General features: G+C 40.6%; 63 protein-coding genes (1 of these 63 only partly in view). 20 read left to right on the forward strand and 43 right to left on the reverse strand.

Annotated features, from left to right (window positions below; translation table 11 throughout):
- The 4 genes from MWU78_RS11020 to MWU78_RS11045 form a co-directional block, all read left to right on the forward strand.
- Nucleotides 1-1,651: the 3' end of a BspA family leucine-rich repeat surface protein gene (locus tag MWU78_RS11020; protein ID WP_246997789.1), read on the forward strand. The gene continues 4,112 nt to the left of window position 1, outside the view; only the last 1,651 of its 5,763 coding nucleotides appear in the window; the start codon falls outside the window, past its left edge; it ends in the stop codon at nt 1,649-1,651.
- 35 nt (nt 1,652-1,686) lie between these two features.
- Nucleotides 1,687-2,574: a type IX secretion system membrane protein PorP/SprF gene (locus MWU78_RS11025; RefSeq protein WP_246997790.1), complete on the forward strand. Its 888-nt coding sequence runs from the start codon at nt 1,687-1,689 to the stop codon at nt 2,572-2,574.
- Nucleotides 2,575-3,575: 1,001 nt separating this feature from the next.
- Entirely contained in the window at nt 3,576-9,968 is a 6,393-nt protein-coding gene (locus MWU78_RS11030; RefSeq protein ID WP_281503826.1) for a BspA family leucine-rich repeat surface protein, read from the forward strand.
- 35 nt (nt 9,969-10,003) lie between these two features.
- Nucleotides 10,004-10,891, forward strand: a complete 888-nt coding sequence (locus MWU78_RS11045; RefSeq protein ID WP_246997791.1) for a type IX secretion system membrane protein PorP/SprF — start codon at nt 10,004-10,006, stop codon at nt 10,889-10,891.
- Nucleotides 10,892-11,559: 668 nt separating this feature from the next.
- On the opposite strand, the gene MWU78_RS11050 is transcribed toward MWU78_RS11045, so the two are convergent.
- The 4 genes from MWU78_RS11050 to MWU78_RS11065 all read right to left on the reverse strand — a co-directional run bounded on the left by MWU78_RS11050 (nt 11,560) and on the right by MWU78_RS11065 (nt 17,442).
- Nucleotides 11,560-12,729: an aldose epimerase family protein gene (locus tag MWU78_RS11050; RefSeq protein ID WP_246997792.1), complete on the reverse strand. Its 1,170-nt coding sequence runs from the start codon at nt 12,727-12,729 to the stop codon at nt 11,560-11,562.
- A gap of 101 nt (nt 12,730-12,830) precedes the next feature.
- Entirely contained in the window at nt 12,831-13,694 is an 864-nt protein-coding gene (locus MWU78_RS11055; protein WP_246997793.1) for a phosphatase PAP2 family protein, read from the reverse strand.
- 280 nt (nt 13,695-13,974) lie between these two features.
- Nucleotides 13,975-16,449: a TonB-dependent receptor gene (locus MWU78_RS11060; protein ID WP_246997794.1), complete on the reverse strand. Its 2,475-nt coding sequence runs from the start codon at nt 16,447-16,449 to the stop codon at nt 13,975-13,977.
- A 72-nt stretch (nt 16,450-16,521) separates the two neighbouring features.
- Nucleotides 16,522-17,442 carry a helix-turn-helix transcriptional regulator gene (locus MWU78_RS11065; RefSeq protein WP_246997795.1) on the reverse strand — a complete coding sequence of 307 codons (921 nt, stop codon included), beginning with the start codon at nt 17,440-17,442 and terminating at the stop codon, nt 16,522-16,524.
- A 298-nt stretch (nt 17,443-17,740) separates the two neighbouring features.
- On the opposite strand from MWU78_RS11065, the gene MWU78_RS11070 reads away from it, so the two are divergent.
- The 6 genes from MWU78_RS11070 to MWU78_RS11095 are packed head-to-tail and all read left to right on the forward strand — an operon-like array spanning nt 17,741 to nt 24,051.
- Nucleotides 17,741-19,063 (forward strand): TolC family protein, encoded by a 1,323-nt coding sequence (locus MWU78_RS11070; RefSeq protein WP_246997796.1) that lies wholly within the window; start codon nt 17,741-17,743, stop codon nt 19,061-19,063.
- A gap of 4 nt (nt 19,064-19,067) precedes the next feature.
- Nucleotides 19,068-20,291 carry an efflux RND transporter periplasmic adaptor subunit gene (locus MWU78_RS11075; protein WP_246997797.1) on the forward strand — a complete coding sequence of 408 codons (1,224 nt, stop codon included), beginning with the start codon at nt 19,068-19,070 and terminating at the stop codon, nt 20,289-20,291.
- Between the two features lie 6 nt (nt 20,292-20,297).
- The gene (locus MWU78_RS11080) at nt 20,298-21,041 is read left to right on the forward strand and encodes an ABC transporter ATP-binding protein (protein ID WP_246997798.1); all 744 of its coding nucleotides are present in this window, start codon (nt 20,298-20,300) and stop codon (nt 21,039-21,041) included.
- Between the two features lie 2 nt (nt 21,042-21,043).
- Nucleotides 21,044-22,264 carry an ABC transporter permease gene (locus MWU78_RS11085; RefSeq protein ID WP_246997799.1) on the forward strand — a complete coding sequence of 407 codons (1,221 nt, stop codon included), beginning with the start codon at nt 21,044-21,046 and terminating at the stop codon, nt 22,262-22,264.
- Between the two features lie 12 nt (nt 22,265-22,276).
- Nucleotides 22,277-23,314, forward strand: coding sequence for a histidine kinase (locus MWU78_RS11090; RefSeq protein WP_246997800.1), 1,038 nt, complete (start codon nt 22,277-22,279; stop codon nt 23,312-23,314).
- A 5-nt stretch (nt 23,315-23,319) separates the two neighbouring features.
- Complete coding sequence (locus tag MWU78_RS11095; protein ID WP_246997801.1) at nt 23,320-24,051, forward strand: LytTR family DNA-binding domain-containing protein; 732 nt, start codon at nt 23,320-23,322, stop codon at nt 24,049-24,051.
- Nucleotides 24,052-24,259: 208 nt separating this feature from the next.
- Here the strand turns inward: MWU78_RS11095 and MWU78_RS11100 are convergent, their stop codons facing one another.
- A complete protein-coding gene (locus MWU78_RS11100) occupies nt 24,260-25,507 on the reverse strand; it encodes a hypothetical protein (RefSeq protein WP_246997802.1) in 1,248 nt (415 codons plus the stop codon).
- Nucleotides 25,500-26,819 carry a DUF4270 family protein gene (locus MWU78_RS11105; protein WP_246997803.1) on the reverse strand — a complete coding sequence of 440 codons (1,320 nt, stop codon included), beginning with the start codon at nt 26,817-26,819 and terminating at the stop codon, nt 25,500-25,502. Before MWU78_RS11105 ends, MWU78_RS11100 begins: the two co-directional genes overlap by 8 nt.
- A gap of 220 nt (nt 26,820-27,039) precedes the next feature.
- Between MWU78_RS11105 and MWU78_RS11110 the strand changes: the two genes are divergently transcribed.
- The 4 genes from MWU78_RS11110 to MWU78_RS11125 all read left to right on the forward strand — a co-directional run bounded on the left by MWU78_RS11110 (nt 27,040) and on the right by MWU78_RS11125 (nt 30,248).
- A complete protein-coding gene (locus tag MWU78_RS11110) occupies nt 27,040-28,050 on the forward strand; it encodes a kelch repeat-containing protein (protein ID WP_246997804.1) in 1,011 nt (336 codons plus the stop codon).
- 77 nt (nt 28,051-28,127) lie between these two features.
- Nucleotides 28,128-28,472 (forward strand): DUF4907 domain-containing protein, encoded by a 345-nt coding sequence (locus MWU78_RS11115; RefSeq protein WP_246997805.1) that lies wholly within the window; start codon nt 28,128-28,130, stop codon nt 28,470-28,472.
- An 8-nt stretch (nt 28,473-28,480) separates the two neighbouring features.
- Nucleotides 28,481-29,542, forward strand: a complete 1,062-nt coding sequence (locus tag MWU78_RS11120) for a sensor histidine kinase (RefSeq protein ID WP_246997806.1) — start codon at nt 28,481-28,483, stop codon at nt 29,540-29,542.
- Complete coding sequence (locus tag MWU78_RS11125) at nt 29,523-30,248, forward strand: LytTR family DNA-binding domain-containing protein (RefSeq protein ID WP_246997807.1); 726 nt, start codon at nt 29,523-29,525, stop codon at nt 30,246-30,248. The genes MWU78_RS11120 and MWU78_RS11125 overlap by 20 nt, the downstream gene beginning before the upstream one ends.
- A gap of 52 nt (nt 30,249-30,300) precedes the next feature.
- Here MWU78_RS11125 and MWU78_RS11130 read toward each other — a convergent pair whose 3' ends face one another.
- From MWU78_RS11130 to MWU78_RS11270, 29 genes are all read right to left on the reverse strand, one after another.
- Complete coding sequence (locus MWU78_RS11130; protein WP_246997808.1) at nt 30,301-32,601, reverse strand: family 20 glycosylhydrolase; 2,301 nt, start codon at nt 32,599-32,601, stop codon at nt 30,301-30,303.
- A gap of 78 nt (nt 32,602-32,679) precedes the next feature.
- On the reverse strand, nt 32,680-33,996 hold the full coding sequence (locus MWU78_RS11135; protein WP_246997809.1) for an alpha-L-fucosidase: 1,317 nt from the start codon (nt 33,994-33,996) through the stop codon (nt 32,680-32,682).
- 35 nt (nt 33,997-34,031) lie between these two features.
- Entirely contained in the window at nt 34,032-36,368 is a 2,337-nt protein-coding gene (locus tag MWU78_RS11140; RefSeq protein ID WP_246997810.1) for a GH92 family glycosyl hydrolase, read from the reverse strand.
- A 38-nt stretch (nt 36,369-36,406) separates the two neighbouring features.
- Nucleotides 36,407-37,873, reverse strand: coding sequence for an arylsulfatase (locus tag MWU78_RS11145; RefSeq protein WP_246997811.1), 1,467 nt, complete (start codon nt 37,871-37,873; stop codon nt 36,407-36,409).
- A gap of 5 nt (nt 37,874-37,878) precedes the next feature.
- Nucleotides 37,879-39,732 (reverse strand): family 20 glycosylhydrolase, encoded by a 1,854-nt coding sequence (locus tag MWU78_RS11150; RefSeq protein ID WP_246997812.1) that lies wholly within the window; start codon nt 39,730-39,732, stop codon nt 37,879-37,881.
- Nucleotides 39,733-39,734: 2 nt separating this feature from the next.
- On the reverse strand, nt 39,735-40,523 hold the full coding sequence (locus tag MWU78_RS11155) for an SGNH/GDSL hydrolase family protein (protein ID WP_246997813.1): 789 nt from the start codon (nt 40,521-40,523) through the stop codon (nt 39,735-39,737).
- A 252-nt stretch (nt 40,524-40,775) separates the two neighbouring features.
- Nucleotides 40,776-42,353, reverse strand: a complete 1,578-nt coding sequence (locus MWU78_RS11160; RefSeq protein ID WP_246997814.1) for an arylsulfatase — start codon at nt 42,351-42,353, stop codon at nt 40,776-40,778.
- 25 nt (nt 42,354-42,378) lie between these two features.
- A complete protein-coding gene (locus tag MWU78_RS11165) occupies nt 42,379-43,749 on the reverse strand; it encodes a sulfatase (RefSeq protein WP_246997815.1) in 1,371 nt (456 codons plus the stop codon).
- A 9-nt stretch (nt 43,750-43,758) separates the two neighbouring features.
- On the reverse strand, nt 43,759-46,074 hold the full coding sequence (locus tag MWU78_RS11170) for a glycoside hydrolase family 95 protein (RefSeq protein ID WP_246997816.1): 2,316 nt from the start codon (nt 46,072-46,074) through the stop codon (nt 43,759-43,761).
- Between the two features lie 20 nt (nt 46,075-46,094).
- Complete coding sequence (locus tag MWU78_RS11175; protein WP_246997817.1) at nt 46,095-47,423, reverse strand: sulfatase; 1,329 nt, start codon at nt 47,421-47,423, stop codon at nt 46,095-46,097.
- A gap of 15 nt (nt 47,424-47,438) precedes the next feature.
- Nucleotides 47,439-49,028 (reverse strand): sulfatase, encoded by a 1,590-nt coding sequence (locus tag MWU78_RS11180; protein ID WP_246997818.1) that lies wholly within the window; start codon nt 49,026-49,028, stop codon nt 47,439-47,441.
- Nucleotides 49,029-49,039: 11 nt separating this feature from the next.
- A complete protein-coding gene (locus MWU78_RS11185) occupies nt 49,040-50,665 on the reverse strand; it encodes an alpha-L-fucosidase (protein WP_246997819.1) in 1,626 nt (541 codons plus the stop codon).
- Between the two features lie 13 nt (nt 50,666-50,678).
- Nucleotides 50,679-52,199, reverse strand: a complete 1,521-nt coding sequence (locus MWU78_RS11190; RefSeq protein ID WP_246997820.1) for a sulfatase-like hydrolase/transferase — start codon at nt 52,197-52,199, stop codon at nt 50,679-50,681.
- A 213-nt stretch (nt 52,200-52,412) separates the two neighbouring features.
- On the reverse strand, nt 52,413-54,089 hold the full coding sequence (locus MWU78_RS11195) for a RagB/SusD family nutrient uptake outer membrane protein (RefSeq protein WP_246997821.1): 1,677 nt from the start codon (nt 54,087-54,089) through the stop codon (nt 52,413-52,415).
- A gap of 19 nt (nt 54,090-54,108) precedes the next feature.
- Nucleotides 54,109-57,621 carry a TonB-dependent receptor gene (locus MWU78_RS11200; protein ID WP_246997822.1) on the reverse strand — a complete coding sequence of 1,171 codons (3,513 nt, stop codon included), beginning with the start codon at nt 57,619-57,621 and terminating at the stop codon, nt 54,109-54,111.
- Between the two features lie 160 nt (nt 57,622-57,781).
- Complete coding sequence (locus MWU78_RS11205) at nt 57,782-58,990, reverse strand: FecR domain-containing protein (protein ID WP_246997823.1); 1,209 nt, start codon at nt 58,988-58,990, stop codon at nt 57,782-57,784.
- Between the two features lie 201 nt (nt 58,991-59,191).
- Complete coding sequence (locus MWU78_RS11210; RefSeq protein ID WP_246997824.1) at nt 59,192-59,857, reverse strand: sigma-70 family RNA polymerase sigma factor; 666 nt, start codon at nt 59,855-59,857, stop codon at nt 59,192-59,194.
- A gap of 284 nt (nt 59,858-60,141) precedes the next feature.
- Nucleotides 60,142-60,906: a hypothetical protein gene (locus MWU78_RS11215; RefSeq protein ID WP_246997825.1), complete on the reverse strand. Its 765-nt coding sequence runs from the start codon at nt 60,904-60,906 to the stop codon at nt 60,142-60,144.
- 5 nt (nt 60,907-60,911) lie between these two features.
- On the reverse strand, nt 60,912-61,604 hold the full coding sequence (locus MWU78_RS11220; RefSeq protein WP_246997826.1) for an SCO family protein: 693 nt from the start codon (nt 61,602-61,604) through the stop codon (nt 60,912-60,914).
- Nucleotides 61,582-62,181, reverse strand: a complete 600-nt coding sequence (locus MWU78_RS11225; RefSeq protein ID WP_246997827.1) for a hypothetical protein — start codon at nt 62,179-62,181, stop codon at nt 61,582-61,584. The genes MWU78_RS11220 and MWU78_RS11225 overlap by 23 nt, the downstream gene beginning before the upstream one ends.
- Nucleotides 62,182-62,190: 9 nt before the next feature.
- Nucleotides 62,191-62,955: a YHYH protein gene (locus tag MWU78_RS11230; protein WP_246997828.1), complete on the reverse strand. Its 765-nt coding sequence runs from the start codon at nt 62,953-62,955 to the stop codon at nt 62,191-62,193.
- 502 nt (nt 62,956-63,457) lie between these two features.
- Nucleotides 63,458-64,135: a hypothetical protein gene (locus MWU78_RS11235; protein WP_246997829.1), complete on the reverse strand. Its 678-nt coding sequence runs from the start codon at nt 64,133-64,135 to the stop codon at nt 63,458-63,460.
- Between the two features lie 19 nt (nt 64,136-64,154).
- Nucleotides 64,155-64,724, reverse strand: coding sequence for a lectin-like protein (locus MWU78_RS11240; RefSeq protein ID WP_246997830.1), 570 nt, complete (start codon nt 64,722-64,724; stop codon nt 64,155-64,157).
- A gap of 34 nt (nt 64,725-64,758) precedes the next feature.
- Complete coding sequence (locus MWU78_RS11245) at nt 64,759-65,541, reverse strand: YHYH protein (protein ID WP_246997831.1); 783 nt, start codon at nt 65,539-65,541, stop codon at nt 64,759-64,761.
- A gap of 220 nt (nt 65,542-65,761) precedes the next feature.
- Nucleotides 65,762-65,995, reverse strand: coding sequence for a hypothetical protein (locus tag MWU78_RS11250; protein WP_246997832.1), 234 nt, complete (start codon nt 65,993-65,995; stop codon nt 65,762-65,764).
- A gap of 112 nt (nt 65,996-66,107) precedes the next feature.
- On the reverse strand, nt 66,108-67,445 hold the full coding sequence (locus tag MWU78_RS11255) for a DUF3500 domain-containing protein (RefSeq protein WP_246997833.1): 1,338 nt from the start codon (nt 67,443-67,445) through the stop codon (nt 66,108-66,110).
- 296 nt (nt 67,446-67,741) lie between these two features.
- The gene (locus MWU78_RS11260; protein ID WP_246997834.1) at nt 67,742-68,404 is read right to left on the reverse strand and encodes a DUF6702 family protein; all 663 of its coding nucleotides are present in this window, start codon (nt 68,402-68,404) and stop codon (nt 67,742-67,744) included.
- A gap of 98 nt (nt 68,405-68,502) precedes the next feature.
- Entirely contained in the window at nt 68,503-69,510 is a 1,008-nt protein-coding gene (locus tag MWU78_RS11265) for a YHYH protein (RefSeq protein WP_246997835.1), read from the reverse strand.
- Nucleotides 69,511-69,545: 35 nt separating this feature from the next.
- Entirely contained in the window at nt 69,546-69,836 is a 291-nt protein-coding gene (locus MWU78_RS11270) for an EF-hand domain-containing protein (protein ID WP_246997836.1), read from the reverse strand.
- A 190-nt stretch (nt 69,837-70,026) separates the two neighbouring features.
- Between MWU78_RS11270 and MWU78_RS11275 the strand changes: the two genes are divergently transcribed.
- Complete coding sequence (locus MWU78_RS11275; RefSeq protein ID WP_246997837.1) at nt 70,027-71,058, forward strand: histidine kinase; 1,032 nt, start codon at nt 70,027-70,029, stop codon at nt 71,056-71,058.
- A complete protein-coding gene (locus MWU78_RS11280) occupies nt 71,045-71,722 on the forward strand; it encodes a LytTR family DNA-binding domain-containing protein (RefSeq protein ID WP_246997838.1) in 678 nt (225 codons plus the stop codon). Before MWU78_RS11275 ends, MWU78_RS11280 begins: the two co-directional genes overlap by 14 nt.
- Nucleotides 71,723-71,746: 24 nt before the next feature.
- On the opposite strand, the gene MWU78_RS11285 is transcribed toward MWU78_RS11280, so the two are convergent.
- The 7 genes from MWU78_RS11285 to MWU78_RS11310 form a co-directional block, all read right to left on the reverse strand.
- Nucleotides 71,747-73,342, reverse strand: coding sequence for a glycoside hydrolase (locus MWU78_RS11285; RefSeq protein WP_246997839.1), 1,596 nt, complete (start codon nt 73,340-73,342; stop codon nt 71,747-71,749).
- A 17-nt stretch (nt 73,343-73,359) separates the two neighbouring features.
- Nucleotides 73,360-74,787, reverse strand: coding sequence for an arylsulfatase (locus tag MWU78_RS11290; protein WP_246997840.1), 1,428 nt, complete (start codon nt 74,785-74,787; stop codon nt 73,360-73,362).
- Nucleotides 74,788-75,041: 254 nt separating this feature from the next.
- Nucleotides 75,042-75,173 (reverse strand): hypothetical protein, encoded by a 132-nt coding sequence (locus tag MWU78_RS22415; protein ID WP_281503827.1) that lies wholly within the window; start codon nt 75,171-75,173, stop codon nt 75,042-75,044.
- A 12-nt stretch (nt 75,174-75,185) separates the two neighbouring features.
- On the reverse strand, nt 75,186-76,715 hold the full coding sequence (locus MWU78_RS11295) for an arylsulfatase (RefSeq protein WP_246997841.1): 1,530 nt from the start codon (nt 76,713-76,715) through the stop codon (nt 75,186-75,188).
- A 183-nt stretch (nt 76,716-76,898) separates the two neighbouring features.
- A complete protein-coding gene (locus MWU78_RS11300; protein ID WP_246997842.1) occupies nt 76,899-78,383 on the reverse strand; it encodes an arylsulfatase in 1,485 nt (494 codons plus the stop codon).
- 72 nt (nt 78,384-78,455) lie between these two features.
- Nucleotides 78,456-80,015, reverse strand: a complete 1,560-nt coding sequence (locus tag MWU78_RS11305; RefSeq protein ID WP_246997843.1) for a RagB/SusD family nutrient uptake outer membrane protein — start codon at nt 80,013-80,015, stop codon at nt 78,456-78,458.
- Between the two features lie 11 nt (nt 80,016-80,026).
- Entirely contained in the window at nt 80,027-83,074 is a 3,048-nt protein-coding gene (locus tag MWU78_RS11310; RefSeq protein WP_246997844.1) for a TonB-dependent receptor, read from the reverse strand.
- A gap of 281 nt (nt 83,075-83,355) precedes the next feature.
- Between MWU78_RS11310 and MWU78_RS11315 the strand changes: the two genes are divergently transcribed.
- The 3 genes from MWU78_RS11315 (at nt 83,356) to MWU78_RS11325 (ending at nt 90,173) form a co-directional block, all read left to right on the forward strand.
- Nucleotides 83,356-87,471 (forward strand): two-component regulator propeller domain-containing protein, encoded by a 4,116-nt coding sequence (locus MWU78_RS11315; protein WP_246997845.1) that lies wholly within the window; start codon nt 83,356-83,358, stop codon nt 87,469-87,471.
- Between the two features lie 96 nt (nt 87,472-87,567).
- Complete coding sequence (locus tag MWU78_RS11320) at nt 87,568-89,028, forward strand: sulfatase (protein WP_246997846.1); 1,461 nt, start codon at nt 87,568-87,570, stop codon at nt 89,026-89,028.
- A 326-nt stretch (nt 89,029-89,354) separates the two neighbouring features.
- Complete coding sequence (locus MWU78_RS11325) at nt 89,355-90,173, forward strand: AraC family transcriptional regulator (protein WP_246997847.1); 819 nt, start codon at nt 89,355-89,357, stop codon at nt 90,171-90,173.
- Nucleotides 90,174-90,568: 395 nt separating this feature from the next.
- On the opposite strand, the gene MWU78_RS11330 is transcribed toward MWU78_RS11325, so the two are convergent.
- Nucleotides 90,569-92,980, reverse strand: a complete 2,412-nt coding sequence (locus MWU78_RS11330) for an amino acid permease (RefSeq protein ID WP_246997848.1) — start codon at nt 92,978-92,980, stop codon at nt 90,569-90,571.
- A 1,273-nt stretch (nt 92,981-94,253) separates the two neighbouring features.
- On the opposite strand from MWU78_RS11330, the gene MWU78_RS11335 reads away from it, so the two are divergent.
- The coding region (locus MWU78_RS11335) for a PKD domain-containing protein (protein ID WP_246997849.1) at nt 94,254-113,032 on the forward strand (18,779 nt) is incomplete at its 3' end.

Raw genomic sequence — 113,032 nt, forward strand, 5'->3', positions numbered from 1 at the left:
ATTTGTATCCATTGAACAATGGGGAGACCAACAATGGGCCAGCATGGAATCTAGTTTTTGGCGATGTTCAAATATGGAATATAATGCTACCGATATGCCCGACCTTTCGTCGGTAACCGATATGTCCAGTATGTTCTCCTTTGCAACAAAATTTAATGGAGACATCGGTGATTGGGATGTTAGCAATGTCACCAATATGGATTTCATGTTCTATCATGCTGACGCTTTTAACCAAGATATCACTGATTGGGATGTAAGCAATGTCACCAGTATGTCAGGTATGTTCGCTGACGCGATAGCTTTTAAGCAAGATATCGCAAATTGGGATGTAAGCAAAGTAACAACAATGCATTCGATGTTTGCACGGGCAACCGCTTTTAACCAAGATCTTAGTAGTTGGACTGTGAGCAATGTTACCACTATGCAGGGTATGTTTTACAAAGCAACAGCTTTTGACCAAAATATAGACAGTTGGGATGTGGGCAATGTAACCTCTATGATATATATGTTTCAAGGAGCAACCGCTTTTAACCAGCCTATCGGCACTTGGGATGTTAGTAGTGTTACCGTTATGACAGGTATGTTTCTAGATGCAACAGCTTTTGACCAAGATTTAGGTAATTGGGATATAAGTAAGGTAAGGGACATGATACTAATGTTTAATGGTGCAGCATTATCCTTAAAAAATTACGATAGCACCTTAATAGGTTGGAATACTTTGGATACAGCTGCGGGGGAAACTAAAATACCAGCAGGTATTACCTTCGATGGCGGTAATAGTGTTTATTGCGCCGGAGAGACGGCAAGACAAGATTTAATCGATCGCTATAGATGGACAATTACCGATGCCGGTCTAAATTGCGACATTGTTGATTCGGATGAAGACGGTGTGCAGGACGATACGGACTTGTGTCCCGATACTCCTGTAGGTGAAACCGTAGATGCAGAAGGCTGCTCGGACAGTCAAAAAGATTCCGATTTTGATGGGGTAAGCGATGCCCAGGACCAATGTCCGGATTCCCCGGAAGACGAGGCCGTGGATGCCAACGGATGTGCCGATAGCCAAAAGGATACGGACGGTGACGGTACTGCAGATGGGGAAGACACCGATGATGACAATGATGGCACCCCGGATACCGAAGACGCTTTCCCATTGGATGAAAACGAAGATACGGACACCGATGGGGATGGTACGGGCAACAATGCCGATACCGATGATGATGGGGACGGAGTTGCCGATACCGAGGATAATTGTTCGGATACCCCGGCCGGGGAAACAGCCGATGCCAACGGTTGTTCGGACAGTCAGAAAGAAGAAGAAGAAGAAGAAGAAGACGAAGGTGAAGATGGATCGGATGAGGATGCGGCCTCTAGTATAGATGTATCCCAAGCCTTTACCCCCAATGGGGACGGTATAAACGATACCTGGACAATTTATGGCATAGAGAACCATCCAAATTCCTTGGTAAGAGTGTTCAACACCTGGGGAAAAGAGGTCTTTTCGGCCAGAAACTACCAGAATGATTGGGACGGTCATTACAAAAACCTGAATAACAAATTACCTGATGCCGGATCTTATTATTTCCAGATCGATTTCGAAGGCGACGGAAAAGTAGACCAGGACGGATGGCTTTACATCACTTCACGTTAACCAAACCATTAATTTCAACTAAAGACATTATCAACATGCAGATATTCAATAAGATTTTTTTAGGCGCACTTTTGTTGGTGGGCGGCACCTTGTTTGCCCAGCAGGAAGGGGTGATCACCAATTATATGTACCATATGAATTCCTATAACCCGGCCTATGTAGGCGTGGACGGGGAAACCATGGTGACGGCCAGTTTCAGGCAACAATGGACGGGCGTCCAGGATGCCCCCAGTGCAGAGGCCATATCCTTCGGGACCACCCTGGGCAAGAATTTGGGGATAGGGATATCCATTTACAACAGCAATACCTTTGTGGAGAGCCAGACCTTTACGGGCATCGACTTTTCCTATAGGCTGCAGTTGTCCCAAGGAACAGAGCTTTACCTTGGGCTTAAGGCAGGTGGTAACTCTTACAGCGTTAACACCTCCGGCCTGGAGACGTATAACGTAAATTCGGATCCCAGCATCTCCTCCATCTCCCGTTTCAATCCCAATGTGGGGGTGGGGGCTTTATTAAAGAGCGGCAAGTGGTATGCTTCCCTGGCGGTTCCACGCCTCCTGTCCACGGACCGTGCCGATAACGACAACGGAGTGGCCACGGCGGCATTGGCCAAGCCACATGTCTACGCCACGGCCGGGTATGAGCTGATGCTGAATCCAGCTACCAACCTAATGTTGAGGCCATCTGCCATGGGGCGTTATGTTAGTGGGGCACCCGTTTCCGTAGATTTCAACGCTATGCTTTCCTTTGACAACATTTTTGAATTCGGAGGCAGTTACAGGACAGATGGGGCATTTGCCGGACTGGTGAATATCAACATCAAAAAAAGATTGCTATTGGGCTATGCCTATGAGGTAAGTACTAGAAGCGAGTTGGCGAGTGCCAAAAACACAAATGAATTTTTGTTGAGGTTTTTGTTTTAGGCCAGAGTGGTGGAAACAAAAATATTATCACCATACTGAAGTAGAATTTATTTAAAAAGGGGTGTTTCATACGCCCCTTTTTTGTTTTTCCAAAGTGTTGAAATTCAGTCTATTGTGAGGGTTCGCTGCCCATTTTAATTGCCCATACAGTATCTGACTCCTTCATACAAAGGTACGGTGAACCTTTGTATGGAGGCCCTAATTGTTGCAAAAAAATGAACAGAACACGAACCCTGGTATAGTCTATTCTATCTTTTTCTAATACACACACAACTTTTGGGATTGATCCCCACTTTCCAATATATTTTATATGTATGGACATAAATGGTCTTTTTAAAAAGTCCCATATGCGCCCCTACAAAACGTTTTATCGACCAAATACCTGAAAAATCGCTAATCGCAAAAGTGCAACACCACAAGTTTTACTTTGTTCAAGATGATAATTGCCGTTTTGACAACATTAATGCGCTATGCCCGATTCGTACGGCTACTTTGCGCTCTCAAATAGTTAATTATTTATAGGATTCATCCTCTTCTTCTTAATTGACCCCCGATTAACTAGTATCCATTAAGATTACGCAGACCACGCTGGAACAAGCTTATTGCATAAAAGGGTGATGCCCAAATGCAAAATTGAATGCACCCGCCCTAAACTTTTGCTTGGGACTATCCCGGCGCAATGGGATTCGGCTTAACGCCTATACCAATTGGGAGGATGGGGGCCTTAGAAGGCTTTAAAGCAGCGTAGCCAAAGCTATGGCGTAGAAAAAGACAGTTGTGGTGTGCTAAACCGGCGTTGCGGCTGCCGGCATAAAAAGAATAGAGCAGAAAAGAACTCTGGAGGAGATCAATGTGTACAAATATTTAAAAAGGTCGCTTTAAAGTTTTAATAAAAAAATACAAATTATAAACCCTAATCATGAAATACAAATCCCTAAAAAGATTAGGACAATCTATCTAAAACAAGAATTGAAAACCAATCCAGTAATAATTATACTTTTATGAAACAACCAACTATTTATCTACTATTTCTCGCACTATGCTTCCTGAATTTCGGGAGTATACTGGCGCAAGACGGAACTATTGACCTCACTTTTAACACCAGCGATATTGGTTTTGGTAATGGGGATGGAGCGGGTTATTATGTTCAAACTTCAGCCATTCAAGCAGACGGCAAAATAATTATTGGAGGATATTTCACTTCTTATAATGGTACTAGTGTAAATAAGATTGTTCGTCTAAATACAGATGGGTCGTTAGACACAACTTTTAATATTGGAACAGGCGCAAATTCTACAGTTGAAAAAGTTGTCATTCAATCGGATGGAAAAATATTGGTTGCCGGAGGCTTTTCATCTTTTAACGGGGTTCCAACATTTGGGTTTATACGCTTAAATAATGATGGAACTCTAGATTCAAGTTTTACTCCGTCTGACCCGGGAATGGGAGGAATTATTTCAATGGCTATTCAGGCGGACGAAAAAATTATAATTGTGGGTGCATTCTCGGACTATAATGGAATTAGCTCAAATGGGATTGCCCGTTTGAACAGTGACGGGACTACAGACACAAGTTTTAATACTAATGGTGGAGCAGATAGTGCTATTTATGATGTTGCGATTGAAACGGGTGGAACAATAATCATAGGAGGATCTTTTTCCAATTTTGGTCCCTCTGCGGCACAACGTATAGCTCGTTTAAATGCTAATGGGGCTTTATTGCAGGGCGCTTCTGCAGATAATACGGTCATAGACGTCGATATTCAACCAGACGGAAAAATCATAGCAGTAGGGCATTTTACAACTGCTCTAGGAGTTACAGCAAACCGCATAATCCGTTTGAATACCAATTTAACGCGCGATACTACTTTTAACACCACTGTTGGTGCGGACGGGAATATTAAGGATGCTAATATTCAAGCAGATGGTAAAATTCTTATTGCAGGTTATTTTCAAACTTATAATGGAATGTCGGCAAATAGAATTGCCCGATTAAATACCGATGGAACCCTAGACACGAGTTTTAATTCTGGCTCTGCTGCAGATTCTCAAGTTTTTACTACAACCATACAAGCAGACGGAAAGATTCTTATTGGAGGTTCTTTTAAATCCTATAATGGAAAATTCGCAGTTGGATTTACGCGCTTAAGTAGTGACGGGGTATTAGATCTAAATTTTAACACGAATACCGGCGCTAGTGGTGCTGTTAGAGCTTTTGCAATTCAGCCAGACGGAAAGCTAATAATTGCAGGTGATTTTGCTGCGATTAATGGCATTACAGTTAATAACATTGCGCGTTTGTATACTGATGGCACTTTAGATACCGGTTTTAATTCCGGCAGCGGTTTTAAGATTGCATCTTCAATGGGTGGACCTTCTATACAGAGTTTGACAATGCAATCTGATGGTAAAATCGTCGTTGCGGGTTATTTTGATTCTTACAATGGTGTTGATGTTAAAAACATTATTCGCTTGAATTCCGACGGTAGTCGAGATGCTAGTTTTGTCTCTGGTGTTGGGCCAAATCAATCGGTTTATAGTACTGCATTACAATCGGACAATAAAATCCTAATTGGAGGTAATTTTACCACTTTCGATGGAGTGGTGGCCAATAGAATTGCCCGATTGAATTCAGATGGTTCTTTGGATACCAGTTTTATCTCGGGGACAGGGTTTAATCAAACAGTTAAATCCATTGGGGTTCAATTAGATAATAAAATCATTGTTGGAGGTCAATTTCTTACGTACAATGGAGATACGGTTAATAAAATAATAAGATTGAATACAAATGGAGATTTAGACAACACTTTTAATTCTGGAGGTGCCGGTACAAATTACGATGTATTTAGTTTAAGTGTTCTATCGGATGATAAAATCTTGATTGGAGGTAATTTTAATCTTTTTAACGGCGTTACTTCTGGTAGAATTGCCCGTTTGAATTCTGACGGTTCGTTAGATACTGGTTTTAATTCTGGTGGTACGGGAGCAAATTATATTGTTCATAGTCATGCTATTCAATCCGATGATAAAATTATCATCGGTGGTGAATTTATTACATACAATGGTATTTCAGCTAATCGACTTGCCCGTTTGAACGTTGATGGGACATTGGATACCAGTTTTATCTCCGGTGAAGCGGCTAATGGACGTATTTACAGTGTTGCTATGCAATCGGACGGAAAGATCCTTGTTGGTGGTAATTTTACTGGTTATGATGGTACGGGAAGAAATAGAATAGCTAGAATTAATGGCTATGTCGCTCCAGCTTCAGAAATAGATGTACTAGGCAATGCGACAAGTATAGTTAGCGGCGATACAACCCCTGATGTATCCGACGATACCGATTTTGGGTCTATTGTCTTCGGGAATTTCACAGAGCGTACCTTTACCATAGAAAACACAGGGGATGAAGTTTTAGATTTAAATGGAGCACCCCTTGTATCTGTTACCGGTAGTGCCGATTTTACAATAACGGCAGAACCAACATCAACCGTAGCCGCATCTGGAGGCACGACTACATTTACAGCACGTTATACCCCTAGTGCAGCGAGAACTATAAATACGGCTACCTTAAGTATTGCCAATACAGATGATGATGAAGATCCTTATACTTTTGATGTAACAGGAACGTCTGTTATGTCTTTCATCACCACCTGGAAAACAGACAATTCGGGAGCATCTGCAGATAACCAAATTACCATCCCAACAGGAACCGGTACGTTTAGCTATACCGTGGATTGGGGCGATGCCACAACGGATACTACCGTATATACAGGTTCTAGCACACATACCTATACCACGGCAGGGACTTATACCGTGAAGATAAGTGGGGATTTTCCGCATTTACAGTTTAGCAATGGTCAAGATAACGATAAGTTGCTGTCCGTTGAACAATGGGGTACACAGCAATGGACTTCCATGGCGCACAGCTTTTATCTCTGTGATAATTTTGTTTTCAATGCTATCGATACCCCAGATCTTTCTTTAGTAACGAATATGACTAGTATGTTCGAGAGTGCCGCTGCTTTTAATGGCGATATAAGCTCTTGGAATGTAAGCAATATCACCAATATGTACAGAATGTTTACTGGGGCCTCTGCTTTTAATCAGGACCTTAATGATTGGGATGTATCCAAGGTGACTAATATGCAAACAATGTTTCATTCTGCTAGCGTTTTTGATGGAAATATTAGCAGCTGGAACGTCAGTAATGTTACCAATATGTCCAACATGTTTACACACGCTTATGAATTTAACCAAGATATAGGTGGTTGGATTGTTAGCAATGCAACGGATATGTCTGAAATGTTTAATCATGCTACTGCTTTTAATCAAGATATCGGAAATTGGAATGTCTCGAATGTAGAGGATATGAGTGAAATGTTCTATAATGCAGACTCCTTCAATCAAGATATAGGTGATTGGGGTGTAAGTAATGTGACAACCATGAAAGGTATGTTTAATAATGCTATTGCTTTTAACCAAGATATTCGTGATTGGAATGTTGGTCAAGTAACTAATATGTCTGGAATGTTTTATGGAGCCACTTCCTTTAACCAAGATATTGGCAATTGGGATGTAAGTTCTGTCAGAATAATGGGAACATACCTAAATCCTGTGATGGGATTTATCGAGGGTTTTAGAGGAATGTTCGAAGGTGCAACCGCTTTTAACCAGAATATTGGTAATTGGGATGTTAGCAATGTAACCAGTATGGGCGGTATGTTCGCTGAAGCAACCTCTTTTAACCAAGATATTAGTGGTTGGGATGTAAGCTCGGTAACTATTATGGGCCCTGTTGAAGATACCTTTGGGCCAGGAGGGCTTTTACAGGGCCAAGGAATGTTTCAGAAAGCAACTTCATTCGATCAAAATATTGGCTCTTGGAATGTTGCCAATGTAACCAATATGACCGACATGTTCACCGGGGCAACCTTGTCCACCTCTAATTATGACGGTTTGTTACAAGGGTGGTCCGGATTAAGCTTGCAGAATGGCGTTGCATTTGATGGAGGCAATAGTGTGTACTGTAGTGGCTCCACTGCACGACAAAGTATAATAGACACCTATGGGTGGACGATTACCGATGAAGGAGAGTATTGTTCATGGGCCAGTTTTATCACTACCTGGAAAACAGACAATCCGGCACCATCTGCAGATAACCAAATTACCATCCCTACGGGAACCGGCACCTTTAGTTATACCGTGGATTGGGGCGATGGCACAACAGATACTACCGTGTATACGGGGAGTACAACACATACCTACGCTGTGCCAGGCACCTATACTGTATCCATTAGTGGAAACTTTCCACATTTACAATTTAGCTATGGTCAAGATAACGATAAGTTGCTATCCATTGAACAGTGGGGAACCCAGCAATGGACCTCAATGAATTCGAGTTTTTACGGTTGTAGCAATCTTGTTGGAAATGCCACCGATGTTCCCGACCTCTCCCTGGTAACCGATATGAGTGCAATGTTTGCTGGCGCATCTACTTTTAATCAGGATATCGGCACCTGGGACGTAAGTAGTGTAATTAGTATGGAAAGGATGTTCAATTCTGCCATAAGCTTTAATCAAGATATTGGGCATTGGAATGTGGGCAATGTGACCACTATGAATCAGATGTTCTCGTATGCATCTGCTTTCAATCAGCCCATTGGTAGCTGGGATGTTAGTAGTGTGACCGATATGTGGTCTATGTTCCAATCTGCAAGTGCTTTTAATCAGGATATTGGTGGCTGGAATGTAAGTAGTGTCACCAAAATGAGCAATATGTTCTTTCATGTAACGGCTTTCAATCAAGATATAGGGAATTGGAATGTCAGTAATGTTACCAGTATGGGAAGTATGTTTGTTGAAGCAACGGCTTTCAATCAGCCTATCGGTAACTGGGAAGTAAGCAGTGTTACATACATGAAGAATATGTTCTATAATGCAACAGCTTTTGATCAAAATATTGGTAATTGGGATGTGCGAAATGTTACCGATATGGATCAAATGTTTCTTGGGGCGACCTTATCATTATCAAATTACGATAGTTTACTAAATGGTTGGGCTGCACTGCCCTCCTTACAAACTGGTGTTACTTTTGACGGTGGCAATAGTGTGTACTGCAATGGTACCACTTCTCGACAAAGTATGATAGATACCAATGGGTGGACAATTACCGATGGAGGAGAGCATTGCGATACGGATAACGATGGAGTCACTGATGCTATCGATACCTGTGCTAACACTCCAACAGGAGAAACAGTGGATGCCAATGGCTGTTCAGATAGTCAAAAAGATGGCGATAACGATGGTGTTTCAGATGCTATTGATACTTGTGCTAACACTCCAACAGGAGAAACAGTAGATGCCAACGGTTGTTCAGATAGTCAAAAAGATGGCGATAACGATGGTGTTTCGGACGCTATTGATACCTGTGCCAATACACCCAGTGGAGAAACCGTGGATAACAGTGGTTGTTCGGATTCTCAAAAGGACGGTGATAACGATGGTGTTATGGATGATGTTGATGCCTGCGACAATACTCCCACAGGAGAAGCTGCGGATACCAATGGTTGTTCTGCTTCGCAAAAGGATGCAGATGCCGATGGCGTTAATAATGACATGGACGATTGTCCTAATTCGCCAACTGGAGAAATAGCGGACGCCTACGGTTGTTCGGATTCCCAGAAGGACAGTGATTTTGACGGTGTTAACGATGCGGAAGATCAATGCCCGGATTCGCCCGAGGATGAGGCTGTGGATGCGCAAGGGTGTAGTGATAGTCAAAAAGACGATGATAACGATGGTGTTAACGATAGGGATGATCAATGTACCGATTCACCTGAGGATGAAGTTGTAGATGCCAATGGTTGCTCCGATAGCCAAAAGGATAGTGACAATGACGGTATCTCAGATGCTCTCGATACCTGTGCCGATACACCAAGTGGAGAAACAACTGATGTCAATGGTTGCTCCGATTCGCAAAAGGATGCTGACGCAGATGGTATAACTGATGATATCGATGATTGTCCCAATACTCCAGCAGGGGAAACAGCGGATGCCAATGGTTGTTCCGATAGCCAAAAAGATGGTTCCGGTGACGGTGAAGATGACTCCAATACCTTAGAGATAGCACAGGCCTTTACGCCGAACGGTGACGGGATAAACGATACTTGGACCATCTATGGTATAGAGAACCATCCCAATTCTTTGGTAAAGGTGTACAACTCTTGGGGGAAAGAGGTCTTTTCGGCCAGAAACTACCAGAATGATTGGGACGGGCATTACAAAAACCTAAATAACAAATTACCCGATGCCGGATCCTATTATTTCCAGATCGATATTGAAGGGGACGGAAAAGTAGACCAGGACGGATGGCTCTATATCACTTCTCATTAACCAAACCATTAATTACAGTAAAAGACATTAACAAAATGCAGATATTAAATAAGATTATTTTAGGCGCACTTTTAGTGGTGAGCGGAAATTTGTTTGCCCAACAGGAAGGGGTGATCACCAATTATATGTACCATATGAATTCCTATAACCCGGCCTATGTGGGCGTGGACGGGGAAACCATGGTGACCGCCAGTTTCAGGCAACAATGGACGGGCGTCCAGGATGCCCCCAGTGCAGAGGCCATATCCTTCGGGACCACCCTGGGCAAGAATTTGGGGATAGGGATATCCATTTACAACAGCAATACCTTTGTGGAGAGCCAGACCTTTACGGGCATCGACTTTTCCTATAGGCTGCAGTTGTCCCAAGGAACGGAGCTCTACCTAGGGCTTAAGGCAGGCGGTAACTCGTACAGCGTTAACACCTCCGGCCTGGAGACCTATAACGTAAATTCGGACCCCAGCATCTCCTCCATCTCCCGTTTTAATCCCAATGTGGGAGTAGGGGCCCTCTTGAAAATTGGCAAGTGGTATGCTTCTTTAGCGGTTCCACGCCTCCTGTCCACTGACCGTGCCGATAACGACAACGGAGTGGCAACGGCAGCATTGGCCAAGCCACATGTCTACGCCACGGCCGGGTATGAACTAATGCTGAATCCGGCCACCAACCTTATGTTGCGGCCATCTGCCATGGGCCGTTATGTAGACGGGGCACCTATTTCTGTAGATTTCAACGCTATGCTTTCCTTTGACAACATTTTCGAATTCGGGGGCAGTTACAGGACAGATGGGGCATTTGCCGGACTGGTGAATATCAGCATTAAAAAAAGATTGCTATTGGGCTACGCCTATGAGGTAAGTACTAGAAGCGAGTTGGCCAGTGCCAAGAATACCAATGAGTTCTTATTGAGGTTCTTGTTTTAAACCAAAGCGGAGAAAACAAAAATGTTATCACAATACTGTAGAACAATTTATTAAAAAAGGGGTGTTTCATACGCCCCTTTTTTATGTATTTTCAAGGAGGTGAAATTCAGCCGATTGTGAGGGTTCGCTACACATTTTAATAGCCCATTCTAAATATTTGTAATCTATAATGACACTATTAAGACGAGGGTATTTCCAAGCAATTTTAACAAAGTTTGGGAGTGTTTTGCAATTTATTTAAGAAGTTTTGGAGCAACCTTTGTACCGATAAAATATCTAAGTAAAAAAATCGTTAATAATTGATCTAATTGTTAGATAATCAGAAATCATTATATGTTATGGAAATAGTTGCCCCCATTGTAAAGCTTATAGACAATAACCCCTTCATTTCTATTGTGCTTTGTCTGCTTATAGCCTTAGCGCTAATTACCTACAAAATTGTTAAAAGAAGGACCTATTAAAAATAATTAAAGGGGAAGAGTGCTTTTATGCACTTCCCCTTTCTTTTCTTTATTTCCCAAACCATCATAACCAACAGGAAGAAGACATTGTAATGTCTGCCCTAAATTAAGATTTATTGGCGTTTCACTTCTTCTTAATTTTCTTCCTAAGTCAAGAAGGTGATGTTTTAATGGTAAATGGCCACAATATTAACATCAATGTCCCCCTTATTTAGTAGAGAATTTATAGGTAGTTTTTGAGCTATACTTTTCTTCTGGATTGAGTACCACCGATGGAAAATCCAATTGATTTGGAGAATCCGGATAGTGCTGTGTCTCCAAACAAAACCCACTTCTTTTTTTATAGGTTCCCCCATTTTTGGCAGGAAGGGTGCCATCCAGAAAATTACCAGAATAAAACTGTACTCCCGGTTCAGTGGTGAACACTTCCAAAACCCGGCCACTTTCTGGGTCATAGACCGTTCCAATCAGTCGATGTCCTTTGTCCTGACCGTTTAAAACCCAGCAATGATCATAACCGCCGCCTTTCCTTAATTGATCATCGTCCGCCTCTATCCTGCTTCCTATAGATGTTGGTGTTCTAAAATCGAACGGACTGTTTTCCACATCGGCAATTTCCCCCATGGGGATAAGGGTATTGTCTACCGGAAGATATTTATCGGCATTCAAACTAAGGACCTGATCAAGAACAGTTTTTGAAAAATCCCCTGAAAGATTAAAATAACTGTGATTGGTAAGGTTTACTATTGTTTTTTTATCCGTGGTTGCCTCATAGTCCATATCCAAGGAATTGTCCTCCTTAAGCGTGTACGTAACCATGGTATTCAAGCTCCCGGGATAGCCTTCTTCCATATCCTTGCTTAAATAGACCAATTTTAAAGCCGCATAATTTTCGCCCGTTTCCTCAGATGCCTTCCAAACCACTTTATCAAAACCCTTAATACCTCCATGCAAATGGTTTTCTCCATTATTAACGGCCAAACTATATTCCAATCCGTCCAAAGAAAATTTGCCTTTTGCTAGCCTATTTCCATATCTGCCAATAATTGCGCCAAAATACGGGCTACTCTCCATGTATTGGTCTAAGTTGTTATACCCTAAAACCACATCTTCTGAAACTCCCTCTTTGTTTGGAACTTTGATGGAAGTTATAATTCCACCATAGGTTATTATATCCACGGTCATTCCTGAACTATTTTTAAGAGTATAGCGGTCCACCTTACCACCTTCTGGCGTAGTCCCAAATTCGCTTTTATCAATGCTCACTTTTTCAATCTTTTGGGTTACTTCCTTTTTCTTTTCGTCCTTACACATTACGCTTAAAATTACTATCCCTAAAAAGGATAGACTACAAAAAAACTGTTTTATGAACTTCATATTACTTGCTTGGTGGATTAAGGTTGATGTTGAAATAGTTGGTAATATACAAAACCAGCAAACACCATGTTTTAATTAAAAAGAACACACCTATTAATAAACTAAAAAGTCCCTCTTAGGCCTATGGTTCCCGGTCCAACTTGCAGTCTCCAGCTAATTTTGTCCTTTGACATAATCCCGGGATACCGTTCCTTATTAAGGTATTTATCTATTGAGTCTACCACCACAACACTTACAGCCACACTCAAGGCCACATCCGTTAGCCAATGGGCACCGCTCCAAAGCCTTGTAACCGGAGAAAGAAGCCCCAAAGTGTAAAACCCACCCTTGGCCCATGGATTTTTAAATTGCTTGCCTATGGCATAAAATGTAGTAAATGCCAATATAGTGTGCCCCGAGGGAAAGCTATGATAGGCGGCTTCATTGCTAAATGGTTTAAAGCTTCCTTTTCCCACATCGGCTATAGGCCTGGCCCGCCCAACAAAAGTTTTACTCACAGATTGAATTAATCCTACCGTAGTAGCCGAAGAAATTAAGAGTACCCCTGTTTTTCTCCATTTCTCATTCTTCGTAAAAAGTCCAATTAAATACACCCCTCCGTTGATGGAGTAGTTATAAAGAGGTTTTCCAAGGTAATAACCGGTCTCCTTGAATATCCCTGGAACGTCCTCTTCCTGATTCCGAAACCAATCGGAGCTTTCTTCGTCAAATGCATACAGCGCCCCAGTTCCCAAGATAATGGCCCCTGCGGTTATAAAATCGTCCTTTTTCCAATGAAAAGGTCTGGAGTAGGCATGTTTTAACCCTCCAAAGGCACTTGCCCCGTCATACCCCAACCTTTTCCAAGTACTGGTGGTATCAAGAGCCTGGGTTTGTGCCTTCAACTTGGGAAGGCCCAAAAAAAATATTAAACTAAAAATTAAAAATTGGAATTTCAAATTCATTAAAACCTTGGTGTTGTTCATGGGCAAAATTAACCAATTATACATCTAGTTCAAATTTCAAGGATACACCAACAAAGAAATACATGTTAAAAATCTACATTCCGTAATTACCTTTGTCCCTGGCCATTTTCTAAAATTCCATTTTAAATAGGTAGGATAACAAAGTCCAATACCCAGGTAGGCAACAATGCCCACACATTCCATTAAATTTTCTCGGCAATTACGGTTAGCACCCAGACCCAAGGACTGGTTGAGTAATTCATTTATAAAAATGGAATCGATATTACTTTAAATGAAATGTCTAAAACTCCCGCTTACCGAATTCACTTTCAATGAATTTGGATTTATTTTTATTTTTGTTGAAGGTATAGGAAAGGTTAAGGATTATCATATCTACCTCATACACGTAATTGGTAGTGGTATAGAATTCATTTTCCCGGAAGGTGGTTATGCGCTGTTCATTGGTATCCAATAATCCCATATCTATGTTCTGCCATTGCAAAGTGGCCGTAAGCCTATTATCCAAAAAGGTTTTACGTAGGGTGAGGTTGGGCGAGTAAAAGCGCGAATCCTCACCTTGAGCGGTATTGCGATCGGAAATATAATTAAAGGTAAACTGTGCCGATGCTGTATCGGAAAAATTATAGGTACTATTGGCGTTGACGGAATAGACCACTGCATCGCTATCTATGTTTCTATTATCAAAAACACCTTCTATTTTATAGCTGTATACATTGCCTCCGATAAAATTTGACCAATTTTCAGTTAGTTTCAATTGCGTACCCAACTCGAGTCCCAAAGACCTACTTTTTCCAACATTGGAATAGATACGGTTCAGAATAGTATCATTATAAACGGTATTAACCCTATTTACCAGATTGTCGACATTTCTAAAATAGGCCGTGGCGAAGATGGAATTCCCTTTGTGGAAATTCTTGGTCACTCCCACCTCAACAAGATCAATGAATTCTGGCAAGAGCGTAGGATCACCCTGTTCCAAGGTTTCCGAATGTTCGCGTTCTGGAAAAGGATTCATTTTAAAGGTCGTGGTGCGTTCCACACGCTTGCTATATGCAGCTTTTAATTTAGTGTTGTTTTCAAAGGAATATTGCACCGATGCGGATGGGAACAATTTTACATGATCATAAACATAGGTAGTGTCAATGGTATTGGTCTTATCCCTAAGATCAAAATCCCTGTCCATTGCTTCCAGCCGAAGTCCGGCTGCATATTCCCATTTCTCCTGGGCGCCGCTCAATTGGGCATATCCGGAATGAATGCTCCGCGCCAAATCCACCTCACTTGAAAATTCAGGGATCAGTTCAAATTCTCCCGTAGCATTATTTTTTCTTTCATAAACAAAGTCACCGGTATGATCTAGCTTTCTATACTGATAACCTGTTTCCAATTGTCCAAATGAGAAGGGCTTAAAGGCATAATCCACCTGAAAACGTACTCCGTGCAAAGGATTGTCATTTGTATTGTACTCATCCTGCCAAACAATATTGTTATCGGGGTAGCCCAAATTCTGGTTGGTAGTAGGACCGCCCAGCAGGGTGTATTCATATAAAATGGAGGAAGACAACTGGGAACCATTATCAAACTTATGGGCGTAGTCGAAACTTCCCAATACAAAATCTCCCATGCGTGTGCGCAGGTTGTGGTTATAATATTGAAAGGTGTACACCCGGTCTCCGCCTTGAGCAGGGGTAATGGCGTGATTGTCATAATAAACAATATCCGCAAGACGATCCGTACTTCGTTTCCCTCCATAAAATCCAAGCGAAAAGGCATTCTTTGTGTCAGGCGTATAATCTACCGTAAACCTTCCACTATAATTTATTTCGTCAGAACTGCGTTCCCCATCCGAAGGAAATTGGGTAAGGGTATCATTGATAATAGTAAATACATCGCCTTCCCTTCTTCCACCTTTATCGTTGCGCTGATAATTTCCGCCCAAGGAAATATTCCAATCCCCTTTACGAAGATTATAGGTAACATCTACACCATGGCGTTGATGGGGGTCGGCATTGTCGTATTTTTCAATGGAAGGCAAACCGCCCTTTACATTTATTTGCGCATATACCCCATCGGCTGCACCATTCTTTGTGATGACATTCAAAATCCCTCCTTTACCTTCCGGATCATATTTGGCCGAAGGTGCAGTAATCAATTCTACCCTTTCAATGGCATTGGCAGGAAACTGGGAAAGCAGGTTTGCCGCATTCCCTTGCAAGGGCTTCCCATTAAGCAATACTACAAAGCCTGTGGTTCCGCGCACGCTGATTTCACCTAAGCCATTGACCGTTACCGAAGGCAGGTTCTTAATGACGTCCGTTGCAGATCCACCTTGGGTGTTTTGAAAGGCCTTGGCATCAAATACCTGCCGGTCAATTTTATTGATTACGGTTTTCCTCTCCGATTGTACCACTACCTCACTAAGTTGGTTATCTCCAATAATAAGGGATATAATACGTAGGTCGCTTTTAACGTTACGGTTTTGGATTTGGATATCCCGGATCGTTTCGGTCTGAAAGCCTATAAAGGAGGCTTCCAAATAATAGACACCGCGCTTTACATCCGGGATGGTAAATACACCATCCAAATTGGTAATTACACCTGCCACCAATGCTCCATTTTCCTGATTATAAAGTGCCGCCGTAGCATACTCCAATGGGTATTCCTCTGTACCATCCACAATTCTACCCGTAATCTGCCCAAAAACAAGGGGAGAGCTTAGAAGTAAAGCAAGCAAAAAATATAATCGTAATTTCATTTTGTAACAGTTATTTAAGCAAGCGTCAAATTTAAATTTAAATAACAGTGTTACATGGTATATTTGAAATTTTTAAGGTATAATTCTAGTCTTATACTGCTTCGGTGTCATTCCATGATGGCGTTTAAAATACTTTACAAAATGGGAAACATCCTTAAAATCGAACTTAAAGGCGATTTCGGTTACCGTGAGTTCCGTATAACGCAATAAACGCTGTGACTCTTTAACAATATGTCCCGCAATTACTTCCGATGCCGTTTTATCATATTCCTTTCTACACCAAACATTTAGATTTTGAGCTGTGGTATTCAGCAATTGGGCATAATAGGCCACATCGTTTTTAGGTGCACTTTCCAGCAACTCGTTAAATTGCACCACCATATCCTTTAAAATGTGTTTATCGGCGCTATTGGCATACCCCAAAATTTTGGAAAACAAGGCCTTTACCACCCCTTCAACAACATCATCCTGAACATGATCATTAAGCCTCAATTCCTGACAGGCAATTTCAAAAAGAGCCTCAATGTTCGGATTCAACTGCGTTTTAATGATCTGATGATTTCTAAGTTGTTGTAATTGCCAGTTTATATGTTTATCCAAAGTAATGTCCAAAAAATCCTCTTTTACGATCAATACATAACCTTGGGGCACCGTATCTATTTGCCAATGGTGGACTACATCGTTTTTGATAATAAAGACTACAGGGGGTTCTATGGCATATTCCTTTTCATCCATAAAATGAAATCCAGATCCCCCGCTGAAATAAACAAGTTCCAAGTACTTATTATGACGGTGTGGTTTGGTATAGCGCTTATTTATATCGAAGGGCTGAATTTTTATATAAGCATTTGGGGAAATTTTCGAATATGTATTTATTTCTTTTCTCATTAAAGTAATCCATAAGGACTTTAGGATTTCATCGGAACTGCATAGTTCCAAAGCTAATCCAATACTGGCATTTATTAATAATAGGCGTAAGAAAGTTCTGAACATAAAACTCCAGTTTCAGAACCGACCTCAAATTTATCCCGGGGAAATTAGAAAACAATACTCGCGAAAACAATACAATTATGATTCATTTAGTACAGTTCTAAGCCGTAAACTAGCAATCACGGATCAGTCTTTCGCTAAAATTTCACAAATCCCACATTACTTTTCCATTTTCCATAAAAATCCATCGATAAAATATGGGGACTGGTATAGGGAATCCGCGTTTCAGTCTATTTCATTCAATTTTACGTGATCTCATTGGGATATTTGCTATGAATTTGCATTTGAAAGGTTAAAATCCATGAAAAAATATATCCTATTAACAATCCTTTTTGTAGTACAGTTTGCGCAAGGCCAAACACCGATTGATTCCGTCCAGAAAATTTGGACTTTGGAAGCGTGTGTCAACTACGCATTGGAGAACAACATAAGTGTAAAACAAGCCGAATTATCCAAGAACATTACGGAAGCCAGCTATCTGGCAACAAAATCTTTACGATTACCCAACTTAAGTGGTAATGCTTCCCAGAATTTTACTAATGGGAATTCTATAGACCCCATTACGAGTGATTTTGTTTCACAACAAATCAATTCCACCAGTCTGGGATTAACCTCCCAGCTAACCCTTTTCCAAGGGAACCAGATCAACAATCAGATAAGACAGGGAAAGCTGCTGATTGATCAATATGCACTTTATGAAGAAGAGGCCAAGAACAATATAACTTTGAGCATTACAGAAAGTTATATTCAATTGCTTTATTCCAAAGAGAATATATTGATCGCTGAAAACAACCTTGAGGTCTCACAAAAAGAAGAAGAGAGGGCCAAGGCCAGGTTGGATGCCGGTTCCATCGCCTTAAAGGAATATACCGATGCCCAGTCCCAAACCGCCACAAATCGGTACCTTCTAATAAATACAAAAAACGATTATGCCCTACAGCTTTTATCGTTAAAACAACAATTGGAATTACCCCCCAACACCAAATTTGAGATTGCCGATGCAGCTGAAATTATCCTGGAAATTGTCCCCGACTTAAATGAAGTCTATTCCGAAGCTTTGGAAAATCTTCCGGAAATAAATGCAGGCAAGATTAATGTTTCCCTTTCTGAAAAGGACTTGGACATAGCCAAAGGAGGCTACCTGCCCACCCTATCCTTAACGGGAAGTCTGGGCTCTGGCTACACCTCCACCCAGGATTATAATTTCACCGATCAATTGGACCTGAATTTTAACCAAAGATTGGGATTATCCCTGAACGTACCCATTTTTAATAGAAACAAGACCAAATCTGAGGTGCAAACGGCCAAAATCAATATTGACATGGCCAAATTGGAACTGGCGCAGGAAGAAAAGGACCTATACAAAAAAATAGAAACAGCCTGGCAAAATGCCATTACCTCCCAAAGTGAAATGGAAGCGGCAGATATCGCCAGAAATGCGGCAAAAGAATCCTTCAGGCTGGCACAGAAACAATACGAATTGGGTGCTCTGAGTACTACGGACCTCATCTTAAGCCAGAACACCTATACCAATACGGAACAAAATTATATTCAGGCCAAATACCTTAGTCTGCTATACAACCAATTACTTCAGTTTTACCAAGGAAACGACATTAAACTTTAATCAAATGAAAAATAAAAAGAGTATCATCTTAGGCAGCATTGCATCCGTAATACTAGCTATTGTAGCATACAGCTTTATAAAAGACGACAACAGTTTTGTAATAGAAGCCAAGACCATAGCGGCCAAAAAAGGTGACGTTACCACAATGGTAACGGCCACTGGCACGATAGAACCCACCAATCAGGTAGATGTAGGTACACAGGTTTCAGGTGTGGTCCAAAAAATATACGTGGATTACAACAGTGTGGTCACCGAAGGACAATTGATAGCAGAATTGGACAAAACAAATCTTAGGGCGGCCCTTACCCAGGCACAGGCATCCTATGACAACGCAGTAAGCCAAAGGAACTATATGCAAACCATTTTCGAACGCCAAAAGACCCTATACGAAAATCAGGTAATCAGTAAATCCGATTATGATGATGCCGTATACAATTATGAGGCAGCAAAAGGCACGGTAACCCAACGTTTATCAGACCTACAACAGGCAAGGACCAATTTGGGATATGCAAATATCTATTCACCAATAAATGGCGTAGTACTCTCCAGGGATATTGATGAGGGCCAGACCGTGGCTGCCAGTTATAGTACCCCTACCCTTTTTACCATTGCCGAAGATTTAAAGGAAATGCAGGTAGAGGCGGATGTTGATGAGGCGGATATAGGCGGAATCAAGGATAGCCAAAGGGTGACTTTTACAGTGGATGCCTATTTAGGGGAAACTTTTGAAGGAACCGTAACCCAGATACGTTTAGATCCAACAATAACTTCCAACGTAGTTACATACACGGTAGTCATAAAAGCTGATAATCCGGATCTTAAACTAAAACCCGGCCTTACCGCCACCATTTCCATATATACCTTGGAATTGAAGGACGTCTTGACTACCGAAGCCAAAGCCATTAATTTCAAGCCTACTATACCGGTTATGATGGCCTACAACGAACAACAAAATTTCTCGGTCCAACCACCGAAAGGCGGTCCAAAGCCAGATGATGAAGGTTCAACAATAGTTTGGATTTTGGAAGCCAATGGAGCTATTACCCCAAAAAAAGTAACCCTTGGAGCAAGTGATGGTGTCAACGTACAGATATTAAATGGAATTGAAGAAGGCGACAAGTTAATATACAGCTTAAAATCAGAAAGTACTGCAGAACAACAACCCGTCAGCGGTCAAGATGAGAGTCCATTTATGCCACAACGACCAGGAGGAAATAAAAAAAAGTAAGCAGCCATGAGTAAAGAGATTATCAAAATTGAAGATCTGAAGCGCGAGTTTACCATGGGCAACGAAACCGTCCACGCCTTAAGGGGCATTTCGTTTTCCATTAATGAAGGGGAATTTGTTACCATAATGGGATCAAGTGGCTCGGGCAAAAGTACATTATTGAATATATTGGGATGTTTGGATCAACCTACATCCGGCACCTATGATATTGATGGCTTGGCCGTAAGGAACCTAAGTAAGAATGAATTGGCAACGATTCGTAATGAAAAAATCGGGTTCATCTTTCAATCCTATAATCTGCTGGCACGGACATCTGCACTGGAAAATGTGGAACTACCGTTATTATACAATAGTAAGGTTTCTACCGAGGAACGTAAAGAACGCGCTATTAAAGCCTTGGAAATGGTAGGTTTGGGTGATCGCATGGACCATACACCTTCACAGCTTTCCGGAGGACAACAACAAAGGGTGGCCATTGCAAGGTCTTTGGTGAACAACCCTGTATTGATCTTGGCGGATGAAGCTACCGGAAACCTGGACACTCGTACCTCTTACGAAATTATGTCCTTATTTCAAGAATTGAACGAAAAAGGTATTACAATTGCATTTGTAACCCATGAGCCGGACATAGCTACCTTTAGCAATAGAACCATTGTCTTGAAAGATGGTAACATCATTAAAGACTACCTGAATAAAGAAATTCAATCAGCGGCTACTGAATTGGCCTTATTACCTGTAGAAGACCATTAATTATGAGACTACTGAATTTAATCAAAATAGCATTTAAGGCCATTATTCTCAACAAGGTCAGAACCCTACTCACAATGTTGGGTATCATTATAGGGGTAGCTTCCGTAATTGCCATGTTGGCCATTGGTGAAGGCTCAAAGGAAAGTATTCGCAACACTATTTCGAGCATGGGGTCGAATATGATTACCGTTAGACCTGGAGAGGACGATAGAGGTCCGGCAAGAGGCAGTGGTGGCGATGTGCAAACATTGACACTTAAAGATTATGAAGTTATAAAAGAGAAAACTACTTTATTAAGCTACATTACTCCAGTAGTAAACGGTGGTGGACAAGTAATTAACGGGTCCAACAACTGGCCATCTACAATTTACGGTGTAAATCCCGAATATCTGAACATTAAAGTGGTAGGTCTTCAAAGCGGTAGCATGTTTACCGATGCCGAAGTACAATCAGCCTCAAAGGTTGTTTTGTTAGGTCAGACCGTTGTCGATAATGTATTCCCGGATGGTGAAGACCCTGTTGGAAAAATGATCCGTTTTAACAGTATTCCGTTTAAAGTTATAGGGGTATTGGAAGAAAAAGGGGAAAACACCTTTGGCCAAGACCAAGATGATGTGGTCATAGCACCTTTTACTACCGTTCAAAAACGTATTTTAGCCATCGATTATTTAAACCAAATAATGGCGTCGGCAGTAAGTGAAGACGATGCACCGGAAGCAGTAACACAAGTTTCTGAAATTTTGCGTACGCAACACAAATTAACCGCTAATGAAGATGATGATTTTACAGTACGTTCTATGGAAGAATTGATCTCAACATTTAGTTCTACCAGTGAAATGTTGACCATACTTTTGGTAGCCGTAGCGGGAATTTCTTTATTGATCGGAGGTATTGGCATCATGAACATAATGTATGTATCCGTAAAAGAACGCACCAAAGAAATTGGGCTGCGTATGGCCGTTGGCGGAAAGGGATCGGATATTTTAATGCAGTTTTTGATCGAAGCCATTTTAATAAGTATCACCGGTGGAATTCTTGGTGTGACCTTAGGCTTAGGATCCACTATTTTTATTGAGAAATTTTTACATTGGCCTACAAGTGTGGCCCTATATTCAATCATAATATCGTTTGCCGTTTGTGCCGTCACCGGTATATTCTTTGGCTGGTACCCGGCAAGAAAGGCTGCAGCTCTAGACCCGATTACTGCATTGCGATATGAATAAGAAATAAAGCAGATGAAAGTAAATAGAAAAAAGAATTTAATCCCTTTACTCCACCTTTTAACATGGGCGATATTAATAGGTCTACCCTATTTGCTTTCGGTGGGACAAGATCAGGAACAAATCTTTCATCGGACCTTGATACACTCATGGATTCCCCTGTGCTTTTATGCCGCTATTTTTTACTTCAATTATCTTTATCTTATAGACAAATTTCTTTTTAATAATAAAACTTTACCGTTCATATTGATAAATATTGGGGTAGTTGCCTTTTTCGTTTTAACCAACCATGAACTTAAAGGCTTTCTAATGGACCAGCTCATCCTTGATCGTACAAACAAAAAAGGGCCTCCAAAAAATTTATTTTTTTATGTAGACATGATCGCATCTATGGTGCCCATTGTGTTTTCCGTAGCCCTAAAAACCACAGAACGCTGGTACAAATCCGAGAACGAACGCAAAGAGGCGCAGACTATAAAATTGGAAGCAGAGATACAGCATTTAAAATATCAATTGCAGCCACATTTTTTCTTTAACTCCCTGAACAACATTTATGCCTTGGTGGATAGTTCCCCCACTACTGCAAAAAAGACAATCCACAGTTTAGGCAAATTAATGCGGTACCTGTTGTACGATACGGAAACCGAAAAAGTAGCGCTACAAAAGGAAATTGATTTTATGACGCAGTATATAGAACTTATGAAACTAAGGTTTTCCGATAAGATTACTATATCGTATTCCTTTCCCACTGTTCCACAAAATATTAAAGTAGTACCGCTATTATTTATTACCTTGGTAGAGAACGCCTTTAAACATGGTATACCTGCAAGTAGTGAGGCCTCATTATCATTTAATATGGAAATAACGGATACCTTTCTTGTCTTTACAGCAAAGAACCAAAATCTGCCCAAAAGCGATTCGGATAAGAGTGGTTCTGGCATTGGGTTGGAAAACTTAAGAAAAAGACTGCAACTGTTATATCCAAATAGCCATAGCTTTGTTTATCAAGTCAAGGACGAAATCTTTACCGCTGTGTTAACACTTGAAATCTAATTTAAATGAACTCTAATAAAATAAGCTGTATTGTTGTAGACGATGAACCCATGGCATTGCAACTGATAGAGGGGTACGTTCAAAAAACTCCGTTCCTAGAACTCAAAACTAAATGCGACAGTGCTATAGAGGCTTTAAGATACCTGGAAAACGAGAAAGTTGACCTACTTTTTTTGGATATACAAATGCCAGATCTTACGGGGATTGGATTGTCCAAACTAATTCCCAAAAGCACCCGTGTCATCTTTACAACAGCGTTTAGTGAGTATGCCCTTGAAGGCTATAAGGTGGAAGCCTTGGACTACTTGTTAAAGCCGTTCGACTATGAGGAGTTTTTGATCGCTGCTACCAAGGCCAAGGAGTGGTTTGCCTTGGTGAAGGGTAGCGCTAAGGAAGCTACTTCTGCCGACAAAAAGTTCCTCTTCGTTAAATCCGAATACAAGCAATTGAAGATCAATCTGGATGAGGTGCTATATTTTGAAGGTTTGAAGGATTATATCAAAATTTGGCTTAAAGGACAGCCTAAGGCCATTTTGACCTTAATGAATCTCAAAAGCTTGGAGGAAGAGCTGCCTAAAGATAAATTTATGCGCGTACATCGTTCTTTTATCGTTTCCTTACAAGCCATTGATGTTATAGAGCGCAGTCAGATCATAATCGGGAACCAACGCATTACGGTTTCGGAAAATTATAAGCCAGAATTTTTGAACTATATTTCCAGAAATAGCTTGGATTGATTTTTTTTACTTTGAAATATATCCGTACGGATGTAATCCCACCTCCAAGTTCACCAAAGAACAACATTTAGGCTCCGGGCTTGTGTCCCAAGACCCCTTGAAGGAACCAAACTTACGACCACGGTATAAAACATAAACCCCGCCAAAAGGCGGGGTTTATGTTTTATTGCAATTCAATGCCCTGTACAAACTTCATAGTAACCTAGTCTTAATCGGTCTTACGTGCTTTAAACCACAAGTCCTCCAAGCTTAAATTAAGTGTTAGCACATGGTAATTTTCCTTTACCAATATATTTTCTATTAATCCTGTGGAACCATAGGAATAGGATAAATTGAGCATGGAATTATTCCCTCGGCCAATAGGTAAACCTATACCCGCGGTAAAATTATATCCTTCTATTTTTTCGTCGTTAATGGACAAATACCCAGTGTCATAGTTGAAACCAGTTCTATAGCGAATACGCTGGTTAAATTTATAACTGGCGGCATTTTTTACAAATTCCAAACCAACCGCATAGATATCCTGATCAACGTATGTCCCTATATTCTCGGACTGTTCCGTATCACTCCAGTAATTCTTTTTATAATCGGCATTTAGGGTAAAGGATTTTAGAAAGTTCGTGCTAAGCCCAACCCCCAGTTCCAATGGCATATTGAAATCGGCTACAGTATCACTTTCATCTTCTTCCACCTCTATTTCAACCCCGTCCAGACTTTTAGTTACGGAACGCCTTACATTACCCTTTAGACTAGTTGGAAGTAGCACCGTACTTCCAATGGTGATTTTATTTGTGAGGTCATATTGCAGTCCAAGACCAGCACGGAAACCACTGTAATTGGTATCCTCCGTGGAGATCAGGGCACTACTGTAAACCTGAAAGGATTCTTCCTCCTCAATTTTTCCAAATAATATGGAAAAACTGGCTCCAAACCTCAAATTATCGGTAATACCATACCCCAGGTTAAATTTTAGATCGCTCATTCCCCCAAGTCCATTGACATTACTTTCAAATGATTCTTCGGTGCCTTCTATATTGGTTTTTACTCCTACCAAGGTATAACCCACATCGGTATAAGGAACTAGGGCAATACCTGCTCCAAGTTTGTCCGCTACCCGGAAGGCAAGGGCCAAATTAGAAAAGTTGAACGTGGTTCTGGCTTCGTCGTTTATCCTATTGCTATAATTGTTGTATTTCCCCCTTATACCGACATCATAAAAAAATGAGTTTTTGGGGGTCAGGGCAAAATTGGCAGGATTTAAATTGTTTATTTCCGTATCCGATTTCAATGCTATCCCGGAATACCCCATCCCATTGGTCCGCCCAATACTGGTCTGGTTTATTGCTCCAAGACCATATAGGGAATAGGGGGAACTTGTGAGCGCCTCGGATTGGCCCAAAACAGGAATTGCGGATAAAAGCGTTAGAAATAGGGCTAATAAAGGTAATTTATTCATCTTCGTCATATATTGCATAGGTAAGTTCCAATTTTACACCTTCGTCAGCACCCTCTTTTCCCATTAAAACGAAACGGTCTACTGTGCTGTTGTAATTCTCTGGCAATAGAATTATTGCATACTCGGCATCCCTGTCTGTGGTCAATATTCCTTCTATATAGGTAGTCAGGGGTATTTCATAATAAATGTCATTGAATTCTTGGTTATCGAGGTTTAAAGTAGCCTGTACAGCGGCACCATCCGTTCCTAATAATTGATTCGTTATATTATTGTTCGTATCCACTATATAAACTGATAGGTTATCCCTTAAGGCCAGTTCATCACTATATGATCCCAATACCGGTTTAATTTTAAGAACCGCATTCAACAAGGTACCCTGTCCCTCAATATCAAACAGCGTTTTTAGATTCGAAAATTCTATCTTCGTCGTGTATCCAATACCGGATTGTACAAAACTTTGATTATCCGAATCGGAACTATTAATAACAACTTCCTTATCTGTAAGTGTTGTTAGATATTCATTGGTTTCAACAACGGACATCTTGTTAAAGAATGGAATAGGACTACTGCTCGTGTTTATTGCAAAATCTATTGCATACTGCACCCGACTATTCTCTTCGGAAATACTATAATACATCCTCATTACACTGGTAGAATAATCGAACCCTACTATGGACCCATCGTCGTCCTCACCCGGCTGAAATGTAATCCCTGGAAAGTAATTCTTAAATTCCTCCGTGTTTGTAATATCCTTTTGTTGTAGCTGCTCAAAAATACCTTGCCCTAAATCGTCGCTCAATTTTATATATAAGGAATCTGTTTCCAAGGGTCTTGGGGTATAAGTTATGGACCCCAAATCATCCTCTGAATAGGCAACCTCACTGGTATTGTAGAAATTGCTCCCATCTTCTGGATATAATATTTCACTTAACTCCTTAATATGGATGGTATTGCTTTTAAGGGTGTCATTGTAGTAGTAATCGTCATATTTCAGAAAGAAAGCTATACTGTCATATTCGGCCTCTGAATCAATAGTATAGCTATAAGGTAACAGTTCCGCATAACTTGAACTCTTTACAGTCCCAAAAACAGGGTCTACATATCTACCTATAAGCATGCGGGTGGCTTGTGACGTTACAAGACTATCAAACTTCATGGTATAAGTTTCCACGTTCATAGTATCTATTTGTACTACCCGTATATTACTGTTGGTAAATGTCCCTCCAGCCACAAAATCCGAATCATTAATAGTATCGTCACTACATGAAACCATTAATGTCAGCACAGCTATAAGTCCAAGGAATTTTTTCATTCGTTCATAATTTGATAACAAAAGTAAATGCGTTTCCCTAGCTCGGAAACCCCAATAGACCAATCCACTAACTTTTAAGACCAAATAGGCAATTTTAACTATTAAATGGGCTCTACCATTGGTAGATAAAAAAGACGTTTTCATATGTTAAATAGGTGACTTTATCTATTTAAGTTTCAAACCCGAGGCTCGGCATCTAATTTTGGAAAAAAAATAACTAATGAAATACATTTATAACATGAAGGAAAAAGTAAACCACATTAAAATGTTAACGATGGCTAGCTTAACACTTTGCTTAATGGCCAGTTGCTCTAGTGACGATGATGAAGATCTGGGGAACTGGACAGACAAATCTGTATTTGATGGGAGTCCACGTAGTGGTAGCGCCTACTTCACTATTGGAAACATAGGATATAGTGGTACAGGTTATGATGGAGAAGATTACCTATCCTCCTTTTGGGCCTACAATATGGATGATGATTATTGGTCCCAAAAAGCAGATTTCCCAGGAACAGCAAGGAATGCAGCTGCAGGTTTTACCATAAGTGGCAAGGGATATATAGGATCTGGTTATGATGGTCTGGATGAACTGTCGGATTTTTATTCCTACGACCCAAGCACCAATTTATGGACAGCAATTGCAACCTTCCCATCTACCCCAAGGAGAAGTGCCTTGGCATTTGGAATAAATGGCTATGGTTATTTCGGTACCGGTTTTGACGGTGACAACGATAGGAAGGATTTTTGGAAATACGACCCATCTACCGATAGCTGGTCCGAGCTTGTAGGCTTTGGTGGTGACAAAAGAAGGGCAGCAACTACCTTTACTATAAATGATATTGTATATATGGGAACAGGCGTTGCCAATGGTGTTTATTTACTAGACTTTTGGGCTTTTGATCCTGCAACAGAAAGTTGGACCCAATTATTGGATCTTGACGAGGAAGATGATTACTCCATTGCTAGAAGCAATGCAGTAGGTTTCACCTTAAATGACTATGGCTATATAGCCACCGGAACCTCCGGGGGTACCTTACGAACTATTTGGGAATATGACCCTAGTTCCGATACCTGGGAAGCCAAAACAGATTTTGAAAGAACATCCAGACAGGATGCAGTAGTATTCTCCAATAACGTAAGGACGTTTATTGGCTTAGGCCGTACAGGAAGTTTATATTTGGATGATTTGGAGGAATTTTTCCCTTATGACGAATACGACGACGAAGACTAGTAATTTTGATTTAAAGTGTTAGAATTAGCAATGGAGCTATGCCTAATGGTATGGCTCCTTTTAAATTTAAAAAAATAATGAAAAGGACTTTAATAGCATATATTTCGATAGCAGTTGTTTCCGGATTTCTGTTTTTGGGTTTTTCAAATTACAAAACCGGTTCAAAAGAAAGTAAATTGCAGCTCCAATCCGAAATATTGAAGTTGGAAAATGGCTATGGATATCAAATAAAATTAGACAATAAATTGATTATCCGCCAGGAGTTCATTCCCATTCTCCAAGGAAAAAAACCCTTCACAACCTCCCAGGATGCCAAACGTACCGCCGAAAGGATTATCTATAAATTACAAAAAAGGGAGAGTCCAATTTTAACAATCCCCGAATTGCGGGAATTGAAGATTCCGGAATTTAACCTAAATTAGAGAAATGCATGGTTCTAGATAAGAAAAATATTCCGCAATGGCTTGTGCACGCCTTTTTATGGCTTACGCTATTCGGCTTACTCTCTTATCCTTTTTTGTCTGGATCCGGGTCCCTACCGTATAATCTGCTGGCAAAATTACTGGTGGCCATGGCACTCTTCTATCTTAATTACTATTACCTGGTACCAAAATTATTGCTCAAAGACCGTATGTGGAACTATATTGTGCTGTCGGTTTTACTGCTATTGGCAATAGGCTTTTTTGCAAATATTGCTTTCCCTCCATCACCTCCAGATAACTTTCCACGACGCGCCGTTCGTATGCATCCACCTGGCGAGGATGGTCCTGGGGCATTCAGGTTTTTTTTGATGACTACAGTTATATTCGCCGTGCCTTATATTTTCGGCACCATGCTAAAGGTTTATACGGAATGGCAGAAAAACGAAGACCTTCGGAAATTGGTAGAAAAAGAAAAAATTCAGTCAGAACTTCAATTTTTAAAGACCCAATTAAACCCCCATTTTCTTTTTAATTCCCTAAATACAATCTATTCACTATCTGTAAAACAATCCCCCGACACCTCAGAGGCGGTTATCAACCTATCTGAACTTATGCGGTATATGCTCTACGAAGCTGACAGAAAATTGGTACCCCTGGACAAAGAAGTGGAATACATAAAAAGTTATGTGGCATTGCAACGTTTACGACTATCCAACAGCGAGGAAGTAACCCTAAAAATATCTGGCGAGGAAAGAGGGAAACTTGTACCGCCACTTTTATTTATATCCTTTATTGAAAACGCATTTAAATATGGTACCGATTACAATGGAAAATCCTTTATTAAAATAAACCTTTCCGTAAACCATGAGTCCATACATCTACAGGTGATCAACATCATAGGGTCTTTTAAGGCTGAAACCAATAGTAGTGGAGTGGGCCTTGAAAACGTAAAAAACAGATTGAACTATTTGTACCCGAATTCCCATGAATTGTTAATTGTTGACGACGGAAAGACCTACGAGGTTAATTTAACCCTAAAATTAAAAAACTATGAATTGCATAATCATTGATGATGAGCCTTTGGCAATAGATGTTTTGACAGACTATTGCAAAAAAATAGACTTTACGGAGGTAGTAGGGACTTTTACCAATCCTTTGGATGCCATTACAGTTATTAAGGAAAAAAAGGTCGACTTAATTTTTTGCGACATAGAAATGCCCCAAATCAGCGGTTTGGAATTTATAAGCGCCCTGGAGAACAGGCCCCTATTTATTTTCACTACAGCTTATGCACATTACGCCGTTGAGGGATTTGAACTTAACGCAGTCGATTACCTGGTTAAGCCAATCCCTTACCATAGATTTATAAAGGCCGTTTCCAGAACAAAGGAGATTTTGACACAAAAGGAAGTACCCACAACTGCTAATATTTTTCCTTCAAATGGAGGGCACAACGATTCACAGAAATTCATTTTTGTAAAATCCGAACATGAAAATATTAAAATAGATCTGGATGAAATTGAATACATTCAAGGACTTAAGGATTATCTTAAAATCCATATTAAAGGTACCAACAAGACAATCTTGACCCTTCTAAGCTTTAAGGACCTTTTGGACAAGCTTCCCCAAAATCAATTTATACGGGTTCATAAATCTTTCGTGGTCAACGTTAATGTTATTAAGACCATACAAAGGAATCGAATTGTGATCAATGACACCCGAATCCCAATAGGAGAAAGTCATAAGACCCAATTCTTTTCTTTTCTGGGCTTGTAATATAGATTGGTCATTGGCCTAATAAAAGCATCTTTTAAAAACCAATTATGAATTAATGGGCCATGACCCCGGCATCAAGAGGTTTCAATGGTTCACCTTGAACGGCATATTGAACGTTGATCATTCGTGGATTTTGACTAGGCTTATAACGTATATTAATAGGATGCCATCCTTTTTTAAGGGCCACCTTTCCGTAACGTTTTCGGGGTCCATGATAGCCACCATTGTCCACAACCAATTTATCCCCAACATACAGTAGATCGCCACCATCGGACCGGGTTTCAAATTCGTATATAGCATCTTTTTCAGCCTTAAAGAATCCTTGGTATATCATGGAAAAATTTGTTTGATCTTTAAATTCTCCCAACTCAATCACCTCTACACTCGACCAGTTAGCAGTGCCAGGTACAGAAATATCTTCAACCTTTTTAAATTTGCCCTTGGTAATCCATCTTTTTAACCCAATATTTTGGGGGTTTACAGCCAAGGCTGGAGTATATGCTACCTTTACCACCTTGGTAGCTTTTAAATCGTTGAATATCCCACCTCTATACGCGCGTGCTTTAATATCCACAGTATCCTTTACCATAAAGGGGGAAGTGTATTTAAGCGAGTTACTATTGGGTATACTTCCGTCCGTTGTATAATATACATCTACCCCCTCTAACGGATAAGCCAAGCTTAATTTCACCAAAGTACTATCCACGACTGCAATTTCCCTTTCCAGACCTTCAACGGCAGGTATGTAATAATGTACATCCAAGGCATCCAAACGATCATATTGCTTTTCTACCCGTTTATTGAAGGATTCAAAATCTTTATCGCCCTTGGCTGCCCATCCAGTTTCCGATACTGCCAACAATCTGGGAAAAGCCTGGTATTGCAATCTTTTAAAACTAGGAATCCACTCGGACCAAAGGTTTGCCTGTATCCCTAAAATATGTTCGGATTGGGCTGGTGTAAAATTTTCTGGCACAGGTTCATACCCATATACTTTTTCCAGTTTATTTCCCTCGTTTAAATAGTCAAAATAATAGGCCGCGGTGGTGGTTACCACAATATCATTTCCGTTATCGGCAGCTATTTGAGGTGCGTTTGGAGCCCAATTCCTCCACCACATCATAGAGGCATCTTTGGTCAGTCCGCCGCGGACAATCTCGTCCCAACCCATAAGCTGTTTTCCTTTAGACTGCAAGTACTGCTCTATATCCCTATTGAAATGCGACTGCAGCTCATGTTCGTCCTTTAATCCATTTTCCTTTATGGACTTCTGACAATGCGGACATTGTTCCCACGATTTAATATTAACCTCATCCCCACCAATGTGTACATATTTGGATGGAAAAAGGTCTACCACTTCTGTCAATATGTTTTTCATAAATTCATAGGTGGTTTCCTTTCCCAAACATGCCGGATAAGTAAATACGGTATCCCAGCCAGATTCTTCGTTACAGGACAGGAAGGGATAATTATCGATTGCCGATTTAAAATGGCCGGGCATATCAATTTCTGGAATAACGGTAATACAGCGATCTTCCGCATAAGCCACAATTTCCTTTATTTGTTCTTGGGTATAAAACCCACCATACATTTGCTTACCATCGATCTCCTTAAAATTGGATTCATCAATTTTGTACAATTCGTTTTCCACAGCCCTTGTATTGCATATGCTATCTTGATTATTCGGAATTCTCCAAGCCCCCTTTTCTGTGAGTAATGGATATTTTTTAATTTCCACTCGCCATCCTTGGTCATCGGTCAAATGCATATGATAGGTATTTAACTTATACAAGGCCATATAATCCAAAAAGGCCTTCACTTCATCCATTTTAAAAAAATGCCGGCTAAAATCCATATGCATTCCCCTCCATTCAAAGCGGGGTTCGTCTTCAATAACAATACAGGGCACAAACCAAGCTGCATTTATCACCTCCGTACTTTCTATTTCAGTGGGCAATAATTGTCTAATGGTTTGAACCGCATTAAAAAATCCGCTTTCATCCGTTGCCTTAATTTGAATTAGATCTGGGTCAATTTCCAATTTATAGGCTCCTTTCTTTAGTCCTTCCACTGATGCAAAAACAACGCCTTTCCCTGGTTTTTCGAGTGAGATTTTTAACCCATACCCTGCGGCTGTTTTAAACATTCCCGCAAGATAATTTGCTGCCTTTCGCTGGGTTTCATCCTCAAGGTTGATCCTTGTATTGGCAACAAACTCAAACGAACTTTCCTTTAATTGCATAAGGACCGGCTTGGGAACCAAAGAGATATCCTCTTCTTTAAAAGTAGGCTTGGTATTAGAGCAGGAAGCTAAAAAAACAGCTATCAATATTAAGGTAATATAATTTTTCATTTCTTTTAATTTATTTAATCCATCAATTCCGTTCGCCCGACCAATCTACGCCGTGTTTCCCGGTGATTATAGCTATATCTATCTAATATTGAGTTTTATGATACCATCTATCTCGGTATCGAAATCTTCTCCCGGGTAGAGAAAAACACCTTCTTTAACTTGCTTGAACTTAATTTTGGACGCACCATCAAAGGAAGTGGCAGAACTAATTTTCTCCTTCAATTCCGGAATAAAAATGTACGGCTCTTGGGTAGGACTTAGTACATGCACATATAGCATCTTATCCTTTTGTGTAATGGTACCCCAATTTTGTGGCTTAATAACATTACCTCTAGATCCGTAAATACTTTCTCCATATTTTTCTGTCCATTCCCCAACCTCTTTTAGGGTTTCTACAAATTCTGACTGAATTTCACCATTGGGCATGGGGCCCACGTTCAACAATAAGTTTCCATTCCTTCCTGCCGCATTCACCAAAAAGTGAATAAGCTGTTTTGTAGTTTTGAATTTTTTGTCGTTTAAATTAAATCCCCAAGATTTTGCCATTGTAGCACAGGATTCCAAAGGCAGCTTACTTACTTCAACTCCATCACTATATCCTCCTTTATTCTCTCCTGGCAGGTCGCGTTCAAAGGTCTGGATATCTTCCCCTGGTATAGGCTGAAGGTGATGGTTGTTGGCTATCAAGGTAGTTGGACTCAATTCATGGATCAGGGAATAGATTTCATTATAGTGCCAATTGGCTTTTTTTCTGTCCCAATGCCCGTCAAACCAAATAACACCTATTTCCCCATAATTGGTAAGCAACTCGGTCAACTGCGATTTCATAAACTCTATATAACTATCCCAATCCGTATCCACTGGATACCCATCCACTATTTTCTTTCCAAAACCATAATCTTCCCTTGCCCAATCCAATAGGGAATAGTAAAAATTTAATTGGATACCTTCTTTTTTACATTCCGCTGCCAATTCCTTTAGGGGATCTTTTCCATAACGGGTAGCGTCCACAATATTATAAGGCGAGGCGTCCGTATCGAACATACTAAAACTATCATGGTGCCTAGTGGTGATAGTAATATATTTCATTCCTGCCGCCTTGGCTATTTGCACCCATTCTTTCGCATCAAAATCCTGGGGATTAAAGAATTTCGTTAGCTTCTGATAGGTCTTATAGGGTATTTTTTGTTGATACATTACCCATTCCCCATCTCCCAAAACACTATAAATCCCCCAGTGTATAAACATCCCAAACTTCATATCCTGAAATGCCTCACGGTGTTCCAAATTTTCCTGTGTAGGAATGTACTCCGGCATTGGATAGGAATACTGTTGTGCCTTCCCCAACATTGCCACCAAACTAAACACACATATTGCTATTGTCCTTTTCATCATAACGTACTACTTATTAAAATTTACTTTTTATGTTCTTAATTTATTGATTGTATAACCGGTTCAGGTCCCATTTCCATTTCCAGAACCCCACCTTCGATTATTTCCTGATGGCTAATCCAAAACCTGTTCAAGGGCTTACCATTTAGGGTCATATCCTGTATGTAGATGTTTTCCTTGGAGTTGTAGTTGGCTAAGATTTTAAATTTCTTGCCAGGATAATATTCAGGATCCAGTTGTATTTCAATTTCATTGAAAACGGGACTGGTTATCTGGTACTTGTTATCTCCCGGGGAAATGGGATGAATGCCTATTGAAGCCAGGACGTACCAGGCCGACATTTGTCCCACATCCTCGTTCCCACACAGGCCGTAGGCACCCGTTCCATAGGCGTCGTTACATATCTTCCTGGTCCATTTTTGGGTCAGGTGGGGTACGCCGGCCGTATTAAGCATAAAGGGCACATGGTGCACCGGTTCGTTGGGATGGTTGTAATAATCATTCCATAAAAAATCCTCAGGGGTATTCTCAAAGAAGGATATAAGCTCATTCCTAAAGGCCTCTTCCCCTCCCATCAAGGTCTTTAAGCCATCAATATCATGGGGAACAAACCAACCTTGTTGAAAGGGATTGCTCTCTATACAGCCCTGCCCATGTACCGTTTTGCCCTTCCATTCCAACCAGTTGCCTGTACTATCCTTTGCCCGGAACCAATTTACTTCATCGTTCCATATGTTGCCGTAATTTTTACTTTTTGCAAGGTATTCCCGGGCTATTTCCGTTTTTCCCAAAGAATTGGCCATAGTGCCAAGAGCCCAATCGGAATAGGCATATTCCAAGGTTTTGGAAATATTGCCATGTGTATATCCCAACTCTCCATTTCCAGTATTATCCACCGTATTTTTTGAATAGGCAAAAGCCTTTTCAATATCATACTTGCGAATTCCTTTTTCATAGGCATCAACAATAACTGAGACCGCAGGGTTCCCCAACATACATCCCGAATAGGAATTAAGCATTTCCCAACGCGGCAAGTATTCCCTGCCGCTCAGCTCCGCCATTTGTAGTAATGAATTAATTTCATCATTCACCAGGTTAGGGTTGATAATTGTCTGCAGAGGAAATTGCGACCTAAAAACATCCCAGCCGCTAAAAATAGTCCTGTATGTAAAATCGGAGGTTTGGTGAATTTTTTTATCGGCACCAATATAGTTCCCGTTCACATCCGAAAACGTTCTGGGATCTATCATGGTGTGGTATAGCGCGGTATAAAAAATAGTTTTTTCATCCTCAGTCCCGCCTGAAACCACAACATTCTTAATAGCCTTGTTCCAACTATTCCTTGCCTCCTCCCGTGTCCTATCAAAATCCCAATGATCAATATCATGCTCCAAGTTTTCCTTGGCACCTTCCACACTTACAAATGAGATGCCGCTCTTTACCAAAACTTCCTCCCCTTCGTTGGTGCTAAAATTTGAATAGAAACCTAAATGCTTTCCCTGCATCTCCTCTTTGGACGGGAATATTTCAGCATTTTTTACCGCCAATTGGTAATCATCCTGTCTGATCCATCGCATTTTTCTGGGTACGTCCGGAATATCGGCACTCCAGATACCATAATCTTTAAGGGGTTTGCTAAACTGACAATAGAAGTATACCGTATAATCCGCATTACCTGCACCGGCACCCCAACCCCCACCTTCGGGCGGACATTTCATCCAACCCTCAATGGTATTTTCGTTTACTACCTTTATATATTGTTCCGTTGAAGTCCCGCCCACTCTACGTGATAAATCTATTTGAATCCTGGAATTATTGTTTTCAGGATAGGTAAACCGAATAATTCCCGCCCTAGGTGCGGCAGTCAGCTCTGCTCTAATTTTATGATCATCGAGGGTTACCGCATAATATCCGGCCTTGGTCACCTCGGTATCATGGGAATAACGGGAACGATATCCTCCCTCAGGATTTTCCGGAACCCCTCTATTGGTCTGTAGTTTTCCAGTTGTTGGGGTAACCAAAAAATTACCTAGGTCACCAAACCAGCCCACCCCGCTCATATGTGTAAAACTAAATCCCTCCATAGTCTTGTGTTCATAGGAATAGCCAGATCCGTTATCACCTCCCGTAAACGTGTCCGGACTAAGCTGTACCAATCCAAAAGGTGTAGCGGCACCAGGAAATGTTTTACCAAACCCGTGGGCATCCTTGGACTTTTTCCCATAGGTGATTGCCCCAATAATGGGGTCGATATAGTCTACAGGTTCCGGCCCTGAGGGTTTACTTTCCTTGGAGGAGGAACAAGAAAACACGGAGATGACCAACATGGCAACGCCAATATTTCTCAGTACCAATTTTATCTTTTTCGTTTTCATATAGCCAGTATCTTTTTATTATAGTACATGGGATGGTATTATTTACCTACTTTAAATATATCTACAGGGACGTCATTGGCCTGCAATTTGCCATCAGTCGTTCTTCCATTTTCCACTATTTCCTTTAATTCATTGGTCAGCTTCTTGACCACCCTTGGATGTTGGGCATAAACATTATAGGTTTCTCCTTCATCTTTTTTCATATTGTATAGTTGTATTTCGGGAAGTCCCATTTCCCTCGCTTTGCGATCATTGGGAGCTGTCCAACCTCCTGAGCCCGGGGTTAGCTCCAATTTCCATTTTCTATTTCTTATGGAAAACTTACCGTTTATGGAATGGTGCACCACATACCTATAGTCGCTTTTGGCCCTTTTATTGTTAAGCAAGGGAAGGATACTGTAAGAATCCTCAGCCGTCTCTCCTGGGAGAGCCGCTCCTATTATTTCCGCGCAAGTAGCCATTAAACTGGTAAGGCATATTAACTCGTCGTTGGTTGAATTTGCTTCAATTTTTCCTGGCCATTTCACTATAAAGGGAACTCTATGGCCTCCTTCCCAAATATCCGATTTTGACCCTCTAAACTGTGCACTGGGAAAGTGTCCATATTCCTTTTCCAATTTTTGGCCCTTGGCCACAGGATAAGAGCAACCGTTATCGCTGGTAAAGAAAACAAGCGTATTTTCTGCGATTCCGTTTTCCTCTAGGGCTTTCATGACACGGCCCACAACATCATCGGTCTCCATAACAAAATCAGCATAGGCTCCCATACCACTTTTTCCCTGCCATTCTTCCGAGGGAACTACGGGACTATGGGGGGAATTAAGGGCCAGATATAGAAAGAAAGGCTCCTTTTCTGTAGCTTCCTCCGCTATGTAACGGGTAGCATGATCCCCGAGGAACTGCAACATCCTAATGGGCGGCATGTGGTCTATAACCTTGTCATCTTTTATTACGGTTTCCATAGTAGCAGAATGGTGAAACCCAATATAGGATTCAAAACCCCTGGTAATGGGGCCATCAGGAACTGTGGCACCTATGGGGGCATTAAGTGGTTTTTTACCTTCATACAGCTCATAAGCCTCGCCATTTTCGTCCTCAAAATTAAATCCAAGATGCCATTTCCCCATCGCTGCGGTACGGTAACCCTTTTGCTTTAACATAGCAGGGACGGTAAGCCGTTGATCTGCTATTAAAGGTTCATGTTCATCTCCTCCTCGCAATACGCCTTCCTGTAATCTAGAGCGCCATGCGTAGCGGCCGGTTAGAACACCATATCGTGAAGGGGTACACACCGAAGAGCCGGAATGGGCGTCTGTAAAGACCATTCCTCCGGAAGCTATTCTGTCTATTTGTGGGGTGGGAATCTTTCCCTTTTCCCTATTTAAGGCCTGTACGTCCCCATACCCCAAGTCATCGCAAATAATATAAACGATATTAGGTCTTTCCTGTGCCGATACGGATGCCATTATCAGCACAAATAGGATATATAATTTTGAAAATTTCATGTTTTTTATTTTAACCTAATTTCTGTTAGGCTCCCCAATAGTGTTCCTTCCTTATTAAACAGTCCAGCTTTAACAAGGGTTTTGGGGGGCGCTATAAAATGGCCCTCGTACTTAATGGAAGCCGTTGTGGGGTCTTCCCCTCCCGTGGTATAATATATCTCATACCCAACTGTTTCCGTACTTAAATACACATAGGCCTCACTTTTTAATTCATCATGGGCATACGAAGCATACACCGTGAACATACTTTTGGCATAATTTACCTGTTCCCGTTCCAGTCTTTTAAAGTGGGAATCTTCCAGGGCAGTTTGAAATCGCTCCCAATCCTTAACATTGGGGTCGCTCCATGACACCTCTGCACTGGCCAGTGCCCGGGGGTATAACATATATTCACAATGTTCCTGGGTGGGCGTAAATTCGCCCCACAAACAGACTTCATTACCAAGAACCCTATTTACCTCTTCGGGCGTCAATTCGGCCGGAATGGGCTCATGAGCGTATACTTTAGACAAAGGCAATACCACTTTAGGACCTTCAGGCTCCATTGAGGTAGGCCCTTGAACCTGACTGATATACATATGTTTATAAGACGTCATTATGGTAGGATAACCATTTTGAGGTGCTGTAATCTGAGGGTTGTGCCCTCCTCTTCTCCATGCCATAATGGTTGCTCCAGGAGCGCCCTGCCCACTTAAAATCTCATCCCAACCAATCATGGTCTTATTTTGGGCCTTCACGATTTTATGCACCTTTTGTATAAAATAACTCTGTAGTTCCTCTTCGTCCTTTAAGTTGTTTTCTGTTTTTACCCCTTGGCAATACGGACATTTTTTCCAATTGGATTTATTGCATTCGTCACCTCCAATATGCAGGTATTTTGATGGGAACAGTGCCGCAACCTCCTCTATTACCCCTTCCAAAAATTCGTAAGTACTGTCTTTACCCGCGCAGACCGCATTATCGGGTGCCTTTCCCCCTACAGCAACTTCAAAATTGGCATCGGATTCATCATAGCAAAACAAGTGCGGATAAGATGCTACCAAGGCCTTGCTATGACCCGGTACATCTATTTCCGGGATAATCTCCACATTGCGCACTTTTGCGTAAGCAATTACTTCCTTAATGTCTTCTTGAGTGTAAAAACCACCAACCGTTTTGGGTTCTTCGGCGGTTGCCTTTTCGCGCTGCCACCAGCTTACCCCGGTCCTATCGGCACGCCATGCTCCTTTTTCAGTAAGGTTTGGGTACTTTTTTATCTCGATACGCCAACCTTGGTCATCGGTCAGATGCCAATGGAACTTGTTCACCTTATAGGAGGAAAGAACATCTATATGTTTTAGGATAAATTCTTTAGGTTGAAAATGTCTGGAAACGTCCAACATAATGCCCCGCCAACCAAATCTAGGGTTGTCTTTGACCGTCATACCCGGCACTTTTACCGTTCCGGTATTTTCCAAAGGAAAGGTCTGGCGCAAGGTCTGAAATCCATTAAAAAGTCCTCCGTAATCTTTGGCCGTTACCACAATGGATTCTGGTTGCACCTCAAGCAAATAGCCCTCATCCCTTACCGACAGCCTTTTATCCAATATAAACAAAATATGTTTTTCCCCCACCTCAGGGTTTCTGTAAGAATAGGTAAGGTTAAGCCCTAGGTCATTATGGAATTTTTCAGCTAAATAAGGAATGAAAACCCCACGAAACTTTTTGGGCACCACCACTTTGGTATTCTTGTCCAGAACAAAAGCATCCTCTGAGTAGGAAACCAACTCGGGCTGTGGAATAAAAGTGTTTTGAAAATCTTGGGCATTTCCTGCTACGGACAGTACAATGGCTAATATTATAAAAGTTAGTTTTTTCATGTTTATAAATTTTCGGCAATTACTTTGGCGACTTGTTTTCCTTGTTCGGTTTTTCCTAAATCATTATAGTGCACATTGGCAGGTTCTATAAACCATTCCTTGGAATGAGGTTGGGTAAAGGCATACAGATCGTTAATTTGAATAGACGGATAATTTGCCAAAACCTCTAAAGCTACTTTGTTATATTTTACACTATCTCCAGCAAATCTTCCTGCAGCCCCTTCCTCTGGAACGGCAGTGGTTGTTGCAAAAATCAACTGTGCTTTTGGATATTCCTTCATAAGATATTTACAAATTTCATGAAGGTTTTCCTTGTAATTTTCTATACTATTTACTTGCTTTCCGTTTTCCTTATCCAATTTGCCGTGCTTTACATATTTTAGATCATGTAAGCCAATGTTAAAGTGGATAACATCCCAATCGAAATCCCAACCACCTTTTAAATAAGGCTGAAACATGGTCGTTTTCATTTTTTCCATAAATGGAATAAACTTGTTACTCGATTGTCCATTTTTATGAAACCTAAATACATTAGCTTTTCCATCCAACTCGTTTCTCACAGTTGGGGTGTACCCAATTGAAATGGAATCTCCATAAATTAATACATTAGGCAATTTTTTGTTTGGATGAACATACTCAAATGCTTTTCCTTTATTGGCTAATTTATTCCAGGCTTCACGTGCTACTTCTTCATCATATTTACTTCCAAAAAGGTTTAAGGAAGCACATGAAGACGCCCCCATATAAATGGTAGTGGCTCCTAAATATTTCACAAAATGTCTTCTGTTCATAAATTGCTTTTATAGTAACAGTTAAGGTCTTAAACAACTTGGCATCCAAGGAGGCCTTAACCTCTTTATCATTTATCTTTCACTCTTAATAGAGGTGTAATTTGCAGCTGAAAAATGTAATACTTTTGTACTCCTCATGCTATGGCATTAGAATCTTAGGATGGCTGATCACTTTTTTAGAAAACGGTAAGTATACCTCCTACACTACCAAAACCTGTTTATACTATTTTTTTTTTCATGCTCTTATTAAGACTATAATCCAATTTCCTCTAGTTTTCCCAATTGTGCCCATGAGGGAGCCTCATCGTTTTCCAGCTTTACTCCTTCGGTACTTCTGCCATCATTAATAATTTTTAGCAAATCCATTTTAAATTCTTTTATAATTTCTGGATGTTCTGCTTGTAAATTATATTTTTCGCCAACATCATTTTTAATATTGTACAGCTGAACTGTGGGAAGGGTATCGTAAACTGATTTTTTAATATTGATATTTGGATAACTCCAACCGCCAGAACCCGCACAAAAGATTGCTTTCCAGTCGCCTTTTCTAAATGCGAATTCACCACGGACAGAATGATGGATTATACTTTCCCGTTTTGGGGCATCGCTGCTTAAATTGGTTGTTGATAAGTGGCTAAAGCTGTCTTCAGCATAATTATCGGCTAAATCGGCACCCAAAACATCTACAACGGTTGCAAAAAAGTCTGTAGTACAAACTAACTGATCAGATTTTGAGGGCTTAATTTTATTTTTCCAGGCCATAATATACGGTACGCGGTGTCCGCCTTCAAAAATATCGGACTTAAAACCTCTATAATCGTAACTTGGGTTGTGCCCTTTAGATTTTAATTGTTTAAAGTTTGCCGCTGGAGAACAACCGTTATCGCTGGTAAATACGATTAAAGTATTTTCCGAAATTCCGTTTGCTTCCAAGGCTTTAGTTACTTCACCCACAACCCGATCGACCATAATTACAAAATCGGCATAAGGATTATCCAACTTACTTTTTCCTTGAAATTCTTTAGTTGGCAGTATTGGTGTATGTGGTGCCGGAAGTGGCATATACACAAAGAACGGCTTCTTTTGATTTGCGTTTTTGTTAATGTAACTTACTGTGCGTTTTGTAATTTCAGGTAAGGCCTGTTCGTGGGTAAAATCATCCGCCGTTAAGCCTTCACGCCAAGTTCCTTGTCCACTTTTACCTTTGGTAATTCGAGTAGGTACACTGGTAGGCAAATCGTTTTCAACCCAAACGTATGGTGGCATATCCAAAGAGCCACAAAAACCATAGCTGTAGTCGAAACCATGGGTGTTTGGTCCGTTTTTGATAGGTTTGGTAAAATCTACTTCTGGTCTAGCTTTTAGATTGTCGATATCGAGAGAGTCGGTTTGTGTTATGGACCAATCCCAACCCAAATGCCATTTTCCTATAAAGGCAGTATTATAGCCATTGTCTTTTAGGAAATCGGCCACTGTAATGCGGTTTGGTTTTATCAAGGATTTGGAATAGCCGCTTACTACACCTTGCTTAAGGCGTGTTCTCCAGTTATAGCGTCCTGTTAAAATACTGTATCGTGTTGGTGTACAAACAGCAGAACTGGTGTGTGCATCGGTGTACATTACACCATTTAAAGCCAACTCATCAATGAATGGCGTTTGTATTTTAGAGTTATTGTTGTAGATAGACACATCCCCATAGCCCAAATCATCAGCTAGAATATAAATGATATTAGGTTTGGAGGTTTCCTCGTTTTTATTGCAAGAAACCAGCACCGTAAAAAGCACGGCTAAAATTAGTATTGGATTTCTTAATATTTCGACTACTGACATTATTTAAACTTTGTTCTTAAATAGGTTAACGAATGTTTTCTTTTAAATCGGCTTCAAATTTTATCATCACTTTATGCAGTTTTTTTACAATTTTAGGATATTTTGATGCGAGATTAATACTCTCCGAAATATCATCTTTTAGGTTGTAAAGGGCAATTTCCTCGCCTACCACCCTAAGTTTCCAATCACCTTTTCTCACCGCCTCCAGCGTAGATTCCTTGTAATAAAAGAAACCTTCTTTTTTGTGGGGTGACTTTGCTTTTTCTTCTCCTGAAAGTAATGGCCACATATTTTTACCGTCAATTTTTTTTTCAGGTAAATCGGCGCCTGTTAAGTAGGCTATGGTTGGTAAAATATCTATTGTTGAAGCTACTTTATCTGTTACGGCACCTGCTTTGATCCGGCCTTTCCATTGGGCGATCATGGGAACCCGCATTCCGCCTTCGTAGGTTTCAAACTTATGCCCGCGTAAGGGCAAGGCACTACCTCCTTCACCATTATCCAATTTCCAAGGCCCGTTATCTGAAGTGAAAATGACCAAAGTATTATCATCAACTCCCAATGAAGCCAGTGTATTTAAAATTTCACCCATGCTCCAATCTATCTCTTCAATAACATCTCCGTATAAACCTCGTGCACTTTTCCCTTTAAATTCAGGTGAGGCATACAATGGCACATGAGGCATAGTATGGGCGAGATACAAGAAAAATGGTTTGCTTTTATTCTCTTTAATAAACTTAACGGCTTCTTTGGTGTAGCGCTTTGTTAGCGTAGTCTGGTCTACTGGATACTCAATAACTTCATCTTGCTGCATTAAGGGCACTTTACGTCCGCGCCATTTTTTCTCACGAAGGCTATCCATGGTCATGCCTTCCCTAAACACGATGTTTTTTGAAACTTTGGACTTTGGGTTTACAGACATATCGTTACTAAACGGTATCCCATAATACATATCAAAACCTTGTGAAGTAGGCAAATACTGCTCTTGATCTCCCAAGTGCCATTTACCAATGCACGCCGTAGCATAATCCTTGGTCTTTAACATATCTGCAATGGTTACTTCTTCTTTGGACAAACCTCCAGGCAAATTTGGCCATAATACCACGGGCACACCGACCCTAGGTGGATAAGAGCCGGTTAAAAGTGCTGCCCGTGAGGGGGAACATACTGGTGAAGCGGCATAAAAATCGGTAAATTTTATACCGTTTTCAGCCATCTTATCAAGGTTTGGGGTTTTAATTAAGGGCGAACCAAAAACGCCCACGTCCTGATACCCTTGATCGTCCGTAAAGACAATTATAATATTTGGTTCGGAATTTTTATTTTGGGCAACCAATGCTGTTTCACAGCTAATAAATGCCGTAATAATAATCACTATTAATTTTATACTTTGCATTGTATTGTTCTATTTGTTGTTTAACAAACCGTCAAAATGATAGGTTCTTCCTGCCTCAGTTTCAAATTCAATAATTTTATCATTGTATTTTAAAATACACGGCAGGCCACTTTTTGAAAGTACCGAAACGCCAATCAATTGACCTTTTTCCCAAGAAAAAGACAATTCAAACCCACCTCTGGCTACAATACCTGAAACACTTCCTTCTGGCAGGGCCGTAGGTAAGGCCGGCAATAATTCAATTATATCTAAATGGCTTTGCAGAATCATTTCTAAAATACCTGAGGCGCCTCCAAAATTTCCATCAATTTGAAATGGTGGATGTGCGTCAAACAGGTTGGGGTACGAGCCTCCTCCTTCTTTACCATCTGCTCTTTCGGCAGGACTGAGCAGTTTATGCACTAGCTTGTAGGCATGGTCGCCATCTCTAAATCGCGACCAAAAATTAATTTTCCAGGCCAAACTCCAGCCTGTGCCATTATCTCCTCGGTATTCCAAGGATTGCTTTGCTGCCTTCATTAAATCTGGCGTGTCCTCATAATTAATTTCATTCCCTGGGTGAACCGCCCAAAGATGAGAAACATGACGGTGATGATTTTCCGGATCATCCTTGTCTTCCAACCATTCCTGTAATTGTCCATGCTTTCCTATCTGGTTTGGAGCAATTTTAGCTATCATTGACCCCAAGGTTGAAGCAAATTCCTGATCTGTATTTAATATTTTTGAAGATTCAATAATATTTTTAAACAATGCCCTGATCAACTGATGATCCATGGTAGGGCCTGCAACCAAACCCCCAATTTCCGGTGAGTTTGATGGTGAACTAATCAAATAACCGGTATTGGGGTCTTCGTATAAAAACTGACTGTAAAACAAGGCCGCACTTCGCATTAAGGGGTACTTCTCCTGTAAAAAGCCTTTATCTTGGGTGTATAGAAAATGTTCCCAAATGTGGGTGCTTAACCAAGCTGCGCCACCCAACCAAATACCGTGGTGCGATGCGTTCACCGGAGCTGCACCACGCCAAATATCAATATTGTGGTGTGCAATCCAACCCTCCGCATTATAGTGTGCTTTGGCGACTTTGGCTCCCGTTATAGAAAGGTCTTCGATTAAATCGAACAAGGGTTCGTGGCATTCACTTAAATTGTACATTTCTACCGGCCAGTAGTTCATTTCCAAATTAATGTTCGTGGTATAACTACTAAACCAAGGTGGTGTTAATTTATCGTTCCAAATACCTTGAAGTGTTGCTGGCTTTGATCCTGGGCGACTACTGGAAATGGTTAAATAACGTGCGTATTCTACATACAAGGCAACCAGTTGCGGATCGTTTTGATCGCTACTGAAATCGGAAATACGTTGATCTGTCGGATTTTTGGATTTTCCATTATCCCCAAAACTAATGTCAAATCGGTTGTATAAGGATTGATAATCTGCTACATGTTTAGCTTTTACAGCATCGTAACTTAAGTCTAATACTTTGGCCAGTATTTCAGGTGCTAGTTTTTCAGGCTCCCCGGAAACGTCTTCAAAATCAATATAATTTGTGGCTGCAGTCAAATAAATGGTAGCACTGGAAGCTTCGGTAATTGTAAGTTTCCCTCCTCCAGTTTTAATGGTACCGTTTGTTTCAACCCTTAGCGTAGCGACCCCTCTTAAAGCGCCATTTTTAACCTTTACTTCCAGGGTTTGATTAGCACCATTGGTCTTCACCGCCTTATCTTCATGAATAGCATCTAACCACAAATCGAAATCAAGGGCTTTGGCTTTACTGGAAGTTAAGTTTACAGCAATAATATTATCTGGAAAACTGGACAGTACTTCACGTTTATATTCTACACCCTCAACGGTATAGGATACCGAACCAATGGCATTATTTAAATTGAGTTCGCGCTTATAATTGGAGTAGTTATCATGGTTTTTGAAATCGATATAAATATCGCCAAACGGTTGATAATGCACTTGCTGTAAGGGTTCGCTCATAAACTCTTGCTGTGCCAATTTCTGGGCCTGCATTTGTTTACCTTGTGAGAGCAATTGCCGTATTTCATTTAAATAATCTCCGGCATCTTCGTTGGAATAATCATGGGGTTGTCCACGCCAAAGCGTTTCTTCATTAAATTGAATATGCTCTTGTGAAACACCTCCATAGATCATGGCTCCAAGACTACCGTTGCCCACTGGCAAAGCTTCAGTCCATTTTTCTGCGGGTTCATTGTACTGAAGTTTATACACCTCTTTTTGTTCCACAGCTTCGCTCGGGTTTCCACAGAAGGAAAGCATTAAACCAAGTAAGAATATGAATGCTATATGTATCTTCATTTTATAATATTTTGTCACTACTAATTCTTTGGAGTTGAATAAACATTTTCAGACCAGGCTTCTAATTTTTTTAGCATGGTTTTAACCAAATCTGGATGCTCGCTTGCTACATTATTGTTTTCACCTAAGTCTTTATTTAAATCATACAATAATGCTTCCGCATCATTATTTTGCAGAATGAGTTTCCAATCTCCTTGTCGCATAGCTTTTCTTCCTGAATATCCCCAAAACAAATCTCTCTCCGGCAAAGGTTTGCCTTGGAAAAGATTATCCTTTATGCTGATTCCATCCAAATCTTCAGGAGTTTCAGCTCCAACAACATCCATAATTGTAGGAAATAGATCCATAGTTAAAATGGTTTCGTCGTTAACTTGATTTGGCCGAATGGTTCCTGGGTACCAAGCCATGGCAGAAACACGGTGCCCTCCTTCCCATAAGGTGGATTTGTATCCTCTTAAACCGCCATTGCTACCCACTCTACTTGATGCGCCGTTATCTGAACAAAAGAATACCATGGTATTCTCATCAATATTAAGTTCTTTAAGGGTTTTCATCACTTCTCCAATACCTTCATCCATAACCTCCACCATTTCCTTATAAATGTTGTTAAGCTCTTCCTTGGACTTTTTATTTATTTGATTGGCCTCGTTCTTCCAACCTACATTACGTTCTGCTGGGGATTTACGCCCTTGAAATGGGCCGTGGGGCGCTTCATGCGGAATGTAAAGTAAAAAAGGTTCGTCTTTATGACGTTTAATAAAATCTACGGAATGTTTAGTGATCAAGTCTGTAGAATAGCCTTTTTCGTTTTTAATCTTATCGCCTTCCCACCAATCTTCATAACCTTCCTGATCTATATGTGAATGGTAGTCCACATTACCGGAAACGTAACCAATATACTCATCGAAACCTTGATTAATGGGGTTAAATTCGGTTTTGTAACCAACGTGCCATTTACCAAACATACCGGTAACATAACCCGCTCCCTTAATGGCCTCAGCAAACGTTTTTTCGCTAGTGGCCAAACCTTTATCTCTATGGTGCTTAGCTGTTACCACGCCGTCTATACCAACACGTTGTTGGTATTTGCCTGTTAAAATTGCCGCTCTTGTTGGGCTACAAACCGGTCCGTTAGCATGAAAATCTGTAAATCTGATACCTTCCAAAGCCATTTTATCCAGGTTGGGCGTATTGATCATCGTGCTTCCATAGCATGATAAATCGCCGTACCCCATATCATCGGCCATAATAATGATGATATTTGGTTTTCCTGCTTTTTGAGCTGAACAACTTAATGTTATCACTGCTAAAAGGAAAGTGCCAAGAAGTCTATTAAATTTTTTGGTCATAATCTATTTCTTAAATCAACCTTTCCAATGCTTTTCAATAATTTCCAGTATTTCTGGATTATCGGCATCTGTATCCCCAAGCATTTTACGCTGTTTCAAAATTTCAGCTTTCATTTCGGAAATAATATCCTGATATTCCGAATCGGAATATGCATTATGGAGTTCTTTGGGATCCTTTTCCAAATCGAAAAATTCCCAATATTTATCCGGTTGTTCTTCTTTGGTGTATTCATTTACCTTGAGTCCATTTCCATAATAGAAGGCAAGCTTGTAGCGTTCTCCCCTAATTCCGAAATGGCCTGGGCGATCTTTGCTATGGTCCCAGTACCTGTAGTAGCCATGCTTACGCCAATCTGCAGGGGTATTTCCTTTTAAATTTTCGCGAAAACTATGCCCTTGCATGGTTTCCGGATACTGTATCCCGGCATAATCCGCAAACAGGGCCGAGAAATCGGCATTTTCTATGATATCCGCATTTCGTGTCCCGCCGGGAATCTCTTTTGGGTATCTTATGACAAAAGGCATATGAATGGATTCCTCATAGATCAACCGCTTGTCGAACCAGCCGTGTTCCCCTAAGAAATAACCCTGATCTGCCGTATAAATGACTATGGTGTTTTCCGCCAATCCAGATTTTTCCAAATAATCCAACAACCTTCCTATATTATCATCTATGGCAGCTCCGCAGCGCATAAAATCCTTTACAAATTTCTGATAGGTCTTCATTCTTGCCTCATCTGCGCTAAGACCTTCTACCGAGAAAGGCAATTCCGGATAGGCCATATAATCCTTTCTCAATTCCGGATCGGCAGTGGCAGCCAAATAGCGCTTTTGTAGGTTGTCTATAGATTGACCTTTGAAGACCCGCCCGGTAGTTTCCGCTCCTTGATCATAAAAAGAATCCGGAACTGGAATTTCCTCATCGCGATATAGATGACTAAAACGCTCAGGGTAATCATAGGGTTCGTGTGTCGCCTTAAAATGGCACATGGCCATAAAGGGTTTGGATTTGTCCCTGTTTTCTATCCACTCCATGGTTTTATCGGCTATGATATCGGTACTGAAACCTTCCACTACTTTACCTCCACCGTAGTAGTCTTCCCAATTGTCCGCTGTTTTCAATCTCGGGTTCCAATAATCCCCTTGCCCTGGCAATACGGCATAATAATCAAATCCAGCCGGTTCTTGTTTTAAATGCCATTTTCCGATAACGGAGGTGGCATAACCGCCATTTTGCATCTCCTTCGCAATATTATTGTGGTTTGGGGACAAGCCAGCACCCAAAGTGGTAACACCATTAATGTGGCTGTATTGCCCTGTAAGGATCGTTGCCCTACTTGGGGTACAAATGGAATTGGAGACTAAACAATTCTCCAAAACGCAACCTTCGGCCGCCAACCGCTTTATATTGGGATTATGCACATAGTCCTTAAGAATGCCCCCATAAATCCCCCAAGCCTGGGCGGTATGATCATCGGACATAATAAAAAGAATATTGGGTCTTTCGGCGCTGACCACAGTTTCTAATTTGGTTTTATCCTTACAACCGGTATTGGCCATAAGCATTACTGCTATTAGAAGTACAAAAAAGCTCTTATTTTTCATGGTGTTTTATTTTAGAACTCAATATTCTTAAAATTTGCCTTCAAAACCAAGGGATAACTACTTCCATTTACTGCTGGCATGGTTATACTCAAATTTTCCTTAGTATGCTTAAAAGTTATCTTTCTATCATCGTATAACTGCGTTAAGCTTTTAAGATTTCCTGGGTTGACTTCACTGGATTTTCCTAAAGATGGAATAACAAATTCACCTTTTGACGGGTTCATGACAATAATGTAAAAATCATCACCTTTAGTGGTGTAGCGCACCTCGTCTGCAGCAAAAAGTGGTGTTGCTGTTGTACGTTGATTGAAATGTTCACCTTGCTTTTGAGCTTCAACGGCATTTCTAAGCTCTCCGTCAACGGTTTCTACATGCTCGCCACGAACGCTTTTGCCATCGCCAAAGACTTTCCATGGGCGCGTACCATAAATAGCCTCACCATTAATTTTTAGCCAATCGCCCACTATATTAACGCTCTTTTTAATTTCGTGCGGAATGGTTCCATCAGGGTTCAATTCCATGCTTAAAAGTAGGTTTCCGTTTTTACTAACGGCCTCGATTAGCATTTCCAAAATGGTGCGTGCATTATGGGTTAAATGGCGGTCCTTTTTATAAAACCAATCGGTAAACGTTATTTCTGATTGCCAAGGATATTCTCGTAAAGTATTACTTCCTCCGGATTCCACTTCGTTAACCGTACCTTTTGCTTCCCTTTTCAAAAGCATTACGGCATCTATAGTTCCGTTTTTCTTTAGGCTATTGTTATAAAGTTTACGGGTAACTTCCTTACCATAATCCCCGTAAGTGAAGTTAAAACCATCGTTATATAACAAATCCGGCGTGTAATTTGTAACCAGTTCGATATGGCGTTTTAACCAGTTTTTCTTGATGTCTTCTATAATTTCTGGCGTGCGATCTTCTGGTGCGGGACCGTATAAATCTTTAGGATCCAAACCTTCCCACCATTTACCAATTCCATCCGCTTTGGTTAAGTGGCCATCATAAGGCACACCGGCTTTTTCCCCTTCTTTATCTGAACCAAAAGCGGGTTTCCACCAGTTTAAAAAACGATCGTCGTGACTGGTAACCCCAAATTTTAAACCAGCTTTACGGGTGGCAGCTTCAAACTCGCCGATAATGTCTTTTTCAGGCCCTACGTTTACTGAATTCCAAGGGTGGTGTGAAGATTGGAACAAATCGAAATGATCGTGATGGTTGGCCAATGCCACTATATATTTGGCGCCGTTTTCTTTTGAAAAATTAATAAGTGCCTCCGCATCAAAGTTTTCGGCCTTCCATTGGTTAATGACGTCTTTATATCCGAACTCTGACGGGTGTCCGTAGGTTTGTAAATGATAGGGATTGGCCATCTTTCCAAACTTCTGTCGCCCCACATCTTTCATATACATATGCCGGGCATACCAGCCACCACCTTGTTCCGGTACACTTTGCGGACCCCAATGGAACCAGATTCCGAACTTAGCATCCCTAAACCACTCCGGACAACTGTATTGTTCCGCCAATTGGTCCCAACTTAATTCCTTTTCACTTTCCTGAGCCAAACCAAAAGACGATACACAGCATATTACGATAAATAGCTTTAGACGTGTATTCAATCTATCAATATGTAATTTCATAATACTTATACCCTTATTTATTTGTAACTACCCCTTCATACAGCCCGAACATATCCTTGTTTAGGTCCGCCGTATCCCCAGTTTCTTTGATCAATGATTTTAGGGACAACTTTAGATCTTCATAGATTCCGTTCACTTCTTTATCACCCAGTAAATTGCTCATTTCCCAGGGGTCATTTTTAAGGTTGAACAGTTGTTCGGTAAGCATTCCGTCCTTACTACTAACTATTAGTTTATAATCTCCCTTGCGTACTGCCCTGTGTGCCCCTCGCTCTTTAGGCTTTTTATCTCCCGGCCAGGCATTGTAGGCAAAATGCATTACCTCCCTAACCGCCTCCTGTTGTCCTAAGATTACAGGAGTTAGATCCTTGGTCTCTACAGAAGCCGGTATTGCCAAGTCCGTAAGTCCACATAAGGTGGGGAAGACGTCGTGCAAGTATGCAAAAGCTGCCTTCTTTTCATTTTTGGGAATCCCAGGTCCGCTGAAGATCAAAGGGACCTTTACACTGTGTTCATAAACACTTTGCTTTCCCAAAAGGCCGTGTTGACCTACGGCCAAGCCGTTATCTCCTGAAAAAACGATAATGGTATTCTCTGCCTCCCCAGATTTTTCCAAGGCTTCCAACACCCGGACAATTTGTGCATCAGTGGCCGAGATCATGGCGTAATAATCAGAAATATGTTGTTTTATTTCTTTCTCAGTTCTTGGAAAAGCAGCCAATTTCTCATCCCTTATTTTCATATCCGCAATTGGGAAGGGATGGCCGTCCATAAAGTTTTTGGGCAATTTGATTTTTTCTGGTGGATATAGATCATGAAATTCCTGTGGCGCCGTCCGCGGGTCATGTGGCGCGGTAAAGGATACGTACATTAGAAACGGATTGTCTTTCTCGCGATTTTCTAAATAATCAATTGCAGCATCGGCAAACAGTTCACTGGAAAATTTTTCCTTATCGGCATAAGGTTGGGACCATCCGGAACTCGTATCAAAATCTTTTACATTGGTGCCAAAATGCTTTGTCATGCCTCCCAAATAAATAGACTTTCCCTTTTCAAATCCGCGTTCTACCCAATCTTTACCATTGTGTTGTTTGCCAGTGGCAAAAGTGGCATATCCGTTGGATCTAAAATATTCGGGGAAGGTAAGTTTATCAGATTTGCCCCTTAGGCTATCAGGAACAGAAAATTGCGCGTATACGTTGGGCTCTATGTTAAAATAGTGGCGTCCTGTCATAAGCATGGCCCTACTTGGCGAACAGACTGCCCCATGGGGCGCTCCCAAAATATAGGCATTGGTAAAGGTGGTACCGGTCGCTATCAAACCATCCAATCCAGGGGTGAGCACCTCATCCATCCCCAAGGCGCCTAGGGTACCATACCTTTGGTCATCTGTAAAAAGAAATAATATATTGGGCTTTTCTGTCTTAACCGGAGAAACCTTTCTACATCCTATTGCCAAAATAGCCGTTGCCACAAGGAGGTATTTCCATAAAGGTAGATCGCTAATTCGATGGCCTGTGGTTTTTTTTAACATATTCATTAATTTTTTATATCCAAGTCCTTAGATGCCAAAACTTTTACCCATTCCGATATTCGACTAATACTAATATCAATTATTGCCTGATTAATTTACTTAATTAAAAGATTAAAAAAAGGGAGGAACTACCTCCCTTTTAAATCTAACTAAACTAACTAGGAGGAACATCTCCCCTATTCTTTAAAGGCTTATTACCAGTTACTACTACAATTACCAGCCTGGGTTTTGCGTAAGGTCAGGGTTAAGTGTCAATTCATCTATTGGTATCGGGAACAAATAATGTTTTGGGTCTTCAAAAGTTCCTCCATTAGGCAAGGAGTTAGGATATGCCAAGATATAACCTTCGTTATCCAAGACAACATCAGCACCAACTTCCACCTCAGGATATAAGTCCTGATCAAACAATACCCCTCTAATTGGCTTGGTAAACAAGTCTCCTGCTTTCCAACGTATAATGTCATCATATCTAAAGTTCTCCATAGCCAATTCTACACGTCTTTCCCTTCTAATTTCATCTAGCGCAACGTCAATGCTAGGAAAGTCAGAATCAACATCTTTAACCATAGTTCCTAGAATCATTGGTGGCATATTCACTCTAGCCCTCAATAAATTTATTGATATATCCAAGTCCGCTTGCGATAAAATCCCCAACTCATAAGCAGTCTCTGCATAATTGAGTAAAACTTCGCCATACCTCATCATTATAGCATCAATGTAGCAGTTTTCACGCAAGTTAAATTGTTCTGGATTAAGATCCCAGTGTTTTTCTATCACGTAACCCGTTCTACTAATTTGCATGGAATGGAAAGTTGATTGACTAGAACCTGGTATAGTAGGTACTCCTCCATAAAGCAAGTTTGAGTTAGGAGCAGCGACAGTTGCACTTAACCTAGGATCCCTATTATCAAATTCTGTTGACCAACCACCAGAGCCATCATAGATGGTACTTTGTGAGATAGGTTTTCCTTCAGCATCCAAAAATGAATCGACCAATGATTTGGTAGCGGCATCAAGAGCACTATTTATATCCAATTGATATTGCACAGATGAAGTTACCAGGTCCGGCTCATAATCCTTTATCAATATAACCTCAGGACTCGATGTCTTATCTACTTGGGAAAATAGCGTTCTAAAATCTTGTTCTAAGGAGTACTCACCATTTTCTATCAACTCCTTGGAAGCATTATAAGATTCCTGCAAAAATGGCTTTGGATCTCCAGTCCCATGATATTTCATGTGGGTTCCTTCATATAAAAATATTCTGGATTTTAATGCCAAGGCTATATTTCTATTAATTCTGCTATTGGGTGAAGTATTATCAGGTAAATGCGTTATGGCATAATCAATATTGGCAAGGATAGAATCCATTACCAATTTTCTCGGATCCCTGTCTTCATACAGTTCGGGAGAGTCCACGTTCAGTTCTGATGCCAACCATTTAAAGTCCCCAAATCGCTTTGCTTTCTGAAAGTAGTGATATACCTTAAAAAATTTGGCTTCTGCTATTAAAGGGTTCAACTGTTCGGCGGGTATATCCGAACCTTTGGAGTTGTCCAACAATATGTTTAGGTTACGAATCTGGCCATAACCGTATTCATTGTCCGACTCTGGTAGAATATATTCACCGGCCGTTATTTCATCATACTGATCTGGGGCCTGATTATCACTTTGTCTATCGCCATATACTATTGGGCTTGGAAAATAAATTGAACTATGACCAGTAAAAACAGTATAGAACGAGTTTAAGTATAGTTTAAAATCATCCGTAGATGTCCAAAAAGTATCATTGGTCAATTGCGTTTTTGGAGCCGTATCAAAAAAATCGTCATTACAACCAACCAAAGCAATTAAGGTTAGTACTAAAAAGTATATTTTATTATTTTTCATTATCCTATGTTTTTTTTGATTAAAGAGAAACTTGTATCCCTACTGCAACAGATTTTCTGTTGGGATATATTTTACCGTTGGTACTTCTTAAATCTCCAAGCGTTTCAGGATCCATCAACCCATATAAGTTATCCTTTGTCCATAGGTTTTGACCGGACAAATAAATTCTAAAACTGTGCAAGTTTGCCTTTTCCACAACATTTTCAGGAAAAGTATAGCCTATGGTAATGTTCTTGAGACGTAGAAAGGCCCCACTTTCAAGAAATCTTGACTGTGTTTGAACATTGTAAGCACTATTTCTACGATAGATTGGTAGTTTGGCATCCGGGTTATCCAGGGACCAGCTGTTTTCCAATGCCCAATGGTTTCCGGTGGAATTCACATTATTGCCTTGGGCAGAGTGCCCAAAATATGCTACATTTTGATTTTGCATGGCAATATCCTTTTCTCCTACTCCCCTAAAGAACATATTGAAGTCTATCCCTTTATACTCCAAGGTGGTCGTAAATCCATAATTATAACGGGGTGTTGCGTTACCGATAATGGTTTTGTCACCTGGATCATCCAAGGTATTGGAACCACTACTAATTTCCCCATCGCCATTTAAATCCCTATAATATGTATCCCCGGGATCGTCCCCAGCGTTTGCATTAAGCGTGGAGTGATCTGGAGCAGCATCAATTTCTTCTTGGGATTGGAATATACCTACAGTCTCATACCCCCATATTTCACCAAGAATTTGACCTTCATAAAGGAAGTTGTTGTTGTTTAAATTGGGAAGTCTACCAGATGGATTAAGTTCATACTCCGTAATCTCGGATTTGCTATCGGATAAATAACCTTTTATACCATAGGTCAACCCATTCTTGAGTTTTTGTCTCCAACCAAGCTCCAATTCAAAGCCATTGGTTTCCAATGTAGCTCCATTGGTCCTAGGGGCAGATGTTCCCAATGGTGCTGGCAATGCTTCCCCAGCTACTATCATATCACTTGTTACACGCTTATATATATCAAGGGACATGTTGAACTTATTTTTAAACATTCCCAGATCCACACCAAAATTGGTGGTTGTAGCTGTTTCCCAAGTTAGTGTATTGGACACAATACCCGCAGGCAAGATGTTTAAAGGCTCCACTCCATCGATCAAATAATTTAATGTTCCGTTTCTGGTGGTCAACAAGGGGCGAAAATCATCTGCCGGCACATCCTGATTACCTAAACTACCATAAGAAGCCCTAAACTTTAAATTACTAATAACGGGCACGCTAGTAAAGAAGGATTCTCTGCTCACTACCCAACCAACAGATGCCGATGGAAAGAAACCAAATCTATTGGCCTTAGGAAATACGTCCGAACCATCGTAACGGGCATTTACCTCCAAAAAGTACTTCTCGTCGAAGTTATAATTAAATCGACCAAAACCTCCCCTAATTGCCGTGAAGGTATTGGAATCCCCAACAAAATCCTCCCCAGTTATATTTTCCACAGAAAGGATATCATCTTTGATCAGTCCAAAACCTATTGCCTCAATTTCCAAAAATTCTGTGCTGGTCTGATTGTATCCAGCAAGTAATTTGAAGTTGTGCTTTTGGTTGATGTCAAAATCATATGTTGCATAAATATCTACCACATCCTGTGTGCTTACCCTAGACCTCCTTTGGATATAATCGTTTGCCGATGTCAAGTAATTTACTGTTTCTGGAGTGTTGTCCGTAACAAACTCTATTTGCTGTCTGTTGTTCTCCAATTGAGCGGCTAAATTTTGATGGCTATAGTTAGCATTGATTACCATGCCCTTGAACGGTTTTATGGCAAAATCGGCCGATAAATTGGTTTCTTGGGTTTCGGTAATTGTCCTGCCCCCAAAACGCTGATAGGCCAATGCGTGGTTCATAGGAAGACCGGCTCCTTGGGGAAAACCTTCAGGTGTCTCCACCAATTGCCAAGGTTTTGATCTATCCAGGGCATGCCAGTATGTTCCTATTCCGTAAGCATGAGGCTCGTCATAACCGGTTTTATTGTATCCTGCCCTAAATCCGGCAGTTAGCCAATCATTTACATCAAAAGTATATTTGAACAAGGTGTTGTATCTTTTTTTCTCATCAGGGTTTACTCTCCACTGACCCTCATCCTTCACATAGGAAAGCGACCCATAATATGTGGATCTGGACCCCCCGCCTGAAAGGGAAAGGTTGGTGGTGTTACGTACCGCAAAATCAGCATAAGCTTCTTTATAGATATCGGCGTTTCCAGCAGTCTGATAATTGCCATTGGGCAATAGGTAATAAGACGGATTGTTTATAGGGTCATCTATATAATCCTGCATATATTGTATATGCTCATCATTGTATAAAGCCGATTGCCCATTATTCGTTCTGGCCAAATTAGCGGCGTTGGCCGATTCCACAGAATTTAGAGGATCGGGCGTAATAGTCATATCAGAAAAAGTCGTATTATGGGAAAACTTAATCTTTGTTGGCGTATCCAATCTCCCATTCTTAGTGGTGACAAGAATAACCCCAAATGCCCCTCTAGCCCCATATATGGCTGCTGAAGCCGCATCTTTAAGAACCGTTACGCTCGCTATATCGGAAGGACTAAAGTCATTTAATGTTTCGTAAGGAATACCATCTACCAAGATTAAGGGACTTCCACCATTTAAGGATTCAAAACCACGAATATTGAAATCGGGCGTTGCATTGGGGGAACCATCGGCTATATTAATGTTAAGGTTAGGTATTGCTCCTTGTAGACTAGTGGCAATATCAGGAGTAGCCCTATCTTCAAATACCTCTTCACCTATTTGCGAAACTGCACCGGTAACATTGGCTCTTTTTTGGGTTCCATACCCCACAACTACTACCTCATCCAAACCGGCAGCGCTTTCTTCCAATGTTATATTCAATATGGACTGGCCGGCCAACGACACCTCTTTGGTTAAAAAACCCAGATATGACACCACCAGTGTGGCATTTTGAGCTTTAACGGAAATTAAGAAATTGCCATCAAAATCAGTTTGTGTTCCATTGCTAGTACCCTTTTCTACAATACTGGCACCTGGTAAAGGCACCCCATCGGAATCCATTATGGTACCAGAAACCTGAAATTGATCCACTTTGGGTTTTACATTTCCTTGGGCACTTGGTTTCAGCAAATCCCCTATGGTTTTATTTACCTTAAGAACCACTTGTTTATCTATAACCTTATAATTGATTTTGGTTTTGGAAAACAAGGTCCTTAAAATCTTTTCAATATTTTGTTCCTTTACTTGAATGTCAACTTTCCTGTTTAAATCGAGCTCTCCCTTACTATAAAAGAATTTAAATTCAGAAACCGATTCTATTTCATTTATCACCTCCAAAACCGAGGCTTTGCTCATATCAAGAGTGATCTTGGTTTTTTGGGCATAGCCCATTCCCGCCTGTAACTGCAGGATAGTTGTGAATAAAAGTAAGAGTGATAGTTTCATCTTTAAATCGAATTTTGGAAATAAATACTTCCAACCTTCAGGAGTGTTCCTTGGTTTTTTCATAATTTTGATTTGATTTTAGTTATTAAGCGACTTTGATCATTTTACAGATCGGAAGGTGCTCCAACACTTTCCGATTTTTTTTATTCCCTTTTCGAAATTTCATAGGCAACTTTTTTTAGTTTTTCCAGGATTCATATTTGGTTAATTTTGCACAATTACATTATTTCACTTGCCGCTTCTCCGTAATGGTTATTTTGCTCCCTTCAACAGAATAGCTAAAAGCGGTATGTTCTTGACAAATTTGCAATATTTGATCCAGGGATTCCTTCCCGAAGGTCCCGGTGAATTTTTTGCCGTTCAAAGCTTCGTACCGGTTATCGATTTCCACATTGAAATGGCGCTCCAATTCCTTGACCATCAAATAAAATGGATCATCTTCGAACAGCAACTTGCCATCCTTCCAGGATATATACTTTTCAACATTCACCTCAGCCACATCAATCACATTATTCTCATAAACGGCCCGCTCACCAGGTTGGATCATAATATGTTCGCCTGCCCTATCGCCATTAACCATAGTTACATCTACACTACCTTCAATCAATACTGTGGAGGTATTATTTTCGTTTTTATAACTGGAAACATTGAACTCCGTACCGTGAACTCTGGTATTCATATCATGGGTCATGACCGTAAATGGCCTAGCCTTATCCTTTTCCACAGAGAAATAGGCTTCCCCATCCAAATAAACATCCCTGGGTGTATCTTTTAAAAAATTGACGGGATACCGCAGTTTGGAGCCCGAATTTAAAAACACATGGGTCCCATCGGACAGTAAGAGTTCAAATTTCTTACCATAGGGAACAGCAAGTTCATTGTACTCCAACTTCTTGGTATCTTCATTTTTATCCTCATAATGCAGCACATTTTGCTCTTGCCTCACCACTACATTACCATTAGCGTTGGCAACCACATTTGAAGAGGTATCGTCCAAAACCTTAATTGTACCATCCTGTAACTGCAAAGTTATCTGGGGGGTATTGTCAATAGGAAATTTTTCTGACGAACTAAACGCGCCGGCTAGATAAAGGCCAATACTGCTTACAAAAAGCCCTAAAAACACTGCCGCCACACTAAAGTATCTCCGATTTTTAGCCTTACCCTGTAATTTTATTTCGTTTACCGTATCCCTTCTGTTCTCAATAATATTCCTCCACATGGCATCGAAATCCTGACTGGACAACTTATCCTCATCATAATTCATCAACATCACCAATCTTTTGGCTTTGTCCACTTCTTCCTTTTTATTGGGGTAATCTGCCAACCAATTTTCCCAGAACATATTGGTCATGGCGTCAGGGTCCAATACCCATCTAAGGAAATATTCGTCCGTAATAAAATCTTCTATGTCGTAATTCTTGTATTTCATTTTCCTCGAAAAAACAAAGCAAATTCCAGTGCTTTATTATATAGAGGGAGTAGTTGTTGTTTTTACTTAAAAAAAACTTAATTTTTTTTAAGAACAATTCACCGTTCCCATCAAAAATACCTGTAAAGTACTGAGAACACTACCCTTATATGGGTTTCTACAAATTCTACAAAAAGTTAAAAAAAAGTGAAGAAGCAACTACTAACCAAAACCGTGAAGGAAAATAAAGATCGTTAAAAAAACGTCTCCCAAGTGCTGTCTAAGAAGTTTTATGGTATGGGCCATTAGATTGTAAACCCCCTTTTTATCCATATCCATGATTTCGGAAATCTCCTCATAACCCAGGTTCCCGTAATACTTTAGGTGAATAATTTCCTGTTGTTTGCCAGTAAGCTTTTTTAGGGATTTAGTCAATATCTTACGCTCATGATCTAAGCGTTGTTTTTCGATCAAATTAATCTCAGATGAAGGAGTAGCCTCCCTAACCATTTCCAATTTTATGGCGGAAACAAACCGATTTCTTTGTTTGGAGGCACCGGCAATCAATTTTCTTCTAAGGCACTTAAACAAATAGGCCTTGATAGATCGGACAGAGCTTAATCTATGTTTTGTATCCCAAAGTTCCACGAATAGGTCTTGAATGCAATCTTTGACCAATTCATTGTCTTTCACCAGTTTCATTCCATAGCCGTACAATCTATCCGCATTTAAACTATACATTGAAGCAAATGCAGCTTCATCTCCCCTCTGGAAATCTTGCCAGAGTTGTAAATCCGAAACTTCGATACTAGAACGGTTGGCTTCTGAAATCAAGGAATCCTTGATTTCGGTTTGCGAATTCGTACTATGTACAATATTGGATTTCAAATTATGAATGGGGGATTTAAGTAGGTTGCAATCTAGAGAAAACACATAAATTAACCTAAAAACAACGACTATTTAACATTTAAGTCTGAATATCAGCTATTTACTCCCACAACTTTAATGACCCTGTCTATATAATTTAAAACAATCCCAAATTTGACTCTCCAATTAAAACCCATTTCTTCCTGATCAGGGGGTTACATGCTAAAACAAACTATGGTTACCGAATTCCATCAATTGCACCAAGCTCAAATTAACCACCCCAAAGTGGCTACTATGAAGTATTATTATAAATTTTCTTCAGGATACCCCAGCTCCCGTCGTAATTTTAAGCCCATGACCTGGGTCCTATTCCTTAATTTTTTGGCCTGCGTCAAAAGGTTTTCCGTTTGTATCAATCTATCTACCAACGCGTTCTGATATTCCTTTGTATTAAGTAACGTGTAATAATTGGACACTCTTCCAAAGTCCCTAAGGTTATTGAACTTAGTGTTTTCCCGTGGAAGTATATCAACCAAGGCAAGGTGTTTTTCCAATACTGGCTGCAAGTGATTGATCACAATGTCGTTGATCTTTGAATCTGTAATCTTAAATTCCGTAATTTCAGTGGGATAATTGGCTATAAGGGTTTTTAAGGAATCGCTTTCAATAATCTCAAATTTTGAGGTACTGATAACAGAATTTAAGGCCCCGTCCAGCAAGACCATTGGAGCATAATTAATGTGTACTATAGTATCCTTGGCACCGGGTGTAATTTGTTCTGGAGCCAGGCCAATGTAGTTTATAGTAGCCTCCAATCTGTTAACATTACCAGAATACTTAACAATGCCGTTATTAAGAACTTTCAAATTTGTGTTCAATTCTTCATATAGGCTATGATAGATTTTCATCTCCACTATCCTGTTTTTCCTAATCTCATTTAGATCATTGATTTTCCAAGCGATCAGGATACCAATAACGATCAGCAATATTTCCCCAAAAGCGTATAATAAATAACTTTTAAGTTTTCCTGAGAATATTAAGGTACGTCGGATTTTAGCAAATAGGCGCATATCAATTACTCCAATTTTAAAGCTTTGATATCTGTAATTAGTTGGGCTATGGAAGCTCTGTTCAATCCATTATAAATACCTCGAATATGTTTGTTTTTATCTACCAACAAGAAGTTTTCGGTATGCAAAAAATCATTTATATCCTTTGGCACCCCCAAATCATTCTCTACAAAATATTGATTTCTTCCCAGATTGTAAATTTCCGTTTTGTCCCCCGTAACCAAATGCCATTTATTATCCAAAACACCATTTTTTTCGGCATAGTTTTTTAACACTGATACAGAATCTATAGATGGGGTTACCGAATGTGATAGCAACAATACCTCCGGATCATCCTTAAACGCCTCCTGCACTTGTACCATATTCCCGGTCATCTTTAAACATATGCCGGGACAGGTGGTAAAGAAGAAATCCGCTATATAGATTTTGTCATCAAATGTCTTTTGAGAAACAGTATCCCCAAGTTGATCTACCAATTTAAAATCAGGGATTTTATGAAAATTCTTCTCTTCTATACTATTGGGTACTAACCAATGTGGCGTAAAGGATTCATCGTTATAGTAGGGGAGGTATTCTACCCTACTGGTCTCCACGACTTCAACGGTCTCCTTTTTTACTTGATTCTTGCAACTACTAACAAGTGCTAACAAACCAACCAACACCAACCCCTTAATCTTATTCCCTAACAACAACTTCATCTTCCAATTTATAACATGAATTAGCCCTGAGCATTCCAAAAATGCGTCCGTTTTTAGCCTCATAATTAACATATAATTTCCCATTGGGCAGCCAGGCCTTTTGCAACCCTTCCTCATTACCCTTCAGCAATTGCCTAACTTTGGACAATTGACCGGTAGCGTACCATTGTTTTTCCTCGCCCTGCTTTAAGCCATTAACGTAATGGGATTCTTCCGCCAGCACCCCATTTTCCCACCAGCTTTTATACACTCCTACCAATTTGTTTTCATAATAGGTAGATTCTACCCTAAGCACTCCATTTTCCGACCATCTTCTTGCCACACCTTCCCTTTTACCATTTATAAACCCTAGTCTTTCGGCCAAGGTATCATTGGCATGAAATTTCACCGAATAGCCATTGTATGGCTGGTTTTTATAATACCACTTGCCTTCAATTTGGTTAAGGACCAAATCCTGTTTGGATACCTCAACGTTGTCGATTACAACAGCTTTCTCCATCTCGCTTTTTACACTAGTGGCTTCTTTGCAATTTATGAGGGATAAGGCCGAAACAATTAATAGGACTACTAGTCGCATAATATTTTTTTAGTATCCCTGATATGGACCGGCAAAAGCCAAATAAGATCCTGTTGTTGAATACAGTTCATTGATGATGTGATAGTGGTACTCCTCTTCGCCATCCGTATATTGGGTAGCCGTAGTATGTCCGCCCGAAGCATCCAAATCTGTTGGGTAGGTCCCTGTGGAAGTACATTTTCTTCCATAAAGAAAAACCCCGTCCAATAAGATCCCAACTAAATTGGAATCATCATCGGTAAAAGCTTTGGGCTCCAAGTGGTAATGGTAAACACCAGGGCCTATATGGGCACCCGTCCAATCCAAACTAGCCGCTGCTTGGTTTAATGGGCCGCCTCCTTCCTGATCATTAAAAATGGAGGCCCCACTTACGGCAATGCCAATAGTATTCAGTTGAGTGGATACTGTACTTCCGGTTAAAGCTGGGGTTGCATCCACCACAATCGTAGTAGCGTTGTTGTTACTGGACATGATGCTTGGCGTTCTATCTACATCAGGTTCCTCCTTATAAAGAGAATTCCCTTCTCCCCAATAAACCGTTTCATGGTCCGGCAAACCGGTAGTTTCTATTACCACATTGGATCCGTCCAAATAAATAGTGGTGGCGTCTGAATTAAAAGCTGAAAATGCAGCATGCAATTCGGTTACAACAGTTTCTTCACTATCTTCATCAGAAGCACTATCCGCACTACAGGCAATTAGAGTAGTTAATAGCAAGGCCAAGGCCATTGCTATTGCAGTGATATTTTTATTCACTTTTACATCTTTTTTCATATCCTTAAATTTTGAGAGTTTTACGTTGTTACTTTTGTTTATTCTGTGTGTATGCTATGACAAATCTCGTAAATCAGGCAACATCAAATTGCTGAAATCCATGACCTGCCCAATCTTTTAAGTCAATAATGGATATGGATCTGCAAACCAATTTTTAGCCCAATGACTTTCAGCTATTTTACGGGCTTAATCATTTTATAAATAACCAACACAGCCAATACAATTACAATACATGAAACAACAAAGGCCCACCAGAGATTGGGTTCATTACCCGAAATTCTGAATAGGCCCCATATGTTTTTCAATAATTCCATAGTATTTTATTGGATTTTCAGATTTATTTTCGGTTCTACAATTTTCGAAAACGTCCGTGATATACCATTTTTCACCTTAAAGACTACCCTTCAATTATGGTATATAACTACGGACAGGGTCCATGTCTATTAAAAACCATATTCCTCAATACAGAATTATGTGCTTAGGCTTTAAAGTTGGTTCCTTTTTATAGCGTCTCGTCGCCATTGGACGATTTAATTACTTCCTCATTGGCAAGGCCATAACAGGAAACTGATTTTTGCAACCCATAGCGCACCCCGTTTTTGACCACAAAGTTTCTAAACAAACTTCCATTTTTACGCCATGCCTTCTGCATCCCAACTTGACGATCATCCTTATAATTATATTCGTAATATGGTTCTCCATTGGAATACCAGCTCTTTTGAACACCTTCTTTTTTTTGATTATAGTAATTATATTCAAACTTCAGATTTCCAGTATCCTCCCAATACCCATATTGTTTCCCTATCGCTTTATTAGCCCTATACTGTCTTACTTCATACGGCTTACCATTTTCATAAAAACTTCTATACTTACCATGAAGCATGCCGTTTAAAACGGAGCTATACGTTTTAAGGTTATAACCCTTTAAAACCTTAAATACAATTCCTGAATACTCCTTATTATCCAAATAATAAATACCATTTACATACGAAACCCTTGGATCCTTAAAGTCGACCGTATCCGTTGGAATGTCACTGGTATTCACGGAATAATCCAATTCCTTTTTAATAATTTTTGTGCTGGATTCTTGATCCACACAGTTACTTAGAAACAAGACCATTACACAACAAACTACACTTCTTGTATATACATGGACAAAAAGGCCATATTTAACCATCATAGTTCACCATTTTGTTAACCTAGTCATATTCAATAACAAAATAGAGTTGGTTTTTGTTTCCATCCAAATCCGTCCATTTACCAGCACTATTTATAGGTGTCGTTTCCAAACCAATACACAAAGCATCCTGGTCCCCATTATTATCAGGTTCATTGCCCCAATTGTTATATAATCCGTTAACGGCACTACCATCTACTCCCCCACTCCAAAAAGCAACTCCTGTTTCTTCATTGTCCCAATTCCAGACCCAGGATCCTTCTTCAGCTAAATCGTTACCTCCCAACCAAACCGCTGCATATCCAAATTCATTGTTGGTTTCGTCCAAAACGATACCCGCTTTAGTTGTAAGTTCAAGAAAAACAGCATTTTGTTCTTCTTCACTATTTATCTCTGATATATAACCTCCCCGCGCTACCGCAAATGAAACAGCATCCGTCCAAGTTTTATTTTCCTTTACAATTTCGTAAGATGTCTCATCAAAACTAAAGGCATAAATACTGGAACCCTCAACACTTTCCTCTTCCATTTCGGCGGTCTTACCGCAAGAAACAATGGCTAAAAGCGAGGTATATAGGATTATTTTTCTCATTTTGGCTTGATAAGTTTTACGCATCACCATGATTTTATTCGAAAAATGTGCCTTTGGTACCGTAATAAGCCCCTGATTTAATTACATACAGACCCGATGTTGAATACACGTCATTACTGGTGTGATAATGGTATATAGCATCAGAAAAATCCGCGGTCACACCAATATGCCCACCATTGTCATCAAGATTGTCGGGATACGCCCCATCCTTGTCCTTACGTCCATAAATTGGAAATCCATCCCTTAAAAAGCCTATAAGATTAGCGTCATCAACGGTAAGATATGTCCCCTCACTGTGGTAGTGATAGTCCTCTCTTGGTCCCGGGTGGGCACCTGATGCATCGAAAGTTCCCCATGCATTTTCTTCTAGCATGCCCCCACCTTCATAATCATTGTAAATAGGCACTCCATTGAGAGCCATTCCAACAGGACCCAATTCGGTTTCCTCTTTATAGCTGGCTTCTTGAGGCTTTGTTGGAATTGTCATCACGTAATTAAAAGTCGTCATGCTCGTATTCATGTTGGCATGATTGGTTCCTGGAAAATCTTCATACATTTCGTGGCCAACGCCCCAGTACGGTGTTTTGTGATCTGGCAATCCTGTACTACTCACCTGAATGCTATTATCGCTCACCTGTACACTAACCCCTTCTGTATAATCATTCCTATAATTGGCCTGTACAACAGTCGTAATATCAACAGAGCCCTCGCTAGCTGTGTCCTCGTCTGTACTATCTACATTAGTGCTGCTGCATGCCATAAATAGAATTAAAATCAGACTGGCCGTGGGTATTAGGTAATAAAGTATTCTTTTCATTTTATAAGTTTAAAAATTCTTATTCTTCAGAAATTGAATGGGAAAAATTTGTTCTTCCATTTTGAGTTCAAATTTAAAGATATCCATGATGCCAAATTCATGAAATCAATAAATGGCCCTATCCTTTAAACGAATGGTAGGTTTTGTCCGGGGAAGAAATTTTGACGACCTGAAATATGGCTATATTTAAACCCCAGATACATTCCTAATGATATAAATACTAATCTACGGTATACCTTAACAGTGCCAGATTAACCAAAATAACATTGGTACTCCATATAAAAGTGGCGTCATATGCACTGTCAGCGAATACCTCTGTAAAATTGGAATATGAGGCTTTATTGTTCACCCCAATTTCATCATTTGTGTAAGTCGTTGCATTTGGCCAAACGGAATCATCGAAAGCCTCCGTTTCCCAGCCATCATCAGAGTTGTCCTCCTCTGTTGTTTGCATTTTTCATATAAAAGCTGCAAATGCCATAGTAAATTATATCTCAATGGAACTTCGTCCCCATATAGACTTTTCCTATTCTCCTCAGCCCAATTTAAAATACCATGCGTTCTCTTTAAAGGCTTTGTAGATGGGCAAGGTTCTCTTGCCAATATGCATCAGAGTTAGTAAATTTATAATCAAATTTTACTTCACTAAACTTGTGGTGATCTGCCATAGCATAATGCTCTAAAAGTGTTTTTGGTCCATCTTGGTTGATCAAGTAAGCAAAGATGCCGTAATCTCCTCCGTCATCCGTTGCTGGATTGTTGGGTATACGGGTTATGGTATGTACATGATTGTAGTCCGCAATAGTACCAGAATTGGCCCCTGTTGAGCCTTCGGTGTTGAATTCCGCCCATAAATACGGATTATAAATTCTGTAATAGAACTCAGAGGTAGCAGTTGGTGAAGAATTTGTATCGTTTATCCACACCAAGTAGGTGTCATCTATATTTTCCATAATATCCGTCCACCAAACATCCGCAAAATTGTCGGTAAGATTATACACATATTCTTTCATTAAGAGAATGAGGTTGGCTTGTGCTGTGGAAGACATTTCAGAATATTTAAGCCCAGTTGCGAAACCCGAATAATCATAATCTCCCCTGTACGGATCTGGATCACCATTCATATCCGCCGGACCAACTTCCAAAGAATGTGATGAACTAGTTGTCACTGCCGCTGAAATCTCATCGGTATCAAGACTATTATAAAGCGTTATAGCCAAATCGCGTTCATCCGAAAAAATATCGAAATTCTCACCGTTCCAAGTATCCGAGGCTGGCTCACCCCCTAAGAATGCAGGAACCATGGAAACATTGTCCCCGTCCACTAAAAAGTTGATCACACAGTGGTGTCCATCCAATTGAAAACCCCACGATCCACTGGTCTCTGGATCACCGAACATATCTATTGAGTAGAAATCCGGATCCCAAACCGAACTCATTACATTGTTCAGCCACCCTTCTGAAAGTTCTGTAATTTCATAGACTTTTTGATATCCTCCCGTACTCAAAAACAATTGTAAAATATTTTTAAAAGCCGTCAACTGTTCATTGGACAGGTCACCATAGGTTATACCATCCCTATTTCCATTATTGGCTGGAGTATTGTGCCATAGATAAAAACGTTCATCATCCAAACATACTGAACCCTCTTCCTGTAGACTGGTGGAGAGGGAGTTTCTAAAATCAACCATGGCGAGGCGCATAGTCTCAATTTCGGTATTGGTAGATTGTGCTGCGTCTTCTGTACTACAGTCCAAAGCAAAAGTGTCGTCGGTGCTGTCGTCATTGGTAGTATCATCCTTGGTGCTTTCCGTTGTGGAACTGTCATCGCTACATTGCACGAAAGTGGTGGTCAAAGCAAATAACAATAAAAACAGTGAGAGGTATTTGGTAATCGTTTTCATATATTTGAAATTAGAGTTGATTATAAATTGAAATTAATTTAGACCGGCAGTCATTGAATACTTTTATTTCATTGACAAACCCTTTAAAATTTTGTTCATTCTGCCATGGCACAGGTATTTTCATTTTTTATTACGTTTTAGGCAAAAGCATCACCGTACTTCCAAAAATGAGCTATGACAATAATCCGCAAGTAGCTTGCATTGAAATTCCTGTTATCCGCGTTCATTTTATTGGCTATGAAGCCGAGTAGTTATTATTTCCTAAAATCTCCGCTAGTCGTACCCAAAAATTCAAATCATCGAACTATGGTAAGAGGCACTTCTTTAGATTTATTGGACCTATTAAATAAATGGCCTACCCCCAACACTATCAAGCCCAAAACCAAAATCGCTGCTACACCCAATACAATGACCCCTATACTGGACGAAAAAAAACTAGCCTCATTTTTGCCTACTTCCACGAATTGATTTCCATCTACCGCCAATGAGAGGGTGTGATCATTGGCATTATTCAAAACAAAACGTTCTTTGTTAAATCCCTCCTTTAAAAGGATTAAGGCGCTTTGATTTTGGTGGATGTCCTTAAAAATAGTATTTGTAAGCAACACCGAATTTATATCTGAGGGAATATCAAAGACTTCGTAAACCACCATGGTTTCATGACCAAGTTTTACCGCCCCATTCCCGAAAGAAATATCCTCTCCACTATTGAAACTGATATGAAGGTTGTTTTTAATATGCTCCAACACCATTTGCTGAAACTCCTCTGGAGATTGATAAGGTGTTTCAGAAAAATGGGTTCGTATTTCCTGTTGAAAAGCGGTTAACGATGCGCTTATCTGTAATACCCAACTGTTATTCCCCTTTTCGACCAGCATAGTGGTGGAAACATTGGGATTGTGGGCAAAACTTGCCATTGAAAACCCCAAAGCGAAAAGCACTAACATGTATTTTTTCATCTGTTTATATTTTTTTGTTTAAAAAATCTATTGGAATAAGCCATATCTCGCTCCTACTGGCATACCAATCTGGTCAAGACTCTTTTTTAGCATTATTTTCAATTGACGTAAGCTCCCTTTAAACCATTTATAAAATTATTATTGCCGGCTGCGTCTACATGATAATGATATCCTCTAGTGTTATCCGTATGCCCCCTTAATTCATCCAAGCCTGAAGGACTATCGCCATTGGCATCTTCCAAAGCATAAATTCCAATTCCGTCCAAGGCGTAACCGATCAAAGTTGCATGCCCATCGTCTTGGGCTATTTGTGTCCCGAATCCTGTAGCTGCATGGTAGTGGTAACCCTGATGTACATTAATATGTCCACCAGCATCATCAAAAGGAGCAAGGGTGTATGCCCCAAGTATATTATCCACAGGTGCCGGAGCAGAAAATTCAATCCCGTTCAAAGCTACTCCACGAGTCGAAGGTGCAGTATTGCCTGCTCCCGGAGGCCCTCCTCCAGCGGTAGTAAATAAAGTTGGACTCGCCTGTATTACCGGCGTTACTGGTATTACCCAGGTCTGACTTAAGTCAGTAATATAAGAAGGAAGGCATTCTACGCAGAAGTTCTCATATTCGGCGCCCACATTTGGGTTGGCAGCATTCTCACAATCTTCTTCCGTATCGGTTACATATATATCTCCATTGGTATCATATAATAGCCAATTGGTATCGTTGTAAAATGTCGCCAAATTTTCAACAAAGGCACCATCCACATCATAAACTTCCCCGCCTTCCAGCCATATGCCACCTGCCTCTGCATCGTCGGCAATATTGTCCGGACACCAAGGTCCCATATCGTGATCTGCGGCCAAACTGGAGGTAACAATTTGATAGCAATCCGTTTCGGTGCCATCTGAAAGTGTACAAGGAATAGTTGTAATCGTAACCGATCCATCTGCCGTATAAAAGTAGGATGGTTCAACATTTACAACAGCGGTATCATCCACTGTATCACCATCATCCGTGCCATCCGTAGTACCCCCACTATCATTGCTACAGCTGAGGCATGACATGAGGAGCGCGGTACCTACAATTAAATATGAAAATTTATTCGACATAGTTTCAGTTTTATAATTACACTTAAGTTCTTTACCTAATCACGTTTACGTCCTTTTGGTTTTGGTGCTTTCTCCAACTCCTCTTTAGAGATGTAACCATCCTCATCCGTATCTATCTTGGCGAAATCATCTTTGATAGGACCTTTTAATTCTTCTTTGGATAATTTCCCATCCTCATCCTTGTCCATTTCCTTAAAAATTTCATCTACGGATGGAGGCTCTTTTTGTCCTTTCCCGCCTTGAGACTGTTGTGCACTAAGGTTAGCGCTAAAAAATAAGGTTACCATTGCGGTTAACACTGCCGATTTTACTATCATTTTTTTCATAGTTATTGTTTTTAAATTCATTCTTTGGACTACAAAGATGGCCCATGGTTGAATACCAAATGGCTTCTTTCAGTGAACCTACACAGGTTTTAAGCGAATTAAGTGATAGCTCCGGTGAACTTCAAATTATGAAGGGCTTGGATAGCCTATTTTTACATTGTGATGAAAATTAATTCCTTTAATTTGTACCATGGACAGAACAAAACGATTTCTTTTTCACACGGTATTATGGCTAGCCGTTTGGCTCATGGCCTGGTTGCTTATGACAGATGATGCGCTCTTTGCCAAAAAGAACGCACCCTCTTTTCTTCTGCAAATTGTGGTCATTGCCGTTCTGATCTATTACACGGCGCCCGCACTTTTGTTCAAAAAAAAATATGTACCCTTTATATTGATCTCCTTGGCCCTGATCGTTTTCTGCGCAGCAATGATTTCTGATCATTTTGTAGAACTGATTTCAGGTCAACCACCTCGCCAGGCAGGTCCACCACCTCACATGCGCCCCAGGGTACCGCCCCAATTTCTGATCCACTTTTTGATATTGTCCATTGCCTATGTACTGGCCACTTTTGTGGAAACATTTTTGTTTGCACAAAAGAAGGAAGAAGAAAATATTAGGAACAAAAATGAAAATTTACAGACTGAACTAAAACTACTGAAATCGCAGATCAACCCACATTTTTTGTTCAATTCCCTAAACAATATTTATGCGCTTTCGGTTACCAATTCGGACAAGACCCAGCAGGGGATCAGTACCCTTTCCAACATGTTGCGCTATGTTTTGTACGAATGTGAACAAGCTTATGTTCCATTAGGCAAGGAGGTCGATTATATAAAGGACTATTTGGCCATGTACGTCTTAAAAAGCAGTAAAACCTATCCCATACAAACGAAATTTCAAATAAATAATGATGTTGTACAGGTAGCCCCCATGCTTTTCATTCCCTTTGTTGAAAATGCTCTAAAACACGGTAATCTAGAAAAGATAACGGATGCTTTTTTAAAAATAAGTATCATTTCCGACGACAAAAACATCGATTTTGAAATTGAAAACAGCATCCCTAAGGAATCGATGCAAAAAGACAAAATTGGAGGAATAGGCCTGGAAAACGTAAAGAAAAGATTGGAAATACTATATCCTAAAAAGCATACTTTAAAGATCCAAAAAGAATTAACTACTTTTAAGGTTCAACTACACATAGATCTGAATGGGGACCATTAAATGTTTAATCGTAGACGATGAGGAGTTGGCACGAAGCCTCCTCAAAACCTATGTTGCAAAAGTGAATTTTTTGGAATTGGTGGCCGATTTCGAAAATCCCTTGGACGCCATAAAGGTGCTTAAGGAACAAAAAATAGATCTACTGCTGCTGGACATACAAATGCCCGAAATTAAAGGTACAGAGTTTGCAAAAATGATTTCACCCGATACCCAGGTCATCTTTACAACTGCATACTCGGAATACGCCTTGGAAGGCTTTGAACTAAATGCCATAGATTATCTCTTAAAGCCCATAACTTTTGAACGCTTTCTAAAGGCTGTCAACAAAATTAAAACGGACACTGAACAAGATACTTCAGAGGATACAATAATCGTTAAATCGGGCTATGACCTGCATAAAATAAAGTTCGATTCCATTCTTTACATTGAGAGCGATAGCGAATATGTCATTTATCACACCCTGCAAGGAAAGATCATGAGCAACCAGAGCCTTACAGCTTTGGAAAAAAGACTGCCAAAGGAATTGTTCATGAGGGTACACAGGTCCTATATCGTTAATAAGAAAAAAGTGAGTGCCCTGAAGGGGAAGGATGTGTTTATTGAAAAAGTGGCCATTCCAGTTAGCGCCAGCTATTTCGATTCGGTAAAAAGCAACCTGTTTTAGCTATCCAACCTTATATCCTTGTATTCATTCCTCGGCATCAAAAACCATGGTTGTCACCGATTTTCCAAGTACCCCGATCGAGTTCTTTTTTGAAAAGCCCTTGTCCATTTTGCGTAGGTTAAAGGATTCGTTGGTTATATAGCTATTCATCCTAGTTTCTGCAGGATATGCCATATTCAGCCTTAAATCGATGGCCTTTTCCCTTTGGTTTACTACCACAACCACTATACTCTTATCCTGATTTTTATAGGCTGATATCAAAACCCCATCCTTTAAGTTGTCCTCCTCATTGATACCTTTGTAGTCAACAAAAACCCTTTTTGCACCTGGCCTAACGAATCTAGAGTAATTGCCCAAGGCCCATAGCAATTTGGAGTCGAAATAATTGCCGTCCTCAGTGTCCTTGTCCACATAAATAAGTCCGTCCTTAAAATCGTATGGACTCATGGCCAACCACCAATGCCAGGCACTCGCATTGGCAATGGTTAGATCGGCATGGATAAGACGGGCCACATAAAGTGCCGTCTGCATGCCCAAATCCCGACCTTTTCCCTTTATTTCCTCATTGTTCTCCAAAATGCAGTATTCGCTCATCCAATACTCCAATGAAGGATATTTTAGCAATTTTTCCGCCATTCGCTGTCTTTCACTTTTAAGTTTTTGAATATCCCAAGTTGTAAAATAACTATGTGCTGCAACCTTTGGGGCCACCGATTTTAAATTGGCTAAATAGTTGGGACTCTCTGGACTAAAAAAAGTTTCAATTTGGTTGCTTCTGTTATTATGCTTTTCTTTTTCCCCTGTTAAATAGCCTATAGCCCCGGCCTCCGTAAGCTCTATTTTGGTATCTATTTTCTGCTGGATAAAAACGGAATCGATTACCTTGGTGGCATCTGCCAATTCGTTATTGTTCCAAGGCGAACCTTCCTGCCCGCCTTTCCATTCCCACTGGGGCTCATTGAACGGACTTATGTAATCAAAATCAATGGATAGGCTATCCCTAAAATGGTGAACAAAATTGGCCAAGAACACCCCATAATCAACATACTTATCCTTGGATAAATTAGCCGCCAATCCGTCCTCGGAATGCGCCTTATTGTTCTTGGTCATTTGTATGGGCGGACTGTTCACAAAAGCTATGAATTCTTCTACATCTCGTTCTTTTGCCGCCTGTAGAAACCATTGTTGTCCTGCTTGCTTTCGCCAATCATATCTCCCATTGTCCTGTAAAAAGCCTTCCGCCCTTCTCCAAGGATCCTTTATCCCACTTTCGCTGCCTTGGGCTGCACTACCTGCACCAATATTAAAGCGCCAGGCCGATAGCCCAATTCCTTTTGGGGATCCATTTGTATGGTTTTCCAGACTAAACAACCAATCGGCCATTTGTTGTTTTTTATTATCTGGCCATAGGCCCGTATACTGCGCCGCCCATGCATCGGAAGCTGCGAAATTGTGAATGGTCTGATATTCCTTATCAATTGAAATATCTACCTTGACTACATCATTCCTTTGCGAAAAAGAAAAATGGCACACAAGTACAGCAAAGGCTAAAATGATATTAAATTCGGCTTTAAAATATTTAAGGGATTGATCAGCCGTTAATAATTTACTTCTATTCATAATGCCTCTCTAACCGTTTATTTAAATTGAAATTCCTTGGAAGGCGTTCTACTATTATTTAATTGCACTATGAGTTCTTTGGCCTTTTTGGGGAAGTCCTTAATAACATTCCTAGTTTCACTGGGATCTTCCTCCAAGTTATAGAGCTCATAATCTCCCGCTTCGTTTACGTTATACCTAATTAATTTCCAAATTCCAGCCAATAAGGCTTGTCTGCCTCCGCGTTCATGGAATTCCCAATACAAGTAATCATGTTCCTTTTGGTTCTTTTTACCAAGTAGCGTCGGCAAAAAGGATATACCATCTATTTCCGATTCCACTTTTATATCCAAAAGATCGGCAATGGTAGGCAGGACGTCCCAAAAGGCAGAAATATGGTCCGATTTTGTGTTTTTTTCAATTTTATTAGGCCAACTCGCTATCATAGGCACACGAATTCCACCCTCGTATAAATCGCGTTTGTAACCCCTGTAAATAGCATTGCTATCAAAGTAATCCGGGTCCGCACCACCTTCCTTATGTGGTCCGTTATCCGAAGTAAATATAATAATGGTATTGTCTCTTAATCCAAGACTTTCTATCTTCTGCATGATCTCCCCAACTTGGTCGTCCAATACATTTATCATTGCTGCAAAAGCAGCATGGGGAAATTCTTGAGATCCATAGGGGCCTTTTCTATATTTGGGTCCATCATCAACTCCCTTGTATGGACTTTCCGGCTCCAAAGTACCCTTATATTTATCCATATAGGTGCTAGGTGCCGCAAGTTCTGCGTGAGGCAATATAGAGGGATAGTATAGAAAAAAGGGACTGTCTTTATTTTCATCGATAAAGTCAAGCGCTTTTTTATGGATCAAATTGGGGGCATATTCGCCAGTAGCTTTCCCCTTGTTCCCTTTCAAAACAGCTTTTTCACCATCGTCCCATAAAAAATAGGGGTAGTAATTATGCGCCAAAGATTGATTGATAAAGCCGTAAAAATGGTCAAATCCTTGATTTAAGGGGTCTCCTTCAGTCGTAACATATCCCATACCCCACTTCCCAAAGGCCCCTGTGGTATATCCTTTTTCTTTTAAAACCTCTGCCATTGTTACACTTTCGGAAGGCAAAGGCACAGGCTTATTCCCCCTAATTGGTGTATGCCCAGTATGCTGCCCCGTCATCAATGCGGATCGGGAAGGAGCACAGACCGTTGACCCGGAATAATGATGGGTAAAAATCATACCTTGTTCTGCCAGCTTATCAATGTTCGGTGTTGAAAATTTCTTTTGGCCAAAACAACTTAAATCACCATACCCCAGATCATCGGCAAGGATGTAAATGATGTTGGGCTTTTGCAAATCGCGTACTATTTTATGTGTGTCCTGAGCTCTGCCTACGAAGGCCAACAATGGGATAAAAAACAGGAGTGGTATTTTTTTTCTGATGGTTCTTAATCGATTCATCTTTTATGGATTTAATTTGATCATTGAATAATTAGTTTTCAGAAGTAATATACAATGACAATTAATCATTGTGAATTCTTTTGGAATATTAATTTAACGTTTGTTCCCATGTGCTGGCCCAACTAATTGCTTGTAACAAAAAATGGCCATGGTAAATTATATAAAACATAAAGGGGCCTCCAAACACAGAAGTCCCTTTTGCAATTAAAAAACTAACTACCAACAATTTTTATTCTGTATTAAAACAAGTGCCTTTATCTAAGGTAAACACCTTTGAAGGCGTATCGGCTTCTCCAAAAAATAATTCTTAACTCGGCTACTACCTCCGGATAATCTATTGCAGGATTATTCTCTTCGCCCAAGTAGGTATCAAGTAAAGCCAACATTCTATACCTATTTTATCTTTTTGCCGTATTTGACACTTTTAGTATACTACCTTTGTCGTTGAAAAAACCGTTGTGCAAATCTCCCTCACAGGCCGCTAACAGTTTCCTTTTAAGTTCCTCCCTCTTTTTTGGACGTTGTTCGGATAAATCTCTTTCTTCCCTAAAATCGTCCGGCAAATAAAACAGTTCAAATACTTCCTTTTCGAGATCGGTCCTAATTTTCCAACCTTCATGAGTAATTAGTGTTGGCCCGGTATAAGAGGAATAAACCACAAATTCATGTTCTTTACCTTTACTTTGGTTTATCAATGCATCATAGAATGATATACCATCTGTATTAAAAGGCCGCAAAAAACCTGTGGTTTCCGCAATGGTCACCAATAAATCGTAGTTCGCAATAAGTCGGTCACTGGTTCTTCCAGCTTCAATTTTAGCAGGCCATCGAACAATCAGGGGAACTTGAATACCTCCCTGTAGATTACTTCGTTTCATCCCAGCACGACCCCCATTTCCATCGAAAACATCGCCAGATAAATCACTATAATATTTATGCTCCACATTATCAAAACGTTCGCCGGACATTATGTTGGCATATGGCTTTTCAATGCGTCCTTCTTGAGCATAGTAGATTTCATGTCCGTTGTCCGCCGTAAATATGACCATGGTGTTATCATCAATCTTAAGCTCTTTTAATTTATTCATGATCTGCCCAACGTTGTCGTCCAACATTTTAACCATAGATGCGTATTCCTTTTCAATAGGGGTCAACCGTTTATCGTCTACAAAGTCAGGATGTATTTTAGGAATGGCAACTGGGCCGTGAGGCAATTGTGTCGGAAAGTAAAGAAGGAAGGGATTATCTTTATTGGCATCCATAAAATCGAGAGCCTTATCCATAAACAGGTTCTGCGAATAGTGTTTTTTACCGTCCTTATTATTTCGTTCCTTATAATTCTCTGGAGTTTCGGGTTCCCCGGATTTGCCGGCGTTTGAGAGGGTATTCCCTTCTATATTGACCAAATTTCCATTTTCGAAAAGAAATGGAGGATAGAATCCATGTGCCCGAACATGATCAAGATATCCATAATAAGACCCCCAACCATGACGCTCCATTTGTTGGTGAGTTGTAGAGAAACCCCATTCCAATTTCCCAATTTGAGTAGTCGTATACTCCGCTTCTTTAGCCACTTGCCCAAGAAATACATTTTCTTCAGGTATCGGTGATAATTCCGATTCTATAGACCTGCCAATTTCCTTGTGATTAAACCCTTGCGTACTTATTTTTTTGTACATGCCCCCTGGGGTGATCTCAAACTTCACAGCATGGCAATCATGAAGCCCTGTAATTAACGATGCCCGAGCTGGGGCACATAGCATGTTAGAAAAGGCATTTGTAAAGCGTAACCCTTCTTTTGCAAGTTGGTCAATGTTGGGCGTTTTTATAATACTTTGGCCTTCATGTCCCAACAAACCAATTCCCAGATCATCGGCATAGATTAGAATGATATTTGGCTTTGAATTTTTTACTCTTTTTGTTACCACAGAATTTTGCTTGCAACCAGGAAAGAGGCTCAATAAACCAAGTATTGCAAAAAATGAAAAAAGTTTTCTATGCATTGTAGTTGTAATTCTTAATCTTTTCTACAGAAAAATTTCAAAGGAAAGCCGATAACCAGTAAACACAACATTAAAAGAGTTCCACTACTTTCCCTCCCAAAACCTTATTCAATTTTCTAAATAAGTACCTTGATCAAAGGTAAACACCTCGGAAGGCGTTCTGGCTTCTTCAAAAATATTTTTCATCTCGGCTACTACCTCCGGATAATCTTTTGCAAGATCATTCTCTTCGCCCAAGTCGGCATCAAGGTCATAAAGTTCTATTGGTGAATCTGTAGAACTGAACACATTGTACTTCACAGCCTTCCAATTACCTCTTCGGATAGCTTGTCTGCCACCTTTCTCATGAAATTCCCAATACAGATATTCATGTTGTTTTTGATTTTTTTCTTGTCCCAAAAGGGTGGGCAAAAAGGAAACACCGTCTAAAAAAGTGGGGACTTCCATATCTACAATATTTGAAAAGGTGGGCCATACGTCCCAAAAAGCCGAAACATGATCGGTTCTGGTATTTGGCTGTACATGCCCTGGCCATTTTACAATTAGCGGAACACGTATACCTCCTTCATAAAGATCTCTCTTGGTTCCTTTAAAAGGACCGTTGCTATTGAAATAATCGGGATCGGCACCTCCTTCAGTATGGGGTCCATTGTCTGAAGTAAACATTACTATGGTATTATCCGCAATACCCAACTGTTCCAATTTGGACATAATTTCGCCAACTTGATTATCCAAAATATGGACCATGGACACAAAGGCGGCATGGGTTTCTTTTTGTGATTCGTAGGGTCCATTTCTGTATTCAGGTCCATCATCCACACCCTTATATGCTTTTTCAGGAGGAAATTTACCTCTGTATTTTTTTAGGATTTCCTCGGGTGCCGCCAATTCAGCATGTGGTATTATGGAAGCTACATAAAGAAAAAACGGATTATCTTTGTTGAATTCTATAAAATCCAAGGTCTTTTCATGAATTAACTGTGGTGCATATACCCCTTTGTTCTTTCCTGAATTTTCCTCCAGTACCAAGGAATCCTTATTGGCCCACAAATGGCGCGGATAATAATTATGTCCCAAGCGTTGACAATTGTATCCAAAGAAAGTATCAAAACCTTGGTTTAAGGGATCTCCTTCAGAACCTGGGTAACCTAATCCCCATTTACCAAAGGCACCCGTAACATAGCCCGCTTTTTTCATGGCTTCTGCCATAGTAAAGGTATTGTCAGGTATTGGATATTGCCCCTCTGGCTGTATTTCCTTATTGCCACGCACAAAGGTATGACCGGTATGCATACCCGTCAACAATGCCGATCTGGAAGGCGCACATACAGTGCTACCAGAATAATGTTGGGTAAAAAGCATTCCCTCCCTGGCCAACTTATCTATATTAGGTGTTGTAAACTTCTGCTGCCCGTAGGCACTTAGATCGCCATACCCCAGATCATCGGCCAAGATGTAAATAATATTGGGTTTAGCAATTATTTCTTGACCGCTATTTTTTTTGGATACGTCTGTTTGTCGCTCCTTGTTTTTACAAGAGAACAACCCAAAAATCAATAATAAAATAGTAACTAAATAAGAGAATTGTCTCATAATAAGAATGGTATCAAAAATTCCATGGGACAAAGAAAATTTGTCCCATGGAAGTAATTTTTTTTTATAACATTATCTATATCCGTTATTTGTAGGATCCGACTCCAATAGATTTGGATTCAATTCCAACTGATTTTGTGGAATGGGCAACAAAACGTGATACGGTTGTATGTTGGCACCTGGGTTATTCCAAGCTCTGTGTTGAACAGATTTAACTGTTTCCAACAATATACCCCAACGGATAAGGTCCATTCTACGATGACCTTCTGCACTCAACTCAAACTTTCTTTCATCGTACATCGCTTCCCTAAACTGGGATTGCGACATTCCAGACCAAGGTTGATCCGGTTCAAAAGCGCGTTCCCTTACCTTGTTCACGTAAGCATATGCATTACCGGGACCATTAGCCTCATTTTCAGCTTCAGCTGCCATTAAATATACGTCAGCTAATCGAAATACGATAAAGTTTTCGGGGTGATTTTCACGCAACGAATTTTCTTGGTCCAAATTCCAGTTTTTACGGAAATATGGGAAAGATAATTTCCACCCTAAATATTCAGTGACAATGGTGGCATCATATCGTAAATCCCCATCTTGCCAATTTTCCCGTAATGAAAATTCCGGTAAAGGTACTGACCAACCATAACCGGTCATATCTTCATTTCTTGTGCGCAAAAGGCCTTGAAATATATTAACCTTGGAACCGGAAACCCCGTCTACCACGGTATCTTTATTCCGATTTGCAGGTTCATCCCTAATACGAGGGTTGTAATCGTCTGTCCTGGTCGTATTCAGTGGACCTCCTAAATCTGCTTCAAAGTCTATAACGAATATAAGTTCGTTGTTGTATTGATTACTTGGATCTGATTGATCGAAGACATCGGCATAGTTATCCAGAAGTGAATGTGCTTTTTGATCGATCACTATATCACATTCTGCCTTTGCCAATGCCCATTCCTTATCAAAAAGATGATATTTCGCCTTAAGTGTTGCTGCTGCCCATTTTGTAGCCCTACCCAAACTACTGCCGGAATAGGAACTGGGCAACAAATCAAATGCCCGTGTCAAATCTATTTTCATGGCGCTTCTGATTTCCGCTTTTGGCGTTCTACCTAAAACCGATCTTTCCAAAACGGGCAGTTGCCCTGTGTAAAAAGGAACATCTCCCCACAGATTGGTCAAGTGAAAATAGGCCAATGCCCTTAGAAAAAGCAATTCTCCCAGCCTCTGGCCCCTGGCTTCTTCTGACAAATTTTCGTTTCCTTCAATATTCGTTATAAATTCCGTAGTATTATTTACCACACGATACAACTGTATCCAGGTACCATTGCCATCGGAAGTGCCTTCTTGAATCAGGTAATTGTGAATAGCTCCATTAACATCCCTATTTGCGGCCTGAATATCTGCTCCACTGGTATAAAAATCGTCCAGCCCACGTTGGCGGTATAGGTTATTGTCGTGATACAGCCTGTAGACACCATTAACAGCCAATTCAGCCTCCTTATCGTTGTTAAAAAAGGCATCTGGGGTAATCTGATCTCGTAAGTCTTCTTCCAGAAACTTGTCACATGAGCTCAAAACCAGTAGGCCCATAAGCACTACAAAAAATCTGTTCGTTATTATTGTTTTCATATCGGTTTTTATTAGAATTGTAGTTTTACACCTAGGGTTATTGTCTTAGCATAAGGATATTGCCCTGCTGCAAACCCTTGGGAAACAGAATTGAACCCACTTTGGTCGGTAAAGTTATTTACTTCAGGGTCTCCCAATGTAAAGTCTGACCAAAGTAAAAGATTTGTACCGGTAACATAAACATTCATTGTGCTGAATACATCGCCCAGCCCTTTTGCTTCCATAGGAATATTATAATTTAAGGTCATAGTTTTTAATCGTAGATAAGAGCCATCCTCAACATTCAAGCTACTATTGGGATTAAAGAGACTGTTTGATGGCCCTGCCCTAGGAATATCGGAAGTTTCGTTTACACCTTCAATCCAACGGTCCAATACAATGGGATCCACATTTTGTTCGCCCCTACCAAAATAGGCCGTTTGGCTACGAATATTAAAAATTTCCGCACCATAGCTACCGTGAAAAAATACATCGAGAGACAGGTTTTTATAGGTAAAGGTATTTCTAAAACCTCCATAAAAATCCGGTATCGGACTACCTAACACCTGAAAATCTTCATCATTGATATTAGTATCACCATTTACATCCTCATATCTTGGGCCTCCGATAAAGGAGCGCCCCGCCCTACCATCTGCCGTAATCTCATCGGCAGTCTTATAGGTACCTAAGTATCTAGCCCCTACAAAAGTTGGCAGTGCCTCCCCAACGATCAACCTGGCTGAATTACCTCCTTGATTACCAGTAGATTGTAAGGAAATAAATTCTTGATCATCCAACTCCAATATCTCACTCTTGTTCGAGGATATGCTTAAATTGGACTCCCAGGTAAAGTTACTGTTCTGTACGTTGATGGTATTTAGACCAAATTCGAAGCCCCTGTTCTCTACAGATCCCAAATTCTGCAATTGGGTAGTTGAATTGGCTCCTACCTGACCAGATAGGGCTACGGATAATAGTAGGTCATCTGTTGTCTTTTTATAATAATCGGCTTCAAAAGAAATCCTATTGTTCAAAAATCCTAGCTCCAAACCTATGTCCATTTGCTTGGTTGTCTCCCAGGTTAAACCACTACTGGGAACCTGTCCAACAAGTACTCCATTTACCTGAGAACCATTGAAGACAGTAGTTGTATTGGCATAGGTGGCTATGGAATTGTAAGCGGCAACGCCTTGTTCCCCCACAATACCATAACTACCTCTAATTTTAAACCTATTTATTACATTGGAATCTACCATGAACTCTTCCTCATCAACGTTCCAAGCTGCACCCACAGAAGGGAAAAAGGCATATTTATTACCTGTCTCAAATACAGAGGACCCATCATAACGTCCTACAAGGGTAAGCAAATATTTGCTTTTGTAACCATAGTTGACACGACCCAAGAAAGAAGTCAGGGTTCGTTGTCCATATCCCGAACCAACCAGTGCTGTTTCTGAATCACCCAATGCCAAGTTATTAAACGAAACTACGTCATTAGGAAAATTATCGGCTTCGGCAAACGTACTTTCGTTATTATCTTTCTGCCAGGTAAAACCTCCCAATATTTTTAAGGAATGGCTCCCCAAATCCACGTCATAATTTAAGGTATTCTCGTTCAATAAGCTCTTGGAAAAATTGGTGTTGATCCTACCAAAACCACCATTAACACGTTCAGGCAAAATCCCTGGCAAGTAGTTGTTCTGCTTAACATAGTTTAACTGTGCACCAAAAGTAGATTTAAAAGAAAGGTTTTTTGCCAATTCATACTCAGCATATGCATTCGTAATAATTTGGGTAACCAAGTCGTGATCTACTCTATGTTGTATGTCCGCTTCCGGGTTTCGTTCCAGACCGGCACTTATGGGATTTTCAAAAGAGAAACTTCCATCTTCAAGATAAACTGGTCTAATTGGTAATACGCTGGAAACAATATTGCCGTAATCTACTTTACTGTTCTCTATTTTATAATGGGTTAAGTTTGTCCTAATCCCGGTCTTAAGCCTATCAGAAACCTTTACATCCACATTGGTTCTAAAATTTACCCTTTCCAATCCAGAACCTCTTAGCAATCCCTTTTGATTAAAGTAATTTCCAGAAATAAAATAATTGGCATTTTCAGAATTCCCAGTAATGGATAGATCGGTATTGGAGATAGAACCTGGTTGCTCTATTAAATCCAACCAATCGGTTGTCGTAGTATTTTCGGGGTTTAAAACCAATGGCAAGGAAGTGTCCGTAAATCCGAAACCGTCAGGTCCAGGTACAAACTGATAAGATTCATTTTTATAATCGATAAAATCCCGTCCGCCTAGAATATTGATTCGGTTGGCCGTTTCCTGAATACTTTGATAGTGATTGATGGCAATTACTGGTTTTCCAGGAGCCATTCCTTTACCATTCTTGGTCGTAATCAATATTACACCTGAGGCGCCCCTAGTTCCATATATGGAAAGAGCGGTAGCATCCTTTAAGATTTCAATAGAAGCAATGTCATTGACATTAATCGTATTAAGATTAAAACCGGTACCTGCAATAAAACCGTCTATTACATATAAAGGATCATTATTGCCATTAATAGAGCTATTACCCCTAATACGAATGGTAGACCCTGTTCCAGGTGTTCCATTGTTGGAAGTAACCTCTACTCCGGTAGCCCTACCCTGCAATGCCTGGTCTACCCTAGCCACTGGCTGGTTTTCCAATACATCAGATTTTATACTTGACACTGAAGACACCAAATCTTTTTTGGTAGAGGTACCATAACCTATGACAACCACCTCATCCAAAAGAGAAACGTCTTCCTGAAGCACTACATCAATAGTTGTGGACTTGCCCACCTGAACACTTTGAGCAATAAAGCCCAAATACCTAAATTCCAAAACAGAACCTTCCTCGGCCTTAATGGTGTAATTTCCATCAAAATCCGCAACAGCTCCTGTAGTAGTCCCCTTAACTAAGACATTTACTCCAGGTAAAGGCTGGCCAGATTCATCGGCAACCGTTCCGCTTATAATCTGCTGAGCTTGAAGCCCCACCATACTGAAAAACAGTAGTAATAATAAAATTCTTTTTAATTCCATATTGGTTTATGTTGGTTAATATTAAAACCGATTTTTCCACAACAATCGGCATTGTGTAAATATATAATGGCATTTAAGACTAGAAATCCCAATTAGGTGCAATTATGTTGCATGCTCTTGTTTTAAAGGCTTAAATGGCCTAATTTGCAACATTATTACCCTAAAATATAGACATAGTGTCCCCTTGTACTCATTAATAGACCCGTACATTTATTATCTATCGAATAAGACTTGTATAATCCAACATTGTCCTGGAGGACGGACCAAAACGTCATCTATATATGGCACGCAATATCTTAAGGCGCAATTTGAAATCCATGAAGACTTTAACGATTTACTTTTTTGTAATACTGTTTCATCTAGGCTGTTTGGCGCAAGAGAATAGAACCTACATTCATAAATTACATATAAATGGAATTCCCTTTAATAAGAAAACCAATGTTGTTTTTGAAGATCATTTGGGGTTTCTATGGCTGGGAACGGATAGTGGACTTTATAGATATGATGGTCATACCCTAATAGAAAATCAATATGATGTTTTTGATGAACATTCGATCCCTAACAATAGCATAAACTCTATACTGGAAGATGACCTTGGAAATTTATGGATAGGAAGTGAAAGCTACTTAATATTTTACGATAGAAGAACAAACAAGTTCAGAGGTTATTACAAAAACAGTACCTCAAAAGTCTTAGGAAAATCTTCAAATGGCACTATTTGGGCCAACTTACGTAATACGGGGGTCGTAAAAATAATTCCCAATGAAAAGGCCGAGAACATTTTATTTCAAACGGAATTTAACTACAAACAAGAAAATAGCATTTGGGCCAACGAAAAACAAATCAATCATTTTGCCGAGGACAACTTTGGCCGACTATGGTTTGCCACGCCCAATGGGATACAGGTTTTTGGAAGAGACAATGAATTGATCAAAACCGGATTTTTAAAAAGCACAGATTTTCTAATCAATACCAAAAACAACACATTTATTGCAAGCACTAAAGAAGGATTATTTGTCCTAGGTTATGGCAAGGCGAATAATCAATTAAGAGTATTGGAAACTTACACCAATTTTCCAGGCAACACATCCCTTTTACCTGAAATTATCACAATGGTCAAAGAAGAGGTAACCTCAACCCTATGGATCGGAACCCAGTCCGGCCTAATAAAAGGAATACGAAACAACAATGAATATACTTTCGACAAGATAAATAACTCCAACAATCAGTTTGCCAACAATGAAAGTAGAATCAACTCTTTGGCACTTGATCGATATAACAACCTATGGATTGCCACGAACAAAGGAGTAAATAAGTATATTGGAAGAACTTCCATTTTCGAATATACCAGCATAGATGAGCATTTGAACAATTTCTTCCCACAATCGTTTATGAAGGAGAATAGCCGAGAGGTTCTAATGACCATAAATGAAAAAGGTCTATACCGGTTTAATATAGCTTTAAACGCCAGCGAACTCCTACTGGCTACCAATGAAAATGTCACCGTCGTAAAGAAAGATTATGAAAATAAAGAACTCTTGATCGGGTTTGGCAAATCTCTCTTAAAATCCATAAACTATAACAACAAAAACGAAACTTTCGAGGTAGATACCCTAAAACAGTTTACCAAGGGCATAAAGGACCTTATTCCTTTACATACAAATGAAATATGGGTGGGCCTATGGGGCGGTGGAATCGACATTGTGAATACTGATGCAAATATTTCAGATTTTAAATTAAAAACTATTTCCCTACTAATGGGCAAGAATGTTTCGGTAATGCATTTAGACAAAATGCAAAATTTATGGATCGGCACAAGGGGAGATGGTCTTTTTAAAGTTGATCTAATCAATGAAGAAATAAAAACATACAATCCTACTCTCAAGGGAGGCCTTTCTTCCAACGCCATACTTAGCCTTTTGGAAACAGGGCAAGGAAACATATGGATCGGAACAAGAGGCGGTGGACTAAATTTTTACAACGCACAGGACAAAACCATAAAATCCTTTGGCAAAAATGAAGGCTTATTGTCATCAACCATTTCCAGTATTGAAATGGATATGACCGGGAATTTATGGCTAAGTACCCATGGGGGAATTTCACGTTTCAATGTCATGGAGGAAAAATTCGTGAATTTCGGAATTGAGGATGGCCTTGCTGAAAGTCATTTCATTTTTAATTCCCATGCCAATGCGGAGAATGGGACTCTCTATTTCGGCTGTCCTGGTGGATTTTATAGTGTTTACACAAAAAATTATCAGAAATCAAACCTTTTGCCAAATACTATAATCACCAAATTCAATATCCTTGGTAATAAAGCCGAAGAATCTAAATTAAAGCACTTACCGTCCGCATTAACCTCTAAGAGTACCGGTTATAATTTGGAGCTGCCTTTTAACAATAACAACATTGCCATTGAATTCTCTACATTGGATCTTACCTCCCCCAATAAAAATGAATACGCCTATAAATTGGAGGGCATTAATGATTTTTGGCACTACACCAAGGCTTCTAACCGTAATGCCAACTATAATGATCTACCCCCTGGGAAATACACATTTAAAGTAAAGAGTTCCAATAGCGACGGTGTTTGGAATCCGGAGCCAACAGAACTAAGTTTTTTAATTGCTCCGCCCTATTGGAAAAGCAATATGGCTTATTTTATTTATACTTTGCTAATATCCCTTTGCATTTATATCAGCTTTATACTTGTTCAGCGATGGTATACATTGAAGAAAAATTTAGTAGCCGAGACCATAAGCAGGGAAAAGGACAATGAAATTAACCGAATGAAAATGGTCTTTTTTACTGATATTTCCCATGAACTGCGCACGCCCCTGGCCTTAATTCTCGGAACAATAGAAAAGGTGGTTAAAGAAAAGAAATTTGTCTTAAGCCCACTTACCTCCCAACGCATCTACAACAACACCCTTAGAATGCACAGACTGATCAATCAAATAATGGACATCAGAAAATTTGACGAAGGCAAACTCAAATTAAACATTTCAAAAAATGATATTGTAAAGGACATAAACATTATAAAAAATGCCTTTAACGATTTTGCCAGGATTTATGAAATAAAATACGATTTCAACTGCGAAAAGGAAGAAATAAGGGGTTGGTACGATGTTGATATTTTGGAAAAAATACTTTTCAATCTATTGTCCAATGCATTTAAGTACACCCAAAAAAAAGGACAGATCAGTGTTGCCCTTGAATTTGCCAATTCCCATGATCTATATTCTATGGTAAAGTTTAAGGGAAATGGAAAATACATTAAATGCAGTGTTAAGGATAACGGTATTGGAATCCCTGAAAAGGATCTCCCACATATTTTCGACCGATACTATCAGGCAACAAAGGCCTATAGCAACCAAATCCCTGGTACAGGAATCGGGATGGAATTGGTCCAAAAACTTGTTGAAAGACATCACGGAGCCATTAGGGTTGAAAGTGAAGAAGGTGTATTCACTGAATTCACCTTTTTTCTCCCGATCAACAAAAATGCCTTTGATAAAAAAGAAAGAATAAATACGGGCAAGCCACTGACTAAAAGTTTTATTCATAATTCCGAATTTCAAGTAATTGATGAAGTCTCCACTGAGTTTGAATCAAAATCACAGGCCATAAAGTCGGGAAAACCCAAAATATTACTTGTAGAGGACAATGATGACTTAAGATTTATGGTCAAGGAGGAATTGAAGCATGATTTCTATGTCATTGAAGCCTCGAACGGCAAAGAGGGTTACGATGCTATACTTGAAGAAAAACCCCAACTGGTTATTTGCGACATACTAATGCCAATTGAAGACGGGATATCCATGCTAAAAAGGGTTAAGGATAATAATGATGTGAATACCATTCCCATTTTTATGCTGACCGCAAAAAATTCTGAAGAAACTAAAATAGAATGTCTGAGTTTAGGAGCTGAGGATTATATAGAAAAGCCATTCAGTTTAGAATTTGTAAAATGGAAAGTAAAAAACACCTTAATTACCAGACAGGAACTTAAAGAAAAGTATAGCAAAATAATTACCCCGGAGCCCTCGGAAATTATCGTGGATTCCAATGAAGAGAAGTTTATAAAAAAGCTGATCCAAATCATAGAGGATTCTATGGACGACAATTTATTGAGTGTGGAATACCTTGCCTCGGAAGTTGGGATGAGCAGGGCCAATCTATATAGAAAGCTCCAAGCCATAGTTGATGACACTCCTGTTAACTTCATTAAACAGATACGTTTAAAAAGAGCAGCCCAATTATTAAAGAAAAACAAGATGTATATTTCAGAAGTGGCCTATATGACCGGTTTCAATAATCAAAAATATTTCAGTAAATGTTTTAGCAAGGAGTTCGGAAAGAGTCCGACCGAATATGCAAAACAATTTTCGACCTAGAAGGAAGAAAAAACATCTTAATTAATTGTTTTTGGATAAATTTAACCCAATCTCCTTTTAAAACTCCGAATCTGCTTAGCAGAATTTCTCTATTGTATGAAACACATAAAAAACCACCACATCTTTATCGCCTTAGTTTTGGCGACTGCTTTTCTATCCTGCAAGTCTTCCAAAGACAACCCAACAAATAAGTCTCTTCCCAATATTGTACTAATTAATGTAGACGATTTAGGATGGAAAGATTTAGGTTTTATGGGCAGCCAATATTATGAAACACCCAATCTGGATATTCTGGCAAATGAAGGAATGGTATTTTACAATGCCTATGCCGGAGCTACAAATTGCGCCCCGAGCAGGGCTTGCATGCTGTCCGGACTCAATACGCCCAGACACGGCGTATATACTGTAAGTCCTTCGGACCGCGGTAATTCCAAAACCCGAAAATTGATACCTATAGAAAATACGGAACACCTTAACGATACCATATACACCCTGCCCAAAATGTTGAAGTCCGCAGGATATATTACAGGAAGTTTTGGAAAATGGCATGTTGGTAACGACCCCGCCATACAGGGTATAGATGTTAATATTGGTGGCAGTTCCAAAGGGAATCCTGGGAAAGGAGGTTACTTTTCACCATATAAAATTGATCATATTACCAATGGCCCCGATGGTCAATATTTAACTGACCGCATTGCGAACGAGGCCATCTCCTTTGTTGAGAAATATCGGGACACTACTTTTTTCCTTTATCTTCCCTTTTATACCGTGCATACCCCCATAATGGGTAAAGAGGAACTAATAGGAAGGTTCAAGAACAAAAAAAGATCTGATGGACAAAATAGGCCCGACTATGCGGCTATGGTAGCCTCTATGGATGAAAATGTGGGCAAATTGCTTGAGGAAATCAAAAAAAATGGCTTGGAAAATAATACCTTGGTGATATTTACCTCCGATAATGGAGGAATTAGGGCCATTTCTGAACAAAACCCCTTGCGTGCCGGTAAAGGCTCCTATTATGAAGGAGGAATTAGGGTTCCATTAGTGATCAAATGGCCTGGAAAGGTAGAACCAAATTCGAGCTCTATGAGCAGAGTGAGCAATTTGGATTTTTACCCCACCTTGCAAGAAATTGTTAAGCCCGCGAAAAGGGCTCAGGTACTGGACGGTATAGACCTAAATCCCATTTTGGAAGCCAAAACCACAACAGAAAGAGATCTCTTCTTTCATTTTCCCATTTATCTACAGGACTATAGCAAAGTCCATGATCAAGGCAGCGACCCACTATTTAGGACAAGACCAGGTTCGGTGATTATTTCCGGCGATTGGAAATTGCATGAATACTTTGAAGATGGCCGCTTGGAACTCTATGACCTAAAATCAGATCTGGGAGAAAAAAATAACCTAGCGGAACAACATCCGGAAAAGGCACAAGAACTACTTAAAAACCTCAAAGCTTGGAGAACTAAAAATAATGCCCCCGTACCTACCATAAAAAACCCTGAATACGATGCAGTTTTTGAACAAAGGATTATTCAAAATGTTGAAAGGAAATAATGGTTATAATCCTTTAAAATGATTAGCGTGGTAGTATATGAATTATGGAATAAGGATAGCAAATTAGGTGAAATACTTACTCTATATAATAGCCGAACAGATTATAGGATTCCCAATGATCGTTATAAGGCTAACCTCTTAAACTACCTCCCAAATTTAAAAGCTCCAACGGTTCCATAAAACCATCGCTTTAGCTGTATTTGAATAATATTGTTGAATATTCCTGCCTTAAAATGATATTTTAGTCCTGAACATCAGTTAATTGACATTATTCCAGACTATTTTATCCTTAATTTTATAAAGTATTACCAACTTTTAAAATATAGATGACTCAACCTACCACCTATCTTCCTCATCCGCAACTGCAGGAATATATTGCCAGCTATGGCATATTAGAAATTCCAGAAGGGGTCCACGGGCCCTATTTTTCCCCTCCTTTAGGGTTGAGCGGATTTATTATCCAAGCAATCAACACTCAGAATAAGGTAGTTTCAAAACTAGAAGGAGAAGATTTCTTTACAGATAACGCTGTGGCTACCGGACAAGTAACCTATCCGGTTTATGGGCAGCTCAGTGGTCAAGTTAAAACGATAATGGTATTTTTCCAGCCGCTCGGTATGCATCAACTATTTGGGACCGATATGTCTTCCTTAAAAAACAAGTCCATGACCTTAAATGACTTTCTTGGCAAAGAGAAAGCTGATAAGCTGTTGGGTACATTAAGGGCAGATCAAAACAACAAGCGACAAATCGATGTCTTGAATGATTTTTTTATAGGTCTAAATACTAAAGGGAAAGAAATAGATAACATCCCTAAGGTCCTCGAATTTATCCATAATAATAAAGGAGGAGTTTCCATAAAGGAAATTGAACAAAATTGTCATTGCCATCGAAAAACGTTGGAAAGACACTTCAAAAAAATGATAGGATTGTCCCCAAAAGTATACACCCAAATTTATCAATTTAAATGCTTGATAAATTTGTTACAGGCGCAGCCTGAGGTCACATGGTCCCAGCTGGCAGACAAAGCAGGGTATTTTGACCAATCGCACATGTCCCGATATGTAAAAGAATATTTAAAGGTTTCCCCCAACAGTATAGTGGAGTTGGATATGGATTTCATTAATTACCTTCTAAGACGATAAGCACCTTTCCATGCATTTGTCTCAATGGCATAAAAGAGGGAGATCTAATAAAATAGAATTCATCAATCCAGGTATTCCGCTTAAGCCTTGCTGATTATGTCGCATTTGTACAAGACAAAGAAAATATTTATACTTAACTTACGCGCTTAATTGTTTAAGCTGAATTGTAAAATTATAGTTTACAGGCAGGTCAACCACCTATAAAAATTTACGGGTACATGTAAAGTTGCTTTTTATTTGAATTAGCATTCTTAATCTAGAAACAACCAAACAATATTCTAATTAAGGCCTGCCTGTTTTTTTAGACAACAAATGAATATTACTAATCTGTTCCCCATCCAAATTTCTTAGAAATTTATTAAACTTTTAGTACAGCAAAAGAGTTTATACCCTAACTATTTAATCTCCTTGGACTCAGCTGCATTTACAAAAAGAATGTTCCCAATACCCCCATAACCGTCAAATGCCTTGGCACCCATGTGCTCAACTGCCTTTTCTACAAATCCTACGATGGTTAAATCGGCTTCCTTGGATTTCTCATTGATGATATGTTTAATACTAATGTCAGATTTCTGGGCAATAAACTCAATGTTTTTTGGGGAAATGGGCAACTGTCCCGTTTGGATTAGCAAGAATAGCCGCTCTCGCTCCTCATCTATGGAATCCTCGGGAAAAACAGCGTGAATATTGATTGTTGCCTCCTTCCAATCTGGATGTCCCAACAAGATATAGGCAAGTAGGATCATAAGATTGGCATTTTCAAAATCATAAGGTGAAATCCATAGGTGAATCTGCTTCATTAGCCCAAATCCCCGCTCAGAACTGGCCAAAATAATGAGATCGAAATCCACAGATTTAATAAGTCCAAGATTATCCACTATATCCAACAAATTATCAGGATGGTTTTTGTGATATTCAAACAAAAGAAGATTATTTTCCTTGCCGGCTATTCCTGGCAACTGAATGATCTGTGCCACGGTAGAGGTAAATGATGGGGAAACTATGGTATCTATAAAAACATTGCTTTTGCTAACGTCTGCCATGGCTATCAATTGTTTCTTACAGTTGGCGGCCTCCAGATTGGTCTCTTTGGACAAATACCCCTTAATGTAATGGATATAGGTTCCAAAACCATAACGATAGGCAATCCACCGTAATAATTGAAAAGCGGAAAATCTAACAAAACTATCTTCTGAAATGGCAATGGTCGAGGGTCGCCAGCTTCGCGTTTTTTCTTTTTCCGTTTTTTGAAGAAAAACCTGCATTTGCCGGCTTAGCTGAAAAATAACCCCTTGAAAAATGACAGCAAGATTTCTTTTGTCCTGATTATAATTCACAACCCATAAGAACAAAATCAATATCATAACTATGGCTATTAAGGCATAGGCTGCATTCATAAAAAACATCAGGGCAAAACAACTAATGGCCCCAAACAAGGACACGTACCAACGGGATCTAAATTTTGGCCGGTAAGATGGGTCGGCTGCAAAATGGTTCAAAAAGGAAATAAGACATAGCGATCCATAGGCTACCATAAAAAACATGGATATAATCTGTGCCACACTATCCAAGGCTCCCATAAGAATAAATACGCCGGCAATCATAATGGTCAGGACCGAGGCATTATAAGGCTCATCTTTTTTCCCTTTACCCTTGGATAACCACTGGTTAAATTTAGGCGTAGGAAAAATTCCGTCGCGAGCAATGGCCTGCAACGTGCGGGGAGCAACCATAATACTTCCCAGAGCCGAGGAAATGGTTGCCGCTGCCAGTCCGATCGGAATTATCAACCAGCCCTGCCAGGCGATATCTGCCATAATCAACCTTGAAGTATCTGCCAATTCCTGAGGTGGTGCCGATACCGCCAATTTCCAAGCAATTAAGAAGTACATGAGCATTCCGCATAGCGTAGCTGCCAAGGTTCCATAAGGAATTGATTTTCCAGGGTTCTTGAGGTCGCCGGACAATCCTACTCCAGCGGTCATCCCCGTAAAAGCTGGAAAGATGATTGAAAAAACAATGAAAAATCCTATGGCCTCGGGGAGTCCATTTTCATTTCTATTTTCTGGGGCCGGTCCAATTTCAGCCCTCCGATCATTTTCAAATGGTCGCCCTAATGTAAGGCTATCAGATCCATAATTATTTGCGTCTTCCGATGTAGTGGGGTTAATTACAAAAGCATCTGGTCTTTCCATCACATCCACTCTGGTCTTAAATGGATCAAAATCATGTGACTTACTATATTCCGTTGTGCCAATAAAAAATGCCACTAAGGAAATAGCAAGAATGGCTACTACCGTATACAGCAGCTTAACACCTAGATCCGCACCTTTGGTCAGCATAACATAGGTAAGCAGAAAAAGGCCAGGTATGCCAACAGTCTGTTTCTGCCGTAACAGCCATACAATCCAATCCGGCATGGATATGGTAGCTATCAACCAATCAAAAAAGATGGTGAACGCCTCCGAAAATGCCATCACGTAAAAAGCTACACTTATAGCTTGGGACAAATAAAGGGCAATGCCAATGGTAGAACCGATAACCAGTCCAAAAGAACGGGAAATAATGTAGTACTCCCCTCCTCCTTCCACTTTCTGATTGGTCGCAATTTCTGCAATGGCCATCGCTGTGGGAATGGTCACCGCATGCCCGATTAAAATTATGGCAATAGCTCCCAAAAATCCAACCTGCCCTACAGCAAAACCAAATCGGAGAAACATAATGGCACCTAAAATTGTGGCAATGGCCGTGAAAAAAACGGGGGCGGTACCGAAAGTTTGAACTTTGTTTACGAAGTTCTGCTGCATATGTTATAAATATTGATACTGGTTGGGCTAAAATTGTGCGCACTACAATTCGGTTAATGACGGATATAAGGCCTTCCTTCTTAAAATCCTGTCACAATCAACCATGTAAAGCGGGCTCCAAATAATCCATCGATCATTTAATCCTCCAATCCACATCGGACCATTTTTTCTACGATTCTTCTAACAAGATACAAAAAGGGTATTCTTTTATCGATATTGAAGGCTATTAAAAGGTCCTATTTGTCAAGGTTCCAAATAATTGCATGAAAAAAAGATTCCCTACACCCCCTGATCGTTGTATAAAACACGAAATACAGTTTAATCTTAGTCTGCAGGTTATCTGCACTCCTGACATAAATTTAATCCTTTGCGGAAAACCGTAAGGGATTGTCTTTCTATAGGAATAGGTTTGCCTAAAGAAATAAGAAGGTAATCATAATTAAAGAGACCCAGTTCCGTGCAATAATAGCCATAGGCAGTCATACGGGCCAGCTTGCTGAAAAGGTTTTCGGGGGAACTAACCAATTAGGCAGGCTTGGCCTTTATAATCGACTATTTATTTAACCAATGTGCATTTGATACTACCGACAATTTAAATTAACCTACATAAATCAGTCTTTCCCGTTTTGGAAAGAGCAAAATTTACCGAAATCTCAATGATATGGCATAAAATTATTACAACAATATCAACTCTTTGTTTGGATAGGAATTTCTCTATATTTCTTAAATCCTACTTTGAATGATTACTAACTATTATCAAAAAATGTACTATTTTCCTACTTTTATTAATCGATTAAGCTTACATATTTAAAATACTAAAAGTTATTTCCATTATTAAACCAAAAAAAAGTCACTAAACCAGGATAAGTTTAACCCCATAAGTGTACAACTTATCGAATTTTATCTAGAAATGGGTGATTGACAAGACTCTACAGGTAAAATGTTAAAATGATTTTCATATACTTGTCCAAAATATTGAATGCGCTTTTAGTCCTAGGATAAAAAGTTTCCCCTGCAAAATAATATTTATATCGTACCCCACATGCGAATATGAATTAGCCTCGAGAATGCTTTGGTTTTAATTAACCAAACCATTTTGAATGATTAAAAATTACTTTTGCAAAAAATTATACAGACTGCTTTCCATGGACTTTGATCCATGTTTTTCCGTACGTTTTTTAAGTTCCAAATTAAAGCTCCGTTCCTCGGTCAGCTTTCTTTTCGCCTATATATACTCCCACACCATATTCAATCAATTTTTTTACGCAGAATTATGAAAAAAATCACCCTACTCCCTATTCTTTTTTTCTATTCCTTTCTTGCATTTAGTCAAACTCCTTGCTCCGATCTAAGTTTATTGGATTGTAACGAGGTAGAAGTGACTCTGCCAGTCAATTTAAATTTCGATGGAAACCAAGGCGGTATTTTGTCGACCGGTTTTACAATGGTAGACCCACCTTCCACTATATTAACGGGAGACGACGACATTAATGACGACGATGTTCCTGGCCTGGTAGCCCAGAATATTTACCTATCCAATGGGGTTCTGAACGTTACTGCCACCAACGGAATAAATTACAGTCAACTTTCCGGATCTCCAAACAGCACCTTTACAAATTCCCAGATCAATGCCCTTGGGGTAGGGTTTAAGGCCGCTTCCAACGTCATCGATATTTCCGCAGTCATTGATCAGCCAAATTTTACGGGTAGTCTTAATGGCACAGCTACAAATGGTTCACAACAGGCAGGAATATGGTTTGGATTAAATGAAAACAATTTTGCCAAGTTGGTCGTGGTAAAAGCAAATGCTACCCAGCAAAAGATTCAGTTTGCACTGGAACAGACCGACCCCAATAATGCTGCGAATTTGATTATAACGGAATTAAATACGGGTAACTTTAATACAAGCGGAGTATCACAAATAAGTTTTCGTATTTCCATTAACCCCTCGGATAATTCGGTAAGGGGATTTTACAGTTTGGACGGTGGCAGCGAAATTCAAGTGGCGCAGTCGGGAATCAATTTCTTGACGGCTCCGACAACTTTTCTCAATGGAATTGATCACGATAACAATATAGGCACTAATAATCTAACGTTTGCCGGAATAATGACCTCTACCAGAAGGGCTACTGGAGGTTCTATGGATATTTCATACAATTCATTTTCTGTGACGGAAAACATCACTCCTTTTGTAGCGCATATTAACTTTCAAAACAATCCATCTTTTACAACACCTCCTATAGGTTACTTAGCGGATTATGGTAAAGCCTTCGGCAATTCTAGTGTCACTATAGGAACCGATAACTATGAATATGGCTGGAAATTGGCTTCAGACGGAAATACACCTATAGATATTTCAAATGAAGCATCCAATAATGGTGGTTCCGGGGCTGCTGGAGGTGCAGGAAGAAATAGAATAGCTGGGACATACTCTGCAGCCACAGTCCAAGAAAAATTAGAGGGAACATTAATGCACTTTCAAGGAGATAATGTCATGTCCAATACTGGCGGAACCCAACCATGGGGTAGTCAACCCCGAGGCAATGAAGCAATATGGGAACTTGAAATTCCCAATGGGATCTATGCGGTGACGATCGGCCTAGGCGATAAAGATGTAAATAATCTTGACAGTAGACATAGTGCCACATTGGAGGGTTATACCGTTATTCCCGCCTTTGTCCCAAATCCAGGTCAAACAGTTGTTGAAACCATGATTGTTGAGGTATCCGATGGATTTTTAACTATGAACGGATTTGGGGGATTCAACTCTAAGATTACACATATTGATGTGATCGAAAGTACTGGAACGCCCGTTAATGGGGTTCTTGCCTTCTCACCAAACGCTACTAGCGAATCTATAGAAGCCGGCGGCACAAGCACTTTTTCCAGCACGCTATCTGGCGCTGGAGCAACAAATATTGGTTTAACAATCAATGACAATATAAATTCTGTTGATAAGCTCAACACCGGGTCCAATGATTGGTTAACCTTACCAACAACCAATACTTTAGGTCTTTTTGATTTTACAATAGACGCTACCAACTTGGTTGAAAACGATACCAGAAACAATAAAATAATTGCAACAGCCAAGGGTTTTATACCCGCAGAATTAAATGCTGATTTAACGGCAACTGCTGTTACCGTTTCAGAAATTACTGCACCTTTCCGCATGAACGTTTTTGGACAGGACTATACAAAAGATTCGGATCTATATATCGCGGAGACCCCGGGTTATTTGGTGGAGACACAGCCTACGGAAACATCCAATACGCCTTATACCATCGCAGGCGGTCATTCCGAGCTCTATCATCCTAGGAGGTTCGGCTCAGAATTTAGTTATAATTTCCCCATTGCCAATGGCAACTACACTATAGCTATTCATAGTCTAGAGAATTACTTTAATACCGCTGGCGCCAGAATTTTTGATATTTCAATAGAAGGAAACACCGTCATCAGCGACTTAGATCTTTTTGCCACCTACGGCCAAGGGGCTTTGGGTCTATTGAGTTTTGAAGTGGAAGTGCTAGATGGAGAACTCAACATAGATTTTTTAGCATCTACCAATAAAGCTATAGTACAGGCTATTGAAATATTGCCAGCGGCACAAAGTAGCGAGAAAGACATATTGACTTTCGCCTTGGCGGAACAAACTGATGAGGTCACTATTGACGAAGGCAACCATACTGTCACCATAGAGGTAAACAACGGCACTGATATTACCGACCTATTACCTACCATTACTGTTTCAGATAATGCAACAATTAATCCGGCTTCTGGTGTATCCAATGATTTCACGAATACGGCAAATTATACTGTAACCGCCGAGGACGGCACAACCCAGGTGTGGTCCGTTAACGTTACCGAGGTAGCCCTTATCAACACAGCACCACAAATAACCTCAGCGACTACCAAAGAGGTTGTAGAAAATCAGACTGCTGCTATTGATGTGGACGCCACTGACGACAACGATTCCGAAGGCTCAGGCCTGACTTTTTCCTTTAGCGGTGGCAATGATGATGGACAATTTAACATTGATGCCAGCACAGGAGTAGTTTCTTTCGTAATAGCTCCCGATTTTAAGGTACCAGCAGACTCCGATGCCGATAATATTTACGATATACAAGTAACTGTTACGGATTCAGAAAGTCTTTCAATCACCCAAGATATTGCGATTACCGTAACGGACGAACTTGAGGTCCCGACCAATGAATTCTCCTATATCGAGAATTTCACATACTCTCCTGGCAATCTTAAAGTCGTTTCTGGTGGGGCCTGGACTCCTGAGGTCAATAATACAAGCGGTATAGAGCTGCCCGATGCCCCTGTTGTGGCAGAAGGCCTTACAAGTGGCACTACCCACTCCTTGAATATAGAAAACCTGAACACCACCATAGACTATATAACGCTTATTAACAATCCTGCCGACCTCATTGCCAATGTTCCTTTCTATTTTGGTACCTATTTTAAATTTTCCGAAATAGGAACGGGGAATTCAAACAGAATTCGTGTCGCTATTCGAGTAGATGACGATGCACCAGGTGAACAGTGGATAAGACAGATTATTGGAAGATATGATGGCAATATAAAAGCTAGATTAGGATTAGCTGGACCAAATTCCAACGCTGGTGAGCAAGACCTTTATGAAGACCAATTGTTACAATTTGTTGTAAGGGGAGTTTGGGATGGTATAGGGACTATAACATATCAATATACTTTATCTCCTACCCTTACGGAAGGTGATAATTCATGGCTTACGGCAACAACCGAACATTCAACTTCAGGAACCCCTAAATTGGGACGTATCTTCATCGGTTCTACCTCTGCCAACAATACCGGTAAAATAGGCCCCATTCGCTTGGGCACGGATTATTCGGAGGTAGTCACCGAATTGATAAACAATGTGCCAATTGCAAGTTTTACTACTTCTATTTCGGATTTAACCGTTAATTTGGATGCTACTTCCTCGCAGGATGATGGTTCTCTTACTGCCTATGATTGGGATTTTGGAAATGGTGACACTGCGAATGGAGAAACGGTGTCCTATGGATATCCCACTGCTGGCACATACACAATATCTTTAACGGTAACGGATGACCAGGGTCTTACTAGTGTCCCTGCAAATCACGAGGTGACTGTAGAAGCGCCATTGGTCGTTACTTCCTTTCCTTATAACGTGAATTTTCAAGATGCTGCTACAACTCCACCAACGGGGTATGTTAAAGATTATGGATTGCCCTATGGCACAAACGAAGGTGGTCTTACCTATGGTTGGATAAAACTTTCTGATGGCCAGCCAATAGATCTGACAACTCCAAGCAATGGTGTTGGTCGTAATCGCGGTACATATCCTGGATTGGATTTATCACAGCAGACCTTGGTTCATATGCAAGGGAATCATGTTGGCAGTTGGACAGGCAATAGGCACAATGAAGGCGTTTGGGAAATTGAAGTTCCCAATGGTTGGTATAAGGTTTCTGTTAGTGTTGGGGATCCAAATCAAGATGGTAACCTAATTGAGACACCAGATCATTTTTTAAGTGTTGAGGGAATAACTGCCATTGATATTTATGATGTAGATTCCAATTTGCCCAATGGGGACCCTGGACGTTTTAGCAGTGGTACCGTAGTGGTGCAAGTATTGGATGGCAAGCTTACGCTTGATGCCGATAATCCTCTTGCAAACAACACCAAAATCAATTCAGCTGTAATCTCTGAGGCTACAGATCCAAGATCAATCGAGACAGATATTCTAACCTTTGTATTATCTGAAGATACTGCAACAGCAAACATTGACACTGATAACCATTCAGTAACTCTTGAAGTTCCCAACGGTACAGGTCTAACCTTAACGCCTACGATAACCTTGTCCGATGGTGCTACCATATCACCACTATCAGGTATCTCACAGGATTTCAGCACACAGATAAATTATACGGTTACCGCAGAGGATGAAAGCACTTCCCAAATTTGGGAAGTAACTATCACCGAAGCTTCCCCTCCCAATAGTACCCCAGTGGTGGATAATCAGTCCTTTGCAGTAGCAGAAGACGCAGCTCTAAATAGCATTGTCGGGACCGTTGTAGCTACGGACGATGGTACAGTAGTGTACAGCATAACTGCAGGAAATGAGAGCGGTACGTTTGCAATGGACGGGACAACAGGGGAAATCACGGTTTTGACCTCACTTGATTTTGAGACTACCAATCAGTATTTGTTGACAGTAGAAGTCTCTGACGGGGAGCTAACTGATGACGCTATTGTAACAATAGACATTTCCGATGTTATTGAAATAGAACCTTGTAATCCACTGAGTACCCTACCATGTGATCAAATTGTAACAACATTGCCCTTGAACCTGGCATTTGATGGTTCTGAAGGAGGATTGATAGACAACAATGGGAATGGTACTGGCTTTACCATGGCAGATTCTCATTCAGGAAATAGACTTACTGAAGATCTGCCTATAAGCACCTCGGGTGTAAATGGCTATGAACCTTCAAAATTGAACATTGTCAATTCCAATCTAGTGCTAACCTCCTCTAAAGGGATTGCCTATGTAGATAACAATGCCCAAGTGAATACCTTGGGAGTTGGACTGCAAAATATTAGCACACCATTGACCATAGAGACTAAATTATTAGGTATCGTTACAGGTGGTGGTTCGGCTCAGGCAGGAATCTGGTTTGGTGCCGATGATGAAAATTTCGTAAAGCTGAATGTGAACGGTGACAATATTGAAATGCGTCGTGAAATTGGAGGAATTTCCCTAAATGGAGGTACTTCACCAGATCAAATTGCATTGTCCAATGTAGGAGTATCCGGCAATGATGTAACCTTAAGATTGGTAATTGACCCTATAGCATCTACGCTTACCGCCTATTATGCCATTGACAATGGCACATTTGTTCAGCTTACCAAGACCAACTATGATAATCTTGTCCTTCCCCAAGAATACTTGGACGGCAAACAGTTAAGTATAGAAAATGGTTCTGCAAGCTTTGCAGGAGTTTATACTACCTATAGAAATGGTACAAGCTTTGACACCACATTTGATTATTTCTCAGTTTCGGAAGAGAACAATCCGCCGGTAATTGTTGACCAAAATTTTGCAGTAGCAGAAGATGCAACGCTAAATAGTGTTGTTGGTACCGTTGTAGCAACGGACGAGGGCTCACTAACATATGCTATTACCGCAGGCAATGGAGGTGGAGTGTTCGCCATTGATGGTAGCAACGGAGAGATTACACTATTAACGGCACTTGACTATGACACAACACCACAATATGTCTTGACAATTGAAGTAAGCGATGGTACCAACAATGTTTCTGCAAATATTACCATAGATGTCAATGATGGCGTGGAAGTGCTTCCCTGTAGTCCACTTAGTACTTTGCCCTGTGACCAAATTGAAACCGCACTACCATTGTCACTTGACTTTACATCGGACAATGGAAATCTATCACAATCTGGTATGACCATGGTCATGGAACCAAGTGAGCGCTTAACTGAAGATGTGGCAATTGCAGACCCCAATGTATTGGGTTATGCACCTAGCCTAATTTCACAAAGCAATTTGGGCTTAACTCTGACGAGCACCAAAGGTATCTTTTACAGCCAGTTGGCTTCCCAAGGTACCCCAAGTAGGGCCAATACCAATTCTCAAATGAACGCCTTAGGGGTAGGTCTAACCACCCCCACTACTACTTTTAGTATTTCTTCAACTTTGGAAAATCCGGATTTTTCAGGCAGTACTGGGAATGGCGCCCAACAGGCTGGTATTTGGTTCGGTCTAGACGAGGACCATTATATTAAATTGGCCCTTATAAAAACAGGCACTACTACTACCAAAAAAGTACAGTTACAGGTAGAGAATATGGACCAAAATACCACACAAACGGCATTTTTGGAACTAGATACCCCAAATATAGGCTCCAACACTGGAGAGATTACCTTGAGAATGGAATTAGACCCTGTAAACAACACGGTCAGAGGATACTATACCCTTGAGGGCGGTAGCGAAATCTTAATTTCCGAAGAGGGAGTAGATTTCTTTCCTGTTCCGGCCAACTACTTTGCGGGTACTTCATATGAAATAGTCAATCCTTCGAATACTTTAAATTTCGCCGGAATATATACAACACATCGCAATGCGCCAGTGGATCAGTCAATAACAGTTCTATTTAAAGCATTTGAAATTGATGCGGAGCAACCTGCACTTGCATTGAATTTTGACGCTACAGTACTAAATTTCTCGGGTGCAGCTGGTGAAAACATTACCCCTCAAACAGTAACAGTGACAGCTAATTCAGGCAATCCAACCATTACGCTTTCAGATGACCCTGATGCTGGTGGGTGGTTGATTTTACCTGCAGACCCAGAGTTGGGAACTTTAGAATTGGGTATCCTTCCCAATCTTCCAGTGGGCAACTACAGTACTACACTATTTGCTCTTGATCAACCGGACATGGGCTATATCAACGCCGAAATGACAATTAATCTTGAAATCACGGAGCCCATAAATAACTTTGCCGTTAATGTTAATTTTTCGGATGCGGCCTCCGCAGCCCCTTCGGGTTACGAGAAAGATGCCGGTGATGCCTACGCAAATAGGGGCAACGGTTATAGTTACGGATGGTTGGATGCCAATACCTCTGCCCCGGCAGATCTTACCAAAAATGGTAGAAACAGAGAAATCACTGGAGTAAGTGATCTTAACAACACCTTGTTACATCTGCAATATGGCAATGTATCAGCAAATGCTGCCAATGGATATTTACCAGATGCCAAATGGGAAATTGAAGTTCCAAATGGTAGTTATTTGGTAACCGTATTCGTAGGTGACCCTACTGTGGATAATCCGGCTGCAAATATTCCCGCACACCGGATAAATGCCGAAGGTATAAATTTGGTAGATAATTATATCCCAACTGGAGCCATAGGCAGCAGTACTCGTTTTACTTCTGGAAGTACAACAGTCAATGTTACCGACGGCAGATTGACCATTGACCCCCTAAACGGAGGGCACAATACCAAAATAAATAGTATTCAGATTGTCTCGACAACAACGACCATACAAACCCCACGAGTGGCCGGTGTAACTCCATCCGACGGAGCCATAAATATTTCCGTAACACCTACAATATCAGCCAACGAACTCTTCCTTCCAAATTTTGACGATGAAGGAAATGCTGGTGTCGACAATACTACAATAACCACTGCTACCGTTAAATTGTTCAAACAAGGAAACACTACCCCAATAGGGGCCAGTGTTAACGGAACAGGAGGTGGTGACGCCATCAACTTAGCGCCAAACCAACCTTTGGAAGCCAATACGACCTATATCTTAGTAATAGATGGCGTTTTAGATCTAGTGGGGGAACCTTTTGAATTCTTCACATCATCTTTCACGACAGGCAGTGGAAATACCGGCCCGGTTACGGACCTTGATAACGTTGCCTTTACAAATGCTGGCGCAGTAGCCAATAATGGTGGTGCTAATGGTGCTGGATATTCCACATTGACCATAGGCCCCGACGGAAAATTATATGGCTTGGTAATAAGCGGTGACATACACAGATGGACCATCAATGCAGATGGTACCTTGGCCAACAAAGAAATTTTAAACAACTGGAAGAGTGCCGAGCAAGGTAATTATAGTAGTCGCACAGCCGTTGGTCTTACGTTTGACCCCGCTGCTACAGCCAATAATTTAATTGCCTATATAACCCACGATTCCGGTGGTTTGAACAATGCCCCTGCCTGGGATGGAAAACTTTCCCGATTAACAGGTGCCAATCTTGAAGTACACGATCTTATCCTGACCAATTTACCAAGATCTAAAAAGGATCACTTAACAAACAGCATGGTCTTCAAGAATGGAGAACCTGGGGTAATCTATTTTAATCAAGGAAGCAATAGTGCCGCAGGAGCCCCTGACAATGCTTGGGGAAATAGAAAGGAACGACTTCTTTCCGGTGCCGCATTACGTCTGGACCTAGCCAAGCTTCCGGAAGGTCAATGGCCTTTAAATGTAAAGACTACCATGGACCCAGTGGCGATTAACAATGTTGATGTTAATTCCCCTACACTGGCTTCTACAGTCGCCAATTATACGGAAGATGGTCAAACTTTGGCGGATGATGGAACTTATAATCCATTTTATGTTAATGCACCATTAACGTTATTTGCAACTGGAATACGAAATGCCTACGATTTGGTTTGGCATAGTAATGGCCAGTTGTACATCCCTACCAATGGCACTGCAGGAGGAAGTAATGCTCCGGCCTCTATCAATGGGACAAGAAGACCGGATGGTACTTTTTATGACCATAGCAATCCCCTTTATCCTGTAATTCCTTCTTCCAATGGCAACAATGTGCAAAGGGATTGGTTGTTCAGGGTAGACCCTAATTCTCCCTTAGGCTTTTACGGACACCCCAACCCTTTATTGGGGCAATTTGTGCTAAACAGAGGTGATGCCGATGTAAACAATAGTGCATATAACGGGGTCGAAGCAGACATTAACTATCGAGGAGCTGCATTTGATTTCGAATTTAACAAATCACCCAACGGTGTCATTGAATATAGGAGTAATGCCGAAAATGGCAACTTACAAGGCGCCCTTTTGGTAGTGAGATATAGTGGCAGTAGCGACATCATAGCTTTGGTTCCCGATGGTCCAAACGGTGATATTCTTACCTATAAAACAGGTATACCTGGATTTACCGGGTTCACAGACCCATTGGATTTGGTTGAAGATGTTTCTAATGGTAACATCTATGTATCCGATTATACCCGAACAGAAATCGTATTATTGAAACCGAGTAACCAGGCCGCGCCTACACCACTCATCGTTTTAAATACCGAAGAAGTTACCGGTGATGCCATAGCCAATTCTGGTACATTTACCCAAGAGGTATTGTTCTCCAATTTAGGGAACGCTACCTTGACCAATATACAAGCGGAATTAACAGGTGCCAATGCCGGTGAATTTAGCATAGTTGGCATGCCATCAAGTATAAATTCTCAGAACTCAGCTTCTTTTGAAGTACTATTTACTCCCACCTCCAACGGACCCAAATTCGCAGAGTTAACAATTACGGGAACAGATGCGGAACCAGTAGTTATAGCTATTAATGGTTTAGGGAAAACTGGAACAGGTGGCAATAACGAACCATCTTTACAATGGATATTGGATACACACTTGGGAGCGGGATCGGTAAACGTTGGTGATACCAATGTGGCCACAAACCTTATAGATCTTCCAAATGGATCAACCTATAATGATATATTAGGGGATGAAGTGGCCATAGAGCAATTCGAACGTGCCATTGATGCGCCCGTAACCTTGGAGTTGTTGAGCGTATATGGCCCAACTACAACCAATCCAGTTGTAGCCTTTGGATGGTACAATAGCGGAAATGCAGCTTCTACAACTGAACTGTTTACGGTTACAAATTCGCCTACAAGTAATGGACAGACTTTAAATGCTCCTATTGCGGGGGTTTCCGAGTTTGATCCAGGTGTAGAAAGTTTTGGCTTCTACAGTAGATGGCCTGCCTTCAACAATCGACAATTGTTTAGTGAAGATGCCTTAAATACCTTCACCGGAGCCATTCCGCATCATGTACGGGTCTACGAACTTCCCGGCGAGAGCAACGCATACATTATAGCTACTGAAGAGCATATTTCTGGATTCGACTATCAGGATATCGTAATTATAGCCAGAAATATTAGACCTTTTAATAGTACTCCAAATGAGGCGTGTTCACCAATAAGTACCTTGGACTGCGAAGAACTGGCAGTAGCACTTCCCTTCTCTCTTGCTTTAGATGGAACTGAAGGAGCGCTGGCCAATACAGGTTTTACCATGGTAGACAATCCTTCCGCAAGACTGGCGGAAGATGGAGCAGTATATAATGCGAACGTTCCTGGATTTGAACCAGGGCAAATAAATTTCTCAAATGGTAATTTATTGCTAACAACCAACAAGGGAATTGCCTTCTCCTCCAATTCATCAAGTACGGAGGTAAATTCACAAATAAATACACTTGGAGTGGGAATAGATGCTGGCGATAATGGCAATTTCAGTATCACAACCACAATAATAAATCCTTATACCGATAGCACCAACAACTCGGAGCAGGCAGGTATTTGGTTCGGTCTGAATGAAGATAATTTTGTTAAACTGATTGCCAATGGCGCTTCACAAATAGAATTGCGTTCAGAGATAAATGCAGTTTCCAATAATGTAGATCAAGTGATAGAAGTAGTGCCCAATTTAAATACGAGCTCGGTGCAACTTCGATTATATGTAGATACTGACAATGATCAACTTGTGGCTTTCTATTCCTTGAACGGAGGCAATGAAACCCAGTTGGGCTCCCTGCCTTTACCTGCGGCCTATCTCAGTGGTAATGCCAACTACGACAACTTAAGCTTTGCTGGTATTTTTGCTACCAAAAGACGTGAGGCAGCAGCTACGGAAGTGGTATATACGATATCCGATTTTGCCATTACTCCCGATAATATCCCAGTTGTCTTTGAACCGATCAACATTAACTTCTCCCTACCGGAAGATGTTCCACCGACAGGTTATTTGGTCGATTCCGGACTGGGCTTTGGAGATAGAGGCAACACCTACAGTTACGGTTGGTTGACAACGAATGGACTTGCTCCATTGGATTTATCTGCCAATACCAGAAACAGAAATGTTGACAATGTTGATATTTTAAGAAATACGCTATTGCACATGCAATATGGCAATGTGGGAGGAACAACCGGAGTTTTAACCGAAGGTATATGGGAAATTGAGGTTCCAAACGGTAATTACATTGTAAGCGTAGGGGTTGGAGATCCTAATTTAGATGCTAAAGCAGGTACTGAACCTTTCCATTCCATTAATATTGAAGGAATAAATGCAATTGATCGCTATTCTCCAACAGGGGCGGTGGGCGCATCAACCAGATTTACCTCTGGTTCCGCTACAGTAACCGTAACAGACGGCAGATTGACCATAGATGCCTCTGGAGGTTTCAATACCAAGATCAACTCTATGACCATAACCCAGGATGGAACAATAACACAACCGTTCTTCGCCAATGTTACGCCAGGGAATAACAGTACCAATGTAGCTATAGAGAACTTTCAAATCAATGTAGAGGTGATAACTCCTTTGGGTTATGAGCTTGATAAAGCCACTTTGGCCGGAAACATAAATCTATACGAAGTAACAAACGCCGGAGAGGTATTGGTTCCGTCCAATTCAAATGATACGGGAGGCGGGGATGCAATTACGCTAACACCTTTAAGCAGCCTTAAAACCTTCACCACGTATACTTTCCGACTTACGAGTGATATTGAAGCCAATGTAGTGGGCGATATCAATGATCGCCTATCATTCTTGCCTTTTGAATCCCAATTTACAACAGGTGATGAAAATGTGGTTGTGGACCTGGATTTATCAGGTGTAGAATTCTTTAAAGTGGAAGGAGGTCCCCAATTGGGAGAAGGAACCACAAACCAACGTTTCTCCAGTCTTGTAATAGGACCTGATGGCAAACTATATGCAAGTACCATTGGCAACTTCAATTCGGATGGTAAGATCTACAGATGGGATATGGCGACCGATGGAACTTTGCAGAATTTGGAAATACTCTCTCCTGAACTGCTAGGAGCTGCACATCCAATAAGTGGTCCTAGAAATAATAACGACAGATTGATCATTGGCCTTGTTTTTGACCCAGCGTCAACGGCCGATAATCTAATTGCTTATGTTACACATAGTGCTGCATCCATTACGGACGGCCCTGAATGGGATGGCATTTTGTCCAAACTTACAGGACCTACACTTTCCAACGTCGAGGATTTGATCATTCACCTTCCAAGATCTGGTAAGGATCATTTAACAAATAGTATTGTCTTCGACCCACAAGGTAATATGTATATAAACCAAGGAAGTAATTCCGCGGGAGGCGAACCAGACCCCAACTGGGTAAATAGACCAGAAAGGTTATTGTCGGCATCGGTCTTAAAAGTTGATTTCAATAAAATGCCATCAATACTGCCTTTAAGCGTTTATACTACTGACAATATTGGAATAATAAATAGTGCGTCAGCTGCGAGCCTAACTATGAGCGATGGAACATATAATCCATACGCCACAAACGCTCCATTGACCATCTACGCCACTGGTATTCGTAATGCCTACGATTTAGTTTGGCATTCAAATGGCTGGTTATATATCCCTACCAATGGAACGGCAGGAAACAACAACAACTCACCAAACTCGCCTTCTACGGCCAACTATGATTTGGCAAGACGTATAGATGGCCTGACTACTATTCCATTTGCTCCAGCATTGAACGGTGGAGAAACACAAAAAGACTGGTTGTTTAAAACGCAAGGAGGTTCGTACCACGGACATCCCAATCCATATAGGGGAGAATTCGTATTAAATCACGGTGGAGCTCCATACAGTGGATTGCCGGGACAAGAAGAGACATCATATACCGATGTTGCCAAATATCCAGATAATCTAGGACCCGATCCCAACTATAGGGAGCCCGCATACGACTTCGGAAAAAATAAGTCTCCAAATGGGGCCATTGAATATCAAAGTAATGCCTTTGGCGGAAAACTAAAAGGCCTGCTTATGGTAGTTCGTTTTAGTGGTCAGGATGACTTGTTGGTAATGCAGCCAAAACCAGATGGAGATATCGCCAATGCCAATGGGGATGTTACCGGGCTTGGTGGTTTTGATGATCCTTTGGACGTGGTGGAAGATCCTCGGACAGGTAACATGTATATCTCGGAATACGATAGGGATAACAATGGAACACCAAAACTAACCCTATTAAGAGCAACAGTTCCTGCCATTTTAGGACCTGAAATTGCGGCTACTCCAGACGAATTGATTTTCGAGATGACAGTTAACAACGAAGGCAGTAACACAGATACCAAGGTCGTTACTATTACAAATAATGGTAATGCCGTATTAAATATCTCGAGTGCGAGTATCACTGGTGCATTTGCCGATCAGTTTGAGAGCGTTCTTCCTTCAGGCACCATAACATTGAATCCAGGCGAAAATCAGGATTACACGGTAACCTTTGCCCCAGATTTGGATGGTTCCAATTTAGGATATCAACAAGCAAGTTTGACAATTGAAAGCAACGATGCCGTAAACCCAACCTTTGAAGTAGGTCTTCATGGTCTGAAAAAAGCAGGATTTGAAGGCGGACAGGAACCTGCATTACAGGATGTTGTAGATGCCTTGGGCATTGGCATCAATGTTGGTTGGACATCTCTCTCTAGCTCTACCAATCCCAATCCGGTAGGTGACGAAGTAGAAGTAGAATTATGGGTAAAGGCAAGCGATGCACCTATAAACATTACTCCTGTGGGCCGTTATTCTCCCGCCGAGGAATTACCCTTTGGTTGGTACACTAATGATGGTAGCGTTACCCACTATGAAGTCGGAGTTTTGGCTGGAGGAATTGCCAATGCACAGACCCTCTTCCCTCCTGTTGCAACCGGAGATTCTTCATTTGACCCACAAGGATCTGTTTTCGGATTCTATGTGGAATCAGAAACGTTTGGAAGGTTTAATTATTCTGAAGATGCCATAAACACCGGAATAGCACACAGAACTAGAATATATCCCGTATTGGATCGTACAGGCAACCTTATTGAAAACAGCTATCTAATTACCTTTGAAGACGCTACCAACGGAGACTATCAAGATTACATGTTTATAATAGACAATGTATTTCCTTTCGAGGATGGCACCTTGGTATTGAATTTTGATGAGCAGGAAGTGGCATTTAATGCTGCCATGAATCAAGAAGATGTGCCTGTACAACAGTTAACACTTTTTGGAAATGGTGGTGTTACGGCCGGACAAATCAATTTGTCAGCTTCGGAAGATTGGGTTGTACTTCCAACTGATTTCGAACTTAATTCTCCGTTCGATTTAGGAATTGACACATCAGGACTGCCTTTAGGAACATATGAAGCAACTATAACTGCTACAGCACCCAACTATCTGGATGCCGTTATAAATGTTAGTTTAAAAATTACAAATGAGTTGGTCTATACCTATCAATTTAATTTTCAAGATCCCGATGATATTGAGACTTCACCTGCAGGTTATATTGATGACCTAGGAATGCCATATGGCACCCAAAGCACATCTTTGGGCGATATGACCTTTGGATGGGTGGATCCAGGTACTTTTATTCCTGCTGATGCAAGTGCAAATGCCAGAAATAGAAATAATGGCACCAATGACGATGCATTATTAAAAACGTTTACCATAATGGGACATAGTTCATCGGCCACTTACCCGCAGCTTGATTGGATAGTAAATGTTCCGAATGGCACCTATTCCGTAAATATTAGTGTTGGTGATCCGGATTATACCGACAGTAATCACGTGTTGGATGTGAACGAAGTGACCATTGTTGATTATAACCAAGAGAACATTGCCCCTGACGATTATAGTAATTTGGAAGAAACCAAATTGGTAGATGTTATAGACGGTACCCTTAGATTATCCTTAGGTACCGGAGGTGCCAATGCCAAACCAAATTATATACGACTGGCACCATTCGACGCTTCCTTGGTTCCACCAACTATTGTGGCCAATTTTGATGGAAACATTAGTGACACTGACACCTATCGAGGTAGCCTGCAAGTGAGCTTAGAGGCAATAGATGAAAGCAATAGTGGAGGCATCGCAAGACTGGAGTACACTCTAGACGATAACGCGGTTGAATCCTATGCCCAGCCATTTGACGTGGTAACGGAAGGAGCCCATACTTTGGTGGTAACTGCAGAAGATAATAATGGAAATACTTCCGAGAAGACTTATAACTTCATTATCGAGACCCCAACAGGTGCCCTATTGTCCATGGAAAACATGACCAAGGTTCCTGGGACAAACAGAGGGTTCCCAGCTGACGATTACTACACCTTCCATAGGTTAGGTTCACCTGGACAAGCACTGGTTCACGATACCAATGTAATGCGTTTAAACAATACCGGCACTGGCGACTTGGTCGTAACTGCAATCAATCTTTCGGATAGTAATGATTATACCTTCGAATTATTGGATGCCATAGGTACTACAGCTACTTTACCCATAAATATCGCAGCTGGAAGTTATGCTGATTTGGATATAACCTTTATAGGTACAACAGGCACCGGTTCAAATGGTATTTTCGTTGAAAGTATTGAAGTAGTTTCCAACGCCGACAACGCATTGGAAAATAAGGCAACGCTACACGGTGCTTATTCCCCACAACCTGAAGGTGGTGATGAAATTAACGCCCAAGAAGTGTTTGATGCATTTGGTTTCCAAACCAGTATGTTGAGCATTGTAAATGATGAGGGCACTATTGTTCCACCGAATACGAAAACCACCAATCCTAGCTCTAATTATCCAATTCCGGAAAATATAGAGGCAGGTTATGAGGGAGATATGATCCTGTCCAGCAATTTTGTTCAGGCAGATCCTTCCAAACCGGTTATAGGAATACAGTTATCGGCATTACATGGTGGACCGAGTTCGAATGGCTCCCAGTTTGTTGCTGTTAATGGAACCAGTACTGTAGGAGGAATGAACTTCTCCCATAATGCTAGTTATTACCAGACCTTATTGCCTAAAAACAATGCAGGAGCAATAAGTTTTGATACCGCAAATAGCATCTCAGGAGCCTTTAGGATTGCTGTATCCGGATATTTAACTTCCGGCGGCAATAATATAAATGGCAATAGACCTGATCTTTTAGGGGCAAGGGTTTACAAGGCCATCGATCATAATGGCAATGTAATTCCCAACGAATATATTGTATTGCAAGATTTTGTTCAGGGAGGATGTGGAGCAGGTTCTGCCAATTGTGACTGGAACGACAATACCTTCTATTTTATCAATATTAGACCAGAGGGAGTGCCTAGCGCTCAACCCATCGAAGATCTTTTGGTGAATGTGGACGAATTGTTCAATGTGGAAATCAACCAGTATTTTGACAATGGATATCCTGGGAATACCCTAGAGATTACAGCCACTATAAATGGAAGTGCGTTACCATCCTGGATGAGCTTTAATACTAATACAGGTGAAATTCAAGGTACGGTACCGACAGGTACAACCGGAAGCTTCCCAATTGTGTTGGAGGCAAAAGATGCCAACGGACTTTCAGCATCCACTACCCTAGTTGTGAACATAAACGAACCACCCGTTGCAGTAGATGACGAAGCGGTTACTGAAAAGAATTTGGCGATAAACCTAGATCAGTTACTCAGCAATGATTCCGAACCAAATGGAGAGGATGTACTAATAGTATCTGTGGATACTCCTCAAAACGGAACAGCGGAATTAAACTCCGAGGGTACTGAAGTACTGTATACCCCAAATAACGATTATTTTGGTCCAGATAGTTTTACATATACCATTGAGGACGAATCAGGGCTTACAGCAACAGCAAATGTTCTGATAACGGTGAATGAAGAGAATCAAGCACCATTGGCCATAATTTCTACAAATGTTAATGAGGGGCCAGCTGCATTGGTAGTATCATTCAATGGAAGTGGATCTACCGATGACAAAAATGACATTGCAGGCTACCTATGGGACTTTGGTGATGGATCGGTTAATTCCAATGAAATGATAACCGAACACACTTACACATCAGCAGGTGTATACACAGCAAGTCTAAGTGTTACAGATTCCGAAGGCCTGTCCAACACGGCTACGGTCACTATCACGGTTTCAACACCGCCCAACACCAATCCGGTAGCTGTTGCTACAGTTACCCGCGGTGCATCTGCCTTACAGTTTAACTTTAGTGGTTCCGCTTCCAACGATGGAGAAGGTGATCTTACCTATGCATGGGATTTTGGGGATGGTACTCCAGTAGCAACAGCAGTGTCTCCAACACATACCTATGCCGCATCAGGAATCTATACAGTGAAACTAACAGTGACAGATGAAGGAGGTTTGACCGATATTGCCACCATCAATGTAGACACCGAAGAACCTGTAATAGGGGATTTTGCACTGCGTATAAACGCTGGTGGGCCAGAAATTAATTATGATGGAAACGTCTTCTCTGCAGATCAGAACTTTGTTGGCGGGAAAGCGTATACCAATACCAGTGCTACGGTACCCGCATTGTACCAGACTGAACGCAGCGCCTCACCACCGACTTTCGGTTATGAAATACCGCTTCCCAATGGAGAGTACAGGGTAACGCTTCATTTTGCAGAAATATTTTTCGGAGCAAATGGAGGCGGTACCTTAGGAACGGCCCAACGAATTTTCGATGTGGTCATGGAAGGAAGCACCATTTTGGACGACTTTGATATCAATGCGGCCGTAGGTCCACAGACCATTACAACCCGAACCTTTGATGTTGTAGTTGAAGACGGTATTTTGAATCTAGGTTTTGATGCAACGGCACCAGATGGTGTAAACCAACCAAAACTGTCTGCTATTGAAATATTTGGTCTTACCGATCCCAACATTGCCCCTACCGCAGTGGCCACAGCTACTCCGTTGAACGGTACAGCACCGCTACAGGTGAACTTCACAGGAAGCGGATCTAGCGACCAGGAGACTCCGGACGCACTTACGTACGCATGGGATTTCGGAAACGGCGATTCCTCGTCCGCTACCAACCCGGTTTACACCTATACTACTGTAGGCAGCTTTACCGCTACCCTTACCGTGACTGATCCAGAGGGACTGCAGGACACCGCTACGGTTACCATCACGGTAGATGAGGAAGTCGTTGTGGACTGTACTCCGGTACCTTCCCCTTGGACCAATTCCGATATAGGAAACGTTGCCGCCAATGGCGAGGCCTGTTTCGACAACGGTCGTTTCGAGGTCAATGCCTCAGGTGCGGACATCTTCGGCAGTGCCGACGAGTTCCACTATGTCTATCAGGAACTACAGGGAGATGGGGAGATCATAGCCCAGTTAATGAGCCTTGAACAGACCAACGGTTGGGCCAAGGCCGGGGTGATGATGAGGAGCGACCTTGATGC

Origin of the sequence: Arenibacter sp. F26102 (genome assembly GCF_023015865.1) — a bacterium.
In the GTDB taxonomy this organism is placed as follows: domain Bacteria; phylum Bacteroidota; class Bacteroidia; order Flavobacteriales; family Flavobacteriaceae; genus Arenibacter.

Excerpts from the sequence above, each read along its gene's own strand:
- MWU78_RS11310 (WP_246997844.1), bottom strand. The coding sequence starts at position 83,074 with ATGGAATTAAAAAGAATTTTATTATTACTACTGTTTTTCAGTATGGTG.
- MWU78_RS11045 (WP_246997791.1), top strand. The coding sequence starts at position 10,004 with ATGCAGATATTAAATAAGATTATTTTAGGCGCACTTTTAGTGGTGAGC.
- MWU78_RS11075 (WP_246997797.1), top strand. The coding sequence starts at position 19,068 with ATGAAAAATAAAAAGAGTATCATCTTAGGCAGCATTGCATCCGTAATA.
- MWU78_RS11280 (WP_246997838.1), top strand. The coding sequence starts at position 71,045 with ATGGGGACCATTAAATGTTTAATCGTAGACGATGAGGAGTTGGCACGA.
- MWU78_RS11245 (WP_246997831.1), bottom strand. The coding sequence starts at position 65,541 with ATGAAAAGAATACTTTATTACCTAATACCCACGGCCAGTCTGATTTTA.
- MWU78_RS11265 (WP_246997835.1), bottom strand. The coding sequence starts at position 69,510 with ATGTCGAATAAATTTTCATATTTAATTGTAGGTACCGCGCTCCTCATG.
- MWU78_RS11195 (WP_246997821.1), bottom strand. The coding sequence starts at position 54,089 with ATGAAAAATAATAAAATATACTTTTTAGTACTAACCTTAATTGCTTTG.
- MWU78_RS11270 (WP_246997836.1), bottom strand. The coding sequence starts at position 69,836 with ATGAAAAAAATGATAGTAAAATCGGCAGTGTTAACCGCAATGGTAACC.
- MWU78_RS11205 (WP_246997823.1), bottom strand. The coding sequence starts at position 58,990 with ATGAAATACAAGAATTACGACATAGAAGATTTTATTACGGACGAATAT.
- MWU78_RS11240 (WP_246997830.1), bottom strand. The coding sequence starts at position 64,724 with ATGAGAAAAATAATCCTATATACCTCGCTTTTAGCCATTGTTTCTTGC.
- MWU78_RS11325 (WP_246997847.1), top strand. The coding sequence starts at position 89,355 with ATGACTCAACCTACCACCTATCTTCCTCATCCGCAACTGCAGGAATAT.
- MWU78_RS11065 (WP_246997795.1), bottom strand. The coding sequence starts at position 17,442 with ATGTTCAGAACTTTCTTACGCCTATTATTAATAAATGCCAGTATTGGA.
- MWU78_RS11135 (WP_246997809.1), bottom strand. The coding sequence starts at position 33,996 with ATGATGAAAAGGACAATAGCAATATGTGTGTTTAGTTTGGTGGCAATG.
- MWU78_RS11220 (WP_246997826.1), bottom strand. The coding sequence starts at position 61,604 with ATGAAGTTGTTGTTAGGGAATAAGATTAAGGGGTTGGTGTTGGTTGGT.
- MWU78_RS11305 (WP_246997843.1), bottom strand. The coding sequence starts at position 80,015 with ATGAAAACAATAATAACGAACAGATTTTTTGTAGTGCTTATGGGCCTA.
- MWU78_RS11110 (WP_246997804.1), top strand. The coding sequence starts at position 27,040 with ATGAAATACATTTATAACATGAAGGAAAAAGTAAACCACATTAAAATG.
- MWU78_RS11250 (WP_246997832.1), bottom strand. The coding sequence starts at position 65,995 with ATGCAAACAACAGAGGAGGACAACTCTGATGATGGCTGGGAAACGGAG.
- MWU78_RS11100 (WP_246997802.1), bottom strand. The coding sequence starts at position 25,507 with ATGAATAAATTACCTTTATTAGCCCTATTTCTAACGCTTTTATCCGCA.
- MWU78_RS11165 (WP_246997815.1), bottom strand. The coding sequence starts at position 43,749 with ATGCAAAGTATAAAATTAATAGTGATTATTATTACGGCATTTATTAGC.
- MWU78_RS11095 (WP_246997801.1), top strand. The coding sequence starts at position 23,320 with ATGAACTCTAATAAAATAAGCTGTATTGTTGTAGACGATGAACCCATG.
- MWU78_RS11115 (WP_246997805.1), top strand. The coding sequence starts at position 28,128 with ATGAAAAGGACTTTAATAGCATATATTTCGATAGCAGTTGTTTCCGGA.
- MWU78_RS11225 (WP_246997827.1), bottom strand. The coding sequence starts at position 62,181 with ATGCGACTAGTAGTCCTATTAATTGTTTCGGCCTTATCCCTCATAAAT.
- MWU78_RS11050 (WP_246997792.1), bottom strand. The coding sequence starts at position 12,729 with ATGAAGTTCATAAAACAGTTTTTTTGTAGTCTATCCTTTTTAGGGATA.
- MWU78_RS11160 (WP_246997814.1), bottom strand. The coding sequence starts at position 42,353 with ATGTCAGTAGTCGAAATATTAAGAAATCCAATACTAATTTTAGCCGTG.
- MWU78_RS11300 (WP_246997842.1), bottom strand. The coding sequence starts at position 78,383 with ATGAGACAATTCTCTTATTTAGTTACTATTTTATTATTGATTTTTGGG.
- MWU78_RS11120 (WP_246997806.1), top strand. The coding sequence starts at position 28,481 with ATGGTTCTAGATAAGAAAAATATTCCGCAATGGCTTGTGCACGCCTTT.
- MWU78_RS11235 (WP_246997829.1), bottom strand. The coding sequence starts at position 64,135 with ATGATGGTTAAATATGGCCTTTTTGTCCATGTATATACAAGAAGTGTA.
- MWU78_RS11155 (WP_246997813.1), bottom strand. The coding sequence starts at position 40,523 with ATGAACAGAAGACATTTTGTGAAATATTTAGGAGCCACTACCATTTAT.
- MWU78_RS11285 (WP_246997839.1), bottom strand. The coding sequence starts at position 73,342 with ATGAATAGAAGTAAATTATTAACGGCTGATCAATCCCTTAAATATTTT.
- MWU78_RS11315 (WP_246997845.1), top strand. The coding sequence starts at position 83,356 with ATGGCACGCAATATCTTAAGGCGCAATTTGAAATCCATGAAGACTTTA.
- MWU78_RS11175 (WP_246997817.1), bottom strand. The coding sequence starts at position 47,423 with ATGACCAAAAAATTTAATAGACTTCTTGGCACTTTCCTTTTAGCAGTG.
- MWU78_RS11230 (WP_246997828.1), bottom strand. The coding sequence starts at position 62,955 with ATGAAAAAAGATGTAAAAGTGAATAAAAATATCACTGCAATAGCAATG.
- MWU78_RS11255 (WP_246997833.1), bottom strand. The coding sequence starts at position 67,445 with ATGAAAACGATTACCAAATACCTCTCACTGTTTTTATTGTTATTTGCT.
- MWU78_RS11130 (WP_246997808.1), bottom strand. The coding sequence starts at position 32,601 with ATGAAAAATTATATTACCTTAATATTGATAGCTGTTTTTTTAGCTTCC.
- MWU78_RS11170 (WP_246997816.1), bottom strand. The coding sequence starts at position 46,074 with ATGAAGATACATATAGCATTCATATTCTTACTTGGTTTAATGCTTTCC.
- MWU78_RS11080 (WP_246997798.1), top strand. The coding sequence starts at position 20,298 with ATGAGTAAAGAGATTATCAAAATTGAAGATCTGAAGCGCGAGTTTACC.
- MWU78_RS11260 (WP_246997834.1), bottom strand. The coding sequence starts at position 68,404 with ATGAAAAAATACATGTTAGTGCTTTTCGCTTTGGGGTTTTCAATGGCA.
- MWU78_RS11200 (WP_246997822.1), bottom strand. The coding sequence starts at position 57,621 with ATGAAAAAACCAAGGAACACTCCTGAAGGTTGGAAGTATTTATTTCCA.
- MWU78_RS11190 (WP_246997820.1), bottom strand. The coding sequence starts at position 52,199 with ATGTTAAAAAAAACCACAGGCCATCGAATTAGCGATCTACCTTTATGG.
- MWU78_RS11140 (WP_246997810.1), bottom strand. The coding sequence starts at position 36,368 with ATGAAAACGAAAAAGATAAAATTGGTACTGAGAAATATTGGCGTTGCC.
- MWU78_RS11030 (WP_281503826.1), top strand. The coding sequence starts at position 3,576 with ATGAAACAACCAACTATTTATCTACTATTTCTCGCACTATGCTTCCTG.
- MWU78_RS11105 (WP_246997803.1), bottom strand. The coding sequence starts at position 26,819 with ATGAAAAAATTCCTTGGACTTATAGCTGTGCTGACATTAATGGTTTCA.
- MWU78_RS11215 (WP_246997825.1), bottom strand. The coding sequence starts at position 60,906 with ATGCGCCTATTTGCTAAAATCCGACGTACCTTAATATTCTCAGGAAAA.
- MWU78_RS11290 (WP_246997840.1), bottom strand. The coding sequence starts at position 74,787 with ATGAATCGATTAAGAACCATCAGAAAAAAAATACCACTCCTGTTTTTT.
- MWU78_RS11320 (WP_246997846.1), top strand. The coding sequence starts at position 87,568 with ATGAAACACATAAAAAACCACCACATCTTTATCGCCTTAGTTTTGGCG.
- MWU78_RS11070 (WP_246997796.1), top strand. The coding sequence starts at position 17,741 with ATGAAAAAATATATCCTATTAACAATCCTTTTTGTAGTACAGTTTGCG.
- MWU78_RS11025 (WP_246997790.1), top strand. The coding sequence starts at position 1,687 with ATGCAGATATTCAATAAGATTTTTTTAGGCGCACTTTTGTTGGTGGGC.
- MWU78_RS11275 (WP_246997837.1), top strand. The coding sequence starts at position 70,027 with ATGGACAGAACAAAACGATTTCTTTTTCACACGGTATTATGGCTAGCC.
- MWU78_RS11330 (WP_246997848.1), bottom strand. The coding sequence starts at position 92,980 with ATGCAGCAGAACTTCGTAAACAAAGTTCAAACTTTCGGTACCGCCCCC.
- MWU78_RS11180 (WP_246997818.1), bottom strand. The coding sequence starts at position 49,028 with ATGAAAAATAAGAGCTTTTTTGTACTTCTAATAGCAGTAATGCTTATG.
- MWU78_RS22415 (WP_281503827.1), bottom strand. The coding sequence starts at position 75,173 with ATGTTGGCTTTACTTGATACCTACTTGGGCGAAGAGAATAATCCTGCA.
- MWU78_RS11085 (WP_246997799.1), top strand. The coding sequence starts at position 21,044 with ATGAGACTACTGAATTTAATCAAAATAGCATTTAAGGCCATTATTCTC.
- MWU78_RS11125 (WP_246997807.1), top strand. The coding sequence starts at position 29,523 with ATGAATTGCATAATCATTGATGATGAGCCTTTGGCAATAGATGTTTTG.
- MWU78_RS11145 (WP_246997811.1), bottom strand. The coding sequence starts at position 37,873 with ATGAAATTTTCAAAATTATATATCCTATTTGTGCTGATAATGGCATCC.
- MWU78_RS11090 (WP_246997800.1), top strand. The coding sequence starts at position 22,277 with ATGAAAGTAAATAGAAAAAAGAATTTAATCCCTTTACTCCACCTTTTA.
- MWU78_RS11185 (WP_246997819.1), bottom strand. The coding sequence starts at position 50,665 with ATGAAATTACATATTGATAGATTGAATACACGTCTAAAGCTATTTATC.
- MWU78_RS11060 (WP_246997794.1), bottom strand. The coding sequence starts at position 16,449 with ATGAAATTACGATTATATTTTTTGCTTGCTTTACTTCTAAGCTCTCCC.
- MWU78_RS11150 (WP_246997812.1), bottom strand. The coding sequence starts at position 39,732 with ATGAAAAAACTAACTTTTATAATATTAGCCATTGTACTGTCCGTAGCA.
- MWU78_RS11055 (WP_246997793.1), bottom strand. The coding sequence starts at position 13,694 with ATGAACAACACCAAGGTTTTAATGAATTTGAAATTCCAATTTTTAATT.